Raw genomic sequence first — 112,673 nt, 5'->3', positions numbered from 1 at the left:
TGCCCCGCCTTGATATCGACGCCCTGCAAACCCTCTGCGCCATTTCCGATCATGGCGGCGTCACGCGCGCGGCGGATCACATGCCCCTGTCACAATCGGCAATCAGTCATAAAATCAAACGGTTAGAAGATCACCTGAACTGTCCGCTTCTCACGCGCCGCCCCGGCGCCCCCCTGTTGACAGAGGAAGGCAGCGGCCTTGTGACCTATGCCAGACGCATCCTTTCCCTGCATGACGAAGCCCTCGCCAGTCTCTCGCGCCGTGCGCTGTCAGGCAAGATCCGCCTGGGCATGACCGAAGACATCACCAGCGGTGATCTGTCAAAAATCCTGGGCCGTTTCACCCGCCTGCACCCGGATGTATCCGTGCGCACCCATGTACGCCAAAGCCTTGTTCTGGATGATAAAATCAGGCGCGGCGACATTGACATCGCCCTGATGCAAGTCTTTTCAGATGAGGTTCTTCCAGGCGATCAGCTGCTGTACAAAGACCGCCTGCACTGGGTCCGGTCCCGGGATCTGCAACTGGATATGACCCGCCCCCTGCCCTTCCTTTCCTATGACGCTGATTGTTTCTACAAGAACCGCGCCCTGAACACCCCACCTGATTGCGGGCTTGAAATTGTGCTGGAATGCGCAAGCTCCGCCGGGATCCGTTCCGCCGTGCTGGCCGGGCTTGGCGTCGCGCTTCTGCCGGCCAGATACATCAGCGATGACATGGAAATCCTGGACGCACAAATGCTTGAAATGCCAGAACTTTCTTACATCCTGCGTTGCGCCCCAAAACCATCCCCCCCGGTGCGCAGCCTGCAGAAAACCATCTGCACCAGCCTTGCCCCCAACACGCCGGACAGTTGACCTTTTGCCTGACAATCATTAGCCCGGTGACATGGCCGCAAATCTTGATATCATTTTCTCAGCCCTCTCTGACGCCACCCGCCGCCAGATCCTGACGATGTTGCTGGAAGACGATATGGCCGTCACAGATGTGGCGGAACCCTTTGATATGTCGCTGGCGGCGATCTCAAAACACCTTAGCGTTCTGACCGCTGCGGGCCTGATCAGTCAGGAAAAACGAGGCCGTGTAAAATGGTGTCGGATCGAAGAAACCGCCCTGCGTGATGCGTCTGCCTGGATGCAGGGATTTGGCCATTTTGAGGCCGTAAACCTTGACGATTTCGAACGTTTTCTGGAACACGAGCTGAGCGAATAAGGCTTACCGCTTACGCAATTGTGCCCGAAGATATTTCGCCGCCGACCGGTAATGGCTTGCCCCGGCAGCCTCTGCCCAGCGCCCGGTTGTCCACTTATTCCCACCGCCCGGCATTGGCCCGCCATATAACGCGCCATCACTCTGACCGTTCAGAAACTGAAGCAACCTTGCGTGCTGCCCTTCAAGCATTGCGCAGACCTCTTCCCAGGACAGATCCCCCTGCGCCTTCCGCAACTCTGCATTATATTCCGGCAACTGGTTCCACTTATACCCATCCGCCGGAATGACCGGATGTTCGCCGCGCTGCCCGGCCTCATACCAGGTGAAAAACAGATCAATCCAATGGGCGCGATGGCCGACGATATGCTTTGGGCAAAGGCCGTCGTCAAAAAGTTGCATCGCAGTTTCAGGGTCAAATCTGCCAATCATCGCAGTGAATTTCTGCCACTCGCTTTGCGTCACTTTAATCAGCTGCTCTTTCGATTGTGCGGGCATGCTCTACCTTCCTGCGGGTTCCGGACACTGTCGCACAGATTCAGGACAACACTTTGACCCAAATCAGTTTTCTTTTAGCAACCCCAGCAATGCCACCACCGTCAGCGCAACCCCCCCAAGCACCAGCACAGGCGGCGCTGCATTGCCAAATCCGATTTCCCAGAGGATCACCCAGCTGGGCGTCAGCCAAGTGTAGGCCATCACTTTCGACGACGGCAGATGCAGGGTCGCATATTGCACAAGATAGAAAGTGATGGCCGTTGCAAACACAGTGGTATAGGCAATCGTCACCCAGACAATCCCGGGCAGCGCAACCCAATCCGTCGCCACGGCCGCAGGCCCCGCCACCACCGCCAGGACCAGCGCCCCACCCATCAGCGTGCCCAGGGTAAACACCAGCGGATCTTCACCCCGGTTCAGCTTGCGGATCAACGGGGTATACAGCGCATGCGCGGCACAGCCGACGAAATAGATCATCTCGCCCGTGCCGATCTGAAACGCCACAAGCGCCGCCAGGTCTGCCTGAAAGATCACCCACAGCGCCCCCAGCGCCCCGATGCTTAAGGACGCAGCCATCAGGGGCGTCATCACCTGGCGCAGCAGGATCCAGCCAAAGCCAGCGGACATAATCGGCACCATGGTAAACACGGCCGCTGCCGATACGGGCGGAGCGGTCTTCAGCCCCTCAAACATCAACACGAAATAGATCGCAAACAAACCGCCCAGCAGGATGTAGCGCCAGGACGCCGCCAGTGCGGCACGCGGCACTCCGCCACGGAACGCGACCAGCGCCCCGATCAGGGCCGCCGCCAGGACAAACCGGGCGAACACCAGGGCCAGCGGCGCAATTTCATTCGCCGCCAGCGATCCAAGGCTGAAAGACCCCGCAACCAGTGCCGAAAACAGCAACATCGCAAGATGCCCGCGTGCGGCATTCCCCATCTGACCTACCATATACGCGACCCGCCGCACGCCGGGGCAACGAATTGCCCCCTCAGGAACGATGAGACGCCCCGATCTGGCAGGTTATTCACCAGGACACCCCATGCCCTGCTCCGGTCCCCACTCAGCGGCGCGTTCTTTCAGGAACTTCAGGAAGGTCTGCACCTTCAGGGTCCGGTGCAGATCCACATGGGTCACAAGCCACAGATGCCCGACCCATTCCGGGCGTGGCTCCATCACGCGCACCATATCCGGCTGCATCTGGGCGTACCATTCTGACATAAAGCCAAGGCCTGCGCCCGCAACCACCGCCTCTTCCAGGCTGTTGAAATCAGACGCCCGGAATGAAATATTGGCATCAGGAATGGTTTCATCCAGCCAGCGATAGAAAGGCGCGCGTTTAAAGGTCTTATCCCCCGCCACAAAACGATGCTTGCGCAGATCCTCAATCCCCTCAGGAATGCCCGCTTCATCCAGGTATGTCTTTGACCCGTAAAGCGCCACACATTGGGTTGTCAGCTTCTGCACCACATTATCCGGCTGCGCAGGCGCATCCTGCCCGGCGCGGATCGCCACATGGGCCTCACCATATTCCAAGCGGAACAGACGGTCGCCCGTCAGGAACTGAATATTCACATCCGGATGCATTTTCTGGAAATCCACAAGGATCGGGGTCAACAGTGGCGACAGTGTTGCAATAGACGTCACGATCAGGTCGCCCTGCACAGAATCCCCCTGCCCGCGGATCCGGCCTGCAAGCTGTGTAATCTGATCATCCGTGGTCTGGGCCACCTGCATCAGATCCTGACCGGCCTCCGTCGGCGTATAGCCCCGCGCGTGACGCTGAAACAATTTGGTGCCCAGGCGTTCTTCCAGCGCATCAATATGGCGGATCACCGTGGCGTGATGCACGCCCAGGACTTCTGCCGCGCCAGACACCGTGCCAATACGCGCCACCTGATAGGCCGTTCTGATTTCATCCCAGTTGTCCATGTCGCGCGTCCCTGTTTTAAGATTGTGTTTATCTCTTCACATATCCGCAACAATATGTGCGTAAATCCACAGATCACAAGCCTGTCAGCGTATTTTTTGCAATCCCACTCAGGAAAATCTAAACAACAGCAGCCATCAACCATCTGCACACAGCAGCCCAATTTCATCTGAGCCCCCCGTCATGAGAGTTACCCGCAATCATCCCGATCAATTGGTCCTTCAACACAAGCCAGCGGGTCTGATCTTTTTCAACGCTGCGTTCCTGCTTTGCTTTACCTTTGTCGGCGCCTGGCTGGCCGTAAATGACATCATATATGGCTGGTATCTGATTGTTCCCGGCTTGCTTATTCCCGGACTGATCCTGATGGGAATGGTCTGGGACACCAGGATCACCTTTGACCGGACCTCCCGCAGCATTTTCATACGGCGGTTGCATTCTTATGGGGTGCGGAGCCAACATTATGATCTGGACGGGTTCCGGAAAGCATCCTTGGAGATCACTCATTTCGGCCGAAACCACAGCGAGACATTCCGTTGTCAGCTTGAGATGAAGGATCAGGACGTGGTGTTTCTGACGACTGACCTTTATGCGATCAGGAAACAACCACAGAACATCGCCGATATCATCAATACCTGGCTCCTGGGGGCTGAGCCCTAAACAAATCTGCACACAGCATGTGTGATTTCCCGCGTTTTGTTGAATGTCACACATCATTATTCTGTGATGGACAGACACCCAACACAGGATAATCCTATGACCCGCATTCTGCATATTGACGCTTCCGCCCGCATTGACGGCAGCGTTTCCCGCGATCTTTCCGCCCGTATTGTTGCCCGTTTTGAAGACGCTGAAGTCATCCGCCGCGATCTGAACGACACACTGCCACACGTTGACGAGGCCTGGGTCGGCGCGACCTTTACACCGGCTGATGTGCGCTCTGATGCCCAAAAAGAAGCGCTGGCCCTTTCCGACAGCCTTGTTGAAGAAGTCGAAGCTGCGGATGTTATCGTCATCGGCCTGCCGATTTATAACTTCTCCGTCCCCGCGTCCCTGAAAGCCTGGATTGATCAGATCACCCGCGCCGGTCGCACTTTCCAATATACTGAGGAAGGCCCGCAACCCCTGCTGTCCGGCAAACGCGCGATCCTGGCGATTGCTTCTGGTGGTGTGCCGATTGACTCACCGGTTGACTTCGCAACACCACTCCTGCGCACGGCCCTGGGGTTCAACGGCATTTCCGAGGTGGAAGTCGTCGCTGCCGCCGGTATGAACACGGATCCGGAAACCGCCCAAAAGGCTGCGGATGACGCGATCAGCGCGCTTGCCGCATAAGTCAAGCCTGCGGGGCGGAACACACCGCCCCGCAAACCCTTTGCGGTCCCGTTGCAGCATTGACTCTGCCTGCTATTTCCCCTAAATCCTCCCCAACAACCCGGAAGTCTGAGTCTTCCGGTCCCGACCTGTTGTCGGGATCGCCCCCTGCCAGCGATATTCGCCCGCAGGGGCATTTGTGCATTCGCAGGGGCATTTCCTGCTGTAACTGAACCGTTTCGTGCTTAGGTACGGGGCAAAGGATAACGACACAGGAGCTGTCTATGTTTGAGAATCTGTCCGATCGCCTTGGCGGCGTCCTGGATCGCCTGACAAAACAAGGCGCACTTTCTGACTCTGACGTTTCCACCGCCCTGCGCGAAGTCCGCGTTGCCCTGCTTGAGGCCGACGTTTCCCTGCCCGTTGCCCGTGATTTTATCAAAGCCGTTCAGGAAAAAGCCGCAGGCCAGAACGTCACCAAATCCGTGACCCCTGGCCAGCAGGTCGTAAAAATCGTTCACGATGAACTGGTGCATTTCCTGGCCGGTGATGATCAGAACCCGGGTGATCTGAAAATTGACAACGCCCCCGCTCCGATCCTGATGGTCGGTCTGCAGGGGTCCGGTAAAACCACGACCACCGCGAAACTTGCCAAGCGCCTGAAAGAAAAGCACGGCAAGCGCGTGCTGATGGCCTCCCTCGATATCTATCGTCCGGCGGCGCAGGATCAGCTGGCCGTTCTTGGTAATCAGGTCGGCGTGGACACCCTGCCTATCGTCAAGGGCCAGTCTGCCGTTGATATCGCCAAGCGTGCGAAGCAACAGGCGACCCTTGGCGGCTATGATGTTTACATGCTCGACACCGCTGGTCGTCTGCACATCGACGAAACCCTGATGCAAGAGGTTGAGGACGTGCGCAACGTCACCAACCCGCGTGAAACCATGCTGGTGGTTGATGGCCTGACCGGTCAGGATGCGGTGAACGTCGCAGAACAATTCGACGGTCAGATCGGCATCTCCGGCGTCGTCCTCACCCGTATGGATGGTGACGGTCGTGGCGGTGCGGCCCTGTCCATGCGTGCTGTCACCGGCAAGCCGATCAAATTCGTTGGTCTCGGCGAAAAGATGGACGCGATTGAGGAATTCCACCCCGAACGTATCGCGGGCCGTATCCTTGGCATGGGCGACATCGTCAGCCTCGTCGAAAAAGCCCAGGAAACCATCGAGGCCGAACAAGCCGAACGTATGATGAAGCGCTTCCAGAAGGGTCAGTTCAACATGAACGACCTGAAGATGCAGCTTGAACAGATGATCAAGATGGGCGGCATGGAAGGCCTGATGGGCATGATGCCCGGCATGAAGAAAATGGCGGCCCAGGCTGAAAAAGCCGGGATGGATGACAAAGTTCTGAAACGCCAGATCGCGCTTATTCAATCCATGACCAAACGCGAACGCGCCAACCCTTCCCTGTTGCAGGCATCACGCAAGAAACGCATCGCCAAAGGTGCGGGGCTTGAAGTGTCCGAACTGAACAAACTTCTGAAAATGCAACGCCAGATGGGCGACATGATGAAGAAGATGGGCAAGATGGGCAAAGGTGGCATGCTGAAACAAGCCATGTCCGGCATGTTCGGCAAAGGCGGTGGCATGCCTGCCGGTATGGACCCATCCCAGATGGATCCGAAAGCGCTGGAAGCCGCAGCCAAGCAAATGGGCGGCAAGCTCCCTGGTGGTCTTGGCGGCATGGGCGGCGGTGGCCTGCCCGGTCTTGGCGGCGGCGCATTGCCCCCCGGCCTGTCTGGCTTTGGGAAGAAGAAATAAATGATCACCTGCACCGTGACATATCAGCTGGACCCGGCCAAGCTGGATGCATTCGAGACCTATGCAAAGGTCTGGATCCATCTGGTGAACAAGCTGGGCGGCGCGCATCACGGCTATTGGCTGCCGCATGAGGGGGCCAATGATGTGGCCTGGGCGAAGTTTTCCTTCCCGTCCCTCGCCGCATATGAAGATTACCGCCTCCGCATGGCGGATGACGCTGAATGTCAGCGCGCCTATGCACATGCTGCAAAAACCGGCTGCATCATCCGTTATGACCGCACCTTTTCCCGCCCCGTGCTGGAAGGTGCCACCCCTGATGAGCTGGGGCTGTAACGCATGACGGATTTCACCCCATATCACGCGCCCGAACCGGCCCGCACACGTATCGTTCTGGAAACAGAACGCCTGGTGCTGCGCCGTCCGGAACCACGTGATTTTGAAGCCTTCCGCAGCTTCATGCATTCTGACCGCGCCGAGTTTGTCCGCATGCCGGGCGCACCTGAAGAAAACATGACCTGGCGCGCTTTCTGTCATATTATGGGCATGTGGGAGATGCGCGGTTACGGTCTGTCCATGGTGTGTCGCAAAGGCGAAGATCAGGCGCTTGGCGGCATTGGCCCCTGGCATCCGATCACCTGGCCGGAGCGAGAGCTCGGCTGGTCCATCTATGATCCGGCGATTGAAGGCACAGGCATCGCCCGCGAGGCCGCGGAAGCTGTCCGTGCCTGGGCTTATAACACCCTCGGCTGGACCACTGCTGTCAGCTATATTGATCCCGCGAATGCAGGTTCCATCCGCCTTGCAGAACGTCTGGGTTGCACCGTGGATGATGCGGCTGAAAAGCCCGACGATGAGCCTTGCCTTGTCTACCGCCATCCCTCGCCGGAGGCGCTGACATGATCCGTCTGAACCAAAATCATATGCATAATGTATGCATAGAATGTGCATATGATGTGCATGCTTTGTGCATCCCCTCCGGAGGCGAAAAATGACTGACACCGTGACCCGCGCCGCAGAGGTGCTGAAAGAACATCGTGAAAGCATTGACCGCCTGGATGCGATCCTTGTTTACACTCTGGGTGAACGCTTTAAGCACACCCAGGCCGTCGGCGTTCTGAAGGCCAACCATGAATTACCCCCGTCCGATCCGGCACGCGAAGCAAGCCAGATTGAACGACTTGAGGACCTTGCACAACGTGCGAACCTCGACCCCGAATTCGCGAAGAAGTTCCTGAACTTCATCATCAGCGAAGTGATCCAGCATCACAAGAAACATCAGGAATAATATCGAAATCTCAGCGGGTTAACGCCCCTGATCAATAGCTTATCTAGGAGAAACTCATCATGGCTATGAAAATTCGTCTCGCACGTGGCGGCTCTAAAAAACGTCCTTTCTACCGTATTGTTGCTGCGGATTCCCGTATGCCACGCGACGGTCGTTTCATCGAGAAACTGGGCACATACAACCCACTGCTGCCTAAAGACTCTGAAGAGCGCGTGAAAATCGATCTGGACCGTGTAAAACACTGGATGGACCAGGGCGCACAGCCAACCGATCGTGTAACCCGTTTCCTCGAAGCTGCTGGCGTTGTTGAGAAAAAAGAACGCAGCAACCCGAAGAAAGCTGTTCCAGGCAAGAAAGCCCAGGAACGCGCTGAAGAGAAAGCTGCAAAAGCCGCTGAGGCTGCTGAAGCTGCTGCTTCCGCTGACGAATAATCAGCGCCTTCAGGCATAACCGGGGTGAACAGCATGGACAGCTTTTCGGAAAAGTTCCGTACCGAGTTTGACCAATTGCTGCGGTGGCGTCGTGATGTACGCCACTTCCGCCCCGATCCAGTTGAGGAGGCGCAGCTTATGCGCCTCCTTTCCACATTCAGCCTTGCGCCTTCTGTCGGTCTTTCTGAACCCTGGCGCATTGTGCGCGTGAAAGACACGCAGGCACGTAAAGCGGCTGAAGAAAACTTTCTGAAATGTAATGAACAGGCGCTTGCCGGGTATTCTGGTGAGAAAGCAAAGATTTACGCTGGCCTGAAACTGTCAGGCATGCGGGATGCCCCCGTGCAGCTTGCGATTTTCTGTGATGAAGACACCGACAAAGGCGCAGGCCTTGGTGCCGGCACAATGCCCGAAATGCGCCGCTATTCGGTGGTGACAGCTGTCACGCAATTCTGGCTGGCCGCCCGGGCCGAAGGGCTTGGCGTTGGCTGGGTTTCAATCCTTGACCCTGAACAGCTGACGCGCGATCTTAACGTATCCGAGAACTGGCGTCTGGTCGCCTGGCTATGCGTCGGCTGGCCCGAAACCAACACAATGCAGCCGGAACTTGAACGCGAAGGCTGGGAAGCGCGGTCTGATGTGCCGCAGATAACTGAGAGATAAAAGATGAGCGATACGCCCACACAGATTTGCGTTGCTGCGATTGGCGGATCCTACGGGGTGCGCGGTGAAGTCCGCCTGAAAAGCTTCTGTGCCGATCCCATCGCAATTGAAGATTACCAGCCACTGGTCGCTGAAAACACCGGGGAATCTTACATGATCACCCTGACTGGCACGATCAAAAACGGCTTTACGGCCCGGCTGACCGGCGTGGAAACCAAAGAAGATGCCGATGCCCTGCGCGGTGTGCGCCTGATGACAGATCAGTCCCGCCTGCCAGCCCTGCCTGATGACGAATATTACTATACTGATCTGATCGGACTTGAGGTTCTCGACACCGGCGGCAATCGCCTGGGTACGGTCAAGGACGTACAGAACCACGGTGCAACCGATATTCTGGAAGTGCTGACCAGCGGCAGCGAAACCGCGCTTCTGCCCTTTACCGAAGCTGCGGTACCCACCGTTGATATTGCCTCCGGTCGGATCATTGCTGACCCGCCTGATGGTATCTTTCCTTGAAACGCATCCTTTTACATCCCGGTTTTCATAAGACAGGGACAACTTCTGCCCAGTTCACCTTGCGGAAAAATGCGGGATTGCTACGCGAACACTGCAGTCTGCTGCTGCGGGGGCAGATGAATGACATCCATACGCACGCAACAGATTTCTCACGGGATGGACATGCGGGCCATCTGAAAACTCTGGCGCGGGAGCTGCATGAAATACTGGACGGGTTGAAAGCAGAACCGGCAGATCAGCTTATCATCAGTGAAGAAAACCTTTTGGGGCAAATGCCTGGGAAGAATGATGTATTTTCTTATGCTGCAGCGCCGCCTTTGCTGGCCTGTGTGCTGGATGTGCTGCATGATCATTTCGGGGAACAGGCAGAAATTAAGGTGATCTTCGGCACACGCGAAAGCGAAAGCTGGATGTCGTCGATCTGGAAACACACGCTGACGGTCAAACGTCTGCAGGATGATGAAGAAACCCTGAAAGAAAAATTGCGACCAGACAGCGATCTTCAGGGGGTCGTTCAGGAACTACAGCATTTCTTCCCGGATGTGCCGATTTCATCCTTCTCGCTTGAAGACAGCATGTCGTCAGAATTTGGCCCTGCCACATCATTTCTGAACTGGATGAACCTGCCAGCAGAACTGCGCCCGCTGATCCGAAAAACCGCAAGGCGCAACCCCGCTGGCCCCGCCGAAATTTATGCGCAACTTCTGGAACTAAATCGCAGCTCTCTGAATGCATCGGAATTCCGCTCTGCACGCGATGCATTGCTGGAAGAACTGAAAGTACAGCGCAAAGCCATTATGGCCAGAAGCCTGCCCGACGTAGAAAAGAACACCGATGACTGAGCAAAACAAAAAATCCCATGGCCGTCTGGCGATCTCTGCCGCCCTGCAACCACGCGAACTGATGCAGGACCGCCCACAGTTGCAGGGATCCTGGACCGCGAAAATCGTCACGTTGTTTCCCGAAGCTTTCCCTGGTGTGCTTGGTGCATCGCTGACCGGAAAGGCACTGAAGGACGGCGTCTGGCGCCTCGATACGATTGACCTGCGCCGCTTTGGTGAAGGCAAACACCGCAATGTGGATGACACGCCATCTGGTGGCGGGGCAGGTATGGTTCTGCGAGCAGACGTCGTTTCCCGCGCACTGGATGATGCCCGCCGGGGCACCCCGATGAACCGCGGGAAATGGCCGGTTGTGTTTATGTCCCCGCGCGGCAAGCCCCTGACCCAGGAGATGGCGCAGCGCTATTCAGAGGCCGAAGGCATGACGATCCTTTGTGGTCGCTTTGAAGGCGTGGATGAACGTGTGCTTGAGGAATATGAGATCGAGGAAGTCAGCCTGGGTGACTTTGTGCTGACCGGCGGTGAAATCCCCGCCCAGGCCCTGATTGATGCCACCGTGCGCCTGTTGCCTGGCGTTCTTGGCAACGAAGCATCAACCGAAGAAGAAAGCCATTCAAACGGCTTACTGGAACACCCGCAATACACCCGCCCAGCGGAATGGCGCGGCCGTAAGATCCCCGATATGCTGACCTCTGGCCACCACGGCAAAATTGCCGAATGGCGCCGGGAGCAAAGCGAAAAGATCACGCAGGCCCGCCGCCCGGATCTGTGGGACAAGCTGAAAGACAGAGGTGCCGATGGCTGATATTCCGACCTTCACTTATTTTCCTGCCCCACTTGCGAATGATTGTATGCGGCTTGAACCCGGGACCTGCCCCTGCTGCCAAGAATTCCGGCCACATTTGTATGTCGGTGACATGTATCACCAGGAAGAACATGAAGAGGTTTGTCTCTGGTGTATCAGCGACGGCCGCGCGGCAAAACAGTGGGGCGCTACGTTTAACTCTGCCTGCGACGCACCTTCAGGCTTTTCCGAGAGCATCCTTGACATCATCACTAAACGGACCCCGGGCTACATGAGTTGGCAAGGTCCCAATTGGTTGTTTTCAAGTAATGATGCCATGGTCTTTACAGGAGAGGTAAACGGCAAGGCGCTTCTGAAAGAGAATAACAAATCAAAAATCGCAGCGTGTCTACATGCCCTGAGACAGTGGCACGGGAATTGGCCCGAAGAATCTCTAAATCAAATCGGCATCTCCACTGATCCCGCGGTTTATCTATTTCAGGATCGCGACACCGGGGCTTATCGGGCATATGCAGACCGCCCCTGATCTCTCTACTTGATCATCTTCGCACCCTCCCCTATACACCGCCTGTCCGGCACTCTTATGAGTCGTCCGGACTGTCAGTTATTGCCATAGCGCTTTTTCTTCAGAGCGAAAGAGGCATAGCGACGACCAGATGAACACCACGCCGATCTCCGGCGGGCGGCATGACCGGACCCGATGGAAGACCAGGAGCTCTCGCGTGATATCAACTTCGTGGATCAACCACGAGTATCAAGGAGTTAGGTCTATGAACCTGATTGCACAGCTTGAGGCGGAACAAATTGCCGCCCTGGGAAATGACATTCCCGATTTTAAAGCGGGTGACACCATCCGCGTTGGTTACAAAGTAACCGAAGGCACACGTTCACGTGTACAGAATTACGAAGGCGTTTGCATCGCGCGTAAAAACGGTTCCGGCATTGCTGGTTCTTTTACCGTTCGCAAAATCTCCTTCGGTGAAGGTGTAGAGCGCGTATTCCCACTGCACTCCACTAACATCGACAGCATCACAGTTGTTCGCCGTGGCCGTGTTCGCCGCGCGAAACTGTACTATCTCCGCGCACGTCGTGGTAAATCTGCGCGTATCGCGGAAGTTACCAACTACAAAGCCCCTAAAGCATAAGGACGGATACCATGAAAAAAGACATCCATCCCGATTATCACTTCATCGACGTCAAAATGACAAATGGCGACATCGTGAAAATGCGCTCCACATGGGGCAAAGAAGGCGACCAGATGGCGCTGGACATCGACCCGTCTGCACACCCGGCCTGGACCGGTGGCAACACACGTCTGATGGACACTGGCGGTCGTGTATCCAAGTTCAAAAAGAAATACGAAGGTCTGGGTTTCTGATCCAAACCACATTCAGTTTTCTGAAAACCCGGTTGCATCTGCAGCCGGGTTTTTCTTTGCGGATTTCGGAATATTCTCCCTTAAATTGCACCGCGCGTTGCACGTTCACACCACAAAACCGCCATTTTCCGGAATATAGTAAGTTTTAGTAAAATTGCGCTTCCCTTGGGGAGGACCTTGCGCAATTCAGGTAGCTGTTAACGAGTACTGGGGTAAGTAATGTTAAAGAGTTTCTTTCGCGCCATCTGCGCGACAGCTGGGCTGTTCATGGCCAGCACGCCAGCGGTTGCCTTTGATGGCAACACCGCAAGTTTTGCACGGAATATTCCATTCGGCTCCTGCACAGTTAACATACAGATTGCTCATGGTGCCTCCACAAGCCAGGGTCGTGCTCGCTTTTCCCTGAACGGTGCCTATCCGGAAGGTACCGCCCTTGCTGGCACCATCTATGGCAGCCAGGGTTATCGATCTTATTATGCCTACGGATCAACCATAACCCAATCCACAATTGAAGCTTGCGGCTTCAGCAATCTTGACCAGGTGGCGATCAGCGGCCCGGACACCTCTGTCAGCTATACCACTTACTACCCGAGCGAGGCTCAGGGTGCTGAAATCTGGGCTATTCAAGACTTCATCGGTTTTTCTTTTATCGGAAACGATACAAGCGGCGTACGTTCACGATATGAATTTGGCATTTCCGGAACAACGGGAACCATACCAGTCACCAGTATTATTCCAGTCAATGCCCCCCCACCAGAACCGGTTATCACGTCCAGCGCATCAACCGTTCACCGTACAACAGCCTTCGATGTTGATGTGACTTTCTCGCGGGATGTAGTCGGATTTGATCCGGTCAATGAAGCGGGTGATTTCACTATCTCCAACGCGACCGTTACCGGTGTTTCCGGCGGCCAGACATCTTACACGCTGACAGTCGTTCCCTCAGGCGCAGGCGATATAGTCATGTCTGTTCCGGCCAGTATTGCCGAAGACTTTGCAGGCGCTCAAAATACCCCCTCATCTCAGGTAACCGTCATCTATGATCCAGAGGTTGTATTGACCGAGATCACCGGGATGCCGGGCGCAGTAAATGCGGCCCCTTTCGACATTACTGTAAACTTTGACATGGACGTCACCGGATTTGACCCTATTGGTACGCCGGCAGATCTGACCATTTCCAATGCCACCGTTGATGCAATGATCGGTGGACCATCAGATTATACGCTGACACTCACACCAACAGGGGCCGGAAATATCTCTGTTTCTGTTCCGGCGGGCGTTGCCCAGACGTCATCAGGAAACTTGAATCTCGCCTCAAATGTTGCCACCGCGACCTATGACGCCAACATCCCTTCCGCAGAGATCATCAATGCGCCGCCAGCTCTGGATGGAACAAACCCGTTTGATGTAACTGTTCGCTTCAGCGTCCCGGTCGTCTTCTTCAATGTAAATGCACTCAACGTGACCAACGCGTTGTTTCAGATGCCCCCTCTGACGAATCCCTTCAACCCCCAGACCGAATTCACCGTGACCATCACGCCGGATGGAAATGGCGATGTTACAATCGTTGCGCCTTCGGGAATGGCTTATAACGCCGTTACATTTACGCCAAGCAGCGCCGCGGCACCGGTGACTATATCGGAAGATGCGGTACCGCCTACCGTCGTGCTTGCCAGCACACTCACCGAATATGTCGGCACATCAGCCTTCACGATCACTGCAACTTTCGCAGAGGACGTGACGGGATTTGATGATCCTGCGAGTGACGTAACCATTTCCAACGGGACAATCACAGGCATCACCGGTGGCCCCGACGTTTATACAATTGCAGTAGAACCGGATGGTACAGGAACCGTATCAGTTTCCGCCCCTGCGGATGCGGCAGAGGATCTGGCCGGCAACCTGAGCGAGGCGTCAAACACCGTTGATATCGCCCTTGCAGATACCATTCCTCCTGTTCCTACGCTCAGCAATGCGCCGTCTGAATATATCGACACCACCCTTTTCACACTTCAGGTGGAATTCGATGAAGATGTGACCGGGTTCGATGATCTGACAAACGACCTGACCATTACAAATGGCACCGTAACATCAATCACCGGCGGTCCGGCCATCTACACGGTTGAAATCACACCGGCTGGTGACGGCGACATCACTGTCAGCGTGCCGGCCGCTGCGGCGCAGGATGCTGCGCTTAATGACAGCACGGCCTCAACAGAAGTCACCATCACCAAAGCCGATACGATTGCGCCCTCAGTGCAGATTACAGGCGCACCGGATGAGTTCACCCACACAACACCTTTCACCGTAGATGTTGGGTTCAGTGAAGACGTCACCGGGTTTGATGATCTTGCGGCTGATCTGACGGTGGTCAACGGTACAGCCACCAATGTGACCGGCGGCCCGGCATCCTACACGGTAGAGGTCACACCGGCAGGTACAGGCACCGTTTCCATTACCATTCCTGCTGCTGCTGCGCAGGACGTGGCCGGGAACGACAACACGGCGTCTGACACTGTGACGGTCGGCAGCACCCGGGTTGCGGACACGCAGAAAGCCATTTCTGCCTTCATGACGTACCGCATAAACGAGCTTGCTTCGAACCAGGTTGGCCTGACGCACCTGCAGCGCGATCAGGGCTGCGGTTCTTTTGCGGCCAGTGCAAGCGAAGGCAGCGGTTCTGTGTCGGGTTGCGCCTCAAGCGGCAACGCCTGGGCCGCGCTGTCCGGTTCATGGTCTGACGGGCAATCCTATACGCTGGCAACCTTCGGCGCCCACAGCCGGATTTCCGACACGCTACTGATTGGTGGGATGCTTCAGTTTGATTCCGCAAAACAGGATGAAAACAATGCGTCTGGCGAAGGCTGGCTCGCAGGCCCCTATTTCGTTGCCAAGGCCGCAGGTCAGCCGCTCTTTTTCGAAGGCCGGCTGCTTTATGGCAAGACAGACAATAAAATTTCAATCTATGGTGGTCCGTCTGAGGACTATAGATCGGAACGCTGGCTGGCACAGTTGCAAGTGTCTGGCGAATTCATGGTTGAGGAAACCAAACTGGTTCCATTGCTGGACCTGACCTATACCGACGACACCCAGCTGACTTACACCAATGCCATCGGAGATCTGATCCCGGAACAGAAAGTTCAGCTGACGCAGCTCACCACCGGTATGGAGTTCAGCACACCCATCGAGGTTGCTTCAGGCGCGCTGACCCTGAACGGCGGGCTGAAAGGGATCTATTCCTCTCTGAACAATGCGACGGCAGACTATGAAGGCATGCGTGCGCGCGTCAGCGCCGGTGGCACCTATGACCTGCCTTCCGGCGGCGTCCTGACCGGATCTGCTTTCTACGATGGAATCGGGTCTGATTACGAAAGCTTTGGTTCCAGCCTGAAGTTCTCGCTTGAGTTCTGATTGCAATCCAATCCCAATCAAACACCCGGTTGCCTGGCAGCCGGGTGTTTTTGTTTGATCACCGCAAGGTCAAAACCTGATTAAAAGAGTCTATTGACTTATCCGACTAAAACAATCAGATATTATCTCAGCAGACCGAAACATGGTCAGCACAAAGGAATCACGCGAACAAAACTACCGGAGGAAACGCAATGAACGCTATTGCCCACCCAGACACACGGACCAGCACAACCGTTCCGCAGCAACAATCTGTCTATGACGCACGTCTGCTGACTCAGGGAAATCCTTGTGCAACCATTCTGCTGGATGACCAGACATACATCCTGCGCATTACCAAAGCAGGCAAATTGATCCTGACAAAATAAACGCGTCGCAGATCAGCTTTCTGCTTCATGCAAAAGCCAGTCACAGACGCGGGAAACATCCCGTCTGCGGCCATGCTTTTCAGACCAGACCAGATAAAAATCAGACCCATTTTCAGGCGCAGGGCCGGAAAACACGGCCAAAGCACCTTCCTTGATTTCCTGTTCGACCAGTACTTCAGGCACAAGCGCAACACCATCGCCACTGCAGGCCAGCCGTATGCACATAGCTGCCTGATTAAAGCGCATCCCTTTTTCAATATCACCAGAAAGTTCCGCAGCATTTTCCCGGAAATATCCGGACCAGCCTGCATGCCCGTCATGCAACAAGCCTGCTAACATCAGATCCGCAGGCTGCCGCATCCCCGACATCAGATCAGGCCGTCCGACTATCACGTTCTTCCCCGCGCACAACAACCTGGACTTCAGCCCCCTGGCATAAGGCGGCGGGACCTGTCGTATGGCAAGATCAGCCTCGCCGGTCAGAAGATCCGCAACGTTTTCCGACGCCCGGACCTGCAGATCAATCCTTCCCTTTTCCGGAAAACCAGCAAGGCGCGGCAAAAGCCAGCAACTGGCGAAAGATGGCGTCGTGCTCAAGATCAGTTCAGGGACATTCTCCCCGGGCTTCAGATCATCTGTTGCCTCTTGCAGCACTTGTAATCCGGCACGGATCTTTCCGGCATAGGTTTCGCCTGCGGCTGTCAGTGCAACACCACGCGGTAGGCGTTTGAAAAGATCAACCTTCAGATCGGCTTCCAGCCCACGGATTTGCTGCGCAACAGCCCCCTGTGTCAGATGTAGTTCCTCTGCAGTTTTGCGGAAATTTTCATGCCGCGCAGCCGCTTCAAACGCGCGCAGGGCTGAAAGAGAAGGAAGAAAAGCCATAATTACCCAATAGTTTTTCTACAGCATAGAGCAGAAAGCATGACGTGTCCAATTGACCAGACATCGCCATATTGAAGGAAACCAGAAAGGACACGACATGTCAGATACAGTGAAAACAGCCATCATCACCGCCGGGGGATCCGGCATGGGGGCCGCGAGCGCGCGCAAATTGGCTGCTGAGGGATATAAGGTGGCGATCCTGTCATCCTCCGGCAAAGGCGAAGCGCTGGCGAAGGAATTAGGGGGCGTCGGCGTTACAGGATCCAATCAGAACAACGCAGATGTGCAGGCCGTGGTGGATGCCGCGATGGAAACATGGGGCCGTATTGATGTTCTGGTAAACAGCGCAGGGCACGGACCACGCGATGAGATCCTGGCACTGAGTGACGAAGACTGGCACGAAGGAATGGAGGTGTACTTCCTTTCGGCCGTGCGCCCTGCCCGCCTCGTCGCCCCGATCATGGAAAAACAGGGGGGTGGTTCCATCATCAACATTACAACTTTTGCGACATTTGAACCGGATCCGGTCTTCCCGACGTCTGGCGTTATGCGTGCAGGCCTGTCGGCCTTTACCAAGCTTTTCGCTGATAACTATGCGGCAAAAGGGATCCGCATGAACAATGTTTTGCCGGGCTTTATTAATTCCCTGCCAGAAAAGGAAGAGTTCCGCGCCCGCATCCCGATGGAGCGGTACGGCACAACCGATGAGATCGCTGATACCATCACGTTCCTCGCCTCAGATGGTGCCGGGTATATCACAGGCCAGAACATCCGTGTCGATGGCGGCATCACCCGCGCGATATAACAGGATTACTTGTAAAACGCCGCGACTTCCCATATTCCGTTTCACAATAACGCGTGTTGAATGAGATACGCTGACAGGATTTCGGGGGCAGTCGTGGCGCATATAATCGTCGTTGGAAATGAAAAAGGTGGTTCCGGTAAATCCACCACATCCATGCATATCGCGACCGCACTGGTGCGCATGGGCCATAAGGTAGGTGTGCTGGATCTGGACCTGCGGCAGAAAAGCTTTGGTCGCTTTGCCCAGAACCGCATTCACCAGATGAAAAAAGCAGGTGTGCAGCTTCCTTCGCCGGAATATCACGAACTACCCCAGGTTGATCAATCAGAACTACAGCCCGGCGAAAACATCTTTGATCGTCGCCTGTCCCTTGCGGTGGCTTCGATTGAACAAGACTGCGACTTCATCCTGATCGACTGCCCAGGGTCCCACACCCGGCTAAGTCAGGTCGCGCATTCTCTGGCCGATACGCTGATCACACCGCTGAATGACTCTTTTGTCGATTTCGACCTGCTGGCGCAGATTGATTCAGAAAGCAGCGAAATCAAAGGACCTTCGGTTTATTCCGAAATGGTCTGGAACGCCCGTCAGCTGCGCGCCCAGGCCGGGCTTGCACCGATTGACTGGGTGATTGTGCGCAACCGTCTGGCGGCCCAGGCGATGCACAATAAAAAGAAAATGGGCGAAGCCCTGGATAACCTGTCCAAGCGGATCGGCTTCCGGGTTGTAAAAGGCTTTGGTGACCGGGTTATTTTTCGCGAACTCTTCCCGCGCGGCCTGACACTGCTGGATCTGCGTGACATTGGCGTGGCAGGTCAGATGAACATTTCAAACGTCGCCGCCCGTCAGGAATTGCGTGAACTTATGAAAAGCCTGAACCTGCCGGGCGTAACTGTCGACTTTTGATTACAGGCACAACAAGGCAAGAAAAAACCGGCCCCCAAGTGCCGGTTTTTGTGTTTCTGACGTTCGCCTTACTGACGTGGTGGACGAATGTAGCGTTGCAGCGACAGGGCAGACGCGCCCACACCCGCACCGGCTGACCGATCCGGCACAACAGCCAGGGCATAGATACCGGACCCGATCTTCTTCACAAGACGGGTGCTGAGGCTTTCAGAGTTCAACTGGCTTGCCGCAATGCGCTGACCGGAACCTTCATAGTCAAACAGCACGATTTCTGACACGGAACCGACAGAGGCACTGTCTACGACGACGAAGCTTTCGTCTTCGACTTCGAACAGATACCACTGGGTTTCACCACCCGCATTATCCGCACGCAGGTTACGATGCAGCAGACCCAGATCGGTCATTTCAACGCCAGCCGTGGATGGCGGCAGGATTTCGGCGTTGTTATAGGCTTCCATCAGAAGGGCTTCTTCTGACAGCTCCATCAGGTGCATATTAAACGCACCGGTCCCGTCGCCACCGAAAGGCGTGACAGAAGCACAGTAAGACCCGGCAGGCAGTTGATCGCGGTTTTCAATGCGGCTGCCGGTGCCCAGACCATCGGCATCATCATTTTCATTCAGCAGAACGCCATCCGCGGTGTAAAGCCACAGATAGGTATCAAAGCTGTTGCTGGTCGCAGTCAGACGCAGGGCCATAGGTTCAGCCAGGTCAAAGGTGTAATCCTGGCTTTCGCCGCTCAGGACACCCTGAACATGTTCACCTGCAGTGAGGGACACTGTGGTCGCCGGATCACCGCATGGGTTTGCCGGCCCGACGGAGCCACCAGAAACGCTGATATTTTCGTTATAGTCCGAAATCGTCAGATCTGCCGGGCCAGAGGTCGCGGGATCATAGCCGGTCACGGCCACACAATATTCACCAGCTGGCAGGCCATAGTTGATGCCGATATGGCTGTCAGTGCCGCCACCGCCATCATCATCCGTTGCAATCTGATTGCCGTTGACATCCACAAGCGTCAGGAAGGTATCCAGCGTATTACTGCGCGCCAGCAGGGACATATTCGTGCCTTCTTCCACAGAGAAGGAATAAGCGTATGGAACAGTGCCGTTCACAGCCAGGCTTTCTGCACCAGACCCAACCGGGTCATCCAGATGCACGAGGTTTGGCATCGCAAAGCATTCAGTGGAAGCAGCAGCGCCGCCACCGCCAGCGGTATCGACCCGCGGTGCCTCAAGACCTGTACGGATCTGAAGCGGGATGTTTTCGTTAAAACCGGTTGGCGTACCGTATCCGTCAGGAACAGACGTATAGGTGCTGATCTGTGCGCAGTAGCTGCCCGGATCAAGTTCAATGCTCAGAAGCGAGTTCAGCCCGCCTGCCCCATCATCATTCCCAAGAAGCGGATCACCATTTGCGTTAAAGATCACAACCACCGGATCAGCATTCCCGCTGGATGTTTCTATGGTAACACCGGTGCGCTGACCGACCTCAAGTTCAATATAGGCTGGTTCACGACGTGCAATCGCCACAACCGTATCTACGGCCGGTGCAGTTGCGCCGGTGATCAGATATTGCGCATGTGTCAGAATTTGCGGCTGGCCACAGGCCCCGCGTTCCTGTGCCTGTGCGCCGGTTGCCAGCACAGAAAGCGCCGCCCCCGAAGCAAGTAAAAGTGATTTTCGGCTAAACCGGGTCATAGAGCCCTCCTGCAATAATTATGTCGGGCACAGAGTGCCCGACGCATCAGATGGCTTTATCAGACCCTTACGACAGCATGATGTCAAACGAAGATCTGCCGCATCCCGCAATCAGCAAGCGGCTTATTGCTGCATCTCTGTTTGTTTCTGCCGGAGCAGCGTTCCCACGAAACAAAGAATAAAGATCACTGTCAGGATCAGAATGATTGTCGGGGCCGGGGCGCTGTCGAGGAAGAAGCTGAGGTAAACTCCGCCAAGGCCGGAAACCAGCGTCACGCCCACTGCCACCACCAGCATCATGGAAAAGCGGCGCGTGATCAGGAAGGCAATCGCACCTGGGGCTATCAGCAGACCAATCGCAAGGATAATACCGACAGCAGAAAGCGTCGCAACAATTGTCAGGGACAGCATCGCCAGCATTCCGTAATGCAACCATTGCACGGGCAGTCCGCTGGCCTGGGCTTGAGCCGGATCAAAGGCATGCAGTAAAAAGTCGCGCCATTTCAGCAACAGCAAACCGGACACAACCAGTGCAATGATACCTGCCTGCAAGATATCACCGGCACCCACGCCCAGCATGTTGCCAAAAAGGATGTGATCAAGATGCACATTGGTATCAATCCAGGTGTAAATCACCAGACCAAACCCAAACATTCCAGAGAACACAACGCCCATCACGGTATCCTGTTTCACCCGGCTGTTTTCTTTCAGAAACCCGGTGGCCAGCGCACAGAACATACCTGCGGCAAATGCCCCGATCACAAGTGGAATCTGTATCACATAAGCAAGCACAACGCCCGGTAACACGGCATGAGAAATCGCATCCCCCATCAGGGACCAGCCTTTCAAAACCAGAAAGCAGGACAAAAGCGCTGTAGGCACAGAAATAATCGCGACGATGATAAAGGCGTTGACCATAAAGCCGAACTGAAACGGCAAAAACAGTTCTTCAATCATGCCACGGCCTCCCGCGCTTTACGGCGGGCCGCAAGATAGCCGTGCTTCGGTGCAAAGGTGAAGGCCAGCAGGAACAGAAGCGTTTGTAGGCAGATGATGATGCCGCCGGTCGCCCCATCAAGGAAATAACTGGCGTAAGCGCCGAAGAAACTAGTGCCTGCACCAATCGCCACCGACAGCATCAGCAAACGTGGGAAGCGGTCCGTCAGCAGGTAAGCAGTTGCGCCTGGCGTCACCACCATGGCGATAACAAGGAAGGCCCCGACAGTTTGCAGTGCCGCCACGCACGATGCAGACAGAAGCGTGAAAAAGATCAGTTTCAGGCGATCCGGGTTCAGCCCGATGGAACGCGCATGGCTTTCATCAAAAAACGCAACCATCAGATCTTTCCATTTCATCAGAAGCACCGCGAGGGAGACAAAGCCAATGATCGCCAGTTGCAGCGTATCTTCCGGTGTGATCGCAAGGATATTGCCAAGCGTAATGGTTTGAATATCGACCGATGTCGGTGACACGGACACCATAAACAAGCCAAGGCCAAAGAAACTTGTGAAGATCAGACCGATGATCGCATCTTCCTTCAGACCCGTGCGCTGGTTCAGAAACAACATCGCCCCGGCGGCAAGGCCACCTGCAGCAAAAGCCCCCAGCGCAAACGGCAGACCCAGCATATAAGCGCCCGCGACACCCGGCACGATGGAATGGCTTAGCGCGTCGCCGATCAGCGACCAGCCTTTCAGCATGAGATAGGCTGACAGAAAGGCGCAGACACCCCCGACCAGGGCCGACACCCACATGGCGTTTGTCATGTAGTTGTAACCAAACGGTTCAAGCAGAATTTCAAGCATCGTTGCCTGCCTTGTCATCGTAGACAACAAAGGGACGTTCATCATCTGTGATCACTGTGACAGAACGCGCGTCATCATCATCATGCAGATCCTTGCCACCCAGAACAAAGTGGCGCAGCACACCGCCAAAGGCGGATTCCAGGTTTTTCTGTGTGAAGACCTCAGACGTTAATCCGTGACCCAGAACCGTACCTTTCACAAGCACCGTCCGGTCGCAGAACTCTGGCACGGATCCCAGGTTATGGGTCGACACCAGCATCACCCGACCTTCATCCCGCAGCCCCCGCAGCAGATCAATAATCGCATCTTCGGTCTGCACATCCACACCGGTGAAAGGTTCGTCCAGCAGGATCACCTTGCCATCCTGCGCCAGGGCACGTGCCAGGAAAACACGTTTGCGTTGCCCGCCGGAAAGTTCACCAATCTGACGGTGACGGAAATCAATCATGCCGACACGCGTCAGGGCATCTGTCACCGCCTGATGATCCGCAGCAGAGGCACGACGCAGGAAACCCATATGCCCATAACGGCCCATCATGACTACATCTTCGACCAGTACAGGAAAGGTCCAGTCGACCTCTTCCGCCTGTGGAACATATGCCACGATATTTTGTTTCAGCGCCTGCTTCACGGACATGCCAAGGATCGAAATGTCACCCTTCGCCGCCGGCACAAACCCCATAAGCGCCTTAAACAGGGTCGATTTCCCGGCACCATTGACGCCCACAAGCGCAGTGATTGTGCCCTGTGGGATCTCAAAGCTGGCGTCGCGCAGCGCCGTGTGACCGTTGCGATAGGTCACGGTCACACCATCGGCACAGATCCCATTTTGTGTCTGATCAAGCATCAGTTCTCTCCGGTCAGGCCAGTTGCGATGGTTTCCGATGTCACACGCAGCAGATCAAGATAGGTTGGCACAGGGCCGTCTGCTTCGGTCAGGCTGTCCACATAAAGCACACCGCCATATTCTGCCCCGGTTTCACGCGCCACTTGACGGGCTGGATCGTTGTTCACGGTGCTTTCGCAAAAGACCGCCCGAATGTTGTTGTCACGCACACCATCAATCACCTTGCGCACCTGCTGTGGTGTCCCGGTCTGATCGGCATTCATCGGCCAGAGGTACAGTTCTTTCATACCGAAATCACGGATCAGGTAAGAAAACGCACCCTCGCAGGATACAAGCCAGCGCTCATTTTCCGGCACCTGCTGCACCGCGTCACGCAGAGGGGCAATTTCAGCAGTCAGCTGCGCTTTATAGGCCTCTGCATTTGCAACATAGGCGTCCGCATTGTCCGGATCATGTTCCACAAAAGCATCGCGAATGTTGTCGATATAAATGTGGGCGTTATCCAGGGACATCCAGGCGTGCGGGTTTGGTTTGCCGTCATAGGATCCCTCTGTGATCGACATTGGCACGACACCTTCTGTCAGAGTCGCAGAAGGCACATCGCTGAGGTTGTTGAAGAACTGTTCAAACCAAAGTTCCAGGTTCATGCCGTTCCAGAAAATCAGGTCCGCATCCTGGGCCCGCAGTATATCACGCGGCGTCGGCTGATAGCCGTGAATTTCGGCACCTGGTTTGGTAATGCTTTCGACAATTGCAACATCACCCGCAACATTGCGCGCCATGTCTGCCAGAACGGTGAAGGTGGTGACGGCTTTGAAACGGTCTTCTGCCTGGGCCACACCTGTCATCATGGCAAGACCGGCAACGGAACTCAGAATACGGGACGTGATGTTCATAGATCTCTCCTGTGTTGAGATCCGTTTATGAGAATCATTCTCAACTGTCAATGTAGTTGAGAATGATTTGCAAAAAGATTTGATGATACCCCGCGTCACTTTCCGATTGCCCCGCCCCGCCCCCTTCGCTAGCAATTCTCAGGGATCATTCGCAAAGGGAGAGAGCGCGCATGGCCACCACCGATACCCCCCACAAAAATGTGCTGTTTATCGTGATAGATCAGTTGCGTGCAGATTGTGTGCATGGCGCTTTGGCTGATCACGTGAACCTGCCCAATCTGCAGGCCCTGATGGCAGAAAGTGTTGTGTTCAAAAACAACTATTCCGTCACCAATCCCTGCGGCCCGTCCCGGGTTTCCCTGCTGACCGCGCGTTATGCAATGAACCATCGCAGCATCCGCAACGGCACACCGCTGGCCCATGACACACCGAACCTTGCGACCGAAGCGGCGAAGGCAGGCTATGACCCTATGTTGTTCGGCTATACTGACACATCACAGGACCCGCGCGCCTACCCCGAAGGCCATCCGGCCCTGACAACCTATGAACACCCGATGAACGGGTTTCGCGAAGTGTGTGAGATGCGTCTTGAAGAAAGCCATGGCTGGCGGGCAGATCTGCGCGCGAAGGGCTATGACATTGAAGGCGAAGATCTTTTTGACATCTTCCGTGTCGATACACCAGATGGTCAGCCCCCCCGCCCGAATGACCCTGCGCTATACAAAGCGGAAGACAGCGACACAGCGTACCTGACCAATCAGTTCCTTGAGGGTATGAAAGACAAGGTGGATCAACCCTGGTTCGCCCATCTGACATGGATCCGCCCGCATCCGCCTTTTAACGCGCCTGCGCCTTATAACGATATGTATGATCCGGCATCGCTGCCGCTTCCGGAACGGTTGTCACAGGAGGAGGAAAAGAACTTCCACCCCTATATGAAACCGCTGCATAACTACGCGACGATTGCGAGCACGGTAGAGGGTTTTCCTGATCTCGATAGCAGTGACGGCAGCGTGCAGACATTGCGGGCCGTTTATCTTGGGCTTGCGACTGAAGTGGACCACCATCTGGGCCGGGTTGTCAGCTGGCTGAAGGACAGCGGGCAGTATGAAAATACGTTGCTGGTGGTCACCGCAGACCATGGCGAATTGCTGGGGGATCGTCATGCCTGGGGCAAGCTTGCACCGTTTAAAGGGGCGTTTCATACGCCGCTGATCATTCGGGCGCCGGGAACTAAATCACGTGAAATCAGCCACTTCACTGAATCCAGCGACATCACACCAACGATCCTTGACTGGATCGGGACGGACATCCCTGCATCAATGGATGGGCGTTCTCTGGTTCCGTGGTTGCAGGGGGAAACACCGGAATGGCGTGACTTTGCCTATTCTGAATTTGACTTCGGCAACCCCATTGATCCGACACCCTGGCAGAAAGAATATGGGTTAAATCAAAGCAATGCCAATTGCGCGATCCTGCGGGAAGAACGATTCACACTGGTGCATTTTGCAGATGGGTTTGAACCGATGCTCTTTGATTCAGAAGGCAAAGGAGAGCTGGAAAATGTCGCCGCCAAACCCGAGCTTACCGGGGAAATGCTGCGCCTGACACAGAAACTTCTGAGCCACCGGATGAAGAACACCGATCACCTGCTCAGCACGATCATGATCACAAAAGACGGGCCGGTGAATACAACACGCCCACGCGGATAAAGGCCTAAAACTTTAAAGACTTTAATGCGCGGCAAAGCCGAAGTTTAAAGTCTTTAAAGTGACTTCTGAACCCGAACCAACGCAGCTTCTTTCCCACGCAGACAGCGCCGCGCTGTCGGGCCATAGGATTCCGGGATCGTTGCCAGTTCCGGAAACAGGGCGAACAATTCTTCACGCACCTGGTGGTCCACAGACCCCAGCGTCGCCGGACCAGGGAAAAAGCTTTCCGAAGGGCAGCCTTCCGCAAAGACGATTTCATGCTGATCAAACAACATGTGATAATAGGTCACCTGTTCGCAGGGCGCAGAAAAGATCGTATCGCCATTTACCAGATGCTTTGCGTTTGCCAGAACCTCCGCTTCGCCAAACAGCAATTCGGCCTGCCAGCCCGTCAGCAACATGCGATGAAGCGGTGAAACCTGCAGATCACGGGTATTGCCAAGTGCACCTTCACGGAAGGTAATCGGTGCAAACTTCCCCAGACCACGTACTGTCGTCGCGCCAATCCAGCGGATTGTCTGCAACCCGTTATCCCGGGTCATAACCTCATCACCGGGCTGAAGGTTTTCGATCGCGACCTCACCACGTCTGGTGACAATATGCGTGCCCGATACGAAGCAGGTCAGAAGGTCATTGTAAGTGGCGTTGCCAAGCCCGTTGGCCGGCCCGACGGTATATGTCTCACCGGGTATCAGTTCAAACGTGGTGACATAGCCCTGCAAAGACGCAAAGCTTGAAGAGTTCGCATTGTGCAGATCATAGATAAAGCCGACAGAAGCCCCGGAAGAATCAAAAACCTCGAACTCGTTTTCCGGATTTGTTGGCGCGCCGCTAAAAGCGGTGCCATCAATATTTCCGGTCAGCACTTGTGTCGGTGCCTGCGCAAACCCGCCCTGCGAATTGGGCAGGCCATCATTGAAAACCGTGTCTTCATTATCTATGTCAGAAACCGTTGCAACAGAAGGCGCTGCACCCGCGGCAACAGTAAAGCTGCCACCAGTCGCAATAGTGCTGAAATTATAATTTCCGGCTGTAATACCGAGATCCACAAGGGAATATACAAGTATAGTTCTGTCGGGCATGGGTTAACCAACTTAATTGCGGCACGCAAATGCGTGAATAAAAAAACAACGAAATCGGGAAAACTCCGTTCTTATCGCAATTAAGATGGAAACACCTCAACCTGTATTTTTGTGCAGGAAATACAGATAGTTACATCACCAATCCGTGAGGATACCTACCCATAAGTATAGGTTTTGCGCATTCTCACGAATACTTCATGATATGTAACAAAAACGGGCGCCTGATTTGGCGCCCGTTTAATTGGCTAATTTTGGTATGGGTTATATTGCCTAATTGCCTCCGGAAGGCTCTGCGGTGGACAGGTTGCCCGGATCGAACACCGATCCGAAGGGGCTTGCCGGGGCTTCTTCGGGAGCTTCCGGTTCTTCTTCTGCACCATCCAGGTTGGTTGGGGCAAAGACGTTGCCGAAGGCACCGGTGCCACCTGTCTGAGAAGACCCACCTGTGGCAGGTGCTGTTTCCTCAGTGGCTTCACCGTTGGCCGCCGCTTCTGCCGCACGGGCTGCTGCTGCAGCTGCACGACGTTCTGCAAGCGCACGCAGGTTGGCTTCTGCTTCCAGGGTACGCTGCATGTCGCGTTCCTCTTTCACGTCCGCAATACACTGCGCCGGGTTATGCGACATGGCATTCACCGTAGAGAGACCAATCACCGCCACCAGCGCGATCAAAGCGATCATGGCCGGGTTGCGCGACAGGATTGCCGGCAGACGGAAACCGCCATCGACCTTTTTCACCGTGTCGCCGGATGCCGCCGCCTGAAGTTCCTTGCGGCGCTTCAGAGCTTCGTTGGTCAGCGCACCAAACACCGTCAGCACAATGATGATAAAGGCCAGAGCCGAGATCGCAGGGCTGATGCCGTAGCGCACTTTCTGCGCCAACTCGATCGTCAGCGTGGGGTAATCCCCAAACGTGAAGGTCGTGGTGTTATAGTTCTCAAAGCTTGCAAGAAACGCCAGCACCGCAGATGTGGCAAGCGCCGGCATCATGAAGGGCAGAAGGATCTTACGGAAGGCCTGCGTATGGGTGGCCCCCAGATCAAGCGCAGCTTCATTGAGGGTCAGGTCATACCGCTGAAGACGCGCCACCAGAACCAGCATACAGTAGCTGGCGATAAAGGTGGATTGGCCGATAATCGTCAGGAACAGACCATCTGCAAGGATGCTGTCCGGACCAAGACCCAGCCAGTTGTTCACCCGCTGCCAGAACACCACGGTTGAAATACCAAGCACCACGCCCGGCACCAGGATTGGCGCGATCACGATGGTATAGTAAGTCGCCCGCAGTTTCGGCCAGACCTGTGTCAGGATCAGTGCGCCTGCAAGCCCCATGGTCACAGACATGATCACGGTGCCAATACCTACAATGATCGAGTTCTTGATGCCGTTCAGGATACGTTCATCCTGAAACAGTTCCGAGAACCAGGCGTAGGTAAAGCATTCCCATGGGCTGACACTTGGAAAGCCATTGGAGTTGAACGCCGTGATCGCCATGATGACGAGTGGACCCAGCAGATAGGCAAAGAAGATGCCGAGATAGACCCAGATCGATACACGAAGGAAGAGATTATTCATTTCCCAATGTCCCCCATGTTCACTTTGAACAGCTTCATGAACGCAAGCACGATAATGATACAGCTGGTCAGAAGCACGATTGCGTAAGCAGCGCCCTGCGACCAGTTCCCACCGTCGTTAAACCACTGATAGATGATCTGCGTAAACCAAAGCGAGCTTGGCCCACCAAGGATTTGCGGCGCAGCCAAAGCACCGGCAGACAGCATGAACACCATGGTAGCACCGGAAGAGATACCAGGTTTCGCATATGGAATAACGATGCGCGCATGGATCCGCCACCAGGGCGCACCAAGGTCACGTGCCGCCTCGATCTGATTGCCATCCAGGCTTTCAATGACGTTATACATCGGGAAAACCATCAACAGGATATAGGCATAGCCCAGACCCGCATAGAGCGCGATATCCGCCCGGATGAAGTCAAAGGGTTCATCCAGGATCCCCATGCCAATCAGCACAGCATTGATCATACCGGTCGCCCCGAAGATGATCTTCAGCGCAAACGCCCGCAGGATTTCATTGATCCAGTAAGGGATGATCAGCAACAGCGCAAAGACGCGCAGTTTCATGCCTTTGGCGACCTGGCCCAGGAAAAATGCGATAGGGTAACAGAGGATCAGGTTAAAGATCGTGACACAGATCGCGGCGATGATGGTGCGCATGAAGACCTTAAGGTCAACATAGTTGTAAGGGTCAGACGCGCCTTCGGCACCATAGATCAGGTGACGATAGTTTTTCAGCGTGTAATCCCCGACCTCGCCAGAGGGCAGATATTCACGCAGGGAATAATCCAGCATGGACAGCTGGGGCAGGATGATCAACACCCCGATCCAGAAGGAAATGATCACAAGCAGTGCTGTGCCCATCACCTTACCATTATGCTGGTAGAAGTTTTTAAGGAAACCGTTTTTCATAACGCCCCCTTATTCCGTTGCCAGTTCACCGGCAGGAACAGCCACAGCATTCTGTGTCTCATATTCCAGGGTGATCTGCTGACCCGTGTGATCTTCAAAAGTCTGACCAAGGTTCGGGATGGAAACTTTGATTTCCTTACCGCCGTCACCTTCGGTGAAGATGTTGAAGGAATTGCCCTCAAATTCCTCGTGGTTCACTTTCGCGGTCACGAAATGATCGCCGGAGGTGCCGGTTTCCGCAATCGACAGGGCTTCGGGGCGGATGAACATCATGGCTTCGTCGCCGACATTCATCTTACCCTGATTGGCGGTGGAAATACGGGACACCAGATCACCAGACCGGTTGGTCGCGATCAGTGCCTCATCGCCACGGATTTCTTTGACCTTGCCACGGAAGACATTGTTTTCACCAACGAAGGAGGCAACAAAGGCCGTGGACGGATCGTTATAGACAGTTTTACCGTCCCCGATCTGGTCAATAATACCCGCTTTCATCACGGCGATATTGTCTGACATGGTCAGTGCTTCGCCCTGGTCGTGAGTGATGTAAATGAAGGTAATGCCAACGCGTTTCTGGATTTCACGCAGTTCCGTGCGCATGTGCTGACGCAGCTTAAGATCAAGCGCAGACAGCGGTTCATCCAGCAGCAGAACATCCGGTTCCGCACAGAGCGCGCGGGCAATCGCCACACGTTGTTTCTGACCACCGGACAGCTCAGACGGCAGTTTGTCACCCTGCCCCGGCAGCGCGATCATATCCAGAAGTTCATCCGCGCGCTTGCGGCGTTCCTTTGCAGAGGCCCCTTTGATTTCCATAGAAAACGTGATGTTTTCCCAGACTTTCATCAAGGGGAACAACGCGAGGTTCTGAAAGATCAGAGCCGTCGGGCGCTTGTTCGGACCGATGCCCGCCATGTCGTTGCCACCAATCAGAACACGCCCTTCAGACGGGTCAAGAAAGCCTGAAACCGAGCGCAAGATCGTTGTCTTCCCGCAGCCGGATGGGCCGAGGAACGAAAAGAAATCGCCGCCATTGATATTTACGTTTGCGTCGCGCACTGCAACGAAATCGCCGAACCTGATCCATAGGTTCTCGAGGTTTACCCCGACACCAGCACTCATGTGTTTCTCCCCGCTGTATGTATTTCTGACGTATGCCACCTGCATGGTGGTCTGGTCTCCGGCGTCAGCCCCGGAGGCATCCGGCCCCCGCAAGGGCCGGATTGTGTTTCAGAAAATCCGCTTATGCAGATTTGAAACGGTTCACGAATTCAGTCCGCACAGCTGCATACCATGGTGCCTCAGCAGGCCATGGGTTCAGGTTTGCAAGGCTGTCGCCAGGATATGCTTCTGCGAAGTTCTTTTTGTAAACGTCGCCAGTATGCGCATCCGCACCCAGAACCGGGCTGTTATAGCCGTGGCTGTCAATCGCAACGCCAGCATCCTGCGCACGATATGCGAATTCGATGAAGGCATAGATCTGATCGGTGTTTGCCGCACCAGTTGGCATGGACATACCATCAACCCAGGCCATCGCACCTTCGACAGGCGCCTGATAGGTCACAGGTTCACCAGCAGATTTAAGCGCGAGAGGCGGACCATCCCATGTCTGACCCACGATCACACCGTCGTTCAGCAGGCCGTTTTTCTGGCTGTCCGCATCGTTCCAGATCAGTTTGATACGGTTCTTACGCTCGATGCACCAGTCAGTGACTTTGCCCCAGACTTCACGCATCTTGTCTTCGTCTTCATAAGCAGCCCAGATGGAACCTGGTTCCATCTCACCGGAAGCTTCCATGTACAGACCCGCACCCAGCATCATGGAATGCGCGCGGCCCATGGTTTTGCCGGCGTTTTCTTCGGACCATACGTCACCATAGGACGGTGCATCGCCATTTGGTGCCCAGAGATCGGTGCGCCATGCCATGCCTTCGGTGCCCCAGATATGCGGCAGCCAGGTGGAACCATTGCCGCCAAAGTTCCATGCGTTTTCGCCAATGGCGGACATCGCAGGGTTCACGCGGTCAATCTCAACGCGGGACATGTCAAACGGCTGAAGCAGTTCAAGAGGTTCCCACTGAAGCGAACGGTTGTTGGTCGGTGACACAATGTCAAAGCCCTGACCGTTGGTCGCCTTCATCTTGTTGATGATTTCTTCGTTGGACCCGATACCGGTGTAGTTGATCTTAATGCCGGTTTCAGATTCAAAATCAGCAATGAACTGATCCGGCAGATAGTCGGACCACATCAGAATGTTGATCTCACCGGATGTCGCCAGCGCGTTTTGCACCAAAGCCGGTGTTGCAAGCGCAGCACCGCCAACGGCAGCAGTACCCTTCAGTACCGAGCGGCGATTAATCGTATTGTTAGTCATGTAAACTCTCCCTGGTTTTAGTGGCCGGTTGTTCCGACACGAATTGATTCCGACCCAAAGGCCTGAACCTGATTTCCGAATTATGAAGCCCGGAATACTCCTCCGCTTTCAAGACAACCCCTGACAGCTTCGAAGTGATATAGCCAGAATCCAAAAGCCATATGACAATCTGAGTATATGCGACAGAAAATGTCAAAATTTATCTTGAAAATTTGGTATTTGCGCCGTTTTTCACAAATTTCGGCTGGTTGCTTCCCATGAAAAAATAAGTCCAGATTTCAGGAGATTTTGTGAATTTACGTCAAAAAATGCCAGTTTCCCCGCCCGATCTTTTTGCGGGCGGGGAGATATGTCCAGAAGACTGCTAAAATTATATGCAGTCGACGAACAGCTGGCGTGTGTTTTCTTCGGTCAGTTCGACTGGGTTTCCGCCGCAGGATGGGTCGGCGAGGGCCTGGCGGACCATCTCATCCAGCTGTTTGTCGTCAACGCCCATCTCAGACAATTTGCGCGGAATGCCCAGGCTGTCGTTGAAGTCCTGCACGAAGCTCTGGAAGCCCTTGAAGCCGCCTTCAATGCCCAGATAGGCCGCTGCCATGTCAAAACGATCAGCAATTTCCGCAGCGTTGAATTCCAGCACCGCCGGCATGCAAACCGCATTCGTCGTCCCGTGGTGGGTGTTGTACATCGCGCCAATGGGGTGGCTCAGGGCATGGATCGCGCCAAGGCCCTTCTGGAACGCGGTTGCGCCCATGGCCGCCGCCGACATCATATGCGCGCGAGCTTCGATATCGGTGCCGTCTTTGAACGCACGCGGCAGGTAATCCTTGACCAAACGCATGCCTTCCAACGCGATGCCCTGGGACATCGGATGGTAATGCGGAGAACTGAAGGCCTCAACGCAATGAGCAAAGGCATCAAGCCCGGTGCCCGCTGTGATAAAGCCCGGCATGCCCACGGTCAGTTCCGGATCCGCGATCACGATGGATGGCAGGACTTTCGGGTGGAAGATGATTTTCTTCTCGTGTGTGACGGAGTTGGTCAGGATGGACGCGCGGCCAACTTCGGACCCCGTGCCAGCCGTGGTTGGCACTGCGATGATCGGCGCAATCGCGTCGGCATCCGCACGGGTCCACCAGTCACCCACATCTTCAAAATCCCAGATCGGGCGGGTTTGGCCCGCGTGGAACGCGACCATTTTACCAAGATCAAGGCCAGAGCCCCCCCCAAAGGCAATCACACCGTCATGACCGCCGGCTTTATAAGCGGCAACGCCAGCGGCGAGGTTCAGCTCACTTGGGTTCGGGTCTACTTCAGCGAACAGACCACGGCCAAGACCGGCGGCCTCAAGGATATCCAGCGCCTGTGCCGTGATCGGCAACGGGGCAAGTCCTTTGTCCGTCACCAGAAGCGGACGCTTCATACCAAGGCTTTTGCAGGCTTCTGCCAGCTCGCTGATACGGCCAGCGCCAAATTTCATGCTGGTCGGATAGGACCAGTTGCCAACAAGGTTCATGATGTCACCTTCTTCAAGTGGTAGGATTTCGGACGGGTCAGATTGTGGAAGCCAATCACAGACAGTCCCCCGCCGCGTCCAGTGTTTTTGCAGCCGGTCCAGCAGAGGCCCGGATCAAGATAATCGGCGCGGTTCATAAAGACCGTGCCGGTTTCAAGCTCATCACCGATACGCGCAGCGCGGTCCACATCTTGCGTCCAGAGGCTGGCGGTCAGGCCAAATTCACTGTCGTTCATCAATTTGATCGCCTCGGCATCGGATGACACTTTCATAATGCCAACAACCGGACCAAAGCTTTCATCACGCATCACGCGCATGTCGTGGGTCACATTGGTCAGGATTTGTGGCGTCAGATAAGCGCCGCCGTCATCCTCATCCATTGTGTCGATATGGGCCACAGCACCATCAGTCACGGCCTCGGCAATTTGCGCACGAACCTCTTGCGCGAACCGTACATTGGCCATCGGACCCATAGTGGTCTCAGCCTCCATCGGATGGCCAAGTTTATAGCCGTTCACGATCTCAACTGCCTTTTCCACAAACTGATCATACAGGCTTTCATGCACATAGATCCGCTCAATGCCGCAACAGCACTGCCCCGCATTGAACATCGCGCCATCCACCAGCGTATCGACAGCGGCATCGAGATCCGCGTCTTCCATCACGTAACCCGGGTCTTTGCCGCCAAGCTCCGTGCCAACGCCAGTAAACGTGCCCGCTGCGGCACGTTCCATCGCCTGGCCGCCGCCAACGGAACCGGTGAAGTTCACAAAATCAAAGGCGTTGCCTGCAATCAGATCATTGGTCACGTCATGGGACAGGAACACGTTTTGGAACACATCTTCTGGAATGCCCACGCTGTGAAACGCGTGCGCCATACGTTCGCCCACCAGCAGGGTTTGCGTTGCGTGTTTCAGCATCACAGTGTTACCCGCAATCAAAGCAGGCGCGACTGTGTTGATCGCCGTCATGTAAGGGTAGTTCCAGGGCGCAACCACAAAGACCACGCCGTGCGGGATGCGTTTGATGTAACGTTTGAACGTCGCATCCTCGCCCACTTCGATCTCCGCAAGGCTTTCGACCGCGATGGAGGCCATATGGCCTGCGCGTTCTTCAAAACCGCCAAATTCGCCGCCATAACGGGTTGGGCGGCCCATCATATGGGCAAGCTCTGGCACGATTGCATCGTTCATCGCGCCAACAGCCGCCACGCCCGCCATCACCAGGTCAACGCGTTCCTGTACCGGGCGTGCGGCCCAGGCTTTTTGCGCGGCGCGCGCCGCTTTGGCCGCCGCTTGGGCCGCGTCCAGCGACAACACCGGACGTTCCGCATACACGGATCCGTCAATCGGTGAGATACATTTCAATGTCTGGCTCATGCCATCTTCCTTTTCACGACCGGGGCCGCAATGCCCCTTTTCATCTTGCTGAAAATACTCAATCAGGCTTTTTCAAAGCCGCGCGCGATTTCATAATCTGTGACAACCGCGTCGAATTCTTCCTGCTCCCATTCCGCACAACGGTGGTAATGGGCAACGACATCTACGCCGAAAGCGGATTTCAGCATGTCAGATCCCATAAGCGCCGCCATGGATTCACGCAGGTTCGCGGGCAGTTTCTTTGCATTCGGATCCTGATAGGCATCCCCCGCCTGAGGTGGCGCAAGTTCCAGTTTCTCTTCAATCCCGGCAATCCCTGCGGCAAGCTGCGCGGCCTGGGCCAGATAGGGGTTCAGATCTGCCCCACCCACCCGGCATTCCACCCGGATCGCCTTGCTGCCTTCACCACACAGACGGAAGCCCGCCGTGCGATTGTCAATCGACCAGACCGTGCCGGTCGGCGCAAAGCTGCCCTTCTGGAACCGTTTATAGCTGTTCACATAGGGCGCAAGGAACACCATCATGTCGCTGGAGTATTTGATCATCCCGGCCATGTAATGTCGCATCAGATCCGACATGCCGTATTCGCCGTCTGCGTCATAAAAGGCATTCTCGCCATCTTTCCACAGCGACTGATGCACATGTGAAGCAGACCCCACGCGGTCCTTATGCCACTTCGGCAGAAAACTTGCGGCATGGCCCTGCTGCCATGCGATTTCCTTGACCGCATGCTTGGCGATCGTGTGGTGATCGGCGCAGAGCATAGCTTCGGCGTATTTGATGTTGAGCTCTTCCTGGCCTGCTTCGGCCTCTCCTTTACTGCCTTCAATCGGCAGTCCAGCGGCATAAAGGTGATTGCGGATCGGCCGCATCACATGTTCTTCTTTGGTGGTCTGAAGGATGTGATAATCCTCATTATAGGCGCTGATCGGCTGCAGATCACGGAAGCCTTCCGCGCGGATTTCATCATAGGATTTGGCGAAAAGGAAAAATTCCAGCTCCGTCGCCATCGTCGCAGAAAACCCCAAGGCTTCTAGGCGATCCAGCTGCTTACGCAACACGGCGCGCGGGGAATGCGGCACAGGTTGGTGCGTATTGTGATCCAGCACATCGCAGAGGACCATAGCCGTGCCTTCAAGCCAGGGCATCATGCGGATCGTCGTCAGATCCGGCTTCATAATATAATCGCCATAGCCGGACTGCCAGGACGTGCTGGCGTAACCATCCGGTGTCGCCATCTCAAGATCAGTGGCCAGCAGATAGTTGCAACAATGGGTTTCCTCATGACCGCTGTCGATGAAATATTGCGCCACAAGACGCTTACCCATCAGGCGGCCCTGCATGTCAATAAGACACGCCAGAACCGTATCAACCTCACCAGAGGCGACTTTGGATTTAAGATCCTCAAAACTCATGGTCATGGCAGGGCCCTCGTCTTCTCATCTTAGCGCGACAGCGGAATTCGTCACGAATTCCGGATCGGATTTTTTCAAAAATCCGGGGCCGCACATCGCAGCCCCGGAAGATTCTATCAACCGTAACGGTAAGGGCGACCAGCCTTCACCATATCAGCATTATACTGCTTGATGATCTCAACCACACGGGCTTTCAGATCAGATTCTGCGGCGATTTCATCCCAGAATTTGACAGCAGCGCCTTCGACAGTTGCCCATTCTTCATCTGGAATTGAAGTCAGTTCCATTTTCGGACCATTCACCCGCAGGGACGCTTCGCCACCCCAATACCACCACTGACGATAATAATGGGATTGATCTGTACAGACGCGGAAAAGGGTCTGGAGATCTTCGGGCAGCTCATTCCAACGGTCAAGGTTGGTAAAGAAGGAACCAGCCCAGGCACCTGAGATATTATTGGTCAGGAAGTAGTTGGTCACATCAGCCCAACCCACGGTGTAATCCTCGGTGATGCCGGACCAGGCGATACCATCAAGTTCACCGGTCTGAACCGCAACTTCGATATCTTCCCAGGGCAGGGTCACCGGCACAACGCCGAATTGTTCCAGGAAACGTCCCGCAGTCGGGAAGGTGAACACGCGTTTGCCCTGCAGATCTGCAAGGCTGCGGATCGGATCTTTGGTGGCAAAGTGGCACGGATCCCAGGCACCGGCTGAAATATGCTTCACACCCACGGCGGAATATTCTTCGTCCCAGATTTCGTTCAGACCATACTGGTTGAACAGCACAGGCACATCCAGAGAATAGCGGGAAGCAAACGGGAAATACCCGCCGAATACAGACAGTTCAGTTGGTGACGCCATAGAGTCATCATCAGACTGCACCGCATCAATTGTGCCGTTCTGCATGGCGCGGAACAGCTCACCTGTAGGAACCAGCTGATCTGCGTAATACAGTTCAATTTCCATCCGATCGCCCGCGATTTTGTTGAACATATCGATCGCAGGGGTGATCACATGTTCCGCAAGCGCAGCACCTGCATAGGTCTGCATCTTCCAGGTGATTTTACCGGAGGCAATCGCCGGGGCCGCGAGGCTTGCGCCTACTGCGCCAACACCGGCGGAGGCTAAAAACTTACGTCTTGTCGTCATCTTATCTTCTCCTTTGTTGGTGAATGTCCCGCTTTGGTGCGGGCTTCTTCTGAATTTAATTTCCGTAAACATACCCGGGCAGCCAAAGTGCGAGCTGCGGGAAAATCATCACAAGGGCCAGCGCCAGAACCATCACCAAAGCAAACGGAATGATGGACTGATAGATATCGCGCAGGCTGATTTCCGGTGGCGCCATGGCGCGCATCAGAAACAGGTTATACCCGAAGGGCGGCGTCATATAGGCGATCTGTGTGGTGATCGTGTACAGCACACCGTACCAGACCAGATCAAACCCAAGCGCGCCAACCAGCGGCACATAGAGCGGGGCAACAATCACCAGCATGGCGGTGTCATCCAGGAAGGTGCCCATGATCAGGAAGCTCAGCTGCATCACGATCAGGATCATCCAGGGTGACAGGCCCAGTTTCTCGGTGAACAGGGCTTCAATCGCTTTCACAGCGCCCAGCCCGTCAAAGATCGCACCAAAAGCCAGGGCAGCGGCGATGATCCAGAGGAACATACAGGTGATCGCCAGGGTCTGACGCACGGAAACTTCAAACACCTCGCGGGTCATACGGCCCTTGAACACAGCAGCGAAGAAGGCAGCAAGGGCACCGACGGCAGACGCTTCGACCAGGGACGTCAGGCCCATGACGAAAGGCACCATCATGATCATAAAGATCGCAATCGGCAGCAGGCCTGCACGCAAAAGGCGGATTTTGTCAGCACGTGTGTACTGGCCGCGTTCTTCATCCGATAGAGTCGGGCCAAGGTGCGGCTGAATGCGGCAACGCACGTAGATATAGATGATGAACATCGTCGCCATCATCAGGCCGGGAATGATCCCCGCCAGCCAGAGCTGCCCGACAGGCGCACGCGCAATCAGCGCATAAAGCACAAGCACCACGGAAGGCGGCACAAGGATACCAAGGGAGGACCCCGCCTGGATCACCCCGGTAACCATAATCTTATCGTAGTTGCGTTTCAGAAGTTCTGGCAAAGCAATGGTCGCGCCAATCGCCATACCCGCCACAGACAGGCCGTTCATCGCGGAAATCAACACCATCAGCAGGATTGTCCCGATGGCAAGACCGCCACTGGTGCCCCCCATCCAGACATGAAACATCTTATACAGGTCATCCGCGATTTTGCTTTCGGCCAGGACGTAACCCATAAAGATAAACATCGGCAGCGAGACCAGCGAATACCATTGCATGAGTTTCATGATCGATGTGAACGGGATCTCTGATCCGCCAGGCCAACCCAGCGTCAGACCCGCCATAGATCCGACAAAACCGATGGCACCAAAGACACGCTGACCGGTCAGCATCATCAGCATCATGCCGCTGAACATCAGAAGGGCGATGAGTTCGTAAGACATCAGATTTTTTCCCCGCGGATGCGTAAGAGGTCTTTCAGGAATTCGGATGACGCCTGGAGCAGCATCAGGATCACGCCCAGCGCAATCGTCAGTTTGATCGGCCAAAGCGGCAGTTTCCAGGTGCGGGTTGCTTCAAACCGGCCAAGATGTTCTGCTGCTGCATCAAAGCCACCGGTAAAAAAGCTACCAATCAGCATGCCGAAGAACTCCCAGGCGCCCAGCTTGTAATGTGCCCCCAGCGCATAAGCGAGGCTGGACGCCGCACCATTCAGAACCACGCCAAGATAGAAAGCCAGGAACAGAATGGTGATCGCATCCATCCAGGCTTTCTGCTTTGGCGACCAGCCGCCATAAAACAGATCCATCCGCACATTTGCGCCCAGCTGCATGGAATAAGGCCCGCCGACGATGAAGTACGCCACCAACAGGAACTTCGCGATCTCGATGGTCCAGCCGGCGGGGATGAAGCCTTCGAAACTGTAAGACATGGCCCGCATGAAGATCGACCACAGAAGCACGCCGATCAGCACGAACAGCAGATACATGGCGACGCGGCCGATGCGGTAGTTCATGGCGTCGATTGCGCGGATATAAGCGAGGGTTGCACGCTTCATGATGCCTCCTCCAGGAAGATGTCCGCCAGGGCCGGGCGCAGCATGCCCAGCAATTCATCCGCCAGCTTCACGCAATCCGCCTCTGATCCCAGAAGGTCATTGCGCACCTCGATCATGACATTGGGCAAGCCGCGTTCAAGACCGTAGATTTTCAGAGAATGGGTCACACCATCATCCGGCCCGTAAGGCATATTGCGATCTGTGCGGCGCGGTGCGGGTTGCGCCAGCATGGCATCGGCAAGGCGGGTATCTGCGTCATGCAGAATGCCGATCTCAGTCGGGCGGTCTTCGCCATAATAGACCGGTGTGAAACTGTGGATGGTGACAATCGCCGTCGCCTGCCCCCGGTCAGCACGGGCATCCAGAAGATCACCCACCGCCGTGCGGAAAGGATCATAGATCAGCTGCGTGCGTGCATGGCGATCTTCCTGGCTCAGATCGCCATTCCCTGGTACGTCGATAACTTCGGACTTTGCGGGCATCGCGCCGGGTGCTTCGGGCGGGCGGTTCAGATCATAGACCAGACGCGAGACTTCGGCATGTACCAGCGGTGCATCAAGTGCACGGGAAATATGTTGCGCCATCACCAGTGCGCCCGGATCCCAGACAGCGTGGGCCTGTCGGTTTTGCGTCGACAGACCCAGCCCATCCAGGACCTCCGGAATACGGGAAGACGCATGCTCACAGATCACAACAACATTGCCCGCGCCATCTTCATTTGAGACGCGTACAACCTCTCCGATTGTGTGTTCATTCAGCACAGCAGACTCCCCTCCCGGATGTGGACCAAATCGGCCTTCTCATCATCCTGAAGAGATAATTTCCATAAGATCCACTTCTGTCAATATCTTTTCACAGCTTTTGCATTTTCGTGGCGTAACAGATAAGTTACCCTGAAACAGAGCCTGTTTTTCAGGCAGAATATCGGGGTGACATGTCAGAAGAGACGCAGGAAAACAGCGAAACCGTCCGTGAACTGATCCGTCAGCATTACGATGCTCTGACGCAATCTGAACGCAAACTTGCGCAATCTCTGTTGGAGAATTACCCGGCCTCGGGGTTGGCCTCGATCACAATTGTTGCTGACAACGCGGGCGTTTCGACCCCAACCGTTGCGCGGATGGTGCAGAAGCTGGGCTTTCGCGGTTTCCCGCAATTTCACGAGGCTTTGCGACGCGAACTTGAAGCACAACTGTCCGGCCCCATTCAGAAACGTGAACTCTGGGCCTCTGAAGCCCCCGAATCACATCTGCTGAATCGATTTGCCGATGCGGTCATGTCCAACATGCGCCAGACCCTGCGCCATGTGGACACTGACGGATTTGAGAAAGCCGTCAGCATGCTGTCACAGCGGGATTCGCATTTGTTTGTTGTCGGCGGGCGGATCACCCGGGCGCTGGCGGAATATGCCTTCACCCATATGCAGGCGATTCGCCCCGGTGTAACCCATATGACAAGTTCCGCGGCGACATGGCCGCATTATGTGGTGGATATGAAAGAAGGCGATGTGCTGCTGCTGTTTGACATCCGCCGATATGAAACCAATCTGGAACGGCTGGCGGAACTGGCGTCCTCGCGCGGCGTGCAGGTCATTCTGATCACGGATCAATGGGGATCGCCGATTTCCAAGATCGCCAGCCCGGTCTTCAGCTGCTGGGGGGAAATTCCATCGGCCTGGGATAGCAACATCGCAACCATTATGTTTCTTGAAGCACTGATCGCCGGCGTGCAGGCCGAAGACTGGCCACAGACGCGGGAACGATTTGAACAACTGGATGAGATTTTTGATCTGACCAGACTGTATCGTAAGTTCAGCTGAGCCATTGCATCTGCAATCCGATGCAAAAAGCAGGGCTTCATGCCAGGGCGCCGATGACGGAAAGTTGCGCCCCGGCAAAAGCACCCGTATCAAACAGGCTACCCCAACGGAGATTTTCAGGAACCAATAACCAAACTACCAAACTACCTTGAACGAAACCAAACCTGAAATGTCCAAACTCGTTACAATTTGGTTAATGAATAGTTACCGTGTCGCGAGTAAGGCATCCGCACCGCCATTCGTGTTTTGATTGTGACATTTTTTTGAACATCACCTCACAGCGGAAACAATTACCCGGTTTAAAATTGATTATCTGAAATTTTTTCCCGACAAATTTAGTCACTATTGATTCCGCATTGCACGAGGGGCCTCACCGAATTCAGCTTTGAACGCACGGGTAAGAGCAGACGGATTTTCATAGCCGCAGCGCAGCGCGATCTCTGCCACAGCCAGATCACTGTCCGTCACCAGTTTCCGGGCCAGGTTCAGGCGCAGGCGACGATAAACCAACAGGGGCCGTGCGTTCAGCTCTGTCTTCATGTGGCGTTCCAGCGTGCGTTGCGTACATCCGACCTGTTTCGCAATTGCAGCAATCGTCAGCGGTTCTTCGATATTTTCCTGCATCAGAAACACCGCCCGATCAACCGTACGGCTGCGTCTGCGCGGAGAGACTTCGGAAGATCGCGCCGCTTCCTGTGTCATGAATAACTGTGCGACTTCCAGGGCCAGAAGCGGCCCGTGATCACGCCCAATCAGATGCATTACCAGATCAAACGCCGCCATCGCGCCGGAACAGGAAATGCGATCTCTGTCGATCACAAAACGTTCGCGCAAAGAGTCTGTTTCAGGGAAAGTCTCTGCAAATTCGGTCAGTTCCTCCCAATGGATCGTCGCCTTATACCCCTCAAGCAAACCCGCCTTTGCAAGCAACCAACTGCCCGTATCAAGCCCGGCCAGCACCCTGTATCTCTTCGCGGACTCGCGCAGTTGCCGCAGCAAAGGAACCAGACCCAGCGCCTGATAATCATAGGATGGCATCAGGCACAGCATATCCCCGCGCCCGTCACGCAGGGTTGCGTAAGGTTCGACAAACAATCCGGACGAACTGCGCACGATTGCCCCATCGACGGTCAGAAACCGCCATTGATAAAGTTCGCGGCGCGACAGCGTATTCGCCGCCCGCAGGGGTTCAATCGTGTTGGCGAGGCAGTGATTTGAAAACCCCGGAAACAACAGAACATCCACCTTCTGCGGTACGTCTGTCCCTGGGATGATCTCTGCGTTTGTCCGTTTCTGCATAAAGAATGCCTAACCCTGCACGATAGACAATAGCAAGCCGGGAAATCATCAGAAGAACAGAAGAACAGAAGAAGGAATCCCAGCATGCAGTTTGGCCTGAGTGATGAACAGGAGATGATCGTCTCCACCGTCCGCAGCTTTGTGGAAAATGAGATCTACCCCCATGAGGCCGAGGTCGAACGCACCGGCCATGTCCCCCATGAGCTGGGCCAGGAGATCAAACAAAAATGTCTGGACCTGGGGTTTTATGCCTGCAACTTCCCGGAAGAGGTCGGCGGCGCGGGCCTGTCGCATGTGGATTTCACCCTGGTGGAACGGGAACTTGGGCGCGGGTCCATGGCGCTGACCCACTTCTTTGGTCGCCCGCAGAACATCCTGATGGCCTGCAATGAGGAACAACGCGAACGCTATCTGCTGCCGGCCGTACGTGGTGAACGCATGGATGCGTTAGCGATGACCGAACCGGACGCCGGATCTGACGTGCGCGGTATGAAATGCCAGGCGGTGCGCGATGGCGGTGATTGGGTGATCAATGGGTCCAAGCATTTCATTTCCGGTGCGGAACATGCGGATTTCTTCATCGTCTTCATTGCAACCGGCGTTGATGAAACCCCACGCGGACCAAAGAAACGCATCACAACCTTCCTGGTGGATCGCGGCACACCGGGATTTGAAGTGCGCGAGGGCTATAATTCCGTCAGCCATAAGGGTTACAAAAATTACATCCTGACATTTGATGACTGCCGCCTGCCCGATTCCCAGGTTCTGGGCGAAGTTGACGGCGGCTTTGCCGTGATGAACGAATGGCTTTACGCCACCCGCATCACCGTTGCGGCCTTCAGCGTCGGGCGCGCGCGTCGTTGCTTTGACTATGCGCTGAACTATTCAGCCGAGCGCAGCCAGTTCGGTCAACCCATTGGCAAATTCCAGGGCATTGGTTTTCAGATTGCCGATATGATCACCGAAATTGATGCGGCTGACTGGCTGACACTTGCTTCGGCCTGGCGTCTTGATCAGGGATTGCCAGCCAACCGGGAAATCGCCTCCGCAAAACTCTACGCGTCCGAAATGCTGGCCCGTGTCACCGACACGACATTGCAGATCTTCGGCGGTATGGGGCTGATGGATGATTTCCCAATCGAACGTTTCTGGCGCGATGCCCGTGTGGAACGCATCTGGGATGGCACAAGCGAGATCCAGCGTCACATCATTTCCCGCGATCTGCTGCGGCCTCTGGGGGCGTAAATGGCGGATCTGCATAGACTGTTGCGCCCGCGTTCTGTTGCCGTGATCGGCGGCGGGGCCTGGTGTGCAAATGTGATCGAACAATGTGCCAGGATAGGTTTCACGGGTGAGATCTGGCCCGTGCATCCCAGAAAATCAGAGGTCGGCGGAGTGCCGGCCTTTGCCTGTCTCTCTGATCTGCCCACAGCCCCGGATGCCGCCTTTATCGGCGTGAACCGGGACGCAACGATTGACGTCGTGCGGGAACTGTCCGCGATGGATGCGGGCGGCGCGGTTTGCTTTGCTTCGGGCTTTTCCGAAGCGCAGGAAGAAATGGCCGACGGGGTCGAGAAACAGGAAGCCTTGCTTGAGGCAGCGGGCGAAATGAAAATCCTGGGCCCGAACTGTTACGGCATGCTGAACTATCTGGATGGCGCTGCGCTCTGGCCGGATCAGCATGGTGGGGTGCCGTCTGAAACCGGTGTCGCCCTGATCACCCAATCCTCCAACATCGCGATCAATCTGACCATGCAGGCGCGCGGCCTGCCCCTGGCCTATGTGGTGACCGCCGGCAATCAGGCCCAGACCGGCCTGTCCGAAATCGGAAAGGCCCTGTTGCAAGACGAACGCGTCACAGCACTTGGCCTGCATATCGAAGGCATCGACGATCTGCGTGGCTTTGAGGCCATGGCGGCAGAAGCCGCACGTCTTGGCAAATCCGTCGTCGCCGTGAAGATCGGAAAATCCGATCACGCCCAGTCAGCTGCGATCTCACACACGGCCTCACTTGCGGGCAGCGACGCGGGGGCACGGGCGCTTTTGAAACGGCTGAATATTGGGCAGGTTTCGTCTCTTTCCGCCTTGTTAGAGACCTTAAAGCTGCTTCACGTCGCAGGACCTCTGGCATCAAACCGCATCGCATCCATGTCCTGTTCCGGTGGCGAAGCCAGCCTGATGGCAGACACCGCCCATGACACCCGCCTGACCTTCCCACCGCTGAACACCCGTCAGGAATCCAACCTGCGTGCCGCACTTGGCCACAAAGTCGCGCTTGCCAATCCGCTGGATTACCACACCTATATCTGGGGCGACCGTACGGCGCTGGCACAATGTTTCACCGCCATGATGGATCCAGATCTGGCCTTGGGAGTGATCGTTGTCGATTTCCCCCGTGCCGATCGTTGTTCTGCGGCAGAATGGGAAGATGTGATTGTCGCGGCCTCTGAGGCACAGAAAGCGAGTGGCCGCCCGGTGGCGCTTTTGTCATCCCTGCCGGAAAACATCCCGGAAGATATCTCTGCCCGGCTGATCACTATGGGTGTTGTGCCCTTTGCAGGCATGTCTGACGCGATTGAAGCCATGGATGTGGCGGCACGGATTGGCGCGGGTGGACCGGCGAAACAGACCCTATTCATGCCCAAAACGCCTGAAACAGAGACTGTTATGCTGTCAGAGGCAGAAGGAAAATCTCTGTTGGCAAGCCATGGTCTGCGCATCCCCGGTAGCGCCCGCGCGACCAGCCCGGAAGCAGCGGCGGCAGAGGCGGAACGCATCGGGTTCCCGGTGGTTCTGAAGGGCGAAGGCATTGCGCATAAGTCAGACGCTGGCGCGGTGGCGCTGAACCTTTGGGGTGCGGATTCAGTGTCTATTGCGGCGAAAAACATGCCATGTGACACATTCCTTGTGGAAGAGATGATCACCGGCACCGTCGCAGAACTGTTGGTTGGCGTTATCCGTGACCCGGCCCATGGCATGGTCCTGACGCTTGCGGCTGGCGGTGTGCTGACCGAAATTCTACAAGACAGTACCTCCCTGCTGGTGCCTGCATCACGTGACGACGTTTTGAACGCGCTGAACAACCTGAAAGTCGTGAAGCTGCTGGATGGTTATCGCGGCCAGCCTGCGGCCAATAAGGAAGCAATTGCAGACGCTGTCATGGCAGTGCAGGCTGCCGTCATGGCCGAGGCCCCTGAAGAAATCGAAATCAACCCGCTGATGTGTGGCCCGGACGTGGCAATCGCAGCAGACGCCCTGATCCGCACCGGAGGAAAACAATGACCTACAACCCCATTAAAACTGAACGCCGGGGCCACGTGCTTGAAGTCACGCTGGACCGCCCGAAAGCCAATGCGATTGACCTGGCCACCAGTCGGATCATGGGCGAGGTTTTCACCGACTTCCGCGATGACCCGGAACTGCGTGTCGCGATTATCACCGGCGGCGGCGAGAAATTCTTCTGCCCTGGCTGGGATCTGAAAGCCGCAGCAGACGGTGATGAAGTGGACGGTGATTACGGCAAGGGCGGCTTTGGCGGCTTGCAGGAATTGCGCGGATTGAACAAACCGGTGATTGCGGCGGTGAACGGAATCTGCTGTGGCGGCGGCCTGGAACTGGCCCTGTCTGCCGACATTATCCTGGCGGCGGATCACGCAAGTTTCGCCTTGCCCGAAATCAATTCCGGTACCGTGGCCGATGCCGCATCGATCAAACTGCCCAAACGCATTCCCTATCACATCGCGATGGAAATGCTGTTCACCGGACGCTGGATTGATGCAGAGGAAGCCGCACGCTGGGGCATGATCAACCAAATCCATTCTGGCGCTGATCTGATGGCAAAAGCACGTGAAATGGCGGATCTTCTGGCCTCTGGCCCGCCGCTGGTTTACGCGGCGATCAAAGAAGTGGTGCGCGAAGCGGAAGATATGAAATTCCAGGACGCGATGAACAAAATCACCAAAAGCCAGTTTGAAACGGTTGAAACCCTGTACCGCTCTGAAGACCAGCTGGAAGGTGCAAAGGCTTTCGCTGAAAAGCGTGATCCGGTCTGGAAGGGCAAGTGAGATACAATCCGGCGGGTGCTTTCTGCGCCCGCTGGGTCTTCATGCGAACCGACGCAATCGGACAGAACAATTGGTTTCAGCCACATCCGGGAACATGCGGATTTTGGCCAGCGTGTCATCAAGCGCGCTGAGCGATCCAACGACAATCTCGGCTGCCAGATCATAGGTGCCGTTCAGCGCACAGATGTCCCGCAACCCCGGGATCTTTTTCAGCTTTGCAACCACCGGCCGGCTGTCCCCGGGCTTCAGACGGATCAGCAAAAGCGCCGGGATCAGCCCGCTGTCTTCATTTTCACCCAGTTCAACCGTGAAGCGACGGATCACCCCACGATCGCGCAGCCGGTCAATCCGAGTCGACACCGTGGCACGGGACACAGACAGCATTCGGGCGATGTCACTGGTCGCCATGCGCGCATCTTCACTGAGCAGTTCGATAATCTTATGGTCGATTTCATCCATAGCAAAAGTATCACCCACTCTGACGATATGCGCAAGCATCCGACGTATTGATATGCATCTAATGATGATCCGCAAAGGTCATTTCCTCTATTCTGCCCTCAACAAATTTGAGGAGAACCAAGATGAAAGTCACCGTATGTCAGATCGATCCCCGCCCGGGGCATCTTGATGGAGAGCTGAAAGCGCTTGCGGAACATGTGAAAGCGGAAGGCACAGACTTCCTGTTGTTGCCGGAAATGAGCCTGTCTGCCTGGCTTGCCGCCGATCAGAACCCCGACGCTGCCCGCTGGGCCCAGGCCGTGACAGATCACGAAGCGCGCATTGCGGAATTTGACCAACTGGGTGCGAAGGCCGTGATGGGCACCCGCCCGGTTGTGAACGCACGGGGCAGCCGCCGCAATCAGGCCTATCTGTGGGACGCAGAAAGCAAGTCCACCAGCGGGTTGCATGAGAAATACTATCTGCCCGATGAAGAAGGCTATTGGGAACACACCTGGTATGATCGCGGCGACAAGAGCTTTGATATCGGCCGCGCGTTAGACATGCGTATCGGCGTTCAGATCTGTACTGAAATGTGGTTCCTGGAATGGGCCCGCCACTATGCTGCCTCCCGCGCGGATCTGCTGTGCATCCCCCGCGCAACCCCGCATGGGTCACAACACAAGTGGCTGGCGGGCGGTCAGGCATCAGCCGTCTGTTCCGGCGCTTATGGTCTGTCCTCAAACCTCTGGTGCCCAGAAGGTGACAAAGCGAACTGCGGCGGCCTGTCCTGGATTGTCAGCCCCGAAGGCGACATCCTGGCACAAACCGACCCGGACAATCCTTTTGCAACGGTAGAGATCGATCTCGATTTTGCACGCCACAGCAAAACCACATATCCGCGGTATGTGCCTGAGTGACAATCAACCTGATATCGCCTCTTATCATAGATTAGTGGGTGGAATATCCTCGTTTCAGTTAACCGGAGGATTCAATGCCTGATACAATAGAACTCATGGATAAAGTTACACGCATCGAAGTGATCAGTGAAAAGGGACGGGAATATGTCAGGCACAATTGCAATAGCGTTGAAATCGCAATGCAAGACGATGGCAGAACGCTCAAACTGTTTTTAAACAGAGCTTCCGCACAAGACAGACCAGATCCCTCAGAACCAACTTCGTAACTTAGGTTTTCACAAACAAAAACCCCGGTCGCATGGACCGGGGTTTTCTTTTGGTATGGTGGGGTGATCAGTGTCCCAGGATCTGGCTGAGAAACAGTTGAGTACGCTCAGACTTCGGATTATTGAAGAACTCTTCCGGCTCGTTCTGTTCCACGATCTGGCCCTGGTCCATGAAGATCACACGGTTTGCAACCTGACGGGCAAAGCCCATCTCGTGCGTTACGCAGATCATTGTCATGCCCTCTTCCGCCAGTTCGATCATTGTATCCAGAACCTCTTTGATCATCTCCGGGTCAAGCGCAGATGTCGGTTCGTCAAACAGCATGATGCGTGGTTTCATGCAGAGCGAGCGGGCGATTGCCACACGCTGCTGCTGACCACCGGACAGCTGGCCCGGGTACTTCAGGGCCTGATCCGGAATTTTCACCTTCTCAAGGAAGTGCATCGCTGTTTCTTCCGCTTCTTTGCGCGGCACTTTCCGCACCCAGATCGGGGCCAGCGTACAGTTTTCCAGAATGGTCAGATGCGGGAAGAGGTTGAAGTGCTGGAAGCACATACCAACTTCACGACGGACCTTATCGATGTTTTTCAGATCTGAGGTCAGCTCAGTCCCGTCAACGATAATGTCCCCCTGCTGGTGCTCTTCCAGACGGTTGATACAACGGATCAGCGTCGATTTCCCGGAACCCGAAGGCCCCGCGATAACGATGCGTTCGCCTTCATTCACAGTCAGGTTGATGTCACGCAGCACGTGAAAGGCACCATACCATTTGTTCATGTTGTTGATCTGGATCGCCACGTCGCTACCGACATGCATTTTAGAGCGATCAATTTGACGTTCAGTTGCAAGTTCAGACATTGGTTGAACTCCTTCTTAATGGGATGTCTTGAGCTTGCGCTCGAGATACATGGAGTAGCGGGACATGGAGAAGCAGAAGACAAAGAACACAATCGCGATGAAGGCGAAGAGTTCCCAGTAAATGCCGTTCCAGGCTGCGTCCGCGCGAATGCCGTTTGTCAGGCCAAGCGGATCGAGGATCGCGATGATCGAAACAAGCGTGGTGTCTTTGAAGATACCAATGAAGTTCGACACGATACCCGGGATCGAGATCTTCAGTGCCTGTGGCATGATGATCAGTCGCTGTGCCTGCCAGTAGTTCAGACCAAGAGAGTCAGCCCCCTCATACTGGCCACGTGGCAAGGCTGCCAGACCACCCCGGATCACCTCAGCCATATAGGCAGACGCAAACAGAGTAACCATGATCAGAACTCGCAGGATGATGTCAAATTCCGTGCCGGGTGGCAGGAAGATGTTCAGCAGGGTTGATGCAACAAACAGCAGTGTAATCAGCGGCACGCCACGGATGAATTCGATGAACCCAACGCAAAGTGCTTTTACGATCAGCAGATCAGACTGACGACCCAGCGCCAGTACGATACCAATTGGCAGGGAACCAACGATTGCGACCACACCGATAAAGATCGACACGGTAAAGCCACCGAATTTACGGCTTTCCACAACCGGAATATCCAGCGCGATGATGCTTTGCATCAGATCCGCAAACGGCCCCATCAGGAACAGCCACCAGATCACAGGCAGAACAACTGCAATGATCAGTCCGGCCAACTCACCAACAATATCCGCGAGGTATTTAAAGGCAAAGTAACCGATGGCAAAACCAAGCGCTGCAGCAACCGGGAACCACACGGTACCGCCCCACATCAGCCATGGCATGGCAAATGGGAAGATCGCAGTGATGATCAGCATTTTGCGCGGCAGTTTATCAAACAGAACCGGTGCAACAGCCGCAAGGATCAGAACAAATGTAGCGATCGGGCGGAAATACGCAGGCCATGCACCTTCGGGTGGATTACCAAGGTACATTGTCGGATCAATCGGGTATGGCGGATAGAAACCAAATACCAGCTGTACCCAGCGGTCGTTGATCACAGCCCAGCAGGCCCCTTCATGATGCTCACCATAGGTTGCCTTCAGGATCTCGCGGCATTCTGTCAGGGAACTTGCATTCCAGACAGACTGAAACGCCCATGGAAGCACGCCAGACAGAACGAAAAGCACCAGGACAATGGACAGGATGGTCAGGACAGAATTCAGAACTGAACTGAACAGGTTCGCCTTGGCCCAGCCGATGAAGCCCACGGTGGATGCCGGTGGCTCTTTCTCCGGCAGCATTTCTGTACGAACGAAAGAAATATCACTCATTCTCAGCGCTCCTGCAATTTGATGGATTCATTGTACCAGTTCATCGCCATCGAGATCGTCAGCGAGATGGAAAGGTAAATGAGCATACCGAGAAGAACAGTTTCAAGTTCGCGGCCGGTCTGGTTCAGGGTTACCCCCATCAGCGTACCGGTCAGATCCATATAACCCACCGCAATCGCGAGGGAAGAGTTCTTCGTCAGGTTAAGATAGTTGGAAATCAGCGGCGGAATGATCACACGCAGTGCCTGTGGCAGAACCACAAGGCTCATGGTGCGGCCCGCGCTCAGGCCCAGTGCACTCGCAGCTTCGGTCTGACCTTTAGAGATCGCCAGGATCCCCGCACGTACGATTTCCGCGATAAAGGCAGCTGTGTACAGAGACAAAGCCAGCCAGAGCGCAATCAAAGAGTTCCGCAGATGCAGACCATCTTTGAAGTTAAAGCCCTTCAGTTCTGGTACAGTGAAGTACAGTCCCAGGAGGTAAAGCAGAATGACCATTGGCACCACAACAACAGCCAGGCGGATATACCAGGTTGTCGGACGGTCACCGGTTTTTTCCTGAATATCATCTGCACGCTGTTTGATCCGGCGTGAGATATAAAGCGTACCGGCCAGAAGTGCGACAATCGCGAGGAAATCAAGGCTGATCTGGAATGTGCCACAAGCCGGGTTGATGTCTACCAGGCCTTCAGATCCATCATAATATGCAGCACAGGCTGCATCCGTTGATGAAGCACCAACAGGCAGATCGCCAAGGCCACCATCAAATTTTGGATCAGGAACATAGATACCACGGTTGGTCACAGCAACTGTGCCAAACAGGCTAACACTGGCTGTCGCATTGTCGCCCCGGAATTCGCGTGGACCAGGCGGGATCTCAATCATGATCGCCATGGCAAGCACGATCCACAGAAGGACCGGCACGTTCCGGAACATTTCAACGTAAACCGCCATCAGGCGGGAAACGACCCAGTTTTTAGAAAGACGCAGAACACCGACCAGCACACCAATAACAGTGGCGGTGATACAGCCAAGAACCGCGATCACAAGCGTGTTCAGTACACCGATGAAAGCAGCGCGGATATGCGGACTTTGTGAATTATAGTCGAGAAGACGCTGGTTGATATCGTAGCCTGCAGGTTCCCAGAGGAAACGGAAGCTGGGCTCTTTGCCCAATGCGGCCAGGTTATTGGATGTATTCCAGATCAGCCAGCCAAAGAACGCCGCAAACCCCAGAAGCGCGACCACCTGAATGGTGATGGCTCTGTAGCGCGTATCGTAAATCAGCATGGACAGTCGGAACGACTCCTTTGGGGGGTCGGTCATTACCGTCATGAAGACATTTCCCTGTTGTCCCGGGTCTTAAGGTGCGGTGCCTTTTGGCACTCATTCATCCCGGAGTTGTTTTACTTATGTATAATAGAAAAAGGGCGCGGAACATGCCGCGCCCCTTTCCTTATGTGTTTAGCGGAAGGGTGGGGAGTACAGCAGGCCGCCGTCTGTCCACTGGGCATTCAGCCCGCGGGACAGAGCGATTGGTGTGTTCTCACCAATGTTACGCTCAAACAGTTCTGCGTAGTTGCCGCCAGCTTCCAGAGCGCGCTTGCCCCACTCTGCGTCCAGACCCAGCATCTCGCCCAGGGAACCTTCGGTGCCCAGCAGACGGTTGATTTCAGGGTTGTTGGAACCAGCAGCCATCTCAGCGATGTTTGCGGAAGTCACGCCCAGCTCTTCAGCTGTGATCAGTGCGTTCAGAGTCCAGCGAACAACATCGCCCCACTCGTTGTCGCCGTGGCGAACAAGCGGACCGAGAGGCTCTTTGGAGATGATTTCTGGCAGCAGAACGTGATCGCCTGGTGCTTCGAAAGTCGCACGTGTCGCAGCCAGACCGGATGCGTCAGTGGTGTAAACGTCACAAGCGCCAGCAAGGTACTGCTGTTGTGCTTCAGCGTTGGTTTCGATTGGCACTGGCTCATAAGAGATGCTGTTTGCACGGAAGAAGTCCGCGAGGTTCAGCTCAGTTGTGGTACCGGTCTGGATACAAACGGTCGCGCCGTCCAGATCTTTCGCGGACGTCACACCCAGTTCAGTCGGAACCATGAAGCCCTGACCATCGTAGTAGTTCACGCCTACGAATTCAAACTTCAGGTCAACGTCACGGGAGAATGTCCATGTGGTGTTACGTGCCAGCATGTCGATCTCACCGGAAGCCAGCGCAGTGAAGCGGGTCTTGCCAGTTGTCGGAACGAATTCAACAGCGTTAGCGTCGCCAAGTACAGCAGCTGCAACAGCGCGACATACGCCTACGTCAAAGCCTTCCCACTCGCCGTTTGCGTCAGGTGCCGCAAAACCAACGAGACCCGTGGTCACACCACAGTTCAGTTTGCCGCGAGCCTGTACGTCATCAAGCGTACCAGCGTAAGCGCCGCCGGCAGCGATGCCAGCTACGGTCAGCGCGCCAAGAAATACGGATTTTGTCATATTAACCTCTTCCTGATGGTCCACCCGTTTTTGGGTGGTTGTTCCGGCCTTTGTGGCCGGGGTGATTTCCGGGGTTAGCCCCCGAGTATCAGGAGTTTGGTCAAATTCTGTCCTCAACGTCAAGGAATAGTCGCGCTTTGTGATGGAATGGGTCACAAAAATTTATGTGAAACACACCTAAACCTGTCGATTCAGCCAGGAAATTCACAAAGTCAACTGGACTCATCGCAGGCAGGCGGTATCAGAGGAGTGCGTAAAATGCAGCAGCATCCATAAAGGACTGTCGCTTTACACCCACCATTTGTTCGTTTTCTTCGTCTTCACCCCACTGGCTGATCTGCCAGGTCTCGTCGATTCGCGACATATCCCAGAGGTTGTCCCCGGTATCATGGGCATGTATCAGAGCGAATGCGATGATCAGCGACCCGGACAGAGCCACGAGGTCATGAAACGCAGCAAGTTGAAAGGGTTCCAGTGCTTTCACCTGCGCTTCCAGGCGCGCAAGGCTGTCTTCCGGCTGTGAGGCAAACATCACCCCTTCAACCGGGGTCAATGTCGCATTTAACACATCCTTCGCCCAGATCAGAAGCGGATCCCAGGCCTGCGCCTGCAGATCAATCAGTTCCTGCGGACCGTCAGCGCGATAGCAGATCAGATCGGTGCCACCGTATTCCGCCAGCATTTCAGCGACGGCGCTATGCTGCGGTGTCACCTTATCAATCGCGGAATTGGCCATACGGGTGAAGGGCATCGTGTCCGGCCGGACTTCATCTTCCTGCGCCTGCCATTCGGTGGCAATCTTTTCCGCCAGCGCCCGTGTCGGCACCGCGAAAGATGTCTTCGCCGGTGTTTTCACCGGACGCCCATCAAGCAGCACCCGAAATCCGTTGTCACAGGCTTCTACAGTGGTGTCTTTCCAGAAGCGTTTTGCCTTCCAGTCGCTCATGTCAGATCCTCAAACGGGTCATCTGCCGCATCGCCCAACTCCCAGCCCAGCGTATCCCAGGTGCGCTGCATATGGTCGGGCAGTGGCGCTGTGATGGTCAGAGGCTTATTAGTCACCGGATGAGTCAGGGTCAGGCTGCGCGCGTGCAGATGCAGCTTTTTGCTAAGTTCACCGCCCAGTTGCGCGCCCCAGCCATCGCCAAGGTTTTCCTGGCCAGATCCGCCGTATTTGCCGTCACCAATGATCGGGTGGCCCAGTTCAGACATATGCGCCCGTAATTGATGGGTCCGGCCGGTGACAGGCACAAGTGCTGCCCAGCTGACACGACCACCAAGACCGGAAATCACGGTGTAATCCGTGGTTGCACGTTTCGCACCTTCGACCTCATCAATGTGACGGGGATGCACACAGTGCATTTTCTCACCCTCACCACCCTTGCCGTGGCCCGGTGCTTTCACCAGCCCCCAGCGCAGCGTTCCGTGACGTGGCATAGGCACACCAGCAACAGCCGCCCAGTAAATCTTGCGGGTATCGCGGGATCGGAAAGCTTCGGTCAGCGCGCTTGCGACTTTGCGGGTCCGGGCCATGATCAGCACACCGGATGTGTCTTTGTCCAGGCGATGCACCAGGCGTGGTTTTTCATCCAGCCCGAACTTCAAAGCCTCTGCCAGACCATCAATATGACGTTTCTGCTTGCTGCCCCCCTGGGTCGGCAGACCGGGTGGTTTGTTCAGCGCAATGATGTGATCATCGCGATACAGAACGATCCCTTGCATCATGCGCGCATCAGAATCCGACACATCTGGCGTCACCGGACGTTCCGCCATCTCATGTGCATCCGGCAACGGCGGCACGCGCACCACCTGCCCGGTTTCGAGACGGGTTGCGGTTTTCACCCGGCCGCCGTCAACACGGATATCCCCCTTGCGGCACAGTTTTTCGATCCGGCCCTGCGGGATATGCGGAAACAACCGGCGAAACCAGCGATCCAGGCGCTGATCAGATTCAGATTCAGTAATTTCAATTTTCTGCACGCCACTCATGCGAAGATCCCCCGTGCGATAGATACGCCCATAAACAGCGCCAGCACCGATGCGACAACAGAGAGCGTCATATAAAGTGCTGCCGAGCCAAACTGCCCGCGTTCAATCAGATTGAATGTTTCCAGCGAGAATGCTGAAAACGTTGTAAACCCGCCCAAGACACCTGTCATGATAAAAGGTGTCAGAGCGACAAATCCGCGGACCTCAGCATAGATCAGGAAAAACCCCATGAGGAATGATCCGATGATATTTGCGCCAAGCACACCAATGGGAAAGCCAAGCGCTGTAAAGCGCATCGCAGACAGAACGAGGGCATAACGAAGCGAAGCACCAATTGCCCCGCCAAGTGCCACCTGAAGAAAGGCTACAGACATAGAGGCTTCCTTTTGATCAGGCGGGCCGGAATGTCAACCGGAACCCCGTTTTGCCCTTAATTTAACGAAGTAATCGACCCGACGTTTCAGTTCCCGTTCAAAACCGCGATCAACGGGTTGATAATAGACACCACGCTTCATCGTTTCCGGGAAATAGTTCTGCCCGGAAAATCCGTCTGCCGCGTCATGATCATAGGCATATCCATCGCCATAGCCCTGATCTTTCATCAGGGATGTAGGCGCGTTCAGGATGTGTTTGGGCGGTGGTTCTGATCCGGTCTGACGCGCGGCGGCCATGGCGGATTTATAGGCGACATAGGCCCCATTCGATTTTGGTGCCAGTGCCAGATAGATCACAGCCTGGGCCAGGGCCAGTTCCCCTTCGGGACTGCCAAGGCGTTCATAGGTTTCCCAGGCGTGCAGACAGTGAGTCTGCGCCTGGGGATCAGCAAAACCGATGTCCTCAACAGCCATTCTTGTGATCCGGCGCGCCAGAAAGCGCGGGTCTTCCCCGCCGGTCAGCATCCGGGCAAACCAGTAAAGCGCCGCGTCGGGATCAGACCCCCGCACGGATTTATGCAGGGCGGAAATCAGGTTGTAGTGTTCATCACCCGATTTATCGTATTTCGTTGCCCGCCGCATAAGCCGCGTTGAAAGTGTTGCTGTGTCAAGCTTCTCGCCTGCTTTCGCTTCAGGCCATGCCGACACCTGTTCAATCAGGTTCAGAAGCGCGCGCCCATCGCCATCCGCCATTTCCAACAAGGCCTCGCGCGCAGGGCCGTCCAGCGGCAGCGCCTGTTGCATTTCTTTTTCGGCCCGCTGTGCAAGAAGTTCCAGGTCACGCAGATCCAACCGTTCCAGCACCAACACCTGGGATCGTGACAGAACCGCTGAGTTCAGCTCAAAACTTGGGTTTTCGGTGGTGGCCCCAACCAGAAGAATGGTCCCGTCTTCCATATAGGGCAAAAAGCCATCCTGCTGGGCTTTGTTGAACCTGTGAATCTCATCCACAAACAACAGCGTCCCCTGCCCGTTTGTGCGGCGCAGCTTTGCGGCCTCAAATACTTTCCGTAACTCCGGAACGCCGGTGAAAATCGCACTAATCTGAATGAATGTCAGATCGGTTTCATCCGCCAGAAGGCGGGCGATCGTCGTTTTACCAACACCGGGCGGCCCCCAGAAAATCAGCGACGACAGACTACCGGCTGACAGCATGGTCCCCAGCGGGGCCTCAGGACCAAGAACCTGCTGTTGCCCGATCACCTCAGACAGGCTGCGGGGTCGCAGACGATCCGCAAGCGGACGGGGCGCAACCTGGGCTGCGCCCGTCTTTTTTTCAGGGTCATCTGGTGTGGCGTCAAACAAATCTATCATGAATCAAAACTACGCTTTCCCAATCACAAGGGAAAGCCTTAACCAGACTGTAAATCAGTGCAGATTGCCGGTCAGGTCAATCGACACGCACTGATAGTTGCCATCACCAATGAACATTTCGCGACCAATAGCTTTGCCTTCCAGACCGCAGCGCCCGAACCAACGCGGCCAGTTTGCGGCAGTCAGGGTCAGCAGGCTTGTTGCCCCCTCTTCCCGGGAGGCTTTCAACATAGCTGTCGCGATATAGGCGTGAATACGACGCCGGATACGTTGTGGCGTCGCATGAGAAACAAACACACGGGTGCATTCCCAGGTCTGTTCGTCCACCGGGGCGTCCTCATAAAGAAGATCTTCCGGAATCGTGCCAAGAAGGCCCCGTTGTGCATCGCGGATCATGTAGGAATACATTCCGACCTTCATGGTTGTCGGTGTCAGTCGGATACCAGCATAGACCTGGCCAAAATCGTGGATCGCGACCCAGCGGCTGGCAGGCGTGTCATACTGATCGTATTCCATATCCAGAGCCTCAGGCAGGTCCCAGTTTTTCTGCACGATGAAGCTTTGCTTTCTTGCGCGAAAAAGGTTTGCGAATAACTCCCCATGGTTGTGAAGATTTTCGAAAGAAAGAGTCGTGGTTTGCATGGTATTTTTCCCAGTTTGAATAAAAACTGCGAAAATTACCGACGCGAACCGTTCCGCTTATAGCAGCCTGTAGTCCTTTGCGCGCTGAATTGCTTCGGCGGTTGTCCGGGCATGGAGTTTTTCCCGGGCCCCCATCAATCGGGCTTTCAAAGCACTCTCTGATATACTGAGTTTGGCAGCCGCTGCCGCGTGCCGGTCGCCGTCGGCAATTAATCGCAGAGCTTCGATTTGTGCCTTTGTCAGGCTCTCCGGCGGTTCCACCATCTGGTGCAACCGGCGAACTATTTGCGAAATCTCTTCGATTTCGCTGTCTTCGAATTCCCTGTCATTGCGACAGAAACTGGCAATGGTTCTGGAACGGACAGGGCCTGTGGAAATAGTCATGCCATGGGTCAGGCCAAATGTCTTTGCTTCGGCCAGGACACCAAATGTGTCGGGGATTTCAAATTCGGACCAACGGCAAGCCCCTTCGGTGCTGAACCCCCAGGCAATGGTCGGGTCGCGCAATGCATAGGCTTGCTCGGTATAATGATCGAGCCAGCCCTGGTCATAGGTGGAAAATTGCATAAGTGCGGATGCGAAACGAATATGCAAGCCGACAAAATACCCGGACGGCGCCAGGATACTCAGCTTTTGTAGTTCAAGATCTACTGATGATTTAACAGACATACCTTTTTAGACAAGTTGCCAGAAAAATCGTCAACCTTAAATTGAGGTATGTCACTACAAAATAAAACTGAGAATAATCTTGCACCGAACTATTTCAGATACTTTCACTCAATTGACCATGTTGCCAGACAGCGTGCGCCTTAATTTACTGGACTTTATGCATGAGTCCCAACAGGCGGACGAACAGTTAAACAACTTCTTGATAAAGCTGAAAGAAGCGGCGAAGAAACGCCCGGAATCAGAAGGTCACTAAATAGACAAGGTATTAAACTGAAAAGGGCCCTGCTATTGCAGAGCCCTTCCGAATCAAATTGCTGGTGAATTACTCAGCAGCGGCGTCTTCAGCTGCAACGCGGGCTTTGTCAGCCGCACCTTTTGCATCAACATCGCGGTCAACCAGTTCGATGATCGCCATTGGCGCCATGTCACCGTAACGGAATCCTGCTTTAAGAACACGGGTATAGCCACCCTGACGCTCTTTATAGCGTGGGCCCAGAACTTCGAACAGTTTCGCAACGTCCTTGTCCTGCTTCAGCTGTGCAGCGGCCTGACGGCGTGCGTGCAGATCGCCACGTTTGCCAAGTGTAATCAGTTTTTCAATTACACGCTTAAGCTCTTTCGCTTTTGGCAGGGTAGTTTTGATTTGCTCGTGCTCGATCAGGGAACCAGCCATGTTGGAAAACAGGGCTTTACGGTGCTCGTGAGTACGGTTGAGGCGGCGGTAGCCTTTTGCGTGACGCATGTGTCTTTTCCTTCGTCAGTGTTTTACTTTGTCTGGCCGCTGATGCGTGTCAGCTGCTCTCCTTGGGGCGGAACGCCCATATATTCCCCGGTTAGCCGGGCATTTGCGGCGGGGTACACCAGAAGGCGCACCCCGTCAATTATCAGAACTGATCTTCGAACTTTTTCGCCAGATCTTCGATGTTCTCTGGTGGCCATTCTTCGACATCCATGCCGAGGTACAGCGCCATGCCGGACAGAACTTCTTTGATCTCGTTCAGAGACTTACGGCCGAAGTTCGGCGTACGCAGCATTTCTGCTTCGGTCTTCTGGATCAGATCGCCGATGTAAACGATGTTGTCGTTCTTCAGGCAGTTTGCGGAACGGACAGACAGTTCCAGTTCGTCCACTTTCTTCAGCAGAAGTGGGTTGAACTCGAGGCCATCGTCTTCTTCCTGACGGGAAGCCGCTTCTGGCTCATCAAAGTTCACGAAGATGGACAGCTGATCCTGCAGGATGCGCGCAGCGAAAGCCACAGCATCATCAGGGGTCACAGAACCGTCGGTTTCCAGTTTCAGTGTCAGCTTGTCATAGTCCAGAACCTGACCTTCACGGGTCGGCTGAACGTCGTAAGACACTTTCTTCACCGGGGAATAGATTGCATCGATCGGGATCAGACCAATCGGCGCATCTTCCGGCTTGTTTTTCTCAGCAGCAACATAGCCCTTACCGGTATCAACGGTCAGTTCCATGTACAGATCTGCACCATCATCCAGGTGGCAGATCACGTGCTCTTTGTTCAGAACTTCGATGCCGGCGCTTTCAGAAATGTCACCAGCGGTCACAACAGCAGGGCCGTTTGCGGAAATGGAAACACGCTTAGGGCCTTCTGCTTCCATGCGCAGTGCCACACCTTTAAGGTTCAGCACGATGTCGGTTACGTCTTCACGCACACCTGCAACGGAAGAGAATTCGTGCAGAACGTTGTCGATCTGTACGGAAGTGATGGCTGCACCCTGAAGGGATGACAGCAGAACACGGCGCAGTGCGTTGCCCATGGTCAGACCAAAGCCGCGCTCAAGCGGTTCAGCGATCACGGTTGCCTGACGTGCAGGGTCGTTGCCTGGTTTTACTTCAAGCTGTGTTGGCTTGATGAGTTCCTGCCAGTTCTTATGGATCATGCGTAGTGCCTCCATTCATGTTTCCGGACCATGTCCCTGACCGAAAACGCCCGAGGTTTCAAAATGCAAAATCCGGGCCCATGAAACCATGAGCCCGGGAAAGTCGTAAACGCTTATACGCGGCGACGCTTTGGTGGGCGGCAGCCGTTGTGAGCGATAGGTGTTACGTCACGGATAGAAGTGATGTTCAGACCCAGAGCGGCCAGAGCGCGCAGTGCGGACTCACGGCCGGAACCCGGACCCTGTACTTCAACTTCAAGTGTTTTAACACCGTGTTCCTGTGCTTTCTTGCCCGCATCTTCCGCAGCCATCTGAGCAGCGTAAGGTGTGGATTTCCGTGAGCCTTTAAAGCCCATGGTACCAGCAGAGGACCAGGAAATAGCGTTACCCTGAACGTCAGAGATCAGGATTTTGGTGTTGTTGAACGAAGAGTTCACGTGAGCAACACCAGAGGCAATGTTCTTGCGCTCTTTTTTCTTCGTACGAGTCTTATCGCGTGCCATTGATCAAACCCTCCCTTTACTTCTTCTTACCAGCAATGGCCTTTGCAGGACCTTTGCGAGTACGAGCGTTGGTAGAAGTACGTTGACCGCGCACAGGCAGGCCACGACGGTGACGCAGACCACGGTAGCAACCGAGATCCATCAGACGTTTGATGTTCATGGTAACTTCACGACGAAGGTCACCTTCAACATTGTAGTTCGCATCGATGTGCTCACGGATCGCCAGAACTTCTGCATCAGAGAGTTCGTTTACGCGACGGGTGAGGTCGATTTTCACAGCTTCACAGATAGCTTCAGCAGAAGTGCTGCCGATACCAGTGATATAAGTCAGGGCGATCGGGACCCGTTTATGGGTCGGGATGTTAACGCCGGCAATACGTGCCAAGTGTCATATTCCTTTTCGTTGCGATTCCGTAGTACCGGAACCTTTTTTCACAACGTAAGCCCGAGGCATGAATGCGCCGGGCCGCAGCTGAATTCGAGGTGATTCTTCTACGCAGGCAAAACCTGCGCAGAATCAAAATCCCTTGCGGGATAAGGCTGTTTATGGAGTTTTGTTTTATGCGTCAAGCAGGAAGCTGCCCCAGCGCATTAACCCACCTCAGTTTATTGGTGACGTAATCGTATCACTGCTGCCGCCGCCAACGGCAGCCGCAAAGAGGATCAGCGCAAAAAGCGGGATCAGCCAGTCGGAACCAGAGGATGCAGAAGCCTCCTCAACGATTACTTCCTCCTCCATCACAGGGGCAATCAGATTACCCGCATTGGCAGAAGATACGATCAGAGTAGCGCTCACCAGAGCGGCAGAAAAAAGTTTCATAGGTCACATTCCTGTATGTAAAAAGCAGAGAACAAAAATACATTGAAAAACACAGCGCGCACAAAGGCACACCCGTTTCCTACCCCAAAACAAGATTAATTTCCAGATATCCTTTAAGGCAGACCCTTAAAAATAACAAAAAACACCGCCCAAGCGTCCTGGGCGGTGTTTAAATTCCATCAGAACCGTTAAGTCCCTGATTTTATTTATCGAGGATCGCCGCGAGAGACGCCTGAACCACAGGAATATCTGCCAGACCGTCAACGCGCTGCAGCTTTTCCTTAGCAAAGTAGTAACCCAACAGCGGCGCAGTCTTTTTGTAGTATTCCATCAGACGCGTGCGCAGACTTTCTTCATTGTCATCCGCACGGGCTTCGCCACCAGCAGCAACAGCTTCAGCTGCACGGTTCAGAATACGGCTGACAAGCGCTTCGTCACGCACACGCAGCTCAATCGCCGCATCCAGTGTCTGGCCGGTTTCTTCCAGCAGTTTTTCCAGCGCCACAGCCTGCATCAGGGTACGTGGGAAACCATCAAAGATGAAACCACCGCCCCCGTTGCCGGCTTCCAGTTTTTCGCGGATCAGACCGATCACGATCTCATCTGTCACAAGTTCGCCCGCATCCATCACAGCAGCAACCTTGTTGCCCATCTCTGTGCCAGAGGTACGTGCCTCGCGCAGCATGTCACCGGTTGAAAGCTGCACCATATTCCGTGTCTCCACGAGATGTTGCGCCTGTGTTCCCTTGCCTGCCCCTGGTGGGCCGAGAAGAATAATATTCATCGTCTGGCTGTCCCTTTCTTGCCGCGCTTTTTCCCCCGCAGCTGTGATTTCTCAATCAGGCCCTCGTACTGATGTGCGAGCATATGACTTTGCACCTGCTGAATCGTATCCATTGTAACGGAAACGACGATCAGAACGGAGGTCCCGCCAAAATAGAAAGGAATCGCCAGTTGTGAACGAAGAATCTCAGGCAAGAGACAAACTGCCGCAAGGTAGGCGGAGCCAACGACCAGAAGACGTGTCACGACATAGTCGAGATATTCAGCGGTTTTCTTGCCCGGGCGGATGCCAGGAATAAAGCCATTCTGGTTCTTCAGATTGTCAGCAACTTCGTCAGTCTTAAAAGACACGTTGAAGGTGTAGAAGAACGCAAAGAAGACGATCATGGAAACGAAGAACAGCAGATACAGCGGCTGACCCGGCCCGAAATAGGCAAGGATTGTGGACATCACAGGACCGGTCTGGTTGCCAGAGAAGGTTGCGACAGTTGTCGGCAACAGCAACAGAGAGCTTGCGAAAATCGCCGGAATAACGCCTGCTGGGTTCACTTTGATTGGCAGATGGCTTGCGCCACCATCGTAAACCTTCATGCCGACCTGACGACGTGGATACTGGATGTGCACTTTACGCAGAGCACGTTCCATGAAGACCACAAAGGCAATCACAGCAACAACCATCACAAGGACCAGCATAATGATCGCCGGGCTGATTGCACCGGAACGTCCCTGGCTGAGGAATTGCGCGATCGCAGCCGGGATCTCAGCGATGATACCAACAAAGATGATCAGGGAAATACCATTGCCGATGCCACGTGCGGTGATCTGTTCACCCAGCCACATCAGGAACATGGTGCCACCAACCAGCGTGATCATGCAGGCAATGCGGAAGTAAAGGCCCGGATCGGTTGCAAGATCACCGGCCTCAAGGCTGACGGCCAGACCATAGGCCTGGAATGTCGCCAGAAGAACCGTGCCGTAACGGGTGTATTGCGCGATTTTCTTGCGCCCCTGTTCGCCTTCTTTTTTCAGCTGTTCCAGCTGTGGAACCATAGCGGTCAGCAGCTGAATAATAATAGAAGCCGAGATATAAGGCATAATGCCCAGGGCAAAGATACCCATCCGTGACAGTGCGCCACCTGTGAACATGCCAAGCACGCCGGCGATGCCGGATCCTGCCTGGTCCATAAATTCACGCAGTGCGGTGCCGTCGATGCCCGGAACCGGGATATATGTCCCGAGACGGTAAACGATCAACAGACCAAGTGTGAAAAGAATACGCTGGCGCAGCTCGGATGCTTTGCCGAACGCACTCCAGCTCATGTTTGACGCCATTTGCTCTGCTGCAGATGCCATTCCCGGGCCTCTCCCCATCATATGAAAAACGCCGCCATCCGGTTTCCCGGGCGGCGGCGTCAGAAAAACTTATTTGTATGTAAGCGGCGCGGCGGCCGCAAACAAGCGCTTATTCAGCCGCTGCCGGTGCTTTGATGGTCAGAGAGCCGCCAGCTTTTTCAACTGCTTCAACAGCAGACTTGGATGCGCCGGTTACTTCGATGTTGGCTTTAGCGGTGAGTTCACCCTTTGCCAGCACGCGGATACCGTCGAGTTTACGACGTACGAGACCGGATTCGATCAGAACATCTTCGGTGATCGCAGCTGCTGCGTCGATCTTTTTCGCGTCGATGAATTTCTGGATCAGGCCCAGGTTTACAACAGCGAATGCCTTGCGGTTTGGCTTGTTGAAGCCACGCTTAGGCAGACGTTGGTACAAAGGCATTTGACCGCCTTCAAAACCTTTGATCGCTACACCTGAACGGGACTTCTGACCTTTGATACCACGGCCACCAGTTTTACCAGTGCCGGAACCAGGACCACGCCCAACGCGTTTGCGGGCTTTGGTTGCGCCAGGATTGTCGCGCAGTTCATTGAGTTTCATATCGCTTCTCCTTGCCGGATGTGATCCCTGAAGCGTAAGCGGATCAACCACGGCTTTTCGTGTTTTTGATTCTGTGGACATGGTCCACCGGGGGTATTTAGCCGGAAGATCTGCCGCTGGCAAGTCCCGGAAACACCCCGGAAGTTTAAAGTCTTTAAAGCGGGAGGGAGAGGATCTTTAAAGACTTTAAAGCCTCTTAGCGTGCAGCTTTGCCGTCGCGCAGGTATTCTGTCCAGGTCGGGCAAGGTGCGTTCACTGCGGTTTTGATGGCGCGGAAGAATGATTTAATAGCGGTCATGGTTCGTACTCCGTCGAACAGGTCAATCGTGTTGACGTTCATCTAGCGGGAGTCGGTTTCAGGCTGTACCACAATAATCGGAATGCCCGCTTTGCGCTGACTGCATGGGTGCCACCACCGGCCCCGGATCGCTCCGAATACCGGCATGCACAATCCATGCACATCTTATGCACATTCTATGCATATACGGAGTACGGCGAAGTTACCCTGCCTTCACCCTTTACAGCCGCGGTATTCAGGCCGAGACTGATCAAAACATTTCAGTTGGTACAATGGTTCAGCGACGCAATTTTCTTTATTACGCAACAGGTGCTGTGGCCGCTGGTGTGACCGGCACGGCGATCTGGGGGCTGGGATGCGCCATGGATCCGACAGCCGCAACGCAGCACGACAGCAACCTTTACGTGGACATTTCGACACATCCGGCCGCACACGCAAAGGCCCTGCCCCACATAACCTCTATATCCCGAGGTACGAATGAGACGGCGCAGCTATGATCACCCTGATTGATGAGGATGGCATGCCGCCCCTCAGCGGTGAAGCGCTGGATCGAGTGTTATATGGGGATGGGTGACTGCTATTTGGGGGGCAGTGCTCAGCTCTGCTCATCTTCCGGCAACTCACAAGAAGCCAACAGATCTTCATCCTCTTCAAGAAGCGTCCACATAAGCAAAAGTTCAGTCGCGCACTCTGAACGATATCGGCGTCCAAGCTCTGAAATATCCCTCACAATCAGTACTTCATGAGCAGCATAGAACGGCAATATATGAGGGCGAACGCTAACTGCAGCCGACTCTCTCTTTATTCCTGTTACTGCTGGCTTCATCTGAAGTTCAGAGTCAGAAAGGCCGAGTTCTTCGGCAAACTGCACTTGGTTGATTTGTTCAAACCCATCAACAAATATGGCCAGAATATCCGCCTGAGCTAAGTTCGGCCTCTGGTCTGACATTCTCTGACCTCGGTCAAATGGACGACCATCAATCTGAAGGTCCTGGCCATGAATCCAGCCAATTTCAGAAAACCAGACGACTACCGACGGCTTTGAGAATTGATTGTCGAAATTACCGATTGAGATATATCCAGCACCGGCAAAAGCGAACACGAGATTGCCCAGAAGCACGAGCGCATAAAGCCCTAAACCACGTAAAATCCATTTCTTCATAAATTTCTCCCTTCGAATACAGCCCATACAGAAAACGCCCCGGCGTTTCCACCGGGGCGTTTTGAATTTCAGATCAGGTGAGTGTTAAACTCAGCCCTTTTCTTCGATGATCTCAACCATGTGAGAGATCTTTGCAACCATGCCGCGGATCGCTGGTGTATCTTCCAGCTCACGGGTTTTGTGCATTTTGTTCAGGCCGAGGCCGATCAGTGTCTGACGCTGTTTAGCAGGACGACGGATCGGGGAGCCGATTTGTTTTACAACGATGGTTTTAGCCATGGTATCAGTTCCTTATGCTTCTGCTGCAGTGTCAGCTTCGGCTTCAGGCTTACGCAGAATGTCTGCAACCTTCTTGCCACGACGCTGAGCGACCATACGAGGGCTGGCTTCTTTGCCAAGGCCATCGATTGTTGCGCGGATCATGTTGTATGGGTTCTGAGAACCCAGGGACTTGGAAACCACGTCTTTAACGCCAAGCATTTCGAAAACAGCACGCATTGGACCACCGGCGATGATACCAGTACCTTCAGGAGCTGTACGCATGATGACTTTACCGGCGCCATGACGACCTTCGATGTCGTGGTGCAGGGTGCGGCCTTCACGAAGAGGCACGCGGATCATCTGACGTTTCGCTTGCTCAGTCGCTTTGCGGATCGCCTCAGGGACTTCTTTGGCTTTACCTTTGCCAAAGCCGACGCGGCCTTTTTGATCGCCTACAACAACCAGGGCTGCAAAGCCGAAGCGCTTACCACCTTTAACGGTTTTGGATACGCGGTTGATTGCGACCAGACGATCTGCAAATTCCGGTGTTTCTTCACGATCGCGGCGGTTGCCACGACGGTTTTCACGTTCTGCCATTTGGGCATTCCTTTGTGTGTGACGTTTGCACGTCGGTAAATCTCAATCCAAGTAGGGCAAGACCGAAATCCTGCCCTCTGGATCATCGGAAAGGCGTTGCCGCCTTTCACAGTTTCTCAGAACTTCAGACCACCTTCACGGGCAGCGTCGGCCAGGGCCTGCACTTTACCGTGGAAGAGGAAACCGCCGCGATCAAAGACACATTCAGTGACGTTTGCCGCTTTAGCCCGCTCTGCGATCGCAGAACCAACTTTGGCAGCCGCGTCTTTGTTGTTCTTGCCAACAACGCCCAGGTCTTTCTCGAGAGAAGACGCGGAAGCGAGGGTAACGCCGTTCAGATCGTCGATCAGCTGAACGCTGATGTTCTTGTTTGAACGGTGAACAGACAGGCGCGGACGACCGTATGCAGTTTTCTTCAGTTTGTTCCGAACGCGCAGGCGGCGCTTCAGAAACAGGGTTCTTTTGCTGTTTGCCATTTTTAGCGTCCTTACTTCTTCTTGCCTTCTTTGCGGAAGACAAACTCGCCTTTGTAGCGGATGCCCTTGCCTTTGTAAGGCTCAGGTTTACGCCACGCGCGAATGTTTGCTGCGACTTCACCGACCTGCTGGTCGTTGATGCCTTCCACAATGATTACAGTCTGCTTTGGCGCAGTGATCGTGATGCCTTCCGGCGCCGTGATCTCAACGTCATGGGACAGACCCAGGTTCAGCTTCAGGACATTGCCCTGCATAGCAGCACGATAACCAACACCCTGGATTTCCAGCTCTTTTTTGAAGCCTTCAGTCACACCGGTTACGAGGTTCGCGATCATTGTGCGGGACATGCCCCACTGCTGACGTGCACGCTTGGACTTGCCGCGTGGATCAACCTGAACGCTGTTCTCGTCGATGGTGATGGTTACATCATCGGTTGCTGTGAAGCTGCGGGTGCCTTTCGGACCTTTAACTTCGATGGTCTGACCGTCCAGGGACGCAGAAACGCCACCTGGAAGCTCAACCGCTTTTTTACCAATTCGAGACATTGTCTACTCCTTAGAATACGGTGCAGAGCACTTCGCCGCCAATGTTGGCCGCACGTGCGTTTGCATCCGACATCACACCCCGGGAGGTGGAGACAATCGACACACCCAGGCCCTGACGGACAGTTGGGATGTCATTTACGCCCATGTATACGCGACGGCCAGGCGTGGAAACACGCTTCAGCTCACGGATAACAGGGGTGCCATCGAAGTATTTCAGGCTGATTTCCAGGGTCGGGTGACCGTTGGTATCAGTACCTTTTTCGTAACCACGAATGTAACCTTCGTCTGCCAGCACATCCAGAACCCATGCACGCAGCTTGGAAGCTGGTGTGGATACGACGGATTTGCCGCGCAGTTGAGAGTTACGGATACGGGTGAGCATATCGCCGATAGGATCGTTCATATCGTTCTCTCCCTTACCAGCTGGATTTCACGAGGCCAGGAATCTGACCGGCAGAGCCGAGATCCCGGAGCGCAATACGGCTGACCTTGAGCTTACGGTAGTAAGCGTGAGGACGACCAGTCAGCTGACAACGGTTATGCATCCGTGTCGCAGAGCTGTTGCGTGGCAGTTTTGCAAGTTTCAGGCGCGCTTTGAAACGCTCTTCCATCGGCTTGCTCTCATCTTTTGCGATCTCTTTCAGTTCGGCACGCTTGGCGGCGTATTTTTCCACCAGCTTTGCGCGCTTTACTTCGCGAGCGATCATAGACTTTTTAGCCATTATTGATTTCCTTCCGCGATCAGCTGTTGAAAGGCATGTTGAAAGCTTTCAACAGCGCCTTTGCTTCCGCGTCAGTCTTCGCGGTGGTTGCGATCACAATGTCCATACCCAGCATATCAACAACTTTGTCGAAGTCGATTTCAGGGAAAACGATGTGTTCTTTCAGACCCATGGCATAGTTACCACGACCATCGAAGCTTTTGCCGGATACGCCGCGGAAGTCGCGGATACGTGGCATAGCAATGGTGATCAGGCGGTCAAGGAATTCAAACATCTGGTCGCCGCGCAGTGTGACTTTGGTGCCGAGTGGCATCTCTTCACGTACACGGAAACCCGCAATGGATTTCTTCGCCTTGGTAACAACAGCATGTTGACCAGAGATGAGAGTCAGCGCTTCTTGTGCGTGCTTCACCTTCTTGGTGTCTTTGGTTGCTTCGCCGACACCCATGTTCAGAACGATTTTGTCGAGCTTAGGCAGCTGCATTTCGTTCTTGTAGCCGAACTCTTCCATGAGAGCAGCCCGGATGGTGTCTTTGTACAGCGCTTTCAGACGGGGGGTGTAAGTTTGTGCGTCGAGCATCATACGGTCTCCCCGGTTGACTTGGCGAAACGTACCTTTTTGCCGTCTTCCTCACGGAAGCCAACACGGGTCGCTTTACCATTGCTGTCGAGCAGAGCGAGGTTGGACAGGTCAACTGGCATAGCAGTTGGAACGCGGCCACCCTGGCTTGTCTGGGTCTGTTTTGTGTGACGGATAGCAACATTAACGCCATCAATCACAGCTTTGCCAGCAGTTGGGTTTACAGAGGAAATTTCGCCCTCTTTGCCCTTGTCCTTACCAGCAAGAACGACGACTTTATCGCCTTTTTTCAGCTTAGCAGCCATCTTACAGCACCTCCGGCGCGAGTGAGATGATTTTCATGAAGTTCTTTGCACGAAGCTCACGAACAACTGGCCCGAAGATACGTGTACCTACTGGTTCGTTGTTGTTGTTCAAGATCACAGCGGCGTTGCCGTCGAACTTGATTGCTGTGCCGTCTTCACGACGAACTTGTTTGGCTGTGCGAACAACAACGGCCTTACGGACGTCGCCTTTTTTCACACGACCGCGTGGAATGGCTTCCTTCACGGAAACAACAATGATGTCGCCTACGCTAGCGTATTTACGCTTGGAACCACCCAGAACCTTAATGCACTGAACACGGCGCGCGCCGCTGTTGTCAGCAACATCCAGGTTGGTCTGCATCTGGATCATTTGGTTTCTCCCGACCTGTGGGGGGCTCAGATATGCCTGGTCCCCAAGGTTTCGATTATGGGAGTTCTGAAAGCTTGATTAAGCGGACAGAACTTCCCAGCGTTTCGTTTTCGACTTAGGTGCACATTCCTGGATACGGACCTGGTCACCTTTTTTGAAAGCGTTCTGTTCATCGTGCGCCCGGTATTTTTTGGACTTACGAATGGTTTTCTTAAGCACTGGGTGTGTGAAGCGGCGCTCAACAGAGACAGTTACAGTCTGTGCGTTTGCGTCAGAAGTCACGGTGCCGGTCAGAATACGTTTGGGCATATCTCAGGCTCCCCTTATGCTTCAGAAGCTGCGGCTGCAGCTTTTTCGTTCAGAATGGTCTTCACACGTGCTGCTTCACGGCGTGCCGCGCGCATACGAGTTGTGGATTCAAGCTGACCAGTGGCCTGCTGAAAACGCAGATTGAAGGATTCTTTTTTCAGTGTGGAGAGAGCTTCTTTCAGCTCGTCCGGCGTTTTATCACGCAATTCATTGGCGTTCATGTCGCCTCTTCCTTTGCCTTGCACCAGAAAGCCCCTGATTAAGGGTAACTTTTTCCCTGGTGGGTGAATAAAAATGCACACGATTCCCCGAAAGGGACCGCGAACTGGTGTTCTATAGGGGCAATTGGGGAGCGTGGCAAGGGCGATGTTGCGCCCCCTCACCACAATTCCTGACAGGAAATTTCCCCTTCAAAAGCCAGCTTCGAGCCTTACCCACAACGGACTCAGCCACGCAAGCCAGATTACATAAAAGAAAGGAAAATAGGCAAAAGCACTCATCAACACAATTGTGCGAGTTTTAAGCTCGGATAGCACCGGTGCATTATGGCGATCAAAGCCATTTTGTTCACCATAGCTGGCTGCCGCTTCAAACAGGTGCTCGGGTACACCATCAAATATTTCGTCAGCAAGAACACCACGCCTGCGATGACTGGCTGCGACCTCTTCGTTTGCGACCAAATCGGTATCTGCAATTGGTTTGCCGGTCACCAGATCATGAACACACATACGACACGATATTACCATGAGCGCTGCCGCCCTTCGCAGAACAGCCTGTGTTTTAGCTTGCCGGATGATTTGGCGAAATAAGAAAACCGGCGGCAGTATCAATACACAAAGCATGAGCGGCGCCGGAGCTTTCAGCTCCAACATGAGTCTGAAAACTGAAAATGTTAGGACCGTGATTGTTCCTGAGAACACCACCAGCTTCCACGCCGCATTTTCTTTTTGAGTGTGATAAGAATTATAAAACGTCTCCATGTGAAAAAGGTACTTCAAGTAATTTTCTCGTAGTTCCATAAAACGCGCTCCTTTGAAAATTCCATTCCGTCCAATATACCAAACGACAAGATACGTGGACCAACCTCAGAAAAAACGTACACAAATCAACAAACGCTGTCATTCTTTGTACTATTAGATAAAACACCCCCATGACCAAGATTGAATCTCTCTTCGTGACCCGCCTTTATCATGCACAGCTTGCTGAGCAGTCCCCTGTGATTGATCCGGATGAGCTGTATGACAGCTGCTATTCCATTGCCGAGGATGACGAGGCCGGGCAGGAATGGTGTGAGAAGGAAGGCTATCCGGGCTATACCTCTTATGCGTCCCTGACGGATCTGCCCTGGCGGTTCCCGGTCTTTGCGGGCCTGGTAGAGGCGCTGGACAAACATGTGGCGGCTTTTGCGGAAGATCTGCAGTTTAACCTGGACGATCGCAAGCTGGTGCTGGAAGACATCTGGATCAACATCCTGCCCCCCGGCGGCTATCATTCCGCCCATATCCACCCGCACTCAGTCATTTCCGGCACAACCTATGTGGCCCTGCCCGATGGGGCCGGTGCGCTGCGATATGAAGACCCGCGCCACGCGATGATGATGGCCGCCCCACCCCGTATCAAAGACGCGCGCCGCGAACATCAGAGCTTCATCAAGATGAGCCCGGATGAAGGCGATGTCCTGTTGTGGGAAAGCTGGCTGCGCCATGAGGTGATGCAGAACACCGGCGAAGAAGAACGCTGCTCGGTCAGCTTTAATTATAAATGGGGTGAGTGAGCTTCCCGGAAACCGTCCGGGGGACGGTTTCGCTCACGAACGGGCGGAGCCCCGGGCCCGCAACTTCGGCCGCATTCCACTTATCTCACAATTGTAACCCCAGCGCCTGAGCGCCGGGTCGTCGTGAAGTGTCCGCTGGCGGAGGATCATCCATTCATTTTTTGTCGCTATCCGGCGAGAGCACTAAAAATAGCACACCAACGCAAACTGCCCACAAGAAATGAGCGAACAAGCTGTGACGCTCAAATGGAATTTCAACTCTGCCTTCGAAAACAAGCACGTGAGTAAATACAGGCAGAAACAAAAACAGAAATGCGCTTAAACCAGCCGAAATCCTGTCAGATACACCTACGCGCCTAAACATCTCAGCATTACCGACACATTGAGCAAACAAAACGCCTGCAAAGCCACTGCCTAAAACAGAAATAATGGCGATCACTTCCAACCACTGCCCGTTCACTCTGGTCAAGAGAAACAGAGGCAATGGCAAAAGCAGAATTAACCGAACAAGTTTGTGACTTAGAAATGCTTCAACCGATTTCGCGAGCGCAATCATCGTAGCAGCTTTCATCTATAACCTTCGATACACTCACATGAAATCAAACAAAACAAAACCCCCGCCAGTTTCCTGACGGGGGTTTTATTATTTGAACCGGTGGGCTCTCGTTGCTCTTGTTACCAAAAGCAACTGCCGCCTCTGGCTGACGATCCGCAGCGCGGATCGCAGCGTATTACCAGTCTTCGCGAACCACGGTGCGGGTTTTGACCGGCAGTTTCATCGCAGCAAGGCGCAGGGCCTCACGTGCTACTGGCTCGGACACACCGTCGATTTCGAACATCACACGGCCAGGTTTCACTTTGCAGACCCAACGGTCAACAGAGCCTTTACCTTTACCCATACGAACTTCGATTGGTTTCGCAGTTACCGGTACGTCCGGGAAGATGCGGATCCAAACACGGCCCTGACGTTTCATGTGGCGGGTCATCGCACGACGAGCTGCCTCAATCTGACGTGCAGTTACACGCTCTGGGGTGGTTGCTTTCAGCCCGTAAGTGCCGAAGTTCAGATCAGAACCGCCTTTGGCGAGACCACTGATCCGGCCTTTGTGCATCTTACGGAATTTAGTACGCTTTGGTTGCAGCATTTATCTGTCTCCTCAACGACGGCCGCCGGCACCACGTGGTGCAGGGCCTTCCTGGAGTTCCTGGTGTCTGCGGTCATGTGCAGATGGATCGTGTTCCATGATCTCGCCTTTGAAGATCCAGACTTTGATCCCGATGATGCCATAGGCAGTCGTCGCTTCACATGTCGCATAATCGATGTCAGCACGCAGAGTGTGCAGAGGCACACGACCTTCGCGGTACCATTCAGTACGCGCGATTTCTGCACCGCCGAGACGGCCAGCAACGTTCACACGAATACCAAGAGCACCCATGCGCATCGCGTTCTGAACAGAACGTTTCATCGCACGACGGAAGGATACACGGCGTTCCAGCTGCTGAGCAATGCTCTCTGCAACCAGTTGACCGTCCATCTCTGGCTTGCGGACTTCAACAATGTTGAGGTGCAGTTCAGAGTCGGTCATCGCAGCAAGTTTCAGACGCAGAGTTTCAATGTCTGCACCTTTCTTACCAATGATAACACCAGGACGCGCAGTGTGAACAGTCACGCGGCACTTTTTGTGCGGACGTTCGATGATCACGCGGGAAACACCCGCCTGCTTGCACTCTTTGCCGATGAATTCGCGCATGCGAATATCTTCGAGCAGAAGATCACCATAGTCTTTGGTGTTTGCGTACCAGCGGCTGTCCCAGGTGCGGTTCACCTGAAGGCGCATGCCAATCGGATTTACTTTGTTACCCATTATGCTTGCTCCCCGGAGGTTGCTTCAACCTGGCGAACAACGATAGTCAGCTCAGCGAACGGTTTCAAGATTTTGCCAAAACGACCACGGGCACGTGGGCGACCACGTTTCATGGTGAGGTTTTTACCAACCCAGGCTTCCGCCACGATCAGTTCATCAACATCCAGGTTGTGGTTGTTTTCAGCATTGGCGATTGCGGACTGGAGACATTTCTTAACGTCACCAGAAATACGACGCTTGGAGAAAGTGAGGTCGGTCAGAGCCTTGTCCACTTTCTTGCCACGGATCATACCTGCAACCAGGTTCAGCTTCTGCGGGCTGGTGCGAAGCATGCGAACTTTCGCCATTGCTTCGTTGTCAGCCACGCGGCGTGCGTTTTTCTCTTTACCCATGGCTTTTACTTCCGCTTCGCTTTTTTATCCGCGGCGTGACCGTAGTAGGTCCGTGTCGGGGAATATTCACCGAATTTCTGGCCAATCATTTCCTCGGATACGTTTACCGGGATATGTTTTTTGCCGTTGTAAACACCAAAGGTCAGACCCACGAATTGTGGGAGAATGGTGGAACGACGGGACCAGATTTTGATCACTTCATTGCGGCCGGATTCGCGTACTGCTTCTGCTTTCTTAAGCACATAAGCATCAACGAAAGGGCCTTTCCATACAGAACGTGACATATATTAACGCCCCTTCTTCTTAGCGTGACGCGAGCGAATGATAAGCTTTTGCGACGCTTTGTTTTTGTTGCGGGTACGCTTACCCTTGGTTGGCTTACCCCATGGGGAAACCGGGTGACGACCACCGGAGGTACGGCCTTCACCACCACCGTGAGGGTGGTCAACCGGGTTCATTACAACACCACGAACAGAAGGACGGATGCCTTTGTGGCGCATACGGCCGGCTTTACCGAAGTTCTGGTTGGAGTTGTCAGGGTTGGAAACCGCACCAACAGTTGCCATGCATTCCTGACGTACCAGACGCAGTTCGCCGGAAGAAAGGCGGATCTGAGCGTAGGAACCGTCACGACCAACAAACTGAGCATAAGTACCAGCTGCACGGGCGATCTGGCCGCCTTTGCCTGGTTTCAGTTCGATGTTGTGAACGATGGTACCGATAGGCATGCCAGAGAACGGCATAGCGTTACCTGGTTTGATGTCGGCTTTGGCGGATGCAACTACAGAGTCGCCAACAGCAAGACGCTGTGGTGCGAGAATGTAGGCCTGTTCGCCATCAGTGTATTTTACGAGTGCGATAAATGCGGTCCGGTTAGGATCGTATTCGATACGTACTACTGTCGCGGCAACGTCAAATTTGTTCCGCTTGAAATCGATGATCCGGTAAAGGCGCTTTGCACCCCCACCTGTACGACGCATAGTGATCCGTCCGGTGTTGTTCCGGCCGCCCGATTTTGTCAGACCCTGAGTAAGGGATTTGACTGGACGTCCTTTCCAAAGCTCCGAACGGTCGATCAGAACCAGCCCTCGCTGGCCTGGCGTGGTCGGTTTATACGACTTAAGTGCCATGCTTTCTGTCTTCCGTTTAGCTGTGCGAACCCAACCCGAATTGGTCATGGCCCGCTATGTAAGCCCCCCGAAGGTGGCCAAAATATAGGGCCCCGAAGGTCCCCGATTGCAAACATCACAAAACCCCGGAACGAATCCGGGGCCTGATGAATGGATGCGGGGTATCAAAGATTATGGGGAGTGTCTATAGGGGATTAACAAATGCAGGGTTATCAGCAAAAGGGAGAGCACAACTCATCCGCATCAGGCAGATATCGCGCCCTGCACTATTCGCTGACCGTCAGCCCACCATCCTATTCAGGCTTTGGCAAACTGCTCAGCTGCTTCATTCATTGCCTTAACCGCCCTCTCACCCAACATTGCATCATGCTCAACAAACGGCTGCATGAACTTAACATCCAGATGCTGTCGAATGTACTGAACAATAAAACGCTGTTGCGTGTTAATTGTGGCAAGATCATATCTGCTAAGAACTGCCCCCCCGGCTTCCGCCTTGGCGAGCAATTCCATCAGAACACCCCGCCCAACCAGAAGATATGGCCATTCGACCTCAGGCATTACGCTCTGACAAAATTTCTGCAACTTGTCGAACATTCCATGAAGCTCATCGACGATTGCAAGAGCCTCCTCAGCGGTGAACTCCCCCTTCTTTACGCTTTCAAGCAACGAGCAGCTGTAGCTCCTGCAGACACTGGGAGGTCTCTCATAAATCTGACAAGCACCCGCATCCGACAAACACCTACATCCGAGTGCCAGCTCAAGTCCCCCCTGAGAATTAACATGTATTTCTGCGGCAGGTCCAAGCGCTTCACGCTCAGAAGGCTTGATGGGCATTTTCGGGTACAGAGTGCCATTACAACACATCGTACATTTCACACAAAGATCACCCATATAGCTACGTCACCAACCAGTCGTTACGTTTGCGTTATGCTCACATAATTACATAAGGCGGTCAAACAACGAAAAAGGCCTCCGCATTTCCGCAGAGACCCTTAATCACCTCACAATAGCGCCGCCCCCTGTCAGCGCGCGACACTACCGGGGGCCAGGATGCCCTTAAACTCACATCCCAGAGCCGCGGTTTCGCGGGCAACCTGATCTTTGAGTTGATAGATTTGAGCATTGCGTTCGGCAATTTGTTCCTGAGTCAGGTTACCTGCCTCGTAAAGGCGCTGGCTCTCCTCGTCGAACGCTCTCACTCGAGCGTAATATGTGCGTTCCATCAGTCTATGCACAGCTTGCAGCGCATTTGTAGCAGCGTCACCATCCAAAGGCCGGCAATCATAAACAAGTGTGCCGGTCCCATCAGACAGAGGCAGCGCCCGATCCCAACCCGGCCCCTGGATACAGGCGGACATCAGGCCTGCAACGGAAGCCATTCCGGCAAGCTTTGCAATTTTTCCAGCTGAAAACATATGCACTTATCTCCTCGTTACTCAGTCACATACTGATCCTTCAATGACACCCGTTATGAACGGAAACAAGAAAAACCCCCCGCCTTGCAGCGAGGGGTTTCAAATTTTTCACAACAGCTTCGACTTAGAGTCCGGTGGACACGTCGATTGTGTTGCCCTCTTCGAGGGTCACGTAGGCTTTTTTCACGTCCTTACGTTTGCCCGGCATGCCGCGGAAACGCTTGGTTTTACCTTTGGTGATAGTAGTGTTAACCGCTTTAACCTTTACACCAAAGAGAGCTTCAACAGCTTCTTTGATCTGTGGTTTGTTGCTGTCGATTGCCACTTCAAAAACAACTGCACCGTTTTCAGATGCCATGGTTGCTTTTTCAGTGATGATCGGCTTGCGCACTACGTCGTAATGTTCTGCTTTAGCACTCATTTCAAACGAGCCTCCAGAGCTTCAACACCTGCTTTGGTGATCACAAGAGTGTCACGCTTCAGGATGTCATATACGTTTGCACCCATAGTTGGCAGAACATCGAGACCTTCGATGTTACGCGCCGCCTGAGCGAAACCTTCGTTTACAGCTGCACCGTCGATGATCAGAGCACGCTTCCAGCCAAGGTCTTTGACCTGTTTGGCCAGAGCAGCGGTTTTACCCTCTGTGTCAGCGTTTTCGATCACAACCAGTTCACCAGCCTTCAGCTTAGCAGACAAAGCGTGACGCAGACCCAAAGCACGGAACTTTTTGGTCAGGTCGTGGCCGTGGCTACGAACAACCGGGCCTTTGTAAACACCACCACCGCGGAAGATAGGCGCCGAACGTGCACCGTGGCGTGCGCCACCTGTGCCTTTTTGGCGATAGATCTTCTTGGTAGAGTATTTTACTTCGGAACGGGTTTTCACCTTGTGCGTACCAGCCTGCGCATTGCTACGCTGCCAGCGAACAACACGGTGCAGGATGTCTGCGCGTGGCTCAAGACCGAACAGTGCTTCGTCCAGATCAATGGAACCAGCTTTGCCGCCGTCGAGTTTGATTACATCAAGTTTCATTCTTCAGCACCCCCTTCAGAGGCTTCAGCAGGAGCTGCAGCGGATTTCAGAGCAGCCGGGAAAGGCAGACCTTCAGGCGCTTTCTTCTTCACAGCATCCTTAACAGTGACCCAACCACCTTTGGAGCCAGGTACGGCGCCTTTGATGAATACGAGACCACGGTCAGCGTCAGTGCGAACAACTTCCAGGTTCTGTGTGGTTACACGGGCAGCACCCATGTGGCCGGCCATTTTCTTGCCTTTGAATACCTTACCAGGATCCTGACACTGACCAGTAGAACCGTGTGAACGGTGAGAGATAGACACACCGTGTGTCGCACGCAGACCGCCGAAGTTGTGGCGCTTCATCGCACCGGCAAAACCTTTACCGATAGATGTACCGGAAACGTCAACTTTCTGACCTTCCAGGAAGTGCTCAGCAGAGATTTCCTCGCCAACGCTGATCAATGCATCTTCAGATACACGGAATTCAGCAACCTTACGCTTAGGCGCAACGTTTGCGGCAGCGAAGTGACCACGCATCGCTTTGGATGTGTTCTTTGCTTTTGCAGAACCGGCGCCAAGCTGAACAGCAGTATAGCCGTCTTTGTCAGCGGTACGGTTTGCAACAACCTGCAGGCCGTCGAGGTGAAGAACGGTCACAGGGATCTGCTTGCCGTCTTCCATGAACAGGCGGGTCATACCCACCTTTTTCGCGATAATTCCAGAGCGCATAATTCTATACCCTCCTTAAACTGAAATCTGCACGTCAACGCCGGCAGCGAGGTCGAGCTTCATCAGCGCGTCAACGGTCTGCGGTGTTGGGTCCACAATGTCCAGAAGACGCTTGTGGGTACGGATTTCAAACTGATCGCGGGATTTCTTGTTCACGTGTGGGCCACGCAGAACAGTGAATTTTTCGATCTTGTTTGGCAGCGGGATCGGGCCACGTACCTGAGCGCCGGTGCGCTTGGCAGTGTTTACGATTTCCTGAGTAGATGCATCAAGCACCCGGAAATCGAACGCCTTCAGCCGGATGCGAATGTTTTGGCTTGCCATGTTTATGGGCCTTTCGCGGCTTTGAGCCGGTTGAGAGGTCGAGATCGCACCATTGCGCCCCCACATCGAACCTTCAGCAGGGACGAATCCCTTACCAGTTCACAGAATATGCGAACTCGCGCGATATACGGGGGATTCAGGGGTGTGGCAAGGGGGGATTTGCAATGCCCAAACAGTCCCAGCAATTTAGCTACGGCATCAAACCTGGATATGCCCGATCAAAGATGACCCGAAAGTACCGATCCTGGTATTTTTCAAAATCCCTCCAAGAAATACTTATTCTAGTAACATCCTTTTCAGAGGGAGCTCTATCCGCAAAAACGAAAATCATCTCCTTCTCCCTGAGCTTGACAGCGCCATGCGACAAAGCATTTCTGATGAGGCGCAAATAGCTCCCCACCCCTTCAAGTTTACGTTCGCCCTCACATCGACAGTCTTCAGGCAATGATTGCATGCTTTCACAACTGATAACTTTTGCCTCTAGTTTTCCATCCTTTTTAATTGCCTCGCGCAACCATACAAATGTCAAATAACCTAACGAAAGCGGCACAGATTGGTTCAGCAAACAGGGCCTTAGAGGAATATGCCCATCGAATAGATCTTGTTGAGACACGGAAACCCGTTCGACAATCTGGTCAAACACCCCTCCCGGGTTAGAGGTAGCTTCTGCATTTACCGCCCCCAACAGCCGAGCATTAAAGATCGCCAACCTTACGAAGTGCAGCTTATCTTTCAGGTCTTCTTCAGAGATAGTTCCATTCATATTCTCAGAGTAACAGCATTCCCAACTATTAACAGTAACTGTAGCCCACAAAAGAAAACCCCCGCCCATTTCTGAGCGGGGGTTCTTTATTTTCTGTCAGGCGTTGCCACCCGAGTGATTTCGCGGCGCGAAATTACTCGATGATTGTGGAAACAACACCGGAACCTACTGTGCGGCCACCTTCGCGGATCGCGAAGCGCAGGCCTTCTTCCATCGCGATTGGCGCGATGAGTTCAGCAGACAGTTTCAGGTTGTCGCCTGGCATAACCATCTCGGTGCCTTCTGGCAGGATGCATGTACCGGTGACGTCAGTTGTACGGAAGTAGAACTGTGGACGGTAGTTCGCGAAGAATGGGGTGTGACGACCGCCTTCTTCTTTGGTCAGAATATAAACTTCTGCTTCGAACTTGGTGTGAGGCTTAACAGAACCTGGCTTACACAGGATCTGACCACGCTCAACGCCTTCACGGTCCACACCACGCAGCAGGGCGCCGATGTTGTCGCCAGCTTCACCGCGGTCCAGCAGCTTGCGGAACATTTCAACACCAGTACAGGTGGTGGTGGATGTGTCACGGATACCAACGATTTCGATGGAATCACCAACGTTGATCGCGCCACGCTCAACACGGCCGGTTACAACAGTACCACGGCCAGAGATTGAGAATACGTCTTCGATAGGCATCAGGAATGGCTCGTCGATCGCACGTGGTGGCTGTGGGATGAATGAGTCAACAGCAGCCATCAGCTCAGCGATTTTCTCTTTGCCGATGTTGTCGTCACGGTCTTCCAGAGCTGCCAGAGCAGAACCAGCAACAACAGGGATATCGTCGCCGTTGTAGCCGTATTCGGACAGCAGTTCACGGATTTCCATTTCAACCAGTTCCAGCAGCTCTTCGTCGTCTACCTGGTCAACTTTGTTCATGAAAACAACCATCTCAGGGATGCCAACCTGGCGGCCCAGAAGGATGTGCTCACGGGTCTGTGGCATAGGGCCATCAGCTGCGTTCACAACCAGGATCGCGCCGTCCATCTGTGCCGCACCGGTGATCATGTTTTTCACGTAGTCAGCGTGACCCGGGCAGTCAACGTGTGCGTAGTGACGGTTCTCTGTCTCATACTCAACGTGTGCAGTAGAGATGGTGATGCCGCGTGCTTTTTCTTCTGGCGCGCCGTCGATCTCGTCGTAAGCTTTGAACTCGTTAGAGAACTGCTTGGTGATCGCAGCGGTCAGCGTCGTCTTACCGTGGTCAACGTGACCAATGGTACCGATGTTACAGTGCGGTTTATTACGCTCAAACTTTTCCTTAGCCATGGGAGGCCTCCTTAAAAACTGTGGGCTATGCGCCCGGTGTGAGAGAGCGGGGCGACCTGAGCCACCCCGCGAATTTGCTTAGCCAGCGTATTTCGCCTGGATCTCTTCAGAGATGTTAGACGGTACTGGTTCATAGTGGTCAAACTGCATCGAGAACTGCGCGCGGCCAGAAGACATGGAACGCAGAGTGTTGATGTAGCCGAACATGTTCGCCAGAGGCACGAAAGCGTCGATCGCGATGGCGTGACCGCGGGTATCCTGGCCCTGTACCTGCCCACGACGGGAGGTCAGATCGCCAATGATGCCACCGGTGTACTCATCCGGAGTGATCACTTCGACTTTCATGATAGGTTCGAGCATCTTCGCACCCGCCTTGCGCATACCTTCACGCATACACATACGTGCAGCGATTTCGAACGCGAGGATGGAGGAGTCAACATCGTGGAACTTACCGTCGATCAGAGCAACTTTGAAGTCGATCACAGGGAAGCCAGCCAGAGGGCCGGAGTCCATGACAGACTTGATGCCTTTTTCAACACCCGGGATGTATTCCTTCGGAACAGCACCACCAACGATGCGTGATTCAAAGGAGAAACCTTCGCCAGGCTCGGTCGGAGAAATGATCATTTTCACTTCGCCGTACTGACCAGAACCACCGGACTGTTTCTTGTGGGTGTAGGTGTGCTCAACTTCGTGACCAATGGTCTCGCGGTAAGCAACCTGCGGCGCACCGATGTTCGCTTCCACTTTGAATTCACGACGCATACGGTCGACGAGAATATCAAGGTGAAGTTCGCCCATGCCCTTCATGATGGTCTGACCAGATTCGATGTCAGTTTCCACACGGAAGGATGGATCTTCTGCGGACAGACGCTGCAGAGCGAGACCCATTTTTTCCTGGTCGCCTTTTGTTTTCGGCTCAACAGCAATCTCGATCACAGGATCAGGGAATGTCATTGTTTCGAGAACAACAGGTTCGTTCACAGCACACAGCGTGTCACCGGTTGTGGTGTCCTTCAGGCCACCCAGCGCGATGATGTCGCCAGCGAACGCTTCCGTGATTTCATCACGGTCGTTGGAGTGCATGATCATCATGCGGCCAACACGTTCTTTTTTGCCTTTGGTGGAGTTCAGGAATGTATCGCCCTTTTCCAGTTTACCGGAATAGATCCGTGTAAAGGTCAGGGAGCCCACGAATGGGTCATTCCAGATTTTGAACGCCAGAGCAGAGAACGCCATCTCATCATCCGCGCGGCGGGCAATGTCACGTGTTTCTGTTTCGTCACCAGGCTTAAAGCCCATGTAGTCAACAACGTCCAGCGGGCTTGGCAGGTAGTCAAGCACAGCGTTAAGCAGCGGCTGAACACCTTTGTTTTTGAAGGCAGAGCCACCAAGAACAGGTACGAAAGCCATCGCCAGGGTACCTTTACGCAGCAGTGCGCGCAGTGTTGGTACGTCTGGCTCTTCGCCTTCGAGGTATGCCATCATAGCATCGTCGTCCTGCTCAACAGCAGCTTCGACAAGTTTGCCACGCCATTCGTTCGCCATGTCCTGCAGGCTTTCACGGATCGGTGCTTTGATCCATGACGCACCAAGGTCTTCACCCTGCCACAGCCATTCTTCCATGGTGACGAGGTCAACCAGACCTTCAAGTTCTGTTTCCGCACCAATAGGTACGCCAACAGGGATTGCAGTGGTGCCGGTACGATCTTCAATCATGTGAACACAATTGAAGAAGTCCGCGCCGATTTTGTCCATTTTGTTGACAAAAACCATACGTGGAACTTTGTAGCGGTCAGCCTGACGCCAAACAGTTTCAGTCTGTGGTTCAACACCAGCGTTGGCGTCAAGAACACAAACCGCACCATCGAGAACCGCGAGGGAACGTTCAACTTCAATCGTGAAGTCAACGTGACCAGGGGTGTCGATGATGTTCAGGCGGTGCTTTTCAGAGTCAGCAGTTTCACCATCTTCTGTACGTTCCCAGAAAGTGGTTGTCGCAGCAGACGTGATAGTAATACCGCGTTCCTGTTCCTGCTCCATGTGGTCCATGGTTGCAGCGCCGTCGTGTACTTCACCGATGTTATGTTCTTTACCAGTGTAGTACAGGATGCGTTCGGAACAGGTGGTTTTACCTGCGTCGATGTGCGCCATGATACCGAAGTTACGGTACCGATCGAGGGGATATTCGCGAGCCATAATTCTCGTCCTGATCCTAAAGGGTTACCAACGGTAATGGCTGAATGCTTTGTTCGCATCGGCCATTTTGTGAGTGTCTTCGCGCTTTTTAACTGCGGAACCGCGGTTGTTCACTGCGTCAAGCAGTTCACCGGCGAAGCGTTCTTCCATTGTGTTTTCGTTGCGCTTACGTGCAGCAGCGATCAGCCAGCGGATTGCCAGCGCTTCGCGGCGCTCAATGCGCACTTCAACAGGCACCTGGTAAGTTGCACCACCCACACGGCGGGAGCGAACTTCGACAGATGGTTTGATGTTTTCGAGAGCTTCGTGAAAAACTTCTACCGGTGCGCGCTTCAGCTTGTCTTCAACGCGGTCAAATGCGTTGTAAACGATGCGCTCGGCAGCAGATTTCTTGCCATCGATCATCAGGTTGTTCATGAATTTGGTGATTACGCGGTCGCCATATTTTGCATCTGGCAGAACTTCGCGTTTTTCAGCGGCGTGACGTCTGGACATCTCTTATTCCCCTTACTTAGGACGCTTCGCGCCGTACTTCGAACGGCGTTGTTTACGGTCTTTAACGCCCTGGGTATCCAGAACACCACGCAGGATGTGATAACGGACACCCGGAAGGTCTTTTACACGGCCGCCACGGATCAGAACCACAGAGTGTTCCTGAAGGTTGTGGCTTTCACCCGGGATGTAAGAGATTACTTCGAAACCGTTGGTCAGGCGAACCTTGGCAACTTTCCGCATCGCGGAGTTCGGTTTCTTAGGAGTCGTTGTATAAACGCGTGTGCAGACGCCGCGTTTTTGCGGGCACGACTGCAGGTGCATCGATTTAGAACGTTTTACTTTCGGCTGGCGCGGCTTGCGGATCAGCTGTTGTATCGTTGGCATTCCGGTTATTTCCCCGTGTTGCAACACATTTCAGTTATTAAAGCACTTTACCGAATGCAAAGTACCGGAACCACATGGTTTTCATGATGAAATCATACGGCTTGTTTCCAGAGGATCAGGGCTTGTTCGACCAGGATCATGTCCACAAAAGATAAGAACCAGGCAAGGAGATTCCTGGCCCGGTGGTCGCCGTATATGGAGAGTCGCCCCCCTTGTCAACAGCGCCACCCGGCATGCCTGAAAGCCGGATTTAACCAGCAACCTTGTCGGCCGTAACCTGTTTTACAGCCCGTTCCCGCCAGAAGGTAAAGGCACCGGATGCCACCACAATAAGGATGCCGATCCAGGTGACAACATCAGGCCAGTCACCCCAGATGAACCAGCCGATAATCAGCGCCCAGATCAGCCCGGTATACCGGAAACCAGAGGTAAAGCTGACCTCACCCACGCGCATCACGGCTACGCTGAAATAGTAGCCACCCAGCAGGAAAAACCCGGCCATGGTCATCAGGATCCCATTGCGCAGAGAAACCGGCTGCCAGACGGATGTATCCCAGAGCAGCACAAGCCCCGCCGCTGCGGTAACACCCACCGCACCGATGATCGCGACCACCATGCTGGGCACATCTTTTGACAGGGGGCGCGCGCACATATCGCGCAGGGTGACAAAGCCCACCGCCAACAAGCCATAAACGGAATAGATGTTAAACCCATCCCCGCCCGGCTGAACGATCAGCATCACGCCGACAAAACCAATCAGGATCGCAGACCAGCGCCGCCAGCCGACACGCTCCCGCAGGAACACCGCCCCCGCCAAGGTGATTGCCAGCGGCAGCGCCTGAAGCACCGCTGTCAGGTTGGCAAGCGGCATGTTGAACAAAGCGGTCAGGAAGAAATAGGCTGCACCGACTTCGGCCAGGCCCCGGATATTGGCCCAGGTCCAGTCCTTACCGCTCATGCGGAAGTTCAGCTGGCCAAGGCTGGCTGCCAGGGCAACCATCAGGGCAATTGTCAGTGTTCCCCGCAGAAGCAACAACTGCTGCAACGGCATGTCTGTACCGATCAGCTTCAGGCAGGTGTCATTGCAGACAAAACAGGCCATGCCCGCCATCATCAGAAGCGCACCGCGCGTATTGTCCTGCATCATCTGTCCCCTGCCCGCTTATCAATTTTCACCCAGCGGGAAATATTTCCGGCTGTCGCCCAATTACGCCATGCCTTGCGTAAATTGAAACTCAATTCTTGGCTCTGGCGCAAAATTGTCCTCCCGCCCGTCCACTGTTAGTTAGAGCCATGAACAAAGGTCTCGTTTCAGCCAGAACAGAAAACAAAACACAGCCACACTGGCTGTCCCTTTTACTGCTTTCTTTGCTGATCCTTGCGGGACATCTGCAACTGGTCGATACGGACGCATCCGATCATTACAGCGGATTGGTCCAAAGTGTTTATCTTCTGGTCCAGACCAGTCCTGCCATACCATTGGTCTGTGTGACGATCCGCTTCCTGCGTGGAAGGCCGGCATCCCCGGTACTGATCAGGATGTTGGCAATCTCTGCATTTCTGTCGGGCATATTGCTAACACTGATAAATGCAGTGCTTTCGTCATCAGCGTCATTTCAGATTTCAACCTTACATGGTGTGTCCCTGACATTCACCGCGACCGCCGGGTTTCTCATTCTGTCATTTGGTCGCCTCAGTACTTCTGAGGTACGGCTGGCCTGGTCAGGTTTCCTCATTTCGTCCGCTGCAGCTTTTTGGTCCCTGCTGACTGTGCCGGTCATCCTGATACAAGCCGGGAGCATCGCAAGCGGGAATCCTTATTGTCTCGCGCAGCATAGCCGACAGGAACAAACTTCAGCCGCAACAGACTTGCGCGGCTTTTCCTTCTACTCAACGGCCACAGGCTTCAAGTCTACATCAAACTGGCACTTCCATGGTGTTCTGATTGTCGAAGCCGAAGATGGACAGAAATTCTTCAACTGGTCACCTCGCCGCTTCCGATTTGACAGAATTGACAATCCGCAACGCTACATTGTGCCATTTGAAAACCTTTGCATGCCCGCAGCCTGACCTTCACATGTGCCCCCCCCCAAAGAAAAAGGCCCCGACATTGTCAGGGCCTTTCTTATGAAGCGTGATCAGGTTGATCATCAGTCGTTGCCGATGATCCCGCTGTCCATCATTTCTTTCATCATAGCTTCGGCCTGCGCCATATCGCCGTCCGCAGGAGCAGCCGATGGTGCCGCCAGAGCAGCAGCCTGTTCGGCTTCTTCGCGACGGGCTTCGAGAACCACATTGTCGCGATCCGCAGCAACTTTGCGCACCTGCTGGGTTGCCCCACCGGTACCCGCCGGGATCAGACGGCCCACGATGACGTTTTCTTTCAGACCAACCAGCTTGTCTTTCTTACCCTGGACAGATGCCTCGGTCAGAACACGTGTGGTTTCCTGGAAGGACGCCGCAGAGATGAAGGAACGTGTCTGCAGGGATGCTTTGGTGATACCCAGCAGGATCGGTTCGCCTTTGGCCGGACGTACACCGCGTTCAATGGCTTTTGCGTTGGCGGCGTCAAATTCGGCCTTATCAACGTGTTCACCTTTCAGCAGTGTGGTTTCACCAGAGTCCTGGATTTCCCATTTCTGCAGCATCTGACGCACGATAACTTCGATGTGTTTATCGTTAATCTTCACGCCCTGCAGACGGTAAACGTCCTGAACTTCGTCGATCATGTAGTTCGCCAGCGCTTCCACACCCATAACCGCAAGAATATCGTGCGGAGCAGGGTTACCGTCCATGATGTATTCACCCTTCTGGATGAAATCACCTTCGGCAACCGGGATGTGTTTGCCCTTCGGTACCATGTATTCCACGGTTTCGAGGGACTCATCTGCTGGTTCGATAGAGATACGACGCTTGTTCTTATAGTCACGGCCGAAGCGCACATAACCATCGATTTCAGCGATGATCGCGTGATCTTTCGGGCGACGTGCTTCGAACAGTTCAGCCACACGTGGCAGACCACCGGTGATGTCCTTGGTTTTAGAACCTTCACGCGGGATACGCGCAACGATGTCACCGGCTGCGATCTTCTGACCTTCTTCGATCGAAAGAACCGCATCCACAGACATTGCGTAGGAAACAGGGTTACCTGCATCGTTGCGCATTGGTTCGCCGTTTTCATCCATAACGATGATTTCCGGCTTCAGTTCGTTGCCTTTTGGCGCTGCACGCCAGTCGATCACGATCTTCTGGGTCATACCGGTTGCTTCGTCGGTTTCATCCCGCACAGCGATACCGCTGATCAGGTCAACAAACTTAGCGGTACCGGCTTTCTCAGCGATGATCGGCAGCGTGTATGGATCCCATTCAAACAGCTTGTCACCACGGGCCACAGAGGCACCATCTTTGACGTGCATTTTTGAACCGTAGCCAACTTTGAAGTTCGCACGCTCTTCACCGTTTTCATCGATGATCGCGACCGCCATGTTCCGGCCCATAACAACCAGATCACCGGCTGCATTTTTAAGAACATTTGCGTTACGCAGTTCGATCTTACCGTCGGCAGATGCTTCCTGGAAGGATTGCTGGCCACCGGCCTGTGCAACACCACCAATGTGGAATGTACGCATGGTCAGCTGTGTGCCAGGTTCACCAATGGACTGCGCCGCGATGATACCAACAGCTTCACCCTGGTTCACCTGGGTGCCGCGTGCAAGGTCACGACCGTAACACTGAACACAGACGCCTTCTTCGGCTTCACAGGTCAGCGGGCTGCGCACACGCATAGAGGCCAGACCACTTGCTTCGATCTCATCCGCTTTGCGTTCGTCGATCAGCGCGCCGGCAGCAACCAGCAGCTGGTCTTCAGTGCCAGGCACCATGACATCATCAGCAGAAACACGACCCAGTGCACGTTCGCCCAGGGACGCAACAACGTCACCGTCGTTCACAGCCGCTTCAATGGTCACAGCCAGTTCAGTTCCGCAATCGTGTTCACGCACGATACAGTCCTGCGCAACGTCAACCAGACGACGTGTCAGATAACCAGAGTTCGCTGTTTTAAGCGCGGTATCGGACAGACCTTTACGGGCACCGTGGGTAGAGTTGAAGTACTCAAGAACCGACAGACCTTCTTTAAAGTTCGAGATGATCGGTGTTTCGATGATATCGCCGTTCGGCTTTGCCATCAGACCGCGCATACCGCCCAGCTGTTTCATCTGTGTTACAGAACCACGCGCACCGGAGTGGGCCATCATGTAAACAGAGTTTGGTTCGTTTTCCGCACCGTTTTCATCGGAACCAGTGTCAGAAATCGTAGACATCATCGCGTCGGTGACTTTGTCGTTACACTTTGACCAGGCATCGATTGCTTTGTTGTATTTTTCACCCTGAGTGATCAGGCCGTCCATATACTGCTGTTCAAAGCCCTTCACCTGATCGCGGGTTTCATCAACCAGCGGCCATTTGGTATCAGGGATAACCATGTCGTCTTTGCCGAAGGAAATACCGGCTTTAAACGCTTCTTTGAAGCCTGTGGACATGATCTGGTCACAGAAGATCACAGATTCTTTCTGACCACAGTAGCGGTAGACAGTGTCAATCACGCTTTGCACTTCTTTCTTCCGCAGAAGACCGTTCACCAGATCAAATGGTGCTTTGGCGTTCTGTGGCAGAAGCGCACCCAGGCGTACACGGCCCGGAGTGGTTTCAAAGCGCTTCATCACGGTGTTGCCTTCTTCATCAACCTGCGGGATGCGGGCTGTGATTTTGGCGTGCAGGTGAACTTCACCCGCGTCCAGAGCGTGCTGCACTTCGTCAACGTCGGCAAAGACCATGCCTTCGCCTTTCATGCCTTCGCGCTGCATCGTGATATAGTAGATGCCCAGAATCATATCCTGAGAAGGAACAATGATCGGTGCACCGTTTGCAGGTGACAGAACGTTGTTGGTGGACATCATCAAGACGCGTGCTTCAAGCTGCGCTTCCAGAGACAGCGGTACGTGAACCGCCATCTGGTCACCGTCGAAGTCAGCGTTAAACGCGGAACATACAAGCGGGTGCAGCTGGATGGCTTTACCTTCGATCAGCACAGGTTCAAACGCCTGGATGCCAAGACGGTGCAGCGTCGGCGCACGGTTCAGCATGACCGGATGTTCGCGGATGACCTCATCCAGGATATCCCAGACTTCGGGACGTTCTTTTTCAACCAGTTTCTTGGCTTGCTTCACAGTGGAAGACAGACCTTTGGCTTCAAGGCGCGAATAGATAAACGGCTTGAACAGCTCAAGCGCCATCTTTTTCGGCAGACCACATTGATGCAGCTTCAGTTCCGGACCGGTCACAATGACCGAACGACCAGAGAAGTCGACGCGTTTACCCAAAAGGTTCTGACGGAAACGACCTTGCTTACCCTTCAGCATATCGCTGAGGGATTTCAGAGGACGTTTGTTCGCACCGGTGATCACACGGCCACGACGACCGTTGTCAAACAGAGCATCCACAGATTCCTGCAACATACGTTTTTCGTTCCGGACGATGATGTCAGGTGCGCGAAGTTCGATCAGGCGCTTCAGACGGTTGTTCCGGTTGATCACACGACGGTAAAGGTCGTTCAGATCTGACGTCGCAAAGCGGCCGCCATCCAGTGGAACCAATGGGCGCAGTTCTGGTGGAATGACCGGAATAACGGTCATGATCATCCACTCAGGGCGGTTGCCGGATTCAAGGAAGCTTTCAACGATCTTCAGACGTTTGATGATCTTCTTAGGCTTCAGTTCGCCTGTTGCCACAGCCAGATCCGCACGCAGTGCTTCTGCTTCAGCTTCCAGGTCGATCATGGACAGCATTTCACGGATGGCTTCCGCACCGATACCGGCGGTGAAAGCATCCATGCCGTATGCGTCTTGTGCATCCATGTATTCTTCTTCTGACATCATCTGACCAAAGGTCAGGTCTGTCAGGCCAGGTTCGATCACAACGTAGTTTTCGAAGTACAGAATACGTTCCAGATCACGCAGGGTCATGTCCAGCATCAGGCCGATCCGGCTTGGCAGGGACTTGAGGAACCAGATATGCGCAACTGGGGACGCCAGTTCGATGTGGCCCATACGTTCACGGCGCACTTTTTGCAGTGTTACTTCCACACCACATTTTTCGCAGACAACGCCGCGATATTTCATGCGCTTATATTTACCACACAGACATTCGTAATCTTTGATCGGGCCAAAGATCCGTGCGCAGAACAGACCATCGCGTTCTGGCTTGAATGTACGGTAGTTGATGGTTTCCGGTTTCTTAATCTCACCGAAAGACCATGAAAGAATCCGTTCCGGAGACGCCAGGGACACTTTGATTTCATCAAAGGTCTTCTGTGGGGCCAGCGGGTTAAACGGGTTTGTTGACAGTTCCTGGTTCATTTTGCGTACCTTTATCTAAGGGGGAAGGAAGGATGAATAAGGCGCGGGGCCTTATTCATCTTCCTCCGCATCCAGGAGTTCCATGTTGAGGCCGAGGCCCCGGACTTCTTTCACAAGCACGTTGAAGCTTTCCGGTACACCGGCTTCGAAGTTATCTTCGCCCTTCACGATGCTCTCATAGACTTTCGTCCGGCCTGCTACGTCATCAGACTTAACAGTGAGCATTTCCTGCAGGGTATAAGCCGCGCCATATGCTTCCAGAGCCCAGACTTCCATCTCACCGAAGCGCTGACCACCGAACTGAGCTTTACCACCCAGAGGCTGTTGCGTAACGAGAGAGTAAGGCCCGGTGGAACGTGCGTGAATTTTGTCGTCCACGAGGTGGTGCAGTTTCAGCAGATATTTCACACCAACGGTCACTTCACGTGCGAAACGTTCACCGGTGCGGCCATCATACAGAACAGACTGACCAGAAGTGTCGAAACCGGCACGTTCCAGCGCAGAGTTCACGTCTGCTTCCTTCGCACCGTCAAAGACCGGCGTTGCGATCGGAACACCACGGGTCACATTACCTGCTGCTTCCAGAAGATCTTCGTCTTCCATGCCTTCGATGCCTTCAGCATACACGTCATCGCCATAAGCAATGCGCATCGCTTCTTTCACCGGAGTCAGGTCGCCGTTGCGACGGTAAGCCTGCAGGGATTCATCAATGTTGATACCCAGACCACGACCAGCCCAACCCATGTGGGTTTCAAGGATCTGACCGACGTTCATACGTGAAGGCACACCAAGCGGGTTCAGACAGAAATCAACCGGAGTACCATCGGCAAGGAACGGCATGTCTTCCATAGGCACAACCTTGGAAATAACACCTTTGTTCCCGTGACGACCCGCCATTTTATCACCAGGCTGAAGCTTACGCTTCACCGCGATGAAGACTTTAACCATCTTCATCACACCAGGAGGCAGATCATCGCCGCGACGGACTTTTTCAACTTTGTCTTCAAAGCGCGCGTCCAATGCACGTTTCTGCAGTTCGTACTGCTCATTCAGAGCTTCAACGATTTGTGCTGCATCTTCGTCCTCAAGGGCCAGCTGCCACCACAGACCACGGGAGAGTTCGGACAGAACATCTTCAGTGATCTTGGTGTTTGGTGCCAGGCCTTTCGGGCCTTTCACAGCAACATTGCCAAGGATCTGGTCACGCAGACGTGCGTAGATGTTGCGATCCAGGATCGCAAGTTCATCGTCACGGTCACGGGCCAGTGCTTCGACTTCTTCACGCTCGATCTGCAGCGCACGTTCGTCTTTTTCCACACCATGGCGGTTGAAGACACGCACTTCTACAACAGTACCGAAGTCACCCGGCTTCACGCGCATGGATGTGTCACGGACGTCAGATGCTTTCTCACCAAAGATCGCACGCAGAAGCTTTTCTTCCGGTGTCATCGGGCTTTCGCCTTTTGGTGTGATCTTACCAACCAGAATGTCGCCAGGTTCTACATCGGCACCGATGTAAACAATGCCAGCCTCATCGAGGTTGCGCAGCGCTTCTTCACCCACGTTTGGAATATCACGTGTGATTTCCTCAGGGCCGAGCTTGGTGTCACGGGCCGCCACTTCGAATTCTTCGATGTGGACGGATGTGAACACGTCATCACGCGCGATACGTTCGGAAATGAGGATGGAGTCCTCATAGTTGTAGCCGTTCCATGGCATAAACGCCACGACGACGTTTTTACCCAGCGCCAGTTCACCGATATCGGTGGATGGGCCGTCAGCAATCACTTCGCCTTTTGCAACCTTCTGGCCTACTTTCACCAGCGGACGCTGGTTGATGCAGGTGTTCTGGTTGGAACGCTGGAATTTGCGCATGCGGTAGATATCCACACCTGCGTCACCCATTTCGAGATCTTCAGTTGCACGGATAACGATACGCTGCGCATCAACCTGGTCAACCACACCACCGCGGTTCGCCATATAGGCAGCACCAGAGTCACGTGCGACGATTTCCTCAATACCTGTGCCAACGATCGGCGCTTCTGCCTGAAGCAGTGGCACCGCCTGACGCATCATGTTCGAACCCATCAGGGCCCGGTTCGCATCGTCGTTTTCAAGGAATGGGATCAGAGAGGCCGCAACAGAGACCAGCTGCTTTGGTGAAACGTCGATCAGGTCAACATTTTCACGCTGGGACAGCTTATAGTCACCGGATTCACGGGTAGATACCAGATCATTGATGAAGTTGCCGTTCTCATCCAGCGTCGCGTTGGCCTGGGCCACAGTGTGACGCATTTCTTCAGTCGCGGACATATACTGAACTTCGTCAGTCACGTGACCGTCAACAACCTTACGGTAAGGTGTTTCGATGAAACCGTATTTGTTCACACGTGCGAAGGTCGCCAGTGAGTTGATCAGACCAATGTTTGGCCCTTCCGGCGTTTCAATCGGACACATACGACCATAGTGGGTTGCGTGAACGTCACGGACTTCAAAGCCGGCACGTTCGCGGGTCAGACCACCTGGGCCAAGCGCGGAAAGACGACGTTTGTGTGTGACTTCTGACAGCGGGTTGGTTTGGTCCATGAACTGGGACAGCTGGGAAGAGCCGAAGAACTCACGAACAGCCGCAGCAGCAGGTTTCGCGTTGATCAGATCCTGTGGCATCACAGTGTCGATTTCAACGGAAGACATACGCTCTTTGATCGCGCGTTCCATACGCAGCAGACCAACGCGGTACTGGTTTTCCATCAGTTCGCCAACGGAACGCACACGACGGTTACCAAGGTGGTCAATATCGTCGATATCGCCTTTACCATCACGCAGTTCAACCAGCGCTTTGATACAGGAGATGATGTCTTCTTTGCGCAGAGTACGCTGTGTATCTTCTGCATCCAGAGCCAGACGCATGTTCATTTTCACACGGCCAACTGCGGACAGGTCATAACGTTCACTGTCGAAGAACAATGTGTCAAACAGGGCAGATGCCGCGTCAACTGTGGGCGGTTCACCCGGGCGCATCACACGATAGATATCCATAAGCGCGGTGTCGCGACCCATGTTTTTGTCGTTCGCCATTGTGTTGCGGATGTATGGACCCACGTTCACATTGTCGATGTCCAGCGTCGGGATATCGGTGATACCGGCTTCCAGCAGTTCCTGCAGAGTGCCACCGATGATGTCGCCGTCTTTGTCCATTTCAAGAGTCAGCTCGTCGCCGGCCTCAACATAGATCGCGCCATTTTCTTCGTTGATGATATCTTTGGCAACAAAGCGGCCAACGATCTGATCAAATGGAACGAGAAGGTTGGTTACATTGCCTTCTTCGATCAGCTTTTTCACGGCGCGTGGCGTTACTTTTTTGCCAGCTTCCGCGATAACTTCACCAGATTTCGCATCCACAAGATCATAGACAGGACGGGTCCCGCGCACTCGTTCCGGGAAGAACGGTGTTACCCAGCCTTTGTTCTTTTTCAGCTTGTAGTTCACTGTGTTGTAATACGCGTCACAGATGCCTTCCTGGTCCAGGCCAAGCGCATAAAGAAGCGTGGTCACAGGCAGTTTACGGCGACGGTCGATACGGGCGAATACGATGTCTTTCGCGTCAAATTCAAAGTCCAGCCAGGAACCGCGATAAGGAATGATGCGGCAGGCGAACAGAAGTTTACCGGAAGAATGGGTTTTGCCTTTGTCGTGGTCAAAGAACACGCCAGGAGAACGGTGCATCTGGGACACGATCACACGTTCGGTGCCGTTCACAACAAATGTACCGTTTGGTGTCATCAAAGGCATGTCGCCCATGAAGACGTCCTGTTCTTTGATGTCCTTAACAGACTTCGCGCCTGTGTCTTCATCAATATCAAACACGATGAGGCGCAGGGTGACCTTCAGCGGCGCAGCATAGGTCATGTCACGCTGCATGCATTCTTCTACGTCATACTTCGGCTTTTCCAGCTCGTATTTGACGAATTCCAGAATGGATGTTTCGTTGAAATCCTTGATCGGGAAAACCGATTGGAAAACACCTTTGATACCTTCACCATCCATTGGTTCCAGCGTATCGCCGGACTTCAGGAACAGGTCATAGGAAGATTTCTGAACCTCAATAAGGTTCGGCATCTCAAGAACTTCGCGGATTTTACCGAAATACTTACGAAGCCGTTTCTGGCCGAGATAGGTTTGAGCCATGCGCTTGGTCACCTTCATTTTTTTCGCCCGCGCACGCCTGTCGGGGGTCACAGACGCGTGCATACAAAAAACGATATATTCAGATCTATTCGTGCAAGCCTTCCCAGGGGCTGCTCCCGATCCGTTGAACATACCTTAGAAAGGTCTTTCCGAAACATCACCCTGAAGGCGAGTGAAACAAAAGATCTTTCTGAGACAGGTTCGGCTGGACCCGGATTTTCACCAGGTCCAGCCAAATTTCATGTGGCTCCCAAAGGGGCCAGAGGCCAATTAGGCCACTTCGACTTCAGCGCCAGCTGCTTCCAGCTTCGCTTTAACGTCTTCAGCTTCAGCTTTATCAACGCCTTCTTTGATCTTGCCGCCAGCTTCAACGAGTTCTTTAGCTTCTTTCAGACCCAGGCCTGTGATGCCGCGAACTTCTTTGATCACGTTGATTTTGGATGCGCCGGCGTTCTTCAGAACAACGTCGAATTCAGTTTTTTCTTCTTCTGCACCACCAGCGTCGCCGCCAGCAGCCATCATTACTGCGCCACCTGCAGCAGGCTCGATGCCGTACTCGTCTTTCAGGATGGTTTTCAGTTCTTGTGCTTCGAGAAGGGTCAGACCTACGATCTCTTCAGCAAGTTTTTTCAGATCAGCCATTATACTGTTTCCGTTCTTTCAGTTTCTGTTCCAACGCGTGGGGGTATCCCTGCGAAGGTCTCAAGTTGCTTAAGCAGCTTTGTCTTCGATTGTAGACAAAACGCCTGCGATGTTGCTTGCAGGTGCGCCAATCGCGCCGGCGATGTTGGAAGCAGGTGCGCCGATACAGCCAACGATGGAAGCAATAAGCTCCTCGCGGGATGGCATCGATGCAACGGCTTTCACGCCAGCAACGTCAAGAGCATTCTCACCCATTGCACCACCAAGGATCACGAGCTTGTCGTTTTCCTTAGAGTACTCCTGAGTAACCTTAGCCGCAGCCACAGGATCCTCAGAATAGGTCAGAACGGTCATACCCGTCAGAAGGTCACCAATGCTTTCGCAAGGTTTACCATCAAGGGCGATTTTGGCGAGCCTGTTTTTGGCAACACGTACGGATCCGCCTGCTTCGCTCATCTTAGCGCGCAGATCCTGCATTTCAGCAACTGTAAGGCCTTCGTAGTGGCTAACCACAACAACGCCAGAGCTTTCAAAGATTTGGCCGAGCTCGTCGACCAATTTTCCTTTAAGGGCTCTATCCACAGTTTCACTCCAAATTTGAGGGGCTTACACCCCCCGGCTCTACTTTGCCAGATGCAGAACATCCAGCGTTCAGGTCCGTACTACGGGGCCAGTCCAAAACCACCCGAGGAGAACCTCGAAATAATCCGGTCATACCCGTCTCAGGCAGGAATTATGAAGGTCAAATGACAATCACCCACCGTCTTGGACGAAAGCAAAAGAGCGCACGACGAATCGCACGCTTTCCTGCCTGGATGCTTTTATGAGATTTGCCGGGATTTGCCAAGCCAGGAATTATCCCGAAACATAAAAAAGGCGCCCCGGGGGACGCCTTTCAAAATCTCAAAACAAGTGCAGCTTATTCGCTTGCAGCGTTGTCTACAGAAATCGTCACGCCAGGACCCATTGTGGAGGTCAAGGTGATGGATTTCATGTAAGCGCCTTTGGCACCAGCAGGCTTGGCTTTTGAAACAGCACCAACAAAGGCACGAACGTTCTCAACCAGCTTAGCTTCGTCAAAAGATGCTTTGCCAACGCCGGCGTGTACAACACCGCCTTTTTCAGCTTTGAACTGAACTTCGCCGCCTTTAGCAGCTTCAACAGCTGCTTTAACGTCCATAGTCACAGTGCCAACTTTTGGGTTTGGCATCAGGTTGCGTGGACCAAGAACTTTGCCCAGACGACCAACAACAGGCATCATGTCAGGTGTTGCGATACAACGATCGAAATCGATTGTGCCGCCCTGAACGGTTTCCATCAGGTCTTCTGCACCAACGATGTCTGCGCCAGCAGCCTGAGCTTCTTCAGCTTTCGGGCCGCGTGCAAAAACAGCAACGCGCATGGTTTTACCGGTGCCGTTTGGCAGGCCGATTACACCACGAACCATCTGGTCAGCGTGACGGGTGTCAACACCCAGGTTCATCGCGATTTCGATGGTTTCGTCGAATTTTGCGTTTGCGTTGGATTTCACCAGCGCAACAGCTTCTTCAACGGTCAGGTTGGATTTACCAGCGAAGGCTTCGCGAGCGGCAGCGGTACGTTTTCCGAGTTTTGCCATCTTACTTTACCTCGATGCCCATGGAACGTGCAGAACCAAGGATGATCTGCATAGCAGCATCGATGTCGTTCGCGTTCAGGTCTTTCATTTTTGCTTCGGCGATTTCTTTCACCTGAGCAGCGGTTACGGAACCTACGGTCTCACGACCTGGCAGTTTCGCGCCGGATGACAGCTTTGCAGCTTTCTTCAGGAAGTAAGACGCAGGTGGCGTCTTGATGTCCATAGTGAAGGACTTATCCTGGTAGTATGTGATCACGGTCGGGCAAGGTGCGCCAACTTCAAGTTCCTGTGTTTTCGCGTTAAACGCTTTACAGAATTCCATGATGTTGATGCCGCGTTGACCCAGTGCTGGACCTACGGGCGGGGAAGGGTTGGCTTTACCTGCAGGAACCTGCAGTTTCATTGTGCCAGCGAGCTTTTTAGCCATGAGGCTTCTCCTGATTTTCACCACATCATCACGCGTTGACGATGCTTTGGGTTAGTGGTTGGGTTTAGTCATCGCGACGACTTCGCCTCCCACAAAAGGAATCGCCCTGCGGCGAACCACATTGCGACTGGCGCGGGATACACCTGCCCGGGCTTCATTGCAAGGCAGTTCAGACGTATGCGCAAAAGAAAAGCGGCCCGGAAGGCCGCTTGTCGTTTTAGCAATCCGTACGGGATCAGCCCTGCTTGGTCACCTGGGTGTATTCCAGTTCCACCGGGGTTTCGCGGCCGAAGATGGATACAGTCACTTTGAGGCGCTGGTTGTCGTCATCCACCTCTTCAACCATACCGTCAAAGCCTTCAAACGGACCTTCGTTCACAGCCACTTTTTCCCCAACTTCGAAGTGAATCAGGGTGCGTGGCGCTTCAACGCCTTCCTCAACACGGTTGAGGATCTGGTTTACTTCCGCATCACGCATTGGCATCGGGCGGCCTTGCGGGCCGAGGAAGCCGGTGACGCGGTTGATGGAGTTCACAAGGTGGTAACCTTCGTCGGACATTTCCATGCGTACCAGAACGTAACCCGGCATAAAGCGGCGTTCAGCCGTTACCTTCTTGCCACGGCGCACTTCGATTACTTCTTCGGTTGGCACCAGCACTTCTTCGATCTGATCCTCCAGACCGTTTTCGATTACGGAATGTCTGATCTGCTCGGCAATCTTCTTCTCAAAGTTTGAGAGAACGCTTACAGAATACCACCGTTTCGCCATCGTGCTTTGCCTCACATTGCCGGGGGTCGGGCCGCCGGTAAATTCTAAATCATCAAGTGGTCAGACCACTGCTTACCGGAACAAAAACAGCGCGCCGCCCGAATCGGTGCGCGCCTTATCCGGCTTACAGCCCGGAATAGACCCCGCGCTGTCGTTTATCAAGTGCATTCAGGGGCGCATACCCCTGTTCGCTTCACCCAAAGTAAGTGAAGATCGCCTGCAGACCATTGCGAAAAATCAGGTCAACCAGCGAAAAGAAAAGCGCAGCCACAGCAGAAAGCGCAAACACCATACCGGTGGTCAGCAGCACTTCGCGCCGGGTTGGCCAGACAACTTTGGAAACCTCAGCACGTGTCTGCTGGATAAATTGTGCCGGATTGGTTTTCGCCATGAGGACTGTCCTGCGTTTTTCGGTCGTTCAGATCATGCAGCAGATACGCGCTTTGCGCAGGGATTTCAACCCTGCGCTTTTACGCACCCAGTAACTGCTTTCAACCCATGCGATCCTGACGCAGACGGTCAAACGGATCGGCAGGACGACCAGAGCGCGAAGACACGGCGCCAGATGTCCGGCTGGCCCCTGCACTTTTACCGCCAAAGCCTCCGAGAAGCCCGGTCAGGCGCTGCATCAGGAAGCGCCCCAACCCGGTTGTCGCACGCCCATCATTCAGAACACGTGGCGTATCAGTTTTCACAGTCATATCGGCCTCCCCGCCGTTTTTGTCGTCAGGCATCCCCAAGCCATCCGCTCTATGGGCAAACCTGCCCGGTAGATTCGTTAAAACTTTTGCAAAGACAGTTTTGGCCTGATCACCCCGGGCTGCCGCCATCTGGGGCTCAGTGGGCGGCACCATCGCCTCCGGACGAGTCTCAGGGAAGAACCGCGACATTGCCGGATGTATTGCCAGCCAGGGCCAGGAAAATCTCAGACATCCAGTCAGAAAGATCACGCCGACGATCAGCCAACCTACTATATTGATTTCAACCGGTTGACGTTTTGCCTGCAGCGCTGCCTCGCGCCCATGAAGCCAGGGGCGAATAAATATGAAGTTCTCATCCCGCCACAGCCGCTCCCGGTCAAGCACTTCAAGTGCAGCCGTTTTCAACACGGGATTCTGGCGCATTTCCCCAGAAAAACTGAAAGAGATCCCACCACCGGAAACACCGCCCATAAAGCGTTCCATATTCCGCAGGAAAAATTCCTGCTCTTCAGCCGTCATAATGATCGCTGCACGTACGAAACGCGCATCCGACGGGTCATTCCGACCGAACAGCAGATAGATAAAGTGTTCAGCCGTGCCGGATGTGAGATTCCCCGGCTTGTTCAGCGGATAATTATCATCCGGACCAAACCAGCCTTCAACCGCGATCTCGCGATTCGGATGAACGTCTCTGGACAGGTCGAAGTCTGAAAGATTGACAAACAGGGGCGCCGGATTGTGCAACGCCTCCGAAATTGCATGTTCACGCGCGCGCGTCTCTGCATCGCCTGAAAACACCCACCAGCCCAGGCAAGCAGCCAGCAGAATATACCCCCACGCGGGTAGCACAACAAACAGACGCAGGGCCTTCAGCATTCTTTTCCTCCAGGTTGTTGAGAACCATTCAACGCCACAGAGAGGCAAAAATGTGACGACCCTCGTGCATTCTCAGGGTATTCAGCAGCCTACAGGTATAAGGGGATGTCAGGCGCGCCTGAAAAACGCTGCAGTCGCCTCTGCAAGTATCAAAGCACCAGCTGCACCGATCACGCCCGCAGCCACCTGATTCAGTTTTCGCAGGGCCGATGTGTCCGACATCACAGCCCGCGCCTTTGCTGCCAGCATCGCATAGGGGATCAGAACGGCAAACAGCACAGCAGTGGTCAACACAGCCAGAATCAGCCATTGCACAAGATCCACACGGTCCAGATCAACAACCGACGGCAGCAATGCCAGATAGAAGATGATCGACTTCGGATTGCCCAATGTCACCATATAAGCTGCAAAAACAGAAGACAGCGCCGTGCCTTCTTTCGTGGTTCTGATCCGGGTTTCACTGACATCTGCCGTCCAGAAAACCCAGCCCAGATAAAGAAGATACACAGCACCCATGATTTTGATAACCAGGAATGCCTCCGCAAAGGTTTTCGCAACCGCCGCCAGGCCAACCACAGCAACCGTCAGCCAGGTGAGATCCCTAAGCGCGATTCCCAGGATGAAGAACATTGAATTGCGCGACCCACCGCCAAGCGCCTGCCCGACAAGCGCAGCAATACCCGGGCCCGGAATGACCGCAGCCACAAAAAGCGCCAGACAGTAAGCAAATAAAGGGGCAAATTCCATAGCGGATCCTACATCTGACGCAAAGCGTCGATTCTCAATTTCCGGAGGATGGTGAATGGCAGGGGCTGAGGGACTCGAACCCACGACCCTCGGTTTTGGAGACCGATGCTCTACCAACTGAGCTAAACCCCTATCACCGCCGCCGGAGTACGCCAGCGCGAAATGGGAATCAAGGCGGAAATTCGATTTTCCCGCGGTTTCGCCAATTATTTTCTGATCACCCGCAAATCTCACCCCATTCTGAACACACGAAACGAACACATTAAGTTCAACCCGTGCAACTCATTCTGGCAGCACATCCCCAACCTGATCACGAGAACCTGACATTCACATCTGCCCCCCAGATCTGTGATCGCGCGTTATCCTGTCTTTCATGGGCTTTTCAAAGTTAATGCACAGACGTCATGACGCAGTCTCACACCGATCCCACGTCAACCCACATATCAGCATCATTTTCGTGAGGTTTTCGTGTTTTCACAAAATGTCACTGCCACGTCAGGGTGCATCCATCGGCAGAACCCGCCGTGACGAATTGAAAACTCTGAAAAGGAATACACCATGAAAAACACCATCGCAGCATTCGCAACCACAGCAACTCTTGCTCTGGCTCTCACAGCTCCTGCCGCATCCGCCATGGAACAAGAGCTCAACATGATCACCGGCGCCCTGTTTAACACATTGTCCAATGCAGGTCTGCCAACTGACGTCATCCAGGAACTGTCCCTGGCAGAGATCGCTGAAATTCAACTGACCCTGCACGGTGGCGACGGTGAAGGCGAAAAAATGCGCACAATCCGCAACATCCTGGCCCGCCATCAGTAAGCCAGCCCGGCACAGAACCGCCGGTCACAGATTGTTATGCACCGGCGGGGTTCCAATCCCCGCCGGTGTTCCTACATTTACAGCAGACTACAGGAGGTTCTGACCATGCTGAAAACCCTCACTTTCGCCGCTGCCCTTCTGGCCGCCGCACCCGCATTTGCCGGGAACACCCACCTGGATCGCTCTGCTGAACAGGTTCTGCGCAACTATAATATCGATCTGCAGGTGTCTGAACTCAGCAATCACCAGAAAAGCTCCATCGTGCTGATTGCCCACCAGGGTGACGGCAACAACAAACGCGCCCAGATCCTGAGCGCGCTTGGCGAAGGCCTATTTGGTACTATTTTCAACCGCTGATCGCAGCGCAGAAATATCACCACCTTCAAGGGCCGAAGAAACTGCAGGGACATGCTCTGCAATTTTCCCGACCGGCCAGTGCCACCAGGCAATCCTGTTCAGCGCTGCGATAATGTCATCGGCAAAGCGCATCCGCACGATCCGCGCCGGGTTGCCCGCCACCACGGCGTAATCCGGCACATCCCGTGTCACCACAGCCCCGGCGCCCACAATCACACCATTGCCAATCGTCACGCCCGGCATGATCTTCGCGTCATGCCCGCACCAGACATCATGGCCGATCACCGTGTCGCCAGTCTCTGCAATTTCATCCGCATAAGCCCCCAGGCTTTCGGGATTAAAAATCGCAAACGGATAGGTCGACACCCCGCGCATCGGATGGTTCGCAGAACTGGTGATAAATAGTGTGCCCTGGGCAAACTGGCAGAATTTACCAATCGTCAGCTTTTCCGGCGCACCCGCGTAAAGATAAGGCGCAATGCGCCCCGCCCAATCTTCCACTGGCGTAAAACTGTTGTAATAACTGAAATCGCCAATGGTCATATTCGGGTGATCTATGACCTGATTGAGATAAACAAGATTTTGCAAAACCTGCCCGTCCGGCAGGGATACAGGGTTGCGCGCATGCGCATCGGGGAAGGGATGTTTCATAACTGTCCTCACATCACAATTTCATAATAGATGTTTGTTCAATTCTGATCCATTTCGCCCTCCTGCTGTTGCCAGGACCGTAGCACGGCACGGCCTGAAAGAAACTCTGCGCGCGGTGACATCATCCTTTTTCAACACCATGACGGATCGCAAAGGGTAATGAAGCTATCACTGACGGATTTTCCTCTTGCCCTGTTCACTGCACAAATTTCACAAACTTTCCTTTATGATCGATTTCCACCGGCTCAATATCAACATCCAGCACCTTAAAGTCTGTGCGTCTATAGAAGTCATACGGATCCGGGCGGATGATGATGAAATCACAGGAACCATCATAAGCGATAATATCCGCTGTGAATATCTTACCCTCCAGCCCGAGTTTTACAGTCGCGAATAGAACACAGCTTGGTTCCCCATAGGGAAACTTCGGCATTCGAAATGGATGCATCCGTATTAACCGCCACCTCATGAGAACCGCCTCCAGCTCGTCACCCCCGCCACCGCTCTGTACAAAGTTTACTTTGCTGATCTGGGTATCGAAAATACGCCTCTCGTCTGGTGGAAGAGCTTGGCGCACCGCTTCAATTACAGTCTTCTCGACCTCTTTAAATATGGGCATAAACAGGTAGCGAATTATCATCCAGGGGGTGGCCAGCAGCGCACCAAAGGCTTCGATTGCCCAACCGAGCTCAAAATCGCTTTCCGGAAAAAAGTACTTCCCCTTCCCTGCATCTCTTTTTGGCATGATGAAAAAGCATTCTTCAATAATGGCTTGTAGACCTAATCAGTCGGAACCTAACAGACGCGCGGGAATATATAAAACAAAAACCCCCGCTCGTTTCAGAGCGGGGGTTCTTTATTTGGGGGGTGTGCCCCCTCGCGCTGACTGCGTCAGTCGCTGTGGGGCACCGTAAGAACAGCGGCGCGAAATTACTCGATGATTGTGGAAACAACACCGGAACCTACTGTGCGGCCACCTTCGCGGATCGCGAAGCGCAGGCCTTCTTCCATCGCGATTGGCGCGATGAGTTCAGCAGACAGTTTCAGGTTGTCGCCTGGCATAACCATCTCGGTGCCTTCTGGCAGGATGCATGTACCGGTGACGTCAGTTGTACGGAAGTAGAACTGTGGACGGTAGTTCGCGAAGAATGGGGTGTGACGACCGCCTTCTTCTTTGGTCAGAATATAAACTTCTGCTTCGAACTTGGTGTGAGGCTTAACAGAACCTGGCTTACACAGGATCTGACCACGCTCAACGCCTTCACGGTCCACACCACGCAGCAGGGCGCCGATGTTGTCGCCAGCTTCACCGCGGTCCAGCAGCTTGCGGAACATTTCAACACCAGTACAGGTGGTGGTGGATGTGTCACGGATACCAACGATTTCGATGGAATCACCCACGTTGATCGCGCCACGCTCAACACGGCCGGTTACAACAGTACCACGGCCAGAGATTGAGAATACGTCTTCGATAGGCATCAGGAATGGCTCGTCGATCGCACGTGGTGGCTGTGGGATGAATGAGTCAACAGCAGCCATCAGCTCAGCGATTTTCTCTTTGCCGATGTTGTCGTCACGGTCTTCCAGAGCTGCCAGAGCAGAACCAGCAACAACAGGGATATCGTCGCCGTTGTAGCCGTATTCGGACAGCAGTTCACGGATTTCCATTTCAACCAGTTCCAGCAGCTCTTCGTCGTCTACCTGGTCAACTTTGTTCATGAAAACAACCATCTCAGGGATGCCAACCTGGCGGCCCAGAAGGATGTGCTCACGGGTCTGTGGCATAGGGCCATCAGCTGCGTTCACAACCAGGATCGCGCCGTCCATCTGTGCCGCACCGGTGATCATGTTTTTCACGTAGTCAGCGTGACCCGGGCAGTCAACGTGTGCGTAGTGACGGTTCTCTGTCTCATACTCAACGTGTGCAGTAGAGATGGTGATGCCGCGTGCTTTTTCTTCTGGCGCGCCGTCGATCTCGTCGTAAGCTTTGAACTCGTTAGAGAACTGCTTGGTGATCGCAGCGGTCAGCGTCGTCTTACCGTGGTCAACGTGACCAATGGTACCGATGTTACAGTGCGGTTTATTACGCTCAAACTTTTCCTTAGCCATGGGGCCCTCGTCTTATCTAAGGGCCTGGGTAACGGCCCGGTTTTCCATCGCGCGCGGCTTACGCCGCCTGAAAAAAAAAATCAAGCCTGAGTTCACCTTTCAGCGGATTAAAACACTCTGCCACACCTTCTCAAACAGGTTTGGAGCAACCCGCAGTCAGATAAATGAAGGAACGATCGCCGGTAATTAGGGCAACCAGAGCAGCCGTATCTGCGACATCCCGGCCCAATGCCTAATGGGCGGATCCTGAAGATGCTGAGGCCGCCTGCTGATATGCAAACTTTGGCGCACGGTGTTCAATACAAACCGCAGCCTGCATCTGACGACGTTCGCGTTCGCGCACTGAATTTTCGGTATCTGCAATCGCCCGCGGCTCGTTTCCCGCTGATGATCTGTCGCGCCTGCTGGCACCAGTAAACTGGTTAATTTTCATAACATGCTCCGCCTTTATGTGTCCGGACTTTCCGCCCGTGACGATTAAAAAACAGCATAGCAGAAAATATATGTGCCTTGTCAAGATAAGCCTGATGCGAAGTGTGTAGGCCATATATTTAGCGGAGCAGTGGTGCATTTGTCAGATCGCCGCACTGGAACAAAGAGACCGGTCACCTTTCGGCTGAAGTTTCATTCGCCAGATCCGCAACACTGCCCGTCGTGATCCAGTCGGGGTGCTCCAGGATCCAGTTCTGGATCTTCAGGGCGGCGTTGCGACTGAGGTTCTGCAATTGCACCGATTTGCTTTGTGTCAGGCCGGACCCGATGATGGTTTCTGCAGAGGTGCGTTCAAATACGGAAAAGCGGCGGGGTTCTGCGTTCAGCTTTTGCTGGGTTTCATTGTCCCAGACATTCACTGTGATCGCGAGAACGGATTTCGGTGAAAGAATTGTAGGAATACCCGGCAACGCCAGAACATACCCATCCACCGCAATGCCAATGTGCAGCAACCGGTCGCCCTGATAATGCCCAAAGCGTTCATCAATCGCCTGCGTCAGCGCGACATCAATTTCCTCAGTTGAAATACTGCGGGTCAGGGGGCCCGGCGTCGCATTTCCCGCCACCACCACATTATGACCCAGCTGAAAAGCGGCCATATCAACGGGGGGTTCTGTTGTGGGGTCAACTTTGCTACAGGCCGTCAGCGCCAGAATAAACGCCAGAAAGCCCGCGATCTGCATCTTAAGTTTCATCATTATTCTCCAAAAGGAACGAGTCTGAAAAAATGAACCAGTCGCACGGGATATCATAATACGAAACCGTCCCGGGCCATCAGAAACAGGCCCGGGACGGTTCTAGATCAAGTGAATTTATTGTCGCGCGGGAAGCCCCTTGGCGCCATGCGGCCGGCACCTGCCCGTTTTCCGGCCCATTCGTCCAGCTCGATTTCCGTACGCGTACGCCCGGCAGGATCCAGCCAGGTCAGGCCTTCTTCACGGTTAAACGTGCGGACATCCGACAGGCCACCGTCTTTGTATTTCTGCAGACGCACACCCTTGCCACGGCCCATTTCCGGCAGCTCATCGACGCCAAAGATCAGGACTTTTCGGTTTTCACCCACACAGGCCACGCTGTCGCCTTCAATGGATTTACAGGTCAGTGCAGTCACATCGCCCCGCACATTCAACACCTGTTTCCCGGTCCGGGTCTGCGCCAGAACATCGCTTTCCGGCACCACAAAACCATCACCAGCGGTAGAGGCCACCAACAGTTTGCGATCTGGCTGATGAATGAAGAAATCAACGATTTCCGCATCATTCGGCAGATCAATCATCAGGCGCAGGGGTTCACCCATGCCACGTCCGCCCGGCAGGCTGGACGCAGGCACAGTATAGAAGCGCCCGTTCGCACCAAAGACCAGCAGGCGATCAGTGGTTTCCGCATGGAACATAAAGCGCGGGCCGTCGCCGTCTTTGAATTTCAGCTCTTTATCAAGCGCGATATGGCCGGACATCGCCCGGACCCAACCCATTTCGGAACAAACCACAGTGATCGGTTCACGTTCGATCATCGCCTCAATCGGGACGTCTTCGACTTCCACAGCTTCCGAGAATTGCGTGCGACGCAGGCCGCCATCGTAAGCCTTGCCAAAGGTTTTCTTGGTCTCTTTCAGCTGATCAGAAATACGGCCCCATTGCAGGCCCTCATCCGCCAGAAGTTCCTCAAGACCCTTACGTTCCTCAAGCAATTCATCATGTTCGCGCTTCAGTTCCATCTCTTCAAGACGGCGCAGAGAGCGCAGGCGCATGTTCAGGATGGCTTCGGCCTGAGGTTCGTTCAGGTAAACCCCGTCACCCCAGTCTTCCGCCAGCATGACAGCTTTGGGATCATCTTCATTCCGGATGATTTCGATCACACGATCAAGGTTCAGGAAGGCAATAATATAGCCTTTGAGAACATCCAGACGCTTATCAATCTGACCCATGCGATAGGTGGAACGGCGCTGCAGAACATCGCGACGGTGATCAAGGAAAGCGCGCAGAACCTCTTTCAGGGAACAGACCTTTGGCGTCACACCGTCAATCAGCACGTTCATGTTCAGGTTAAAGCGGATCTCAAGATCGGAATTCTTAAAAAGCGCGTTCATCAGAATGTCAGGATCAACATTCTTTGACTTCGGCTCGATGATCAGGCGGATATCTTCCGCGCTTTCATCGCGCACATCGCCCAGGATCGGGATCTTTTTCAGCTGGATGGCTTCGGCGATTTTCTCGATCAGCTTGGATTTCTGAACCTGATAAGGGATCTCAGTGACCACAATCTGCCAGGTCCCACGCCCCAGATCTTCGACTTCCCACTTACAGCGCAGGCGGAACGCGCCGCGGCCGGTCTGGTAGGTTTCCAGGATGCTTTCGCGTGGCTCAACGATCACACCACCGGTCGGGAAATCCGGGCCGGGTACATAGTTAAGCAAAGTCTCATCACGGGCATCCGGGGTTTTGATCAGATGCAGGCAGGCGTCACAAAGTTCCGCGATATTATGGGGCGGAATATTGGTCGCCATGCCAACCGCGATCCCGCTGGATCCGTTTGCCAGAAGGTTCGGGAAGGTCGCAGGCAGAACGGCGGGTTCTGTCAGGCGGCCATCGTAGTTGTCGCGAAAATCAACGCTGTCCTCGTTCAGACCTTCCAGCATGGCTTCCGCCACTTTGGTCATCCGCGCTTCTGTGTAACGTGAGGCCGCCGGGTTATCACCGTCGATATTGCCGAAGTTGCCCTGACCATCGACCAGCGGATAACGCACCGAGAAATCCTGCGCGAGACGCGCCATGGCATCGTAAATCGCCGCGTCGCCATGCGGGTGGAAATCCCCCATCGTGTCGCCTGAAATTTTCGCAGACTTCAGAAAGCCGCCGGATGAGGCCAGCTTCAGACGACTCATCGCGTAAAGGATTCGCCGGTGAACAGGCTTCAGACCATCGCGTGCATCCGGCAGGGCGCGGTGCATAATTGTGCTTAACGCATAGGTCAGATAGCGTTCGCCAATGGCGCGGCGCAGGGGTTCGGCACTTTCGTTCAGCCCATCTTCGGGCATTTCCGGGTCGTCTTGAATAATATCGCTCATGCCTTCGTGATACCCGTCCGGCGCGCCCTGGTAAACCCACCTCAGATCATCCCGGGGACTCGCTCAGGGGGTAAAAATAATTTTCATTCCCCCGAGACAAATTAACCTTAATCGGATAGTTTGAATTTGGGTAACAAGTGAGTATTTGGGTAATGATCAGATTAACGACGCTTCTCGTCGCGGTTATGGCAATTGTCGCCATGACAACCGGCGAAAAAACATCTCAGCCAACAACCGAAACAGCAACTGTTGCTGAGGCCACGCAAGCTTCAGAACCTGTGCAGCAGCCTGTTGAAACCCTGGCTCCGCCACCTGCCCAACCACCGCAACTGACGGAAACACTTGGCGTGGCGCATGCAGAAGGCGTGACAATCCGGGAATACGCCCGTTCAGATTCACCAACCTATCTGCGTAAAATGGTAAACATGGGCAGCTCGGACGCACCGGCAGAAGCCCGTATTCATCAGGCGGCTGCTTCGGGCGCAACAACCAGCCAGGTTTTTCAGGTCAGCGGCAATGTGGTGAACCTGCGTTCCGGCCCATCCACCAGCAACAGCGTTGTCGCAAGCCTGACACGCGGGACTGAAGTTGAAGTTCTGGCCCATCACGGCAGCTGGGCGGAACTGGTTGTGCTGGACAGCTCGGAAATCGGATACATGTCTGCATCCTTCCTGCAGGCGGCAAACTGACCCCCCATCTCGATCAATTTTATCAAGACTACAAACTGGCGATTTCACTACGATATGGCGCGGGCATCTAAATCAGTACCCGCGCTACAATCATTTGCAGCTGCCAACGCATCAGTCGCCACGGCGTCCACCCCGCACGAATAACGCGTGACAAATTCCCTGACCTGGGCGACACATGCGCAGGCTTTCGGGGAAACTTCATGACAAAATCCATTCTGATTACAGGCTGCTCATCGGGCATTGGTTATGACGCTGCGCATGGTTTACGTGCGCGTGGCTGGCAGGTTTTTGCCTCTTGCCGCAAGATCGAAGATTGCGCACGCCTTCGGGATGAGGGCTTTGAAAGCCCGCGCATTGATTATGAAGACGAAGCCAGCATTGAAAGCGGCCTGGCCGAGGTTCTGGACGCAACCGGCGGCACACTGGATGCGGTCTTTAACAATGGTGCCTATGCAATCCCCGGGGCGGTGGAAGATCTGCCACGCGGTGCCCTGCGCCAGATCTTTGAGGCGAACTTCTTTGGCGTACATGACCTGACCCGCCGGGTCATTCCGGTGATGCGCAAACAGGGGCACGGGCGGATTGTGCAATGTTCCTCGGTGCTTGGCTTTGCCGCCCTGCGCTATCGCGGTGCCTATAATTCCACAAAATTCGCCATGGAAGGGCTGACCGACACGCTGCGCCTGGAAATGCATGGCACCGGGATTGATGTTATTTTGATCGAACCCGGCCCGATCACCACAAAGATCCGCAAAAATTCGCAAAAGCCGTTTGAAAAATGGATCAATTGGGAAGACTCTGCACGCCGCACTGAATATGAAAAGGCCTTCCTGCCACGGCTGTATGATGAAAGCGGAAACAAGGACACATTTGAACTGCCACCCGAAGCGGTGACAAAAAAGCTGATCCATGCGCTGGAAAGCAAACGCCCGAAGCCACGCTATTATGTGACCACGCCGACCTATATCATGGGGATTGCAAAACGGTTGCTGCCGACACGCGGGCTGGACTGGCTGGCACGCCGGGCCTGAACCCGGCGATCAGCGTAACCCGTACTGCGGAATATCCAATGTGTCGATCTGGTGCTGGATTTCTTCTGGCAGCTCACCCTTATCATACACCCCGGAACGCCGTGCCGCAGCAAGCACATCAGATACATTCGCAGGCAACAATTCCATCACGCAAGGCACCCAGTTCAGCTGATCCCGTCCCGGCGTATAGCTGAGCGACATAAAACCGGAATAAGTATCGTTGCTTCGAAAGCGCAGCGGGGAAGCCGGCAACAGAAAACTGGTTGCCATCACATTCGCAACAGAATCTGAAAACGAAATATTGATCCCGGAATGTGATTTTACACCCACCCCAAGACACACATGATCAATCGGGTCTGATTTCTCAAGAATACCGTAGCGTCTGAGATTTTTGATCATGATCGTCCGGACTTTGGCGACGCCGTTGTTCAGCTTGACGCTTGCCATGTAGCCTTCATATCGCCCTGGCTGCTGAAACAGCCCCTTCCAGAACATATACAATCCGCTGGGAAGCAAATTTTCGTTCAGCTGGAAGTGACGTCTCGCAAACATCCGGTGCAAATCACCCGAAAGCTGATGTTCGCTAAGACTGACGTCAGGATCCTCATGAGGCACCATCAGCCAGTTCAGTGGCAGATTGTATACGGATGAAACACGCACGAGAAATTCAGGCCGCGGAATAGACTGACCGTTCAGATATCTACTTAACTGCGTTCGGTTGACGCCAACTTCATCAGCAAATGCGCTGACAGAGCCAACCATTTCCGAAACAACACGCAGCCGGTCACAAATCGTCTGACGTATCGCGGCAGGGTCTGACTGCGTTCCTTCATTCTCGCGAGATGGGAACAAAACTCGTTTACTTGCTACTGACACCGATCCGCATCCTACTAACTCAGTCACTCACAATCTCTGACAGGAATACATAATGCACCGACGATGACTACTCAAGTACGCACATCAACAGAGTAGTTACACGATGTGCACAATCGGCACACCTCAGTCAGATATTGACACAATTCGCGGTCAAACTGTGCGAATTTATATCGTTTCTGTTCCAGTTGCACACATTTACAGGCCATGCATCCAATGGGAATATGGCAACAAGAAAGCGAAACCCTGAACACTGCAACTGGCGCACAAATCCGCAAAACCGCCACATCTGATACCCACAACCAACACTCAGACCTGAATTTGCTCATATTTTCGAGTGAATTTTCGCAACCCAAGACCACGCCCCCAAAGAACAGTTTTAAACTGAACCCGATTGACAACAGACAACGCGAACGGGACACGACCCAAAGGAGAAGCACAATGCAAGCGACTGAAACCATCGTCAACATGGACAGCTACATTTCCACCCGGCCTGCAAAAGAAGAACGCATGCAGACAGCCGCACAGATCCTTGAAGATCTTGCTTATGACCTTGCCGGCAATATGCGCCCGGATCAGACCGGTCAGCTGATCACATTTGCGCGGGAACTGATGGTTCTGTCCCGCGAAGTACAAAGCCACTGACACCACAACCCGAAGCAACGGATTGCCGCGTAAAGACCACGAATATACACGCGGCAATGGGTAAAGCAGCAGACACAGCCTTCCGATACTCCACACGCCCCTACTGTATCTTCCTCCCTGGCGGGGTGGCGCAATGCCGCTTCGCTTTTTTCTGTATTCACGTTAAACCGGGGCGCGCAGGACGAAAGGAATCTCATGTTTAGCGACCCTATTTTTATACTGGTGGCCTTGGCTGTGTTGGTCACGCTGGTTGTGCTGATGACCGGCATTGGCGGCTTTGCCAAAGGCGGGGAATTTAACAAAAAGCATTCAAACCGGCTGATGCGCTGGCGCATTATTGCCCAGGCAGTCGCGGTTGCGCTGATCCTGCTGTTCATCGCGCTGCGCGGGGGTATTGGCTAAATGGTTGTTCTGAATAAGATCTACACACGCACCGGTGACAAGGGCGACACAGCACTTGGCAATGGCGACCGGGTGGCAAAACATTCCCTGCGCGTGACAGCCTATGGCACCACGGATGAACTGAACTCGCACCTCGGCGTGGCCCGGCTGCATGCCGAAGGCGATTTCAACGCGCAGCTTTCCATGATCCAGAATGATCTTTTTGATCTGGGCGCGGATCTGTGTCGCCCGGATATGGAAAAAGACGCCGAGTCAGAATACCCGCCCCTGCGTGCCACAATGGCGCAGGTCGAACGGCTGGAAGCTGAAATTGACGCGATGAACAAAGACATTGCGCCCCTGCGCAGCTTCATTCTGCCCGGCGGCTCTGCCCTTGCCGCACATCTGCACATCTGTCGCACGGTATCGCGGCGCGCAGAACGTTGTGCGGTGGAACTGGCCGAGATCGAATCTGTAAACCCCGCCGTGATCAAATACCTGAATCGCCTGTCCGACTGGTTCTTCGTTGCCGCCCGTGCGGCCAATGATAACGGCGAAACAGACGTGCTCTGGGTGCCTGGCGCCAATCGCTGATGGAATCGGATGCGCATACACCCGGCGGCTTTCTGTCGCCGGAACTTGCGCATCTGGTTGAAATTGCCCCTGAAACCTTCCCCGCCAGCAGGCCTGACAGCCTGGAGGTCTGCACGTTTTGCTGTATGAGCGAAGAGCGGGAAGCCGAGATACTGCGTCAGCCCCGGATGGATGTCAGTACACAAATGCTGGAGGACTGGCTTGGGTCCGCCTTTGGTGACAATCCGGATGGAAAAACGACCTTTCTCTGGCTGTTGCCCGCAATTGCCCGAAGCCTTGCACAAGGCGAAGACCCACTAGCATGCGGCATTCCATTGGCTTTCGCACGTGCCTCACGAACCGACTGGCCCATCCACTCCTGGACAACGCCCCAACAGAACTGGATCCAATCTTTTGCCACGCATCTTCTGAATGCCAGGTGTGAATATGCACGTCCGGAAATAGACGGTTTTTCCTGCATGTTCGCGATGGCGGGAATGCCGGTTGGAACACTTGTGAACTGCATTAAAACCATCCCTCTGGACCGTTTCGCAATCGCCATAGCGCGGGACATGGAGCTGCGTGAGGACATGGGCAGCAGCCCGTTCTGGGAAGATGAGATCGCACCCCATGAAGCCTTCACCAAAGCGATTTCTGAATGGTTCGAATCTGAAGACCTGAAGGGACATGTCATCACGCTGATGGATGGGGATATTTCGGATGAGCTTCTTGAGGCGCTCTGGCTGTACCCCTGGAAAACCGGGCATTACTACGATAAGGCCTGACCTGATCACGACTGAGCACGAAATATTCCTGCAATGAATCCCCTTCAAAATGGGAAAACGCGACGGCAAACGCCGCGTTGCGTCGATTTTGACCTGTTTCCCGCGCCGCAGAATCGCTAACACATGCGGGAGAGCTTTGAATGGTGTCCGGTGTGGCGCCAGATTTTGAGGAGAAACACGCCATGAAGGTACTCGTACCTGTAAAACGCGTGATCGACTATAACGTGAAAGTACGCGTAAAAGCGGACGGCAGCGGTGTTGATCTCGCCAACGTTAAAATGTCGATGAACCCATTTGACGAGATTGCCGTCGAACAGGCCATCCGCCTGAAAGAAGCTGGTAAAGCTGAGGAAGTCGTCGCTGTATCCATTGGCGTAAAGCAGGCACAGGAAACTCTGCGTACTGCTCTGGCGATGGGCGCGGATCGCGCGATCCTGGTTATTGCAGCCGATGACGTGCACCAGGA

At 54.1% G+C, this 112,673-nt stretch carries 127 protein-coding genes and 1 tRNA gene (2 of these 128 cut by a window edge); 37 read left to right on the top strand and 91 right to left on the bottom strand.

The genetic code is table 11. The features are described 5' to 3' along the window. Both H1D41_RS05345 and H1D41_RS05340 read left to right on the top strand, forming a co-directional pair. Positions 1-857: the 3' portion of a LysR family transcriptional regulator gene (locus H1D41_RS05345; RefSeq protein ID WP_228847917.1), read on the top strand. Its footprint begins 1 nt before the window's first position; only the last 857 of its 858 coding nucleotides appear in the window; only part of the start codon is in view: it crosses the left edge, with 2 bases visible at positions 1-2; the stop codon is at positions 855-857. Positions 858-888: 31 nt separating this feature from the next. Continuing rightward, positions 889-1,212, top strand: coding sequence for an ArsR/SmtB family transcription factor (locus tag H1D41_RS05340; protein ID WP_228847916.1), 324 nt, complete (start codon positions 889-891; stop codon positions 1,210-1,212). 3 nt (positions 1,213-1,215) lie between these two features. On the opposite strand, the gene H1D41_RS05335 is transcribed toward H1D41_RS05340, so the two are convergent. From H1D41_RS05335 to H1D41_RS05320, 4 genes are all read right to left on the bottom strand, one after another. Further along, positions 1,216-1,707: a ClbS/DfsB family four-helix bundle protein gene (locus tag H1D41_RS05335; RefSeq protein WP_228847915.1), complete on the bottom strand. Its 492-nt coding sequence runs from the start codon at positions 1,705-1,707 to the stop codon at positions 1,216-1,218. 63 nt (positions 1,708-1,770) lie between these two features. Further along, entirely contained in the window at positions 1,771-2,649 is an 879-nt protein-coding gene (locus H1D41_RS05330; protein ID WP_394355389.1) for a DMT family transporter, read from the bottom strand. An 84-nt stretch (positions 2,650-2,733) separates the two neighbouring features. Beyond that, positions 2,734-3,642 carry a LysR family transcriptional regulator gene (locus H1D41_RS05325; RefSeq protein WP_107497207.1) on the bottom strand — a complete coding sequence of 303 codons (909 nt, stop codon included), beginning with the start codon at positions 3,640-3,642 and terminating at the stop codon, positions 2,734-2,736. Positions 3,643-3,805: 163 nt separating this feature from the next. Then, positions 3,806-4,354 (bottom strand): hypothetical protein, encoded by a 549-nt coding sequence (locus H1D41_RS05320; protein WP_228847913.1) that lies wholly within the window; start codon positions 4,352-4,354, stop codon positions 3,806-3,808. Positions 4,355-4,396: 42 nt separating this feature from the next. Here H1D41_RS05320 and H1D41_RS05315 point away from each other — a divergent pair, with 42 nt between their 5' ends. The 15 genes from H1D41_RS05315 (at position 4,397) to hemP (ending at position 16,470) form a co-directional block, all read left to right on the top strand. Next, the gene (locus H1D41_RS05315) at positions 4,397-4,975 is read left to right on the top strand and encodes an FMN-dependent NADH-azoreductase (protein WP_228847912.1); all 579 of its coding nucleotides are present in this window, start codon (positions 4,397-4,399) and stop codon (positions 4,973-4,975) included. A gap of 263 nt (positions 4,976-5,238) precedes the next feature. Continuing rightward, positions 5,239-6,774 (top strand): signal recognition particle protein, encoded by a 1,536-nt coding sequence (gene ffh / locus H1D41_RS05310; protein ID WP_228847911.1) that lies wholly within the window; start codon positions 5,239-5,241, stop codon positions 6,772-6,774. Continuing rightward, a complete protein-coding gene (locus H1D41_RS05305) occupies positions 6,775-7,107 on the top strand; it encodes an NIPSNAP family protein (protein WP_228847910.1) in 333 nt (110 codons plus the stop codon). Positions 7,108-7,110: 3 nt separating this feature from the next. Then, entirely contained in the window at positions 7,111-7,674 is a 564-nt protein-coding gene (locus H1D41_RS05300) for a GNAT family N-acetyltransferase (protein WP_228847909.1), read from the top strand. Positions 7,675-7,762: 88 nt separating this feature from the next. Further along, the gene (locus H1D41_RS05295) at positions 7,763-8,059 is read left to right on the top strand and encodes a chorismate mutase (RefSeq protein ID WP_107497214.1); all 297 of its coding nucleotides are present in this window, start codon (positions 7,763-7,765) and stop codon (positions 8,057-8,059) included. Positions 8,060-8,118: 59 nt separating this feature from the next. Next, positions 8,119-8,490 carry a 30S ribosomal protein S16 gene (gene rpsP / locus H1D41_RS05290; protein WP_228847908.1) on the top strand — a complete coding sequence of 124 codons (372 nt, stop codon included), beginning with the start codon at positions 8,119-8,121 and terminating at the stop codon, positions 8,488-8,490. Positions 8,491-8,523: 33 nt separating this feature from the next. Then, the gene (gene bluB, locus H1D41_RS05285) at positions 8,524-9,153 is read left to right on the top strand and encodes a 5,6-dimethylbenzimidazole synthase (protein WP_228847907.1); all 630 of its coding nucleotides are present in this window, start codon (positions 8,524-8,526) and stop codon (positions 9,151-9,153) included. Positions 9,154-9,156: 3 nt separating this feature from the next. Then, a complete protein-coding gene (gene rimM / locus H1D41_RS05280; protein ID WP_228847906.1) occupies positions 9,157-9,669 on the top strand; it encodes a ribosome maturation factor RimM in 513 nt (170 codons plus the stop codon). Positions 9,670-9,785: 116 nt separating this feature from the next. After that, complete coding sequence (locus H1D41_RS05275; protein WP_228847905.1) at positions 9,786-10,511, top strand: hypothetical protein; 726 nt, start codon at positions 9,786-9,788, stop codon at positions 10,509-10,511. Beyond that, positions 10,504-11,316, top strand: a complete 813-nt coding sequence (gene trmD / locus H1D41_RS05270) for a tRNA (guanosine(37)-N1)-methyltransferase TrmD (RefSeq protein ID WP_228847904.1) — start codon at positions 10,504-10,506, stop codon at positions 11,314-11,316. Before H1D41_RS05275 ends, trmD begins: the two co-directional genes overlap by 8 nt. Beyond that, positions 11,309-11,842: a CbrC family protein gene (locus tag H1D41_RS05265; RefSeq protein ID WP_228847903.1), complete on the top strand. Its 534-nt coding sequence runs from the start codon at positions 11,309-11,311 to the stop codon at positions 11,840-11,842. The genes trmD and H1D41_RS05265 overlap by 8 nt, the downstream gene beginning before the upstream one ends. 244 nt (positions 11,843-12,086) lie before the next feature. Further along, a complete protein-coding gene (gene rplS / locus H1D41_RS05260; protein ID WP_107497220.1) occupies positions 12,087-12,461 on the top strand; it encodes a 50S ribosomal protein L19 in 375 nt (124 codons plus the stop codon). 11 nt (positions 12,462-12,472) lie between these two features. Continuing rightward, positions 12,473-12,694, top strand: coding sequence for a 50S ribosomal protein L31 (gene rpmE, locus H1D41_RS05255; RefSeq protein ID WP_107497221.1), 222 nt, complete (start codon positions 12,473-12,475; stop codon positions 12,692-12,694). Between the two features lie 267 nt (positions 12,695-12,961). Then, a complete protein-coding gene (locus tag H1D41_RS05250) occupies positions 12,962-16,105 on the top strand; it encodes an Ig-like domain-containing protein (RefSeq protein ID WP_228847902.1) in 3,144 nt (1,047 codons plus the stop codon). A 191-nt stretch (positions 16,106-16,296) separates the two neighbouring features. Then, positions 16,297-16,470, top strand: a complete 174-nt coding sequence (gene hemP / locus H1D41_RS05245; protein WP_107497224.1) for a hemin uptake protein HemP — start codon at positions 16,297-16,299, stop codon at positions 16,468-16,470. Positions 16,471-16,482: 12 nt separating this feature from the next. On the opposite strand, the gene H1D41_RS05240 is transcribed toward hemP, so the two are convergent. Continuing rightward, positions 16,483-17,355, bottom strand: a complete 873-nt coding sequence (locus H1D41_RS05240) for a LysR substrate-binding domain-containing protein (RefSeq protein WP_228847901.1) — start codon at positions 17,353-17,355, stop codon at positions 16,483-16,485. Between the two features lie 97 nt (positions 17,356-17,452). Here H1D41_RS05240 and H1D41_RS05235 point away from each other — a divergent pair, with 97 nt between their 5' ends. Then, complete coding sequence (locus tag H1D41_RS05235) at positions 17,453-18,160, top strand: SDR family oxidoreductase (protein ID WP_228847900.1); 708 nt, start codon at positions 17,453-17,455, stop codon at positions 18,158-18,160. Between the two features lie 93 nt (positions 18,161-18,253). Continuing rightward, the gene (locus tag H1D41_RS05230; RefSeq protein WP_228847899.1) at positions 18,254-19,066 is read left to right on the top strand and encodes a division plane positioning ATPase MipZ; all 813 of its coding nucleotides are present in this window, start codon (positions 18,254-18,256) and stop codon (positions 19,064-19,066) included. Positions 19,067-19,134: 68 nt separating this feature from the next. Here H1D41_RS05230 and H1D41_RS05225 read toward each other — a convergent pair whose 3' ends face one another. From H1D41_RS05225 to H1D41_RS05205, 5 genes are all read right to left on the bottom strand, one after another. Beyond that, complete coding sequence (locus tag H1D41_RS05225) at positions 19,135-20,766, bottom strand: DVUA0089 family protein (RefSeq protein ID WP_228847898.1); 1,632 nt, start codon at positions 20,764-20,766, stop codon at positions 19,135-19,137. Positions 20,767-20,889: 123 nt separating this feature from the next. Beyond that, positions 20,890-21,723, bottom strand: a complete 834-nt coding sequence (locus tag H1D41_RS05220) for a metal ABC transporter permease (RefSeq protein ID WP_228847897.1) — start codon at positions 21,721-21,723, stop codon at positions 20,890-20,892. Next, complete coding sequence (locus H1D41_RS05215) at positions 21,720-22,571, bottom strand: metal ABC transporter permease (protein ID WP_228847896.1); 852 nt, start codon at positions 22,569-22,571, stop codon at positions 21,720-21,722. Before H1D41_RS05215 ends, H1D41_RS05220 begins: the two co-directional genes overlap by 4 nt. Continuing rightward, a complete protein-coding gene (locus tag H1D41_RS05210) occupies positions 22,564-23,418 on the bottom strand; it encodes a manganese/iron ABC transporter ATP-binding protein (RefSeq protein ID WP_228847895.1) in 855 nt (284 codons plus the stop codon). The genes H1D41_RS05215 and H1D41_RS05210 overlap by 8 nt, the downstream gene beginning before the upstream one ends. Then, the gene (locus H1D41_RS05205) at positions 23,418-24,314 is read right to left on the bottom strand and encodes a metal ABC transporter substrate-binding protein (protein WP_228847894.1); all 897 of its coding nucleotides are present in this window, start codon (positions 24,312-24,314) and stop codon (positions 23,418-23,420) included. The genes H1D41_RS05210 and H1D41_RS05205 overlap by 1 nt, the downstream gene beginning before the upstream one ends. A 170-nt stretch (positions 24,315-24,484) precedes the next feature. On the opposite strand from H1D41_RS05205, the gene H1D41_RS05200 reads away from it, so the two are divergent. Next, positions 24,485-26,026 (top strand): sulfatase-like hydrolase/transferase, encoded by a 1,542-nt coding sequence (locus tag H1D41_RS05200; RefSeq protein ID WP_228847893.1) that lies wholly within the window; start codon positions 24,485-24,487, stop codon positions 26,024-26,026. A 53-nt stretch (positions 26,027-26,079) separates the two neighbouring features. On the opposite strand, the gene H1D41_RS05195 is transcribed toward H1D41_RS05200, so the two are convergent. The 12 genes from H1D41_RS05195 to H1D41_RS05140 form a co-directional block, all read right to left on the bottom strand. Then, complete coding sequence (locus tag H1D41_RS05195; protein WP_228847892.1) at positions 26,080-27,108, bottom strand: Hint domain-containing protein; 1,029 nt, start codon at positions 27,106-27,108, stop codon at positions 26,080-26,082. 270 nt (positions 27,109-27,378) lie between these two features. Further along, positions 27,379-28,680: an ABC transporter permease gene (locus H1D41_RS05190; RefSeq protein ID WP_228847891.1), complete on the bottom strand. Its 1,302-nt coding sequence runs from the start codon at positions 28,678-28,680 to the stop codon at positions 27,379-27,381. Beyond that, the gene (locus H1D41_RS05185; protein ID WP_228847890.1) at positions 28,677-29,591 is read right to left on the bottom strand and encodes an ABC transporter permease; all 915 of its coding nucleotides are present in this window, start codon (positions 29,589-29,591) and stop codon (positions 28,677-28,679) included. The genes H1D41_RS05190 and H1D41_RS05185 overlap by 4 nt, the downstream gene beginning before the upstream one ends. A 9-nt stretch (positions 29,592-29,600) precedes the next feature. Next, on the bottom strand, positions 29,601-30,713 hold the full coding sequence (locus H1D41_RS05180) for an ABC transporter ATP-binding protein (protein ID WP_228847889.1): 1,113 nt from the start codon (positions 30,711-30,713) through the stop codon (positions 29,601-29,603). A 121-nt stretch (positions 30,714-30,834) separates the two neighbouring features. Further along, positions 30,835-31,965, bottom strand: a complete 1,131-nt coding sequence (locus H1D41_RS05175) for an extracellular solute-binding protein (protein ID WP_228847888.1) — start codon at positions 31,963-31,965, stop codon at positions 30,835-30,837. A gap of 370 nt (positions 31,966-32,335) precedes the next feature. Next, a complete protein-coding gene (locus tag H1D41_RS05170) occupies positions 32,336-33,481 on the bottom strand; it encodes an iron-containing alcohol dehydrogenase (RefSeq protein WP_228847887.1) in 1,146 nt (381 codons plus the stop codon). Next, positions 33,478-34,860, bottom strand: coding sequence for an aldehyde dehydrogenase family protein (locus tag H1D41_RS05165; protein WP_228847886.1), 1,383 nt, complete (start codon positions 34,858-34,860; stop codon positions 33,478-33,480). The genes H1D41_RS05170 and H1D41_RS05165 overlap by 4 nt, the downstream gene beginning before the upstream one ends. A gap of 62 nt (positions 34,861-34,922) precedes the next feature. Beyond that, the gene (locus H1D41_RS05160; protein WP_228847885.1) at positions 34,923-36,281 is read right to left on the bottom strand and encodes a glutamine synthetase family protein; all 1,359 of its coding nucleotides are present in this window, start codon (positions 36,279-36,281) and stop codon (positions 34,923-34,925) included. Between the two features lie 110 nt (positions 36,282-36,391). Next, positions 36,392-37,426: a TRAP transporter substrate-binding protein gene (gene dctP / locus H1D41_RS05155; protein ID WP_228847884.1), complete on the bottom strand. Its 1,035-nt coding sequence runs from the start codon at positions 37,424-37,426 to the stop codon at positions 36,392-36,394. A 55-nt stretch (positions 37,427-37,481) separates the two neighbouring features. After that, a complete protein-coding gene (locus tag H1D41_RS05150) occupies positions 37,482-38,807 on the bottom strand; it encodes a TRAP transporter large permease (protein ID WP_107497243.1) in 1,326 nt (441 codons plus the stop codon). Beyond that, positions 38,807-39,421, bottom strand: coding sequence for a TRAP transporter small permease subunit (locus H1D41_RS05145; RefSeq protein WP_228847883.1), 615 nt, complete (start codon positions 39,419-39,421; stop codon positions 38,807-38,809). The genes H1D41_RS05150 and H1D41_RS05145 overlap by 1 nt, the downstream gene beginning before the upstream one ends. After that, entirely contained in the window at positions 39,418-40,179 is a 762-nt protein-coding gene (locus H1D41_RS05140; protein ID WP_228848073.1) for an N-formylglutamate amidohydrolase, read from the bottom strand. Before H1D41_RS05140 ends, H1D41_RS05145 begins: the two co-directional genes overlap by 4 nt. 176 nt (positions 40,180-40,355) lie before the next feature. Between H1D41_RS05140 and H1D41_RS05135 the strand changes: the two genes are divergently transcribed. Continuing rightward, positions 40,356-41,240, top strand: a complete 885-nt coding sequence (locus tag H1D41_RS05135) for a MurR/RpiR family transcriptional regulator (RefSeq protein WP_228847882.1) — start codon at positions 40,356-40,358, stop codon at positions 41,238-41,240. Between the two features lie 342 nt (positions 41,241-41,582). Here H1D41_RS05135 and H1D41_RS05130 read toward each other — a convergent pair whose 3' ends face one another. Next, the gene (locus tag H1D41_RS05130; protein ID WP_228847881.1) at positions 41,583-42,539 is read right to left on the bottom strand and encodes a GlxA family transcriptional regulator; all 957 of its coding nucleotides are present in this window, start codon (positions 42,537-42,539) and stop codon (positions 41,583-41,585) included. An 84-nt stretch (positions 42,540-42,623) separates the two neighbouring features. Between H1D41_RS05130 and H1D41_RS05125 the strand changes: the two genes are divergently transcribed. From H1D41_RS05125 to H1D41_RS05115, 3 genes are read left to right on the top strand one after another with little or no spacing between them, the layout of a single operon-like run. Continuing rightward, the gene (locus H1D41_RS05125; RefSeq protein WP_228847880.1) at positions 42,624-43,784 is read left to right on the top strand and encodes an acyl-CoA dehydrogenase family protein; all 1,161 of its coding nucleotides are present in this window, start codon (positions 42,624-42,626) and stop codon (positions 43,782-43,784) included. Continuing rightward, positions 43,785-45,821, top strand: a complete 2,037-nt coding sequence (locus tag H1D41_RS05120) for an acetate--CoA ligase family protein (protein ID WP_228847879.1) — start codon at positions 43,785-43,787, stop codon at positions 45,819-45,821. Further along, positions 45,818-46,603: a carnitinyl-CoA dehydratase gene (locus H1D41_RS05115; RefSeq protein ID WP_228847878.1), complete on the top strand. Its 786-nt coding sequence runs from the start codon at positions 45,818-45,820 to the stop codon at positions 46,601-46,603. The genes H1D41_RS05120 and H1D41_RS05115 overlap by 4 nt, the downstream gene beginning before the upstream one ends. 39 nt (positions 46,604-46,642) lie before the next feature. Here H1D41_RS05115 and H1D41_RS05110 read toward each other — a convergent pair whose 3' ends face one another. After that, positions 46,643-47,080, bottom strand: a complete 438-nt coding sequence (locus H1D41_RS05110) for an Lrp/AsnC family transcriptional regulator (RefSeq protein ID WP_228847877.1) — start codon at positions 47,078-47,080, stop codon at positions 46,643-46,645. 104 nt (positions 47,081-47,184) lie between these two features. On the opposite strand from H1D41_RS05110, the gene H1D41_RS05105 reads away from it, so the two are divergent. Next, entirely contained in the window at positions 47,185-47,961 is a 777-nt protein-coding gene (locus H1D41_RS05105; protein WP_228847876.1) for a carbon-nitrogen hydrolase family protein, read from the top strand. Between the two features lie 333 nt (positions 47,962-48,294). On the opposite strand, the gene H1D41_RS05100 is transcribed toward H1D41_RS05105, so the two are convergent. The 18 genes from H1D41_RS05100 to rplO all read right to left on the bottom strand — a co-directional run bounded on the left by H1D41_RS05100 (position 48,295) and on the right by rplO (position 63,922). Then, entirely contained in the window at positions 48,295-49,086 is a 792-nt protein-coding gene (locus H1D41_RS05100; protein WP_107497252.1) for an amino acid ABC transporter ATP-binding protein, read from the bottom strand. 15 nt (positions 49,087-49,101) lie between these two features. Beyond that, positions 49,102-50,451 (bottom strand): amino acid ABC transporter permease, encoded by a 1,350-nt coding sequence (locus H1D41_RS05095; RefSeq protein WP_228847875.1) that lies wholly within the window; start codon positions 50,449-50,451, stop codon positions 49,102-49,104. A gap of 2 nt (positions 50,452-50,453) precedes the next feature. Continuing rightward, the gene (locus tag H1D41_RS05090) at positions 50,454-51,785 is read right to left on the bottom strand and encodes an amino acid ABC transporter permease (RefSeq protein ID WP_107497254.1); all 1,332 of its coding nucleotides are present in this window, start codon (positions 51,783-51,785) and stop codon (positions 50,454-50,456) included. A gap of 129 nt (positions 51,786-51,914) precedes the next feature. After that, a complete protein-coding gene (locus H1D41_RS05085; RefSeq protein ID WP_107497255.1) occupies positions 51,915-52,931 on the bottom strand; it encodes an amino acid ABC transporter substrate-binding protein in 1,017 nt (338 codons plus the stop codon). Between the two features lie 241 nt (positions 52,932-53,172). Further along, the gene (locus tag H1D41_RS05080; protein WP_228847874.1) at positions 53,173-53,877 is read right to left on the bottom strand and encodes an ATP12 family chaperone protein; all 705 of its coding nucleotides are present in this window, start codon (positions 53,875-53,877) and stop codon (positions 53,173-53,175) included. Continuing rightward, entirely contained in the window at positions 53,874-54,920 is a 1,047-nt protein-coding gene (locus H1D41_RS05075) for an RluA family pseudouridine synthase (RefSeq protein WP_228847873.1), read from the bottom strand. The genes H1D41_RS05080 and H1D41_RS05075 overlap by 4 nt, the downstream gene beginning before the upstream one ends. Next, the gene (gene crcB, locus H1D41_RS05070) at positions 54,917-55,294 is read right to left on the bottom strand and encodes a fluoride efflux transporter CrcB (protein ID WP_228847872.1); all 378 of its coding nucleotides are present in this window, start codon (positions 55,292-55,294) and stop codon (positions 54,917-54,919) included. Before crcB ends, H1D41_RS05075 begins: the two co-directional genes overlap by 4 nt. Positions 55,295-55,327: 33 nt before the next feature. Continuing rightward, the gene (locus tag H1D41_RS05065; RefSeq protein ID WP_228847871.1) at positions 55,328-56,668 is read right to left on the bottom strand and encodes a replication-associated recombination protein A; all 1,341 of its coding nucleotides are present in this window, start codon (positions 56,666-56,668) and stop codon (positions 55,328-55,330) included. Positions 56,669-56,722: 54 nt separating this feature from the next. Next, complete coding sequence (locus H1D41_RS05060) at positions 56,723-57,310, bottom strand: acyl-homoserine-lactone synthase (protein ID WP_107497260.1); 588 nt, start codon at positions 57,308-57,310, stop codon at positions 56,723-56,725. A 57-nt stretch (positions 57,311-57,367) separates the two neighbouring features. Beyond that, on the bottom strand, positions 57,368-57,979 hold the full coding sequence (locus tag H1D41_RS05055) for a helix-turn-helix transcriptional regulator (protein ID WP_228847870.1): 612 nt from the start codon (positions 57,977-57,979) through the stop codon (positions 57,368-57,370). Positions 57,980-58,301: 322 nt separating this feature from the next. Then, positions 58,302-58,721, bottom strand: a complete 420-nt coding sequence (gene rplQ, locus H1D41_RS05050; RefSeq protein WP_107497262.1) for a 50S ribosomal protein L17 — start codon at positions 58,719-58,721, stop codon at positions 58,302-58,304. 142 nt (positions 58,722-58,863) lie between these two features. Continuing rightward, positions 58,864-59,880 carry a DNA-directed RNA polymerase subunit alpha gene (locus H1D41_RS05045; RefSeq protein WP_107497409.1) on the bottom strand — a complete coding sequence of 339 codons (1,017 nt, stop codon included), beginning with the start codon at positions 59,878-59,880 and terminating at the stop codon, positions 58,864-58,866. A 113-nt stretch (positions 59,881-59,993) separates the two neighbouring features. Then, a complete protein-coding gene (gene rpsK / locus H1D41_RS05040; protein ID WP_107497263.1) occupies positions 59,994-60,383 on the bottom strand; it encodes a 30S ribosomal protein S11 in 390 nt (129 codons plus the stop codon). A gap of 16 nt (positions 60,384-60,399) precedes the next feature. Beyond that, positions 60,400-60,768: a 30S ribosomal protein S13 gene (gene rpsM / locus H1D41_RS05035; protein WP_107497264.1), complete on the bottom strand. Its 369-nt coding sequence runs from the start codon at positions 60,766-60,768 to the stop codon at positions 60,400-60,402. Positions 60,769-60,984: 216 nt separating this feature from the next. Next, positions 60,985-61,203, bottom strand: a complete 219-nt coding sequence (locus tag H1D41_RS05030) for a hypothetical protein (protein WP_228847869.1) — start codon at positions 61,201-61,203, stop codon at positions 60,985-60,987. Positions 61,204-61,405: 202 nt separating this feature from the next. Beyond that, positions 61,406-61,987, bottom strand: a complete 582-nt coding sequence (locus H1D41_RS05025) for an adenylate kinase (RefSeq protein ID WP_228847868.1) — start codon at positions 61,985-61,987, stop codon at positions 61,406-61,408. After that, on the bottom strand, positions 61,984-63,339 hold the full coding sequence (gene secY / locus H1D41_RS05020; protein WP_107497267.1) for a preprotein translocase subunit SecY: 1,356 nt from the start codon (positions 63,337-63,339) through the stop codon (positions 61,984-61,986). The genes H1D41_RS05025 and secY overlap by 4 nt, the downstream gene beginning before the upstream one ends. Before the next feature lie 109 nt (positions 63,340-63,448). Beyond that, on the bottom strand, positions 63,449-63,922 hold the full coding sequence (rplO, locus tag H1D41_RS05015; protein WP_228847867.1) for a 50S ribosomal protein L15: 474 nt from the start codon (positions 63,920-63,922) through the stop codon (positions 63,449-63,451). Positions 63,923-64,324: 402 nt separating this feature from the next. Between rplO and H1D41_RS18465 the strand changes: the two genes are divergently transcribed. Further along, positions 64,325-64,717 carry a ubiquinol-cytochrome c reductase iron-sulfur subunit N-terminal domain-containing protein gene (locus tag H1D41_RS18465; protein ID WP_394355385.1) on the top strand — a complete coding sequence of 131 codons (393 nt, stop codon included), beginning with the start codon at positions 64,325-64,327 and terminating at the stop codon, positions 64,715-64,717. Positions 64,718-64,815: 98 nt separating this feature from the next. On the opposite strand, the gene H1D41_RS05010 is transcribed toward H1D41_RS18465, so the two are convergent. The 13 genes from H1D41_RS05010 to H1D41_RS04950 all read right to left on the bottom strand — a co-directional run bounded on the left by H1D41_RS05010 (position 64,816) and on the right by H1D41_RS04950 (position 70,566). Further along, a complete protein-coding gene (locus H1D41_RS05010) occupies positions 64,816-65,382 on the bottom strand; it encodes a hypothetical protein (RefSeq protein WP_228847866.1) in 567 nt (188 codons plus the stop codon). Between the two features lie 90 nt (positions 65,383-65,472). Then, a complete protein-coding gene (gene rpmD, locus H1D41_RS05005) occupies positions 65,473-65,661 on the bottom strand; it encodes a 50S ribosomal protein L30 (RefSeq protein ID WP_107497272.1) in 189 nt (62 codons plus the stop codon). A gap of 12 nt (positions 65,662-65,673) precedes the next feature. Continuing rightward, entirely contained in the window at positions 65,674-66,240 is a 567-nt protein-coding gene (gene rpsE, locus H1D41_RS05000; RefSeq protein ID WP_107497273.1) for a 30S ribosomal protein S5, read from the bottom strand. Between the two features lie 116 nt (positions 66,241-66,356). Then, positions 66,357-66,716, bottom strand: coding sequence for a 50S ribosomal protein L18 (gene rplR, locus H1D41_RS04995; RefSeq protein WP_228847865.1), 360 nt, complete (start codon positions 66,714-66,716; stop codon positions 66,357-66,359). Positions 66,717-66,727: 11 nt separating this feature from the next. Then, on the bottom strand, positions 66,728-67,261 hold the full coding sequence (gene rplF / locus H1D41_RS04990; RefSeq protein ID WP_228847864.1) for a 50S ribosomal protein L6: 534 nt from the start codon (positions 67,259-67,261) through the stop codon (positions 66,728-66,730). Positions 67,262-67,271: 10 nt separating this feature from the next. Continuing rightward, positions 67,272-67,664: a 30S ribosomal protein S8 gene (gene rpsH, locus H1D41_RS04985; protein ID WP_228847863.1), complete on the bottom strand. Its 393-nt coding sequence runs from the start codon at positions 67,662-67,664 to the stop codon at positions 67,272-67,274. 13 nt (positions 67,665-67,677) lie between these two features. Next, entirely contained in the window at positions 67,678-67,983 is a 306-nt protein-coding gene (rpsN, locus tag H1D41_RS04980) for a 30S ribosomal protein S14 (RefSeq protein ID WP_107497277.1), read from the bottom strand. A gap of 19 nt (positions 67,984-68,002) precedes the next feature. Then, complete coding sequence (gene rplE / locus H1D41_RS04975) at positions 68,003-68,563, bottom strand: 50S ribosomal protein L5 (protein ID WP_107497410.1); 561 nt, start codon at positions 68,561-68,563, stop codon at positions 68,003-68,005. Then, the gene (gene rplX, locus H1D41_RS04970) at positions 68,563-68,868 is read right to left on the bottom strand and encodes a 50S ribosomal protein L24 (RefSeq protein ID WP_107497278.1); all 306 of its coding nucleotides are present in this window, start codon (positions 68,866-68,868) and stop codon (positions 68,563-68,565) included. The genes rplE and rplX overlap by 1 nt, the downstream gene beginning before the upstream one ends. Position 68,869: 1 nt before the next feature. Next, the gene (gene rplN / locus H1D41_RS04965) at positions 68,870-69,238 is read right to left on the bottom strand and encodes a 50S ribosomal protein L14 (protein ID WP_107497279.1); all 369 of its coding nucleotides are present in this window, start codon (positions 69,236-69,238) and stop codon (positions 68,870-68,872) included. A 78-nt stretch (positions 69,239-69,316) separates the two neighbouring features. Beyond that, complete coding sequence (gene rpsQ / locus H1D41_RS04960) at positions 69,317-69,547, bottom strand: 30S ribosomal protein S17 (RefSeq protein WP_107497280.1); 231 nt, start codon at positions 69,545-69,547, stop codon at positions 69,317-69,319. A gap of 14 nt (positions 69,548-69,561) precedes the next feature. After that, positions 69,562-69,768 carry a 50S ribosomal protein L29 gene (rpmC, locus tag H1D41_RS04955; RefSeq protein ID WP_107497281.1) on the bottom strand — a complete coding sequence of 69 codons (207 nt, stop codon included), beginning with the start codon at positions 69,766-69,768 and terminating at the stop codon, positions 69,562-69,564. 189 nt (positions 69,769-69,957) lie between these two features. Beyond that, positions 69,958-70,566: a hypothetical protein gene (locus H1D41_RS04950; RefSeq protein ID WP_228847862.1), complete on the bottom strand. Its 609-nt coding sequence runs from the start codon at positions 70,564-70,566 to the stop codon at positions 69,958-69,960. Between the two features lie 131 nt (positions 70,567-70,697). On the opposite strand from H1D41_RS04950, the gene H1D41_RS04945 reads away from it, so the two are divergent. After that, the gene (locus H1D41_RS04945) at positions 70,698-71,321 is read left to right on the top strand and encodes a TIGR02466 family protein (protein WP_228847861.1); all 624 of its coding nucleotides are present in this window, start codon (positions 70,698-70,700) and stop codon (positions 71,319-71,321) included. Between the two features lie 154 nt (positions 71,322-71,475). Here H1D41_RS04945 and H1D41_RS04940 read toward each other — a convergent pair whose 3' ends face one another. From H1D41_RS04940 to H1D41_RS04855, 18 genes are all read right to left on the bottom strand, one after another. After that, positions 71,476-71,892 carry a hypothetical protein gene (locus H1D41_RS04940; RefSeq protein WP_228847860.1) on the bottom strand — a complete coding sequence of 139 codons (417 nt, stop codon included), beginning with the start codon at positions 71,890-71,892 and terminating at the stop codon, positions 71,476-71,478. A 160-nt stretch (positions 71,893-72,052) separates the two neighbouring features. Further along, entirely contained in the window at positions 72,053-72,466 is a 414-nt protein-coding gene (gene rplP, locus H1D41_RS04935; protein WP_228847859.1) for a 50S ribosomal protein L16, read from the bottom strand. A gap of 12 nt (positions 72,467-72,478) precedes the next feature. Continuing rightward, complete coding sequence (gene rpsC, locus H1D41_RS04930; protein WP_107497284.1) at positions 72,479-73,186, bottom strand: 30S ribosomal protein S3; 708 nt, start codon at positions 73,184-73,186, stop codon at positions 72,479-72,481. Then, positions 73,186-73,578, bottom strand: a complete 393-nt coding sequence (rplV, locus tag H1D41_RS04925; protein ID WP_107497285.1) for a 50S ribosomal protein L22 — start codon at positions 73,576-73,578, stop codon at positions 73,186-73,188. Before rplV ends, rpsC begins: the two co-directional genes overlap by 1 nt. Before the next feature lie 5 nt (positions 73,579-73,583). Next, positions 73,584-73,862 carry a 30S ribosomal protein S19 gene (rpsS, locus tag H1D41_RS04920; protein ID WP_107497286.1) on the bottom strand — a complete coding sequence of 93 codons (279 nt, stop codon included), beginning with the start codon at positions 73,860-73,862 and terminating at the stop codon, positions 73,584-73,586. Between the two features lie 3 nt (positions 73,863-73,865). Further along, a complete protein-coding gene (rplB, locus tag H1D41_RS04915; protein ID WP_228847858.1) occupies positions 73,866-74,708 on the bottom strand; it encodes a 50S ribosomal protein L2 in 843 nt (280 codons plus the stop codon). Between the two features lie 297 nt (positions 74,709-75,005). After that, on the bottom strand, positions 75,006-75,599 hold the full coding sequence (locus tag H1D41_RS18295; RefSeq protein ID WP_267473597.1) for a YkgJ family cysteine cluster protein: 594 nt from the start codon (positions 75,597-75,599) through the stop codon (positions 75,006-75,008). Positions 75,600-75,730: 131 nt separating this feature from the next. After that, positions 75,731-76,123: a hypothetical protein gene (locus H1D41_RS04905; protein WP_228847856.1), complete on the bottom strand. Its 393-nt coding sequence runs from the start codon at positions 76,121-76,123 to the stop codon at positions 75,731-75,733. A 124-nt stretch (positions 76,124-76,247) separates the two neighbouring features. After that, complete coding sequence (locus H1D41_RS04900; protein WP_107497289.1) at positions 76,248-76,544, bottom strand: 50S ribosomal protein L23; 297 nt, start codon at positions 76,542-76,544, stop codon at positions 76,248-76,250. Next, entirely contained in the window at positions 76,541-77,158 is a 618-nt protein-coding gene (rplD, locus tag H1D41_RS04895; protein WP_228847855.1) for a 50S ribosomal protein L4, read from the bottom strand. Before rplD ends, H1D41_RS04900 begins: the two co-directional genes overlap by 4 nt. Next, positions 77,155-77,871 (bottom strand): 50S ribosomal protein L3, encoded by a 717-nt coding sequence (rplC, locus tag H1D41_RS04890; RefSeq protein ID WP_228847854.1) that lies wholly within the window; start codon positions 77,869-77,871, stop codon positions 77,155-77,157. Before rplC ends, rplD begins: the two co-directional genes overlap by 4 nt. Positions 77,872-77,886: 15 nt before the next feature. After that, a complete protein-coding gene (rpsJ, locus tag H1D41_RS04885; protein WP_107497292.1) occupies positions 77,887-78,195 on the bottom strand; it encodes a 30S ribosomal protein S10 in 309 nt (102 codons plus the stop codon). Between the two features lie 190 nt (positions 78,196-78,385). Continuing rightward, on the bottom strand, positions 78,386-78,958 hold the full coding sequence (locus tag H1D41_RS04880; RefSeq protein WP_228847853.1) for a hypothetical protein: 573 nt from the start codon (positions 78,956-78,958) through the stop codon (positions 78,386-78,388). A 133-nt stretch (positions 78,959-79,091) separates the two neighbouring features. Further along, positions 79,092-80,270 (bottom strand): elongation factor Tu, encoded by a 1,179-nt coding sequence (gene tuf / locus H1D41_RS04875; protein ID WP_228847838.1) that lies wholly within the window; start codon positions 80,268-80,270, stop codon positions 79,092-79,094. A gap of 78 nt (positions 80,271-80,348) precedes the next feature. Next, the gene (gene fusA, locus H1D41_RS04870; RefSeq protein ID WP_228847852.1) at positions 80,349-82,469 is read right to left on the bottom strand and encodes an elongation factor G; all 2,121 of its coding nucleotides are present in this window, start codon (positions 82,467-82,469) and stop codon (positions 80,349-80,351) included. Positions 82,470-82,493: 24 nt separating this feature from the next. After that, on the bottom strand, positions 82,494-82,964 hold the full coding sequence (gene rpsG / locus H1D41_RS04865; protein WP_228847851.1) for a 30S ribosomal protein S7: 471 nt from the start codon (positions 82,962-82,964) through the stop codon (positions 82,494-82,496). A 12-nt stretch (positions 82,965-82,976) separates the two neighbouring features. After that, entirely contained in the window at positions 82,977-83,348 is a 372-nt protein-coding gene (rpsL, locus tag H1D41_RS04860; protein WP_039018325.1) for a 30S ribosomal protein S12, read from the bottom strand. Between the two features lie 250 nt (positions 83,349-83,598). Further along, positions 83,599-84,492, bottom strand: coding sequence for a DMT family transporter (locus tag H1D41_RS04855; RefSeq protein ID WP_228847850.1), 894 nt, complete (start codon positions 84,490-84,492; stop codon positions 83,599-83,601). A 149-nt stretch (positions 84,493-84,641) separates the two neighbouring features. On the opposite strand from H1D41_RS04855, the gene H1D41_RS04850 reads away from it, so the two are divergent. Next, positions 84,642-85,418 carry a hypothetical protein gene (locus tag H1D41_RS04850; RefSeq protein WP_228847849.1) on the top strand — a complete coding sequence of 259 codons (777 nt, stop codon included), beginning with the start codon at positions 84,642-84,644 and terminating at the stop codon, positions 85,416-85,418. A gap of 80 nt (positions 85,419-85,498) precedes the next feature. On the opposite strand, the gene rpoC is transcribed toward H1D41_RS04850, so the two are convergent. The 11 genes from rpoC to H1D41_RS04795 form a co-directional block, all read right to left on the bottom strand. Beyond that, positions 85,499-89,764: a DNA-directed RNA polymerase subunit beta' gene (gene rpoC / locus H1D41_RS04845; protein ID WP_228847848.1), complete on the bottom strand. Its 4,266-nt coding sequence runs from the start codon at positions 89,762-89,764 to the stop codon at positions 85,499-85,501. A 51-nt stretch (positions 89,765-89,815) separates the two neighbouring features. Continuing rightward, the gene (gene rpoB / locus H1D41_RS04840) at positions 89,816-93,952 is read right to left on the bottom strand and encodes a DNA-directed RNA polymerase subunit beta (RefSeq protein WP_228847847.1); all 4,137 of its coding nucleotides are present in this window, start codon (positions 93,950-93,952) and stop codon (positions 89,816-89,818) included. Positions 93,953-94,222: 270 nt separating this feature from the next. Continuing rightward, on the bottom strand, positions 94,223-94,594 hold the full coding sequence (rplL, locus tag H1D41_RS04835; protein WP_107497299.1) for a 50S ribosomal protein L7/L12: 372 nt from the start codon (positions 94,592-94,594) through the stop codon (positions 94,223-94,225). A 69-nt stretch (positions 94,595-94,663) separates the two neighbouring features. Continuing rightward, entirely contained in the window at positions 94,664-95,176 is a 513-nt protein-coding gene (gene rplJ, locus H1D41_RS04830; protein ID WP_228847846.1) for a 50S ribosomal protein L10, read from the bottom strand. 337 nt (positions 95,177-95,513) lie between these two features. Then, entirely contained in the window at positions 95,514-96,212 is a 699-nt protein-coding gene (gene rplA, locus H1D41_RS04825; protein WP_107497301.1) for a 50S ribosomal protein L1, read from the bottom strand. Position 96,213: 1 nt separating this feature from the next. Continuing rightward, positions 96,214-96,639, bottom strand: a complete 426-nt coding sequence (rplK, locus tag H1D41_RS04820) for a 50S ribosomal protein L11 (protein WP_228847845.1) — start codon at positions 96,637-96,639, stop codon at positions 96,214-96,216. Between the two features lie 235 nt (positions 96,640-96,874). Further along, entirely contained in the window at positions 96,875-97,408 is a 534-nt protein-coding gene (nusG, locus tag H1D41_RS04815) for a transcription termination/antitermination protein NusG (protein WP_107497303.1), read from the bottom strand. Positions 97,409-97,601: 193 nt separating this feature from the next. Next, a complete protein-coding gene (gene secE / locus H1D41_RS04810; RefSeq protein WP_107497304.1) occupies positions 97,602-97,799 on the bottom strand; it encodes a preprotein translocase subunit SecE in 198 nt (65 codons plus the stop codon). A 100-nt stretch (positions 97,800-97,899) separates the two neighbouring features. After that, positions 97,900-98,985: a hypothetical protein gene (locus tag H1D41_RS04805; protein WP_228847844.1), complete on the bottom strand. Its 1,086-nt coding sequence runs from the start codon at positions 98,983-98,985 to the stop codon at positions 97,900-97,902. A 108-nt stretch (positions 98,986-99,093) separates the two neighbouring features. After that, entirely contained in the window at positions 99,094-99,732 is a 639-nt protein-coding gene (locus H1D41_RS04800; RefSeq protein WP_228847843.1) for a LysE family translocator, read from the bottom strand. Between the two features lie 56 nt (positions 99,733-99,788). Further along, positions 99,789-99,864, bottom strand: a tRNA-Trp gene (locus H1D41_RS04795). Between the two features lie 426 nt (positions 99,865-100,290). Here H1D41_RS04795 and H1D41_RS04790 point away from each other — a divergent pair. Continuing rightward, positions 100,291-100,554, top strand: coding sequence for a hypothetical protein (locus H1D41_RS04790; RefSeq protein ID WP_228847842.1), 264 nt, complete (start codon positions 100,291-100,293; stop codon positions 100,552-100,554). A gap of 105 nt (positions 100,555-100,659) precedes the next feature. Beyond that, positions 100,660-100,911, top strand: coding sequence for a hypothetical protein (locus H1D41_RS04785; RefSeq protein ID WP_228847841.1), 252 nt, complete (start codon positions 100,660-100,662; stop codon positions 100,909-100,911). Here the strand turns inward: H1D41_RS04785 and H1D41_RS04780 are convergent. The 6 genes from H1D41_RS04780 to parC all read right to left on the bottom strand — a co-directional run bounded on the left by H1D41_RS04780 (position 100,885) and on the right by parC (position 107,230). Then, positions 100,885-101,562, bottom strand: coding sequence for a CatB-related O-acetyltransferase (locus H1D41_RS04780; RefSeq protein ID WP_228847840.1), 678 nt, complete (start codon positions 101,560-101,562; stop codon positions 100,885-100,887). The genes H1D41_RS04785 and H1D41_RS04780 overlap by 27 nt on opposite strands. Positions 101,563-101,758: 196 nt before the next feature. Continuing rightward, positions 101,759-102,307 carry a hypothetical protein gene (locus tag H1D41_RS04775; RefSeq protein ID WP_228847839.1) on the bottom strand — a complete coding sequence of 183 codons (549 nt, stop codon included), beginning with the start codon at positions 102,305-102,307 and terminating at the stop codon, positions 101,759-101,761. Positions 102,308-102,492: 185 nt separating this feature from the next. Continuing rightward, entirely contained in the window at positions 102,493-103,671 is a 1,179-nt protein-coding gene (gene tuf, locus H1D41_RS04770) for an elongation factor Tu (RefSeq protein ID WP_228847838.1), read from the bottom strand. A gap of 232 nt (positions 103,672-103,903) precedes the next feature. Then, positions 103,904-104,104, bottom strand: coding sequence for a hypothetical protein (locus H1D41_RS04765; RefSeq protein WP_228847837.1), 201 nt, complete (start codon positions 104,102-104,104; stop codon positions 103,904-103,906). A 172-nt stretch (positions 104,105-104,276) separates the two neighbouring features. Beyond that, a complete protein-coding gene (locus H1D41_RS04760) occupies positions 104,277-104,861 on the bottom strand; it encodes a hypothetical protein (protein ID WP_228847836.1) in 585 nt (194 codons plus the stop codon). 104 nt (positions 104,862-104,965) lie between these two features. Beyond that, entirely contained in the window at positions 104,966-107,230 is a 2,265-nt protein-coding gene (gene parC / locus H1D41_RS04755) for a DNA topoisomerase IV subunit A (protein WP_228847835.1), read from the bottom strand. 152 nt (positions 107,231-107,382) lie between these two features. Here parC and H1D41_RS04750 point away from each other — a divergent pair, with 152 nt between their 5' ends. Further along, positions 107,383-107,919: an SH3 domain-containing protein gene (locus H1D41_RS04750; protein ID WP_228847834.1), complete on the top strand. Its 537-nt coding sequence runs from the start codon at positions 107,383-107,385 to the stop codon at positions 107,917-107,919. 200 nt (positions 107,920-108,119) lie between these two features. Further along, entirely contained in the window at positions 108,120-108,950 is an 831-nt protein-coding gene (locus tag H1D41_RS04745; protein ID WP_228847833.1) for an SDR family NAD(P)-dependent oxidoreductase, read from the top strand. Positions 108,951-108,959: 9 nt separating this feature from the next. Here the strand turns inward: H1D41_RS04745 and H1D41_RS04740 are convergent, their stop codons facing one another. Next, entirely contained in the window at positions 108,960-109,826 is an 867-nt protein-coding gene (locus tag H1D41_RS04740) for a helix-turn-helix domain-containing protein (protein WP_228847832.1), read from the bottom strand. A 438-nt stretch (positions 109,827-110,264) separates the two neighbouring features. Here H1D41_RS04740 and H1D41_RS04735 point away from each other — a divergent pair, with 438 nt between their 5' ends. The 5 genes from H1D41_RS04735 to H1D41_RS04715 all read left to right on the top strand — a co-directional run. Beyond that, positions 110,265-110,468, top strand: coding sequence for a hypothetical protein (locus tag H1D41_RS04735; RefSeq protein WP_228847831.1), 204 nt, complete (start codon positions 110,265-110,267; stop codon positions 110,466-110,468). Between the two features lie 195 nt (positions 110,469-110,663). Beyond that, a complete protein-coding gene (locus H1D41_RS04730) occupies positions 110,664-110,870 on the top strand; it encodes a twin transmembrane helix small protein (RefSeq protein ID WP_107497318.1) in 207 nt (68 codons plus the stop codon). Further along, the gene (locus H1D41_RS04725; protein WP_228847830.1) at positions 110,871-111,443 is read left to right on the top strand and encodes a cob(I)yrinic acid a,c-diamide adenosyltransferase; all 573 of its coding nucleotides are present in this window, start codon (positions 110,871-110,873) and stop codon (positions 111,441-111,443) included. It abuts the gene before it with no gap. Beyond that, positions 111,443-112,207 (top strand): hypothetical protein, encoded by a 765-nt coding sequence (locus H1D41_RS04720; RefSeq protein WP_228847829.1) that lies wholly within the window; start codon positions 111,443-111,445, stop codon positions 112,205-112,207. Before H1D41_RS04725 ends, H1D41_RS04720 begins: the two co-directional genes overlap by 1 nt. Positions 112,208-112,389: 182 nt before the next feature. Next, positions 112,390-112,673, top strand: the 5' portion of a protein-coding gene (locus H1D41_RS04715) for an electron transfer flavoprotein subunit beta/FixA family protein (protein WP_228847828.1). It continues 475 nt past the right edge of the window; the window shows 284 of its 759 coding nt (coding positions 1-284); its start codon is at positions 112,390-112,392; its stop codon lies beyond the right edge, outside the window.

The sequence above is a fragment of the Halocynthiibacter styelae genome (genome assembly GCF_016123485.1).
GTDB lineage: Bacteria > Pseudomonadota > Alphaproteobacteria > Rhodobacterales > Rhodobacteraceae > Halocynthiibacter > Halocynthiibacter styelae.
Note: the sequence above shows the minus strand (reverse complement) of the source record. Positions and strands in the feature narration are given on the sequence as shown.

Coding starts and splice junctions, on each gene's coding strand:
- H1D41_RS05340 (WP_228847916.1), top strand. CDS start 889: ATGGCCGCAAATCTTGATATCATTTTCTCAGCCCTCTCTGACGCCACC.
- H1D41_RS05335 (WP_228847915.1), bottom strand. CDS start 1,707: ATGCCCGCACAATCGAAAGAGCAGCTGATTAAAGTGACGCAAAGCGAG.
- H1D41_RS05330 (WP_394355389.1), bottom strand. CDS start 2,649: ATGGGGAATGCCGCACGCGGGCATCTTGCGATGTTGCTGTTTTCGGCA.
- H1D41_RS05325 (WP_107497207.1), bottom strand. CDS start 3,642: ATGGACAACTGGGATGAAATCAGAACGGCCTATCAGGTGGCGCGTATT.
- H1D41_RS05320 (WP_228847913.1), bottom strand. CDS start 4,354: ATGTGTGACATTCAACAAAACGCGGGAAATCACACATGCTGTGTGCAG.
- H1D41_RS05315 (WP_228847912.1), top strand. CDS start 4,397: ATGACCCGCATTCTGCATATTGACGCTTCCGCCCGCATTGACGGCAGC.
- ffh (WP_228847911.1), top strand. CDS start 5,239: ATGTTTGAGAATCTGTCCGATCGCCTTGGCGGCGTCCTGGATCGCCTG.
- H1D41_RS05305 (WP_228847910.1), top strand. CDS start 6,775: ATGATCACCTGCACCGTGACATATCAGCTGGACCCGGCCAAGCTGGAT.
- H1D41_RS05300 (WP_228847909.1), top strand. CDS start 7,111: ATGACGGATTTCACCCCATATCACGCGCCCGAACCGGCCCGCACACGT.
- H1D41_RS05295 (WP_107497214.1), top strand. CDS start 7,763: ATGACTGACACCGTGACCCGCGCCGCAGAGGTGCTGAAAGAACATCGT.
- rpsP (WP_228847908.1), top strand. CDS start 8,119: ATGGCTATGAAAATTCGTCTCGCACGTGGCGGCTCTAAAAAACGTCCT.
- bluB (WP_228847907.1), top strand. CDS start 8,524: ATGGACAGCTTTTCGGAAAAGTTCCGTACCGAGTTTGACCAATTGCTG.
- rimM (WP_228847906.1), top strand. CDS start 9,157: ATGAGCGATACGCCCACACAGATTTGCGTTGCTGCGATTGGCGGATCC.
- H1D41_RS05275 (WP_228847905.1), top strand. CDS start 9,786: ATGAATGACATCCATACGCACGCAACAGATTTCTCACGGGATGGACAT.
- trmD (WP_228847904.1), top strand. CDS start 10,504: ATGACTGAGCAAAACAAAAAATCCCATGGCCGTCTGGCGATCTCTGCC.
- H1D41_RS05265 (WP_228847903.1), top strand. CDS start 11,309: ATGGCTGATATTCCGACCTTCACTTATTTTCCTGCCCCACTTGCGAAT.
- rplS (WP_107497220.1), top strand. CDS start 12,087: ATGAACCTGATTGCACAGCTTGAGGCGGAACAAATTGCCGCCCTGGGA.
- rpmE (WP_107497221.1), top strand. CDS start 12,473: ATGAAAAAAGACATCCATCCCGATTATCACTTCATCGACGTCAAAATG.
- H1D41_RS05250 (WP_228847902.1), top strand. CDS start 12,962: ATGGCCAGCACGCCAGCGGTTGCCTTTGATGGCAACACCGCAAGTTTT.
- hemP (WP_107497224.1), top strand. CDS start 16,297: ATGAACGCTATTGCCCACCCAGACACACGGACCAGCACAACCGTTCCG.
- H1D41_RS05240 (WP_228847901.1), bottom strand. CDS start 17,355: ATGGCTTTTCTTCCTTCTCTTTCAGCCCTGCGCGCGTTTGAAGCGGCT.
- H1D41_RS05235 (WP_228847900.1), top strand. CDS start 17,453: ATGTCAGATACAGTGAAAACAGCCATCATCACCGCCGGGGGATCCGGC.
- H1D41_RS05225 (WP_228847898.1), bottom strand. CDS start 20,766: ATGACCCGGTTTAGCCGAAAATCACTTTTACTTGCTTCGGGGGCGGCG.
- H1D41_RS05220 (WP_228847897.1), bottom strand. CDS start 21,723: ATGATTGAAGAACTGTTTTTGCCGTTTCAGTTCGGCTTTATGGTCAAC.
- H1D41_RS05215 (WP_228847896.1), bottom strand. CDS start 22,571: ATGCTTGAAATTCTGCTTGAACCGTTTGGTTACAACTACATGACAAAC.
- H1D41_RS05210 (WP_228847895.1), bottom strand. CDS start 23,418: ATGCTTGATCAGACACAAAATGGGATCTGTGCCGATGGTGTGACCGTG.
- H1D41_RS05205 (WP_228847894.1), bottom strand. CDS start 24,314: ATGAACATCACGTCCCGTATTCTGAGTTCCGTTGCCGGTCTTGCCATG.
- H1D41_RS05200 (WP_228847893.1), top strand. CDS start 24,485: ATGGCCACCACCGATACCCCCCACAAAAATGTGCTGTTTATCGTGATA.
- H1D41_RS05195 (WP_228847892.1), bottom strand. CDS start 27,108: ATGCCCGACAGAACTATACTTGTATATTCCCTTGTGGATCTCGGTATT.
- H1D41_RS05190 (WP_228847891.1), bottom strand. CDS start 28,680: ATGAATAATCTCTTCCTTCGTGTATCGATCTGGGTCTATCTCGGCATC.
- H1D41_RS05185 (WP_228847890.1), bottom strand. CDS start 29,591: ATGAAAAACGGTTTCCTTAAAAACTTCTACCAGCATAATGGTAAGGTG.
- H1D41_RS05180 (WP_228847889.1), bottom strand. CDS start 30,713: ATGAGTGCTGGTGTCGGGGTAAACCTCGAGAACCTATGGATCAGGTTC.
- H1D41_RS05175 (WP_228847888.1), bottom strand. CDS start 31,965: ATGACTAACAATACGATTAATCGCCGCTCGGTACTGAAGGGTACTGCT.
- H1D41_RS05170 (WP_228847887.1), bottom strand. CDS start 33,481: ATGAACCTTGTTGGCAACTGGTCCTATCCGACCAGCATGAAATTTGGC.
- H1D41_RS05165 (WP_228847886.1), bottom strand. CDS start 34,860: ATGAGCCAGACATTGAAATGTATCTCACCGATTGACGGATCCGTGTAT.
- H1D41_RS05160 (WP_228847885.1), bottom strand. CDS start 36,281: ATGACCATGAGTTTTGAGGATCTTAAATCCAAAGTCGCCTCTGGTGAG.
- dctP (WP_228847884.1), bottom strand. CDS start 37,426: ATGACGACAAGACGTAAGTTTTTAGCCTCCGCCGGTGTTGGCGCAGTA.
- H1D41_RS05150 (WP_107497243.1), bottom strand. CDS start 38,807: ATGTCTTACGAACTCATCGCCCTTCTGATGTTCAGCGGCATGATGCTG.
- H1D41_RS05145 (WP_228847883.1), bottom strand. CDS start 39,421: ATGAAGCGTGCAACCCTCGCTTATATCCGCGCAATCGACGCCATGAAC.
- H1D41_RS05135 (WP_228847882.1), top strand. CDS start 40,356: ATGTCAGAAGAGACGCAGGAAAACAGCGAAACCGTCCGTGAACTGATC.
- H1D41_RS05130 (WP_228847881.1), bottom strand. CDS start 42,539: ATGCAGAAACGGACAAACGCAGAGATCATCCCAGGGACAGACGTACCG.
- H1D41_RS05125 (WP_228847880.1), top strand. CDS start 42,624: ATGCAGTTTGGCCTGAGTGATGAACAGGAGATGATCGTCTCCACCGTC.
- H1D41_RS05120 (WP_228847879.1), top strand. CDS start 43,785: ATGGCGGATCTGCATAGACTGTTGCGCCCGCGTTCTGTTGCCGTGATC.
- H1D41_RS05115 (WP_228847878.1), top strand. CDS start 45,818: ATGACCTACAACCCCATTAAAACTGAACGCCGGGGCCACGTGCTTGAA.
- H1D41_RS05105 (WP_228847876.1), top strand. CDS start 47,185: ATGAAAGTCACCGTATGTCAGATCGATCCCCGCCCGGGGCATCTTGAT.
- H1D41_RS05100 (WP_107497252.1), bottom strand. CDS start 49,086: ATGTCTGAACTTGCAACTGAACGTCAAATTGATCGCTCTAAAATGCAT.
- H1D41_RS05095 (WP_228847875.1), bottom strand. CDS start 50,451: ATGAGTGATATTTCTTTCGTTCGTACAGAAATGCTGCCGGAGAAAGAG.
- H1D41_RS05090 (WP_107497254.1), bottom strand. CDS start 51,785: ATGACGGTAATGACCGACCCCCCAAAGGAGTCGTTCCGACTGTCCATG.
- H1D41_RS05085 (WP_107497255.1), bottom strand. CDS start 52,931: ATGACAAAATCCGTATTTCTTGGCGCGCTGACCGTAGCTGGCATCGCT.
- H1D41_RS05080 (WP_228847874.1), bottom strand. CDS start 53,877: ATGAGCGACTGGAAGGCAAAACGCTTCTGGAAAGACACCACTGTAGAA.
- H1D41_RS05075 (WP_228847873.1), bottom strand. CDS start 54,920: ATGAGTGGCGTGCAGAAAATTGAAATTACTGAATCTGAATCTGATCAG.
- crcB (WP_228847872.1), bottom strand. CDS start 55,294: ATGTCTGTAGCCTTTCTTCAGGTGGCACTTGGCGGGGCAATTGGTGCT.
- H1D41_RS05065 (WP_228847871.1), bottom strand. CDS start 56,668: ATGATAGATTTGTTTGACGCCACACCAGATGACCCTGAAAAAAAGACG.
- H1D41_RS05060 (WP_107497260.1), bottom strand. CDS start 57,310: ATGCAAACCACGACTCTTTCTTTCGAAAATCTTCACAACCATGGGGAG.
- H1D41_RS05055 (WP_228847870.1), bottom strand. CDS start 57,979: ATGTCTGTTAAATCATCAGTAGATCTTGAACTACAAAAGCTGAGTATC.
- rplQ (WP_107497262.1), bottom strand. CDS start 58,721: ATGCGTCACGCAAAAGGCTACCGCCGCCTCAACCGTACTCACGAGCAC.
- H1D41_RS05045 (WP_107497409.1), bottom strand. CDS start 59,880: ATGATCCATAAGAACTGGCAGGAACTCATCAAGCCAACACAGCTTGAA.
- rpsK (WP_107497263.1), bottom strand. CDS start 60,383: ATGGCACGCGATAAGACTCGTACGAAGAAAAAAGAGCGCAAGAACATT.
- H1D41_RS05030 (WP_228847869.1), bottom strand. CDS start 61,203: ATGAAACTTTTTTCTGCCGCTCTGGTGAGCGCTACTCTGATCGTATCT.
- H1D41_RS05025 (WP_228847868.1), bottom strand. CDS start 61,987: ATGAATATTATTCTTCTCGGCCCACCAGGGGCAGGCAAGGGAACACAG.
- secY (WP_107497267.1), bottom strand. CDS start 63,339: ATGGCATCTGCAGCAGAGCAAATGGCGTCAAACATGAGCTGGAGTGCG.
- rplO (WP_228847867.1), bottom strand. CDS start 63,922: ATGAAACTCAATGAACTGCGCGACAATCCTGGCGCAACCAAAGCCCGC.
- H1D41_RS18465 (WP_394355385.1), top strand. CDS start 64,325: ATGGGTGCCACCACCGGCCCCGGATCGCTCCGAATACCGGCATGCACA.
- H1D41_RS05010 (WP_228847866.1), bottom strand. CDS start 65,382: ATGAAGAAATGGATTTTACGTGGTTTAGGGCTTTATGCGCTCGTGCTT.
- rpmD (WP_107497272.1), bottom strand. CDS start 65,661: ATGGCTAAAACCATCGTTGTAAAACAAATCGGCTCCCCGATCCGTCGT.
- rpsE (WP_107497273.1), bottom strand. CDS start 66,240: ATGGCAGAACGTGAAAACCGTCGTGGCAACCGCCGCGATCGTGAAGAA.
- rplR (WP_228847865.1), bottom strand. CDS start 66,716: ATGGCAAACAGCAAAAGAACCCTGTTTCTGAAGCGCCGCCTGCGCGTT.
- rplF (WP_228847864.1), bottom strand. CDS start 67,261: ATGTCTCGAATTGGTAAAAAAGCGGTTGAGCTTCCAGGTGGCGTTTCT.
- rpsH (WP_228847863.1), bottom strand. CDS start 67,664: ATGAACGATCCTATCGGCGATATGCTCACCCGTATCCGTAACTCTCAA.
- rpsN (WP_107497277.1), bottom strand. CDS start 67,983: ATGGCTAAAAAGTCTATGATCGCTCGCGAAGTAAAGCGCGCAAAGCTG.
- rplE (WP_107497410.1), bottom strand. CDS start 68,563: ATGCTCGACGCACAAACTTACACCCCCCGTCTGAAAGCGCTGTACAAA.
- rplX (WP_107497278.1), bottom strand. CDS start 68,868: ATGGCTGCTAAGCTGAAAAAAGGCGATAAAGTCGTCGTTCTTGCTGGT.
- rplN (WP_107497279.1), bottom strand. CDS start 69,238: ATGATCCAGATGCAGACCAACCTGGATGTTGCTGACAACAGCGGCGCG.
- rpsQ (WP_107497280.1), bottom strand. CDS start 69,547: ATGCCCAAACGTATTCTGACCGGCACCGTGACTTCTGACGCAAACGCA.
- rpmC (WP_107497281.1), bottom strand. CDS start 69,768: ATGAACGCCAATGAATTGCGTGATAAAACGCCGGACGAGCTGAAAGAA.
- H1D41_RS04950 (WP_228847862.1), bottom strand. CDS start 70,566: ATGGAACTACGAGAAAATTACTTGAAGTACCTTTTTCACATGGAGACG.
- H1D41_RS04945 (WP_228847861.1), top strand. CDS start 70,698: ATGACCAAGATTGAATCTCTCTTCGTGACCCGCCTTTATCATGCACAG.
- H1D41_RS04940 (WP_228847860.1), bottom strand. CDS start 71,892: ATGAAAGCTGCTACGATGATTGCGCTCGCGAAATCGGTTGAAGCATTT.
- rplP (WP_228847859.1), bottom strand. CDS start 72,466: ATGCTGCAACCAAAGCGTACTAAATTCCGTAAGATGCACAAAGGCCGG.
- rpsC (WP_107497284.1), bottom strand. CDS start 73,186: ATGGGTAACAAAGTAAATCCGATTGGCATGCGCCTTCAGGTGAACCGC.
- rplV (WP_107497285.1), bottom strand. CDS start 73,578: ATGGGTAAAGAGAAAAACGCACGCCGCGTGGCTGACAACGAAGCAATG.
- rpsS (WP_107497286.1), bottom strand. CDS start 73,862: ATGTCACGTTCTGTATGGAAAGGCCCTTTCGTTGATGCTTATGTGCTT.
- rplB (WP_228847858.1), bottom strand. CDS start 74,708: ATGGCACTTAAGTCGTATAAACCGACCACGCCAGGCCAGCGAGGGCTG.
- H1D41_RS18295 (WP_267473597.1), bottom strand. CDS start 75,599: ATGGGTGATCTTTGTGTGAAATGTACGATGTGTTGTAATGGCACTCTG.
- H1D41_RS04905 (WP_228847856.1), bottom strand. CDS start 76,123: ATGTTTTCAGCTGGAAAAATTGCAAAGCTTGCCGGAATGGCTTCCGTT.
- H1D41_RS04900 (WP_107497289.1), bottom strand. CDS start 76,544: ATGAGTGCTAAAGCAGAACATTACGACGTAGTGCGCAAGCCGATCATC.
- rplD (WP_228847855.1), bottom strand. CDS start 77,158: ATGAAACTTGATGTAATCAAACTCGACGGCGGCAAAGCTGGTTCCATT.
- rplC (WP_228847854.1), bottom strand. CDS start 77,871: ATGCGCTCTGGAATTATCGCGAAAAAGGTGGGTATGACCCGCCTGTTC.
- rpsJ (WP_107497292.1), bottom strand. CDS start 78,195: ATGGCAAGCCAAAACATTCGCATCCGGCTGAAGGCGTTCGATTTCCGG.
- H1D41_RS04880 (WP_228847853.1), bottom strand. CDS start 78,958: ATGAATGGAACTATCTCTGAAGAAGACCTGAAAGATAAGCTGCACTTC.
- tuf (WP_228847838.1), bottom strand. CDS start 80,270: ATGGCTAAGGAAAAGTTTGAGCGTAATAAACCGCACTGTAACATCGGT.
- fusA (WP_228847852.1), bottom strand. CDS start 82,469: ATGGCTCGCGAATATCCCCTCGATCGGTACCGTAACTTCGGTATCATG.
- rpsG (WP_228847851.1), bottom strand. CDS start 82,964: ATGTCCAGACGTCACGCCGCTGAAAAACGCGAAGTTCTGCCAGATGCA.
- rpsL (WP_039018325.1), bottom strand. CDS start 83,348: ATGCCAACGATACAACAGCTGATCCGCAAGCCGCGCCAGCCGAAAGTA.
- H1D41_RS04855 (WP_228847850.1), bottom strand. CDS start 84,492: ATGCAGGACAATACGCGCGGTGCGCTTCTGATGATGGCGGGCATGGCC.
- H1D41_RS04850 (WP_228847849.1), top strand. CDS start 84,642: ATGAACAAAGGTCTCGTTTCAGCCAGAACAGAAAACAAAACACAGCCA.
- rpoC (WP_228847848.1), bottom strand. CDS start 89,764: ATGAACCAGGAACTGTCAACAAACCCGTTTAACCCGCTGGCCCCACAG.
- rpoB (WP_228847847.1), bottom strand. CDS start 93,952: ATGGCTCAAACCTATCTCGGCCAGAAACGGCTTCGTAAGTATTTCGGT.
- rplL (WP_107497299.1), bottom strand. CDS start 94,594: ATGGCTGATCTGAAAAAACTTGCTGAAGAGATCGTAGGTCTGACCCTT.
- rplA (WP_107497301.1), bottom strand. CDS start 96,212: ATGGCAAAACTCGGAAAACGTACCGCTGCCGCTCGCGAAGCCTTCGCT.
- rplK (WP_228847845.1), bottom strand. CDS start 96,639: ATGGCTAAAAAGCTCGCTGGCACAATGAAACTGCAGGTTCCTGCAGGT.
- nusG (WP_107497303.1), bottom strand. CDS start 97,408: ATGGCGAAACGGTGGTATTCTGTAAGCGTTCTCTCAAACTTTGAGAAG.
- secE (WP_107497304.1), bottom strand. CDS start 97,799: ATGGCGAAAACCAATCCGGCACAATTTATCCAGCAGACACGTGCTGAG.
- H1D41_RS04805 (WP_228847844.1), bottom strand. CDS start 98,985: ATGCTGAAGGCCCTGCGTCTGTTTGTTGTGCTACCCGCGTGGGGGTAT.
- H1D41_RS04800 (WP_228847843.1), bottom strand. CDS start 99,732: ATGGAATTTGCCCCTTTATTTGCTTACTGTCTGGCGCTTTTTGTGGCT.
- H1D41_RS04790 (WP_228847842.1), top strand. CDS start 100,291: ATGAAAAACACCATCGCAGCATTCGCAACCACAGCAACTCTTGCTCTG.
- H1D41_RS04785 (WP_228847841.1), top strand. CDS start 100,660: ATGCTGAAAACCCTCACTTTCGCCGCTGCCCTTCTGGCCGCCGCACCC.
- H1D41_RS04780 (WP_228847840.1), bottom strand. CDS start 101,562: ATGAAACATCCCTTCCCCGATGCGCATGCGCGCAACCCTGTATCCCTG.
- H1D41_RS04775 (WP_228847839.1), bottom strand. CDS start 102,307: ATGCCAAAAAGAGATGCAGGGAAGGGGAAGTACTTTTTTCCGGAAAGC.
- tuf (WP_228847838.1), bottom strand. CDS start 103,671: ATGGCTAAGGAAAAGTTTGAGCGTAATAAACCGCACTGTAACATCGGT.
- H1D41_RS04765 (WP_228847837.1), bottom strand. CDS start 104,104: ATGAAAATTAACCAGTTTACTGGTGCCAGCAGGCGCGACAGATCATCA.
- H1D41_RS04760 (WP_228847836.1), bottom strand. CDS start 104,861: ATGATGAAACTTAAGATGCAGATCGCGGGCTTTCTGGCGTTTATTCTG.
- parC (WP_228847835.1), bottom strand. CDS start 107,230: ATGAGCGATATTATTCAAGACGACCCGGAAATGCCCGAAGATGGGCTG.
- H1D41_RS04750 (WP_228847834.1), top strand. CDS start 107,383: ATGATCAGATTAACGACGCTTCTCGTCGCGGTTATGGCAATTGTCGCC.
- H1D41_RS04745 (WP_228847833.1), top strand. CDS start 108,120: ATGACAAAATCCATTCTGATTACAGGCTGCTCATCGGGCATTGGTTAT.
- H1D41_RS04735 (WP_228847831.1), top strand. CDS start 110,265: ATGCAAGCGACTGAAACCATCGTCAACATGGACAGCTACATTTCCACC.
- H1D41_RS04730 (WP_107497318.1), top strand. CDS start 110,664: ATGTTTAGCGACCCTATTTTTATACTGGTGGCCTTGGCTGTGTTGGTC.
- H1D41_RS04725 (WP_228847830.1), top strand. CDS start 110,871: ATGGTTGTTCTGAATAAGATCTACACACGCACCGGTGACAAGGGCGAC.
- H1D41_RS04720 (WP_228847829.1), top strand. CDS start 111,443: ATGGAATCGGATGCGCATACACCCGGCGGCTTTCTGTCGCCGGAACTT.